This is a genomic window from Rhizorhabdus sp. GW822-FHT03C02 (genome assembly GCF_058801765.1).
In genome coordinates this window covers 1-115,343 of sequence record NZ_JBXANN010000010.1, presented here as the reverse complement: position 1 = coordinate 115,343, position 115,343 = coordinate 1, and the positions used below count along the sequence as shown (strand labels likewise).

The following is a 115,343-nucleotide window of genomic DNA, read 5'->3' as shown; positions in this document are numbered from 1 at the left end:
TCGGCGATCGCACTCGATATCGTCCCCGGCCTTAGCCTGGCCGATGCACGCGCCCGGCTGCCGGGGCTGATCGTCTTCGACATCGATCGGCCGGCCGATATCGCCTGGCTCGAGCGGATCGCCGATGGCTGCGATCGCTATACGCCGATGGTCGCGGTCGATGGTGCCGATGGGCTGCTGCTCGACATCAGCGGATGCGCGCATCTGTTCGGCGGCGAAGCCGGGCTGGCCGCCGATCTCGCCGCCCGGCTCGCTCGGCTGGGAATGCTCGCGCGGATCGCGATCGCCGACACCCCCGATGCCGCCCATGCCCAGGTCAGGCATGGTGCGGGCGATCTCGACCAGATGCCGGTCGAGGCGCTCGAACTGCTGCTCGAGGAGACGGTGGCGCTGCGCCGGGCGGGGCTCAAGCGGATCGGCGATCTCAGCGTCCGCCCTTCGGCGCCGATCGCGGCGCGCTTCGGCGAGGCCGCGATCGATCGGCTGGCGCGGATCACCGCCCGCCGCGACATCCGCATCACCCCGCGTCGGGTCGAAGCCGATCTGGTGGTCGAGCGGCGTTTCGCCGAGCCGATCGGCCGCACCGAAGCCGCGCTTGCCGCTATCGCGCAATTGGCCGGCCAGGCCGCGCGGCGGATGGAGGCGCGCCATCGCGGCGGCCGACGGTTCGAGGCGCAATTGTTCCGGACCGACGGGCTGGTCCGCCGGTTGCGGGTCGAGACCGGGCTGCCATCGCGCGACGTGCCGTTGCTGATGCGGCTGTTCGACGAGCGGATCGCCGCGCTCGCCGACCCGATCGACCCCGGTTTCGGCTTCGATCTGGTGCGCTTGTCGGTACCCTTGCTCGAAACATTGACGCCGCTCCAGTTGCCGCTCGAAGGCGGCGCGCTGGCCGAGGACGAACTGGCGCGGCTGATCGACCGGCTGTCGACCCGGCTCGGCCGTAACCGGGTGCGACGGCTGGTGCCGCAGGACAGCCATATCCCCGAACAGACGATGCTCGCCTTGCCCGCGGCCGAACCGATGGCCGGCGGCGGGCACTGGCCGGAGATCGAGCCGGGCGAGCCGCCGCTGCGTCCGATCACCCTGTTCGATCCGCCGCAACGGATCGAGGTGGTCGCGGGTGTCCCCGACGGCCCGCCGCAGCGTTTCCGCTGGCGGCACACCCTGCACGAGGTCGCCTTTGCCGAGGGACCCGAACGGATCGGGGCCTTGTGGTGGCGTCGGTCCGACAATCGCGGCCTCAGCCGGGACTATTATCGGGTCGAGGACCGGCAGGGGCACCGCTTCTGGCTGTTTCGCCACGGCCTCTATGGACGCGAGGCGGCGACGCCCGACTGGTATCTGCACGGCCTGTTCGCATGACCGATTTCGCCGAGATGGTCGCAGCCACCAACTATAGCTTTCTGCGCGGAGCATCGCAGCCGGCTGCGATGGTGGAGGCCGCGCTGGAAGCTGGGTTGAACGGCATCGGTATCGCCGATCGCAATACGGTGGCCGGGGTGGTGCGCGCCTGGGTGGCGCTCAACGAGGCGTGCGAGGATCTGGAGAAAGCCGGCCTGCCGCCGCCCGGTTTCAGGCTCGCGGTCGGCGCGCGGCTGGTCTTCGCCGACGGCACGCCCGACATCGTCGCTTATCCGGCGACCCGGCATGGCTGGGGCCGGTTGACCCGGTTGCTCACCCTCGGCAACCGCCGTGCGGTCAAGGGCGACTGTATCCTGCGCTTCGCCGACCTGCTCGACCATCTCGACGACCTGCTGCTGATCATGATGCCGACGACTGAGTTTCTGGTCGAAGGCGAGGATGGCGCCAGGCCGTTGCCGCCGAAGAAGGAGGCGGAGCACATTTCCCCGTCATCCGGGGGCTGGGGTGACGAGGAGGGGAGGTTGCGCATCCTCGGCGACGCTGCGCCCGGCCGCGTCTGGCTTGGCGCGACGTTGTCGTTCGACGGCCGCAACCGCCGCCGGCTCGCCGCGCGGGCCGCGCTCGCCCAAGCAGTCGGCGTGCCGTTGCTCGCGACCAGCGATCCGCTCTACGCCACCCCCGACCAGCGCCCGCTCCACGACGTCGTCACCTGCATCCGCCACGGCGTGACCCTCGCCGCCGCGGGGACGCGGATCGCGGCCAATGCCGAGCGCCATGTGAAGGGGGCCGCCGAGATGGCGCGGCTTTTCGCCGGACAGGAATCAGCGATCGCCGAAAGCCTGGCACTGCTCGACCGGATCGATTTCGATCTCGGCGAGCTCGAATATGAATATCCCCACGAGCCGGTGCCGCCCGGCTGGAGCCCGCAGCGCTGGCTGGTCCATCTGGTGATGAGAGGCGCGCGCGAACGCTATGGCAAGGACTTCACCAAGGCGCATCGCGACCTGATCCGCTATGAGATGAAGCTCGTCGGCAAGGCGCGCTACGCTTATTATTTCCTGACCGTCCACGACGTCGTGAAATTCGCCCGCGACGAGAAGATCCTCTGCCAGGGACGCGGTTCGGCGGCCAATTCGGTGATCTGCTACACGCTCGGCATCACCGCGGTCGATCCGGTCAAGCATAAGCTGCTCTTCTCGCGCTTCATCTCCGCGGATCGCAATGAACCGCCCGACATCGACGTCGATTTCGAGCATGAGCGGCGCGAGGAGGTGATGCAGCATATCTACCGGCGCTATGGCCGCGATCGTGCCGGGATCGCCGCCACCGTGATCCATTACCGCCCGCGCAGCGCGGTACGCGAGATCGGCAAGGTGCTGGGACTGAGCGAGGATCTGACCGCGCGGATCAGCTCGACCGTATGGGGCAGCTATGCGTCGAACATGGAGGAGCGGCGCTTCGCCGAGGCCGGGCTCGACGTCGCCAATCCCGAAATCGGCAGGCTCGGCATGCTGGTCGGCCAGCTGCTCGAATTTCCGCGCCATCTGTCGCAGCATGTCGGCGGCTTCGTGCTGACCGAGGGGCGGCTCGACGAACTGGTCCCGATCCACAATGCGGCGATGGACGACCGCACCTTCATCGAGTGGGACAAGGACGACATCGACGCCCTCAAGCTGATGAAGGTCGATGTGCTGGCACTCGGCATGCTCACTTGCATCCGCAAGGCGTTCGATCTGCTGCGGACCCATGCCGGCATCGACTATGCGCTTCATACGATCAAGCCGGAGCAAGCCGATGTCTACGATATGCTCTGCAAGGGCGACAGCATCGGCGTCTTCCAGGTCGAGAGCCGCGCCCAGATCAACATGCTGCCGCGATTGCGGCCGCGTAGCCTCTACGATCTGGCGGTGCAGGTCGCGATCGTCCGGCCGGGACCGATCCAGGGCGGGATGGTCCACCCTTATCTGAAACGTCGCGAGGAGCAGCGCCGGCCGAACCCGCCGCCGATCGTCTATCCGAAACCGGCGCCGCCGCACGATCCGCTCGAACTGGAGGAGGTGCTGGGCAAGACGCTGGGGGTGCCGCTGTTCCAGGAGCAGGCGATGAAGCTGGCGATCGTCGCGGCCGGTTTCAGCGATTCGCGGGCGAACCAGTTGCGCCGGGCGATGGCGACCTTCCGCAATGTCGGGACCATGCCCGAATTCGAAACCGAGATGGTCGGAGGGATGGTGAAACGTGGCTATCCGCGCGATTTCGCCGAGGCCTGCTTCGCCCAGATCAAGGGGTTCGGCAGCTATGGCTTTCCCGAAAGCCACGCCCAGTCCTTCGCGCTGCTCGTCTATGTCTCCTCCTACATCAAATGCCGTTACCCGGCGGTGTTCGCCTGCGCATTGCTCAATTCGCAGCCGATGGGCTTCTATGCGCCGGCGCAGATCGTGAAGGATGCCCAGGACCATGACGTGATGGCGCTCGAGCCCGACATCAACGCCAGTGCCTGGGACAACAGCCTCGAACCGCTCGGCAACATGCTCGCGCTGCGCATCGGGTTGCGCCAGGTCGACGGCTTCCGCGAGGCCTGGGCCGAGGAACTCGTCAAGGCCCGCGCGGAGGGGCGGTTCGACAGCGTCGAGCAGCTGGCGCGGCGGGCATCGCTGCCGCCCCGCGCGCTGCGCGCGCTCGCCGATGCCGATGCCTTCCGCTCGATCGGGCTCGATCGTCGTCGCGCACTCTGGGAGGTGCGACGCACCCCGGCCGGCAGTCTGCCCTTGTTCGATTTCGCCAAGGCGCGCGAACTGGGGCGGGAGCCCGACGCCGCGCTGCCCGCAATGCCGCTCTCCGAACAGGTGGCGGCCGACTATCAGACCGTCCGCCTGTCGCTCAAGGGCCACCCGATGCAGTTCCTGCGCGAGACGTTCGATGCCGAGGGGGTGGTGACCTGCAAAGGGGTGTCCGAGGGGCGCAACGGTCGGCGCGTCCGGGTCGCCGGTGTCGTGCTGGTCCGCCAGCGGCCGGGCGAGGGCAAGGCGATCTTCATCACCCTGGAGGACGAGACCGGGATCACCAATGTCCTGCTTTGGGAGCGGATCTTCGAGGTTCAGCGTCGCCAGGTGATGGCGGCGCGGCTGATGGAGGTCGAGGGCGAGATCCAGAAGAGTCCCGAGGGGGTCGTGCATCTGATGGGCGCGACCGTGATCGACCGTACCGCCATGCTCGACAGATTGTCCGAGGATCATCGTGCGGAGATCGAGCTGTCGCGCGCCGACGTCTTCCAGCATCCGCAGCTGCCACGGCACGCGGTGCCGCGCGGCAGCCATCCGCGCGACGTCCGGATCCTGCCGAAATCACGTGATTTCCATTGACGGCTTCGTTCGCTCAGCTTTGCCGAGCGGCGCTCAGGCGCCGGGCATCCGCCCGCCTTGGCTTCGCGCGAACAAGGCGCGGCGGCCGGTCGGCCTTGCGGAGCCTTTGGCTCCGTTGATCCCTTTTATCGGCTTTCCAGCCGATCCCCTGCCGGCAGCCCCGCACGGGCACCTTCGGGATTTTGCAGCCAGCGCAGCGCCGGCTTGTCGTTCTCCAGCATCGCCTTCCAGAAGGCGGTCGAGATCGCGACCACCGTGTCGCGGATATGCGGGGTGGGGATGCCGTCGATCATGCCGCGGAAATTCTGGCCTGCGAACATCGCATGGGTGCCGCCTTCGAGGACGAGCAGGAATTTGTCGCCCGGCGCCATCAGCCGGAAAGGCTCCTGCCGCTGGCGGGCCGTGATCGGGGTGACCGTCGGCAACTCGTCGGCGGTGCCGGTGATCGACAGGAAGGGGATGCGAATCGTTGCGAACGCAGCTTCGGCCGATCCGAACAAGGGCGGCGACGGGCTGAGCCCGATCGCGGCGCGAATCCGCGGATCGAACAAAGGCGGCTCGATCCGCGACGGGAAGCTCTGGCCGGCGACCGCCTGTACCGTCTGCGCGCCGAAGCTGTGTCCCGCCAGGCCGACCCGTCGCTCGTCGATCCGGGCCAGCTCGCATTGCCCCTCGAACGGCCGGCGGGCCATCTCGGAGAGGACGAACTGGACGTCGCGGGCACGCGCGATCAACTGCTCGCTGCTCAGTGCCGACCGGAAGCCGCGGCGGCCGAAGATCGCGCTGTCGCTGCCGGCATGCTGCAGGTTGATCACCGCGAAGCCCGCCTCGGCCCAGGCATGCGCCCAGATCGCGCCGGCATCGAGCGATCCGCCGAGGCCGTGGCTGAACAGGATCACCGGAATCTTGCCGCTGCTCGCCGGGATGCGGATTCGCACCGGCACCGATCGGGCGCGCGTCGCGTCGAGCCACACGGCATCGCACATCGTGATCGGGATTGCCGCACGCGCCGCCGCCGGAAGCGACAGCAAAGCCAGCAGAAGCAGCACAAAACGCATGGTCTACCCTAATATCGAGCGCTGATTTGAGGAAGCGGTTATGCCGCCGAAACGCACTGCGGCATATTTACAACATGTTCAGGAATTCGAAAGCTTCCTGTGCCTGGCTTTCGCTGGATTGCCCGCGATTGTTGCGATGCGCCATTTTTGACCGTAGCAGAACTGTCATCGAACGACAGCATAGGGCGACGGACGTGGAGGCTAAGGGGTCTCCATGGGGCAACCCACGCCAAAAAAACTATGCCGCGATAAATTTTACGGGGGTCACACCTATGAAGAAGTATTTGCTTGGCTGCGCGACGATTGCGCTCGCCTCCTCGATGGCCAGCGCTCAGTCGACCGGCTCGATCGATTTCCAGGAAGAGATCGTCGTCACCGGCGCGAACGTCAACAAGGGCGTCGCCGGCGTCGTCGCACCCGACAGCGCCAAGTCGAAGGCGGTGCTGACCCAGGATTTCATCAAGAATCAGCGCCCCGGCCAGACGATCAACGACATCATCAACATGCTGCCGGGCGTCAGCTTCCAGAATAACGACGCTTATGGCTCGTCGGGCGGTACGCTGACGATCCGCGGCTTCGACTCGACCCGCATCTCGCAGACCTTCGACGGTCTGCCGCTGAACGATACCGGCAACTATGCGCTCTATTCGAACCAGCAGCTTGATTCGGAACTGATCGAGCAGGTCAACGTCAATCTCGGCACCACCGACATCGACAGCCCGACCGCGTCGGCCTCGGGGTCGACCGTCAACTATCGCACCCGCAACCCAACCGAGGATTTCCACGTCCGCCTGCAGGGGCAGCTCGGCGAGAACGGTTTCGGCCGCATCTTCGGTGTGATCGACACCGGCACCTTCACCCCGTTCGGCACCCGCGCCTTCTTCGCGGCCAGCCATGCCGAGGCGGATAATCCCTACAATTCGACCTCGAAGACCGACAAGACGCAATATAACGCCAAGCTGTACCAGCCGGTCGGCGACAGCGGCGATTTCGTCGCGATCGCGGGCCATTGGAACCGCAACCGCAACAGCAACTTCTCGTCGATCCCGCTGCGTATCGATCGCACCCAGTCGATCACGAACCTGAGTCCGCGACTCGTCGGCTCTAACGCCGGCAACCGCTTTCCGACCACGAAGGACGAGCGCGAATATACGCTGGCTCCTTGTAAGCAGGCTCCGGGCGTAAATGGCGCACCCGATACCCCGACAAGCTCCACCCAAGCGGGCGTGAGTGTGATCTGCGGAAGCCTGTTCGACTATAGCTACAATCCGTCGGACACCGGCAATATCCGCGTGAACTCGAAGTTCTCGCTGACCGACAAGCTGACCCTGACGGTCGATCCGAGCTACCAGTACACCAAGGCCAATGGTGGCAACAGCGCGGTCAAGGGCAATGAAGGTAGCTTCACCCGCCTTGCGACGGGCACGCTCGCTGCGATCACTACGCCGATCTATGGTTATATCGGCGGCGCCCCCTATTTCGGTGGGATCGACCTCAATCATGATGGCGACACCATGGACAGCGGAACCCCGGGCTCGGCGGCAACGCTTGCGCGTGGCGTCGAGGTCTATGCCCCGAGCCACACCCAGACCAACCGTTACGGTCTGCTCGCGTCGCTGCGCTACGAGTTCAGCGACACCCAGTCGGTTCGTGTGAGCTACTCCTATGATCGCGGTCGCCACCGCCAGACCGGTCCGGTGACCTTCCTCGATGATGCAGGCCACACGATCAATCCGTTCCCGATCGACGACCCGATCAACGACAAGTCGGGCAAGCCGATGCAGAAGCGCAACCGCAAGTCGATCGCGCTGCTCAATCAGGTCTCGGGCGAATATCGCGGCCAGTTCCTCGACGACAAGCTGGTCCTCACCGCTGGCCTGCGTGCGCCGTTCTTCAAGCGCGAACTGACCAACTTTTGCGTCACCGAAGCCGGCGGCACCTTCGTCGACTGCTTCAACGATCCGGCGAGCCAGGCGGTGTTCCTCGCTGCCAACCCGACCTACATCGCGCCGATCAGCCGCACCTTCAAATATGACAAGCTGCTGCCGCAGGCTGGCTTCACCTATGACTTCACCCCGAAGATCAGCGCGTATGGCAGCTACTCGAAGGGGCTGCAGGTTCCGGGCACCGACAATCTCTACCAGTCGCTGGGCTTCGCCGATCGCAGCGCCGATCCGGTTCCCGAAGTCACCGACAATTTCGACCTCGGTCTGCGCTATCGTTCGGGCAAGATCCAGGCACAGGTTGCCGGCTGGTACACGCTGTTCACCAATCGTCTCGCCTCGGCTTATGATCGCGATCTCGCCATCTCGATCTACCGGAACCTCGGCAAGGTCGATAAGTACGGTATCGACGGTAGCATCGCCTATCAGCCGATCCCGGAGGTCAACATCTATGCCTTCGGTTCGTACTTGAAGTCGAAGATCCGCGACAATGTCGATCTGAGCTTGACCACGGTCGCGCTGACCAAGGGCAAGCGTGAATCGGGTTCGCCGATCTACACCGCCGGTGCGCGTGTCGAGGGTATCCTCGGGCCGGTGCTGCTTGGCGTTCAGGCCAAGCGGACGGGTTCGCGTTATGTCAACGATCAGAACCTGCCGGTGGTGATCGCGGGCGCGGGCCAGGTTTATGGCGCCAAGGCGCTCGGTTACACGCTTGTCGATGCCGACGCCCGTGTGTCGCTCAAGTTCCTGGGCCTCAACGACACGACTTTCTTCCAGGTCAATGTCACCAACATCTTTGACAAGCTCTACGTCGCGGGCTTCTCGGGGTCGCTTATCAACACCTCGGCGCCGTTCGCCTTCGTCGGTGCGCCGCGCACCTTCAGCGGCACGGTTTCGGTCGGCTTCTAAGCCTTCCGCAAAGCCCGAATGGAAAGACCCCGTCGTCCGCAAGGACGGCGGGGTTTTCCTTTGCGCGGCGACCCTGTAGCGAGAGCCGCGACAAGGAGACCCCGCCCATGAAGACCCGTGCCGCCGTCGCATTCGAAGCCAAGAAGCCGCTGGAGATCGTCGAGGTCGACCTCGAAGGCCCGAAGGCGGGCGAGGTGCTGGTCGAGATCATGGCGACCGGCATCTGCCACACCGACGCCTATACGCTCGACGGTTTCGACAGCGAGGGCATCTTCCCGTCGATCCTGGGGCATGAAGGCGCCGGCATCGTCCGCGAGGTCGGCCCGGGGGTGACCTCGGTCAAGCCCGGCGACCATGTCATCCCGCTCTACACCCCCGAATGCCGCCAGTGTAAGTCGTGCCTCAGCGGCAAGACCAACCTGTGCACCGCGATCCGCGCGACCCAGGGCAAGGGGCTGATGCCCGACGGGACCAGCCGCTTCAGCTACAAGGGGCAGTCGATCTTCCATTATATGGGCTGCTCGACCTTCTCGAACTTCACCGTACTGCCCGAGATCGCGGTCGCGAAGATCCGCGAGGACGCGCCGTTCCAGTCGAGCTGCTATATCGGCTGCGGCGTGACCACCGGGGTCGGCGCGGTGATCAACACCGCCAAGGTCCAGGTCGGCGACAATGTCGTGATCTTCGGGCTGGGCGGCATCGGCCTCAACGTGATCCAGGGTGCGCGGCTGGCCGGCGCCAACAAGATCATCGGCGTCGATATCAACCCCGACCGCGAGGAGTGGGGCCGCCGCTTCGGCATGACCGACTTCCTCAACACCCGTGGCATGAGCCGCGAGGACATCGTCGCGAAGATCGTGCTGATGACCGACGGCGGCGCCGACTATACGTTCGACGCCACCGGCAATACCGAGGTGATGCGTACTGCGCTCGAGGCCTGCCACCGCGGCTGGGGCACCTCGATCATCATCGGCGTCGCCGAAGCCGGCAAGGAGATCGCCACCCGCCCGTTCCAGCTGGTGACGGGGCGCAACTGGCGCGGCACCGCCTTCGGCGGCGCCAAGGGCCGCACCGATGTGCCGAAGATCGTCGATATGTACATGACCGGCAAGATCGAGATCGACCCGATGATCACCCATGTCATGGGCCTCGAGGAGATCAACAAGGGCTTCGACCTCATGCACGCCGGCGAAAGCATCCGATCGGTCGTCGTCTTCTGATCGCGCGGCGATGAATCCGTCCGACTGGATATTGACGCTCGCCTGCGCCGATCGGGTGGGGATCGTTGCGCGGGTCAGTGGTTTCCTTGCCGCGCGCGGCGGGTTCATCGTCGACAGCCAGCAATATGCCGATCTGGAGACCGGCCGTTTCTTCATGCGGGTGGTCTTCCAGGCGAATGAGGGCGACTCCGCAGATGGCGGAGCGTTGCGCGCCGGTCTCGCCGCGGTCGGCACCGAACTCGGCCTCGACTGGCAGTTGTTCCGCGCCGCCGACCGACCGCGCGCGGTGATCGCGGTGTCGAAGGGTTCGCACTGTCTCAACGACCTGCTTCACCGCTGGCGCACCGGTACGCTGGGCGTCGAGATCGTCGCGGTGGTCTCGAACCACGATGTGCTGCGTCCGCTGGTCGAGTGGCACGGCCTGGCCTTCCATCATCTGCCGGTCGCCGCCGATGCCCGCGCCGCGCAGGAATCGGCGATCGAGGCGGTGATGGCGGATGCCGGCGCCGGCCTGCTCGTGCTCGCGCGCTATATGCAGGTGCTGTCGCCCGATTTCGTGGCGCGGCTCGAAGGGCGCTGCATCAACATCCATCACAGCTTCCTGCCCGGCTTCAAGGGCGCCCGGCCCTATCACCGCGCGCATGCGCGCGGCGTGAAGCTGATCGGCGCGACCGCGCATTTCGTCACCGCCGATCTCGACGAGGGGCCGATCATCGAACAGGCGGTCGAGCGGGTCGATCACCGCGCTTCGGTCGACGACATGATCCGCATCGGCCGCGACATCGAGGCGCAGGTGCTGGCCCGAGCGGTCAACGCGGTCGGCGAGCGGCGGCTTTTTCTCAACGGCAACCGGACGGTGGTATTTCTATGACGATCGAAACGGTTTCGACGGCGCTGGCGTTCGGCGGGGTCCAGGGCGTCTATCGCCACCGCAGTTCGGCGACCGGCACCGACATGGTGTTCAGCGTCTATGTGCCGCCGCATGCCGAGGGGGCGACGCTGCCGGTGGTCTGGTATCTGTCGGGCCTGACCTGCACCCATGCCAATGTCACCGAGAAGGGCGAATATCGCCGCGCCTGCGCCGAACTCGGGCTGATCCTCGTCGCGCCCGATACTTCGCCGCGCGGCGAAGGCGTCGCCGACGATCTCGAAGGCGCCTATGATTTCGGGCTCGGCGCGGGTTTCTATGTCGATGCGACCGAGCCGCCCTTCGCGGCAAATTACCGGATGTGGTCCTATGTGACCGAGGAACTGCCGGCGATCGTCGCTACCGAATTCCCGGCCGACATGGCGCGCCAGTCGATCATGGGCCATTCGATGGGCGGGCATGGCGCGCTCACCATCGGCCTGACCTATCCCGATCGCTTCGCCGCGGTCTCGGCATTCGCGCCGATCGTCGCGCCCGGCCAGGTGCCATGGGGCGAGAAGGCGCTCGGCGGTTATCTCGGCAGCGATCGCGCGGCATGGCGTGCGCATGATGCGGTCGCGCTGATCGAGGATGGCGCGCGGCGCAAGGATCTGCTCGTCGACCAGGGCGAGGCCGACAGCTTCCTCGAAGGCCAGCTCAAGCCCGACCTGCTGGTCGCCGCCTGTGCCGATGCCGGCATCGAACTGACGCTGCGGCTCCAGCCCGGCTATGACCACAGCTATTATTTCATCTCGACCTTCATGGCCGACCATCTGCGCTGGCATGCGGAGCGGCTGGGGTGAAATGGCTCTGGCCGATCCGCCCGCGCCGGGCGGCGGACGAACTCGACGATGCGGTCGGCCATATGGCTGACCGCTGGCAGGATTTCCGCCAGAGCAGCGGCATCGCTACGAATGTCCATTTGCGCGATCAGCTCGCTTTTTTCGCGCCGACGCTCGAGCCCGATCTGCAGCGGGCTTTTCCACGGCTGGTCCATGTCGGCGACGAGGTGATGCTGATGCTGCTGGCCCAGGCGGTGCTACAATCGGGGACGCACAGCCGGCGTCAGATCGAAACGGCGCTCGGCATCGTCCTGCCTTGAGCGATCAAACGGCCAGCCGGGTGGTCAGCTTCACCTCTTCGATCACCGCATAGGTCCGGGTCTCGCGGACCCCGGGCATGGTGGTGAGCACGTCGCCGAGAAAGGCGCGATAGGCGACCATGTCCGAGACGCGGACCTTGAGCAGATAATCGAAGCCGCCCGCGACCATATGGCATTCGAGCACCTGCGGCACCCGGCGGACATGGTCGGAAAAGGCGGCGAACACATCGTCGGTGGTGCGGTCGAGCATGACCTCGATGAAGATCATCAGCGCCTGACCGAGCTTGGCGGGGTCGAGCAGCGCGGTGTAACCGGTGATCACGCCGCGCTCGCGCAGCCGCTTGACCCGGTCGAAGCAGGCGGCCGGAGAAAGGCCGCATCGCTCGCTCAACCCCTGGTTGGTGATGCGGCCATCCTCCTGCAGCACACGCAGCAGGCGGCGATCGGTGTCGTTGATCGGATGATATTTCGGCTCGGTCATGATTTTTCCACCGTAACTTCGCTTACAATGGCAATAATACGAAGCACATTCGGTATAAAGCGGAATATACGCTCGATCACTCGGTAACGAGTGGGATGTCATACCCCCCGTTTCATCCCGAGCGCCGTCGAGGGGCCAGCCCCCCACCCCCAAATGTTCCCTCGACGGCGCTTACCGAACCGATCTACCGCCGATGCGTTGCCTGTCGGCCGGGACCATAACCCCCTTCTGGAGAGCGAGATGGCGAGCAGGATTTCGGGCTGGGACATGATCGACGCCGGCAAATATGCCGACGAAGCCGATATCATCCGCCAATTGCTCGATCGCCAGCCGCTGAACGACAACGCGCGCGCTTCGGTGGTGGCCGAGGCGATCGCACTGGTCGACGCCGCGCGCGACATGACCCGCAAGCAGGGCGTGGTCGAAAGCTTCCTCCAGCAATTCTCGCTCGGCACCCGCGAGGGGCTGGCGCTGATGTGCCTCGCCGAGGCGCTGCTGCGGACCCCCGATGCCGACACCCGCGACCGGCTGATCGCCGAGAAGATCGGTTCGGCCGACTGGGCCAGCCATATCGGCCAGTCGGACAGTCTGTTCGTCAATGCCTCGACCTGGGGGCTGATGCTGACCGGGCGGCTGATCGATGTCGACGACCAGGCCAGGCGCGATCTCGGCGGTTTCCTCAAGCGGGTGACCGCGCGGATCGGCGAGCCGGTGATCCGTCAGGCGGTCGGCGCCGCGGTGCGGATGATGGGCGAACAGTTCGTGCTCGGCCGCACGATCGGCGACGCGCTCGCCCGGTCGAAGAAGGAGGATTATCTCTGTTCGTTCGACATGCTCGGCGAAGGCGCGCGGACCGCAGCCGACGCGGCGCGCTATGAGCGCATCTATGCCGACGCGATCGAGGCTGTCGGCAAATCGAGCAAGGGCGCCGGACCCGAACTCGGCCATGGCGTCTCGGTCAAGCTGTCGGCGCTCTGTCCGCGCTACGAGGCGGTCCAGGAAGCGCGCGTCTGGGACGAGCTTTATCCGCGCATCGTCCGGCTCGCGCTGATCGCCGCCCGCCACGACCTCAATTTCGCGATCGACGCCGAGGAGGCCGACCGGCTGGTGCTGTCGCTCAAGCTGGTCGACCGGCTGGCGCGCGAGCCCGAACTGGGCGGTTGGACTGGCCTCGGCGTCGTCGTCCAGGCCTATCAGAAGCGCGGGCCGCAGGTGATCGCGGCGCTGGCGAAACTTGCTTCCGACACCGGCCGCCGGATCATGGTGCGGCTGGTCAAGGGCGCCTATTGGGACAGCGAGATCAAGAAGGCCCAGGTCGCGGGGCGCCCCGACTATCCGGTCTACACCACCAAGGCGGCGACCGACCTGTCCTATCTGGTCTGTGCCCAGGCGCTGATCGATGCATCGCCTGCGCTCTATCCGCAATTCGCGACGCATAACGCGCATACGCTGGCGGCGGTGCGGACGATGGCGGCGGCGAAGGGGGTGACGATCGAGCATCAGCGGCTGCACGGCATGGGCGAGGCGCTCTACCGCGCCGCCGAGGATCGCTATGGCAAGTTGCGGCTGCGCGCCTATGCGCCGGTCGGCGGCCATGAGGAGTTGCTGCCCTATCTGGTCCGCCGCCTGCTTGAAAATGGCGCCAACACCAGCTTCGTTCACGCTTTGCTCGACGAGAAGGTGCCGGCCGATCTGGTCGTCGCCGATCCGGTCAGCGCGGTTCTGGCGCATCCCGAACGCCATGCGCGGATCGCGCTGCCGGCCGATATCTATGGCCCGACCCGCAAGAATCCGCTGGGCCGCGATTACAGCATCGTCGAAGAACGCGCCGCCGCGGCGCGGATGTCGACGCTGGTCGCGGGCGAACGCATCACCGCCGGGGCGATCGTCGGCGGCGCGCTGGTCGCGGCGCATCAGGAACCGGTCACCAGCCCGGCCGATCGCGGCTGGGTGATCGGCTATGCCGCCGAGGCGAGCATCGCCGACATCGATCGCGCGGCGGGGCTCGCACGCAAGGCGCAGCCGGCGTGGAACCGGATCGGCGGCGCCGGTCGCGCGGTCGTGCTGCGGGCGATGGGCGATGCGCTCGAGGCCGAAATGGACGCGCTGGTCGCACTGCTCTCGCTCGAGGCGGGCAAGACCCTCAACGACGGTGTCGCCGAGGTGCGCGAGGCGGTCGATTTCTGCCGCTATTATGCCGACCAGGCCGAGCGGCTGTTCGGCGCGCCGACGCCGCTGCCCGGACCGGTCGGCGAGGTGAACCAGTTGGAACTGGCGGGCCGCGGCATCTTCGCCTGCATCTCGCCCTGGAATTTCCCGCTTGCGATCTTCACCGGCCAGATCGTCGCCGCGCTGGCGGCCGGCAATGCCGTGCTCGCCAAGCCCGCCGAACAGACCCCGCTGATCGCGACCCGGGCAGTGCAACTGTTCCACCAGGCCGGGCTCGATCCGGCGCTGCTCGCGCTGCTGCCCGGCGATGGTGCCAGGGTCGGCGCGGCGCTGGTCGCGCATGAGGCGATCGATGGCGTCGCGTTCACCGGCGGCACCGAAACCGCCTGGGGAATCAACCGCGCGCTCGCGGCACGCAACGGGCCGATCGTGCCGTTCATCGCCGAGACCGGTGGTCTCAACGGCATGTTCGTCGACACCACCGCGCTCAAGGAGCAGGTGGTCGACGACGTCGTCCTGTCGGCTTTCGGATCGGCGGGGCAGCGCTGCTCGGCGCTGCGGCTGCTGTTCGTGCCGCACGACAGCGCCGACGAACTGGTCGCGACGCTGAAAGGCGCGATGGAGGCGCTGGTGATCGGCGATCCGACCGATCCGGCGACCGATGTCGGCCCGGTGATCGATGCCGATGCGAAGGCGGCGCTTGCGAAGCACCGGGCGCGGCTGCAGGCCGAGGCGAAGATCCTCCACGAATGCCCGGCGCCTGCCGGCGGCAATTATTTCGCGCCGATCCTCGCCGAAATCCCTTCGGCCGATTTCCTCGAGCGCGAGGTGTTCGGGCCGATCCTGCATGTCGTGCGCTATGATCCCGCCGATCTGGCGAAGGTCGCGGGCAAGCTGGCGGCGCGGCGCTACGGGCTGACGCTGGGCATCCACAGCCGGATCGAGCGCTTCGCCGCCGAGGTGCGCGAACTGGTGCCGGCGGGCAATGTCTATGTGAACCGATCGATCATCGGTGCGGTCGTCGGGGTGCAGCCCTTCGGCGGCGAAGGCCTGTCGGGCACCGGCCCGAAGGCCGGCGGCCCGCATGCGCTGCTGCGCTATGCGACCGAGCGTGCGCTTTCGGTCAACATCACCGCGCAGGGCGGCGATCCGGCCTTGCTCAACCTCTGAGCATCGGTCCTTCGAGGATCGCCCTGTGCGGCGTTGCGCGTGGCGATCATCATCATGCGTGCGATCAGCCCGCAGCCGATCGAACTGTCATTGCGCATCGACCCGTCCCCATGTGATGCCCCCACGCGCGGCCTTGCACGGTCGCGATGACGGTCATGTGACAGGGATATGGACGAAGCATGACAGCGGCTTTCCTGCCGGCGATCGCCTTGGGGGCCATTCTGGGCGGTGTGGTCGGCAGCTTCGTCGCGGCGCTGGTGCTGCGCTGGGGCGAAGGCCGCTCGGCGATGCGCGGTCGGTCCTGCTGCGACCATTGCGGGGTTCGGCTCGGTCCGGTCGAACTTGTCCCTTTGCTCAGCTTCGCCGTGCAGCGCGGGCGGGCGCGATGCTGTGGCGCGCCGATCGACCGCTTTCACCTGTGGGTGGAACTGGCCGGCGTCGCGATCGGCGTATCGGCCTTCCTGCTTGCCGAGCCGACCGCCGCGCTGGCTGGCGCTTGCTTCGGCTGGGGGCTGCTCGCGCTGGCGCTGCTCGATCTGCGGCATTTCTGGTTGCCCGATCGGATCGTGGTCCCGCTCGGTCTGCTCGGACTGGCGATGGGCTGGCTCGGCGTGGGCGCGCCTTTCGCCGACCGGCTGATCGGTGCCGCGGCGGGCTTTGCCGCGCTTGAACTGGTGCGCCTGTCCTATCGCGCGCTCCGCCATCGCGACGGGCTCGGGGCGGGCGATGCCAAGCTGTTCGCGGCGATCGGCGCCTGGCTCGGCTGGCGGGCCTTGCCGGCGGTCATGCTGGCGGCGTGCCTGATCGGCCTGGCGGCGGCACTGCTGTTGGCGGCGCGGGGGCAGCGGGTTTCGGCGACGTCGCGCTTGCCGCTGGGGCTGTTCCTGAGCGTAGCGGCGTGGCTGACCTGGTGCCTGGCCATGTCATGACACCGGGCATTCATGGCCCCGCAGCCGGAAGGACGGGAACAGCCCGAACGATCGCCGCGTTATACTGGTCATCATATGTTCTGGAGAGAGACATGGCCGAAGTGAACCGCGACGAACATGTCGTCGTCGAGAAAAGCAGCCTGAACATCGGCGGCATCATCGCCGCGATCGCCTTGCTGCTGCTGGTGCTGGGATTGCTGAAATTCCTGGGCGTATCGCCGCTCTGATCGATATCGTTTTTGTTTCGCCGGCGTAGCGACGTTAAGCCTTTGGTGCGATCGGTCGGGTAGAAGTATCCCCTTGATGGGGTATGTGGCGATGTCCGTGCAGAAATACTGGTCGAGCAGCGCCGGCTGATCGCCGCCGTCGAACGGATCGAGGCGATCGCGGATGGCGGCTGCGCCGAGGGTGGGGTCGCGAAGAGCGACGATCGCTGGGATTTCACGCGCCAGTTGATGTTGTTCCTGTCGCACCTCGACAGCGGCGTGCTGCTGCCGCTGATCAGCGATCCGCGCGCCGATGCCGTCCGCAAGGCGCTGCGCGCGAGCGAACGGCTTCATGCCTTCCATGAGGATTTTCTAGCGCACGCCCATCGCTGGCAGGGACGGCCGAGCGCCTCACGCTGGGGCGAATATTGCCGCGCGATCGTCGCGCTGATGGCGCGGTTGCGGACCCTCCTGGCCGAGGTCGAACGCGATCTCTACCCGTTGCTGCCGGCCCATCCCGCGACGGAAGCCGTGCGTCGACCCTCCAATTTCGCCGCGGCGGCCTGGTCGGTCCGCGATATCCTTTATCCCGATGGCGACGGTCGCGCGGGCTGACGGAACAAGCCGGACGCGCTAACGTCTGGCAGGTGATGGCACAGTGGATCGAGGCTTCCCCGCAGGGCATATATATACGCCCTGCCGATGCGTGGATCGATCCGTCGATCCCCGTCGACCGCGCGCTGATCACCCATGGCCATGCCGACCATGCCCGCGGCGGGCACGGCATGAACTGGGCGACCCCCGAAACGCTGGCGATCATGGCGCTGCGCTACGGCACCACCGAAGGCACGCCGGTTGGTTATGGCGAGACGGTCCGGCTGGGGCATAAGGGGGAAAATGTCGATCTGACATGGATACCCGCCGGCCATGTGCTCGGCTCGGCGCAGATCCTGATCGAACATTCCGGCGAACGGGTCGTGGTGACCGGCGATTACAAGCGCCGTGCCGATCCCACCTGCGCTCCGTTCGAGCCGACGCCATGCGACATCCTGATCACCGAGGCGACCTTCGGCCTGCCGGTGTTCCGTCATCCGCCGATCGGGCAGGAGATCGACCGGTTGCTCGGCGCTCTCCACGCCGCGCCCGACCGCTGCGTGCTGGTCGGCGCCTACGCCCTGGGCAAGGCGCAGCGGGTGATTCGCGAACTGCGCGATCATGGCCATGGCGATCCGATCTACATCCATGGCGCGATGGAGCGGATGTGCGATCTCTATCGTGATTTCGGCGTCGACCTGGGCGAACTGGTCCCCGCGACCGCGGCTTCGGCGGATCAGATGCGCGGCAGGATCGTGGTGTCGCCGCCGTCGGCGCTCAACGATCGCTGGTCGCGACGGCTGCCCGATCCGATCAGCGCGATGGCGTCGGGCTGGATGCGGGTGCGCCAGCGCGCACGACAGAAGAATGTCGAACTGCCGCTGGTCATCTCCGACCATGCCGATTGGGACGAACTCACTGCGACGATCCGCGAGGTCGCGCCGAGCGAGACCTGGGTCACCCATGGCCGCGAGGAGGCGCTGGTCCACTGGTGCGGGCTCCAGCAGATCAAGGCGCGGGCGCTGGCGCTGGTCGGCTATGAAGACGAGGATGAGGGATGAGGGCCTTTTCCCAGCTGCTCGACGGCCTCGTCTACACCCGCTCGCGCAACGCCAAGCTGACGCTGATCGCCGATTATATGCGGACCGCACCCGATCCCGATCGCGGATGGGCGCTGGCGGCGCTGACCGGCGATCTCGACCTGCCCGCGGTCAAGGCCGCCGCGATCCGTGCGATTGTCGAGGAGCGGGTCGACCCGGCGTTGTTCGCGATGAGCCGCGACTATGTCGGCGATCTCGCCGAGACCGTCGCGTTGCTTTGGCCCAAGCGGATCGACCAGCCTGCCGAGATCGACGACGGATCGCTGGCGCTCGCCGCCGTGATCGACCGGCTGATGCGCCTGGGGCGTGCCGATGCGCCGGCGGTGCTCGGCGAGATGCTCGATCATCTCGATGCGAGCGGGCGTTTCGCGCTGCTGAAGCTCGCCACCGGTGGCCTGCGCGTCGGCATCTCGGCGCGACTCGCCAAGACCGGCTTCGCGCAGGCCTTCGGGCTCGAGGTCGACCAGGTCGAAGAGGTGTGGCACGCGCTGCGACCGCCTTATGCGTCGCTGTTCGCCTGGGGGCAGGGCGGCGCCCGGCCCGATCCGCGCGGCACGCCGTTCTTTCGCCCGTTCATGCTCGCCCATCCGCTCGAGGATGGCGAGGTCGATCTCGCCGATTATGTCGCCGAATGGAAATGGGACGGCATCCGCGTCCAGATCGTCGGCACCGGCCGCGAGGTTCGCCTCTATAGCCGCGCCGGCGACGACATCACCGCGACCTTCCCCGATATCGCGGGGGCCTGCGCCGGGGTGCACGCGGTGCTCGACGGCGAGCTCCTCGTCCAGGGTGAGGCGCAGGGGGCGGCCGAACATGGCGGCTCGGCGGCCTCGTTCAACGCGCTCCAGCAACGGCTCGGGCGCAAGAATGTCTCGGCGAAGATGCTGTCCGATTATCCTGCCTTCGTCCGGCTCTACGACATATTGCTCGATGGCGACGAGGATCTGCGCGAACTGGGCTGGGAAGCGCGGCGGGCGCGGCTGGAGGCATTTGCCGGGCAGCTCGATCCGGCGCGCTTCGACGTCTCGGCGGTGATCCCGGTCGCCGATTTCGCGACGCTTGGCGATATCCGACTGTCGTCGCGCGAGGCGGCGATCGAAGGGGTGATGCTCAAGCGCCGCGACAGCCCCTATGTGCCCGGGCGGCGAACCGGGCTCTGGTATAAATGGAAGCGCGATCCGCTGACGATCGACGGGGTGATGATGTACGCCCAGCGCGGCCATGGCAAAAGGTCGAGCTTCTATTCGGACTATACCTTCGGCTGCTGGTCCGACGATGGCGAGCTGTTGCCGGTCGCGAAGGCCTATTCGGGCTTTACCGACGAGGAGCTGAAATGGCTCGATGCATTCGTGCGCAACCATACGACCGCGCGCTTCGGGCCGGTGCGCGAGGTCGAAAAGACGCTGGTCGTCGAACTGGCGTTCGACAGCATCCATGACAGCAAGCGCCACAAATCGGGGGTGGCGATGCGTTTTCCGCGGATCGCGCGCATCCGCCGCGACAAGCCGGCCGCCGAAGCCGACACGCTCGCCACGCTGCGGGCAATGATCGCTTAGCGAACCCCCATCCGGATCAGCACTTCGCGCGGGATCGCAAAATCGTCGATCACCGCCTGGGCGTTGCGCAGGCCGCACAGTTCGCGCTGGATCAGCAAGCCATGGGCGTGGTCGGCGGCAGTCTTGAGCAGAGCGTCGCGTTCGGCGGGATCGCCACAGGCGGCGAGCGCGGCGAGGCTGCGTTCGAGCAACCGGCCGGCATGGCCGAGCGAGCTCGCCTTTTCGGCGACGATCGCCTGTTCGATGGCGGCGACGGCATCCGAGCCGGAACCGCCGAGGCTTTGAGGCAGGCGAAACGACATGACCGTCAGATAGGCTTTGCCGGCATTCGCGGCAAGGATTCGGCGAGGCCGGGTGGCTTTACCTCGGGTTTGAAGTGTATTATGTGGGCAACACACAAAGAATATTGGGGGAGTGTCTTGGGTTCACCATCTTCGGCCGGATCGCGCCTGTCGCGCCCGGCGCCTGCGCTGGCCTGCTATGGTGCGCTCTGGGCGATAGCGACCGGCTATCTCGCGCTGCGCGGCGCCGACTGGGTATTTCCGATCGTCTCGCTGCTGGTTTTCGGCGGGCTGCTTTCCGCCCTCGCGCTCTGGCTGACCCGCCGGACCGATGCGCCGGCGGCACCGGTCCCACGGCCTGCGGTCGAGACGATCGCGGTGCTCGCCTATCTGCTCTTCTATGCGGTGGTCGTGCTCGGTTGGGGGCTCGGCGCGGTGAAGGCGCTCTATCCCGAGGGGGCGGCGCGGCAGATCGTCGAACTGCTCTTCAAGCTGGTCGTCCATGTCGGGCTACCGATCGCTTTGCTGCTCGTACTGCGCAGCCCGGTCCGACCCTTGTTCGAAGCCGGCTTCGGGCGCCGCGGCGTATCGGCGACGTTGATCGTTCTGGGCGGCATATTGATCGGCTTGGTCGCACTGGTGAGTCCGAGCCTTTCCGATATCGCGAAGACCGGCGCTGCGCCGGCGATGCTCGCTGCGGGAATTGCCGGCAGCTTCGTCTGGATGGCGATCGAAGCCGGTGTCTGCGAGGAATTCCTGTTCCGTGCGGTGCTGCAGTCGCGGCTGAGCGCATTGCTCGGTTCGCCGATCGCGGGAGTCGTCACGGCCTCGCTGCTGTTCGCGCTGGCGCATGCGCCGGGCCTCTATCTGCGTGGTGGACCCGGCGTCGATGGCTGGTCGACCGATCCGCTCCAGGTCGCGGCCTTCACGATCGCGACGCTGTCGCCGATCGCGGTGCTGTTCGGGACCCTATGGGCGCGGACCCGCAGCTTCCTGCTGATCGTGCTGCTCCATGCCTGCGTCGACGTGCTGCCGAACGGAGCCGAGTTCATCCGGATCTGGTTTTGACCTCCCCAGTCTGGGTCTAAAACCAGCCCGCCGCTTTGAGCATGGGGGCGAAGCTGCGGCTGACGGGGGCAGCGATATCGCCCTTCAGCCGCACGTCGCCGCCACCGCGCCGCCATTTCACCGTCTCGATCGCATCGGCGGCGACCCACCAGGATCGATGGACCTGGAAGCCGTGGGCGCCGCCCAGTTCGGCCAGCGCATCGGTGAAGCGCATCGTCACCAGTTCGTTGCCGGCATCGGTATGGACGCGCAGATAATGGTCATGCGCCTCGACCGCGATCAGTTGCGCGGTGCGGCGGCGGGCGGAGAGGCGGCGGCGAAAGGCGGCCTCGGCTTCGGGAAGCGGCGGTTCGACGATGGTCCGGGTCTCGACGATCGCCGCCGGACGGCGCCAGGCGAGTGCACGTACCGCCATCACCGGCAGCGAGATCATGAACACATTCCACAGATTGCCGAGCCAGGGGCGCAGGCCGAGCGGTATGCTGCCGAGCAGATGGCCGGTGATCTGGACGAGCAACGCGACCGCGGGCGTCATCAATATCGACACGACCAGCAGCCGGCGCCATGGCGTGCCGATCCGGCGTCCCAGACCCTCGTCGATCCCGATCCCGATCAAGCCGCCGCCGACGATGCAGATCAGCCAGTAGAGATGGCGTGGCCATGGCGGCAGTTTCTCGGTGTCATAAGGCCCGATCGCCCCCAGGAAGACGCCGATCGCGACGAGGATCGCCAGTTCGGCGAGCGGCCGGCGCCAATGGATCAGCAGGGGCGGCATCGTTGGTTCACGGCTTTCGCACCACTCGCGCAAATTGGGCACCACTCGCGAAACCCAGCCTAGCCGCCGGTCGGAAGGCCCGCAATCTCGGGCGATCGGTAGACACGGGCTGGAAGGTTCAGGGGATGAAGGTCACAGGCAAGCGAACGTCATGGGTGGTGATGACGGTGTCGAGCATGGGCGTCGCGCTCTTTTCCTACCGCTATCTGATCGGGGTCGGGCCGCTTTCGTCCGAGATTCTCGCCAACCTGTTCGCGCGGCCGTTCCTGGTGCTGCATGTCGCCGGGGCCTGCACCGCGCTGCTGCTCGGACCATTCAACTTCGTGTCGTCGATCCGGCGACGCTGGCCGGTGGCGCACCGCGCCATCGGGCGGACCTATGTGCTCGCCTGTCTCGCCGGCGGCGCCGGTGGGCTGGTGCTGGCCTTCGGCAGCACCGCGGGGCCGATCGCAGGGTTGGGGTTCGGCAGTCTCGCGCTCTGCTGGATCGTCGCCAATATCGAAGGATGGCGCAGCGCGATGGCGCGGCGGTTCGACGCGCACCGTGCCTGGATGATCCGGTCGTTCGCGATGACGTTCGGCGCGGTGACGCTCCGCCTCTATCTGCCGCTGTTCCCGCTGCTCGGGGTTTCCTTTATCGACGGCTATCGCGCGGTGTCGTTCCTGTGCTGGATACCCAATCTGATCCTCGTCGAATATGGGATCCGCAAGGCCGCTATCCGCCGGCGTGACCGCGACGCCGGGATCGGCGGTCCATCGATGGTTGCGGCCGATATGTGATCGGAAGAGACCGAGGCATCCTTGAGCGATTTGCCGTCAGTCGAGATAGGCGAATTCGAGATTGCCCCATCGCCGTCCGGCGAACCGTAGCGGGATCGCGATCGATTTGACCGGTCGATAGCGTCCCCCGCCCAGATTCTGGCGATAGGTGTCGAGCACGAAATCGGCCTCGCTTCGCAGATTGGCCGCGGTCTGCTCGTCCATGAAGAAACGGCGGTTGCGGCAATGCTCGGCGTTCCACAGCGGGTCGGCGCCCTGGGGAAGCGATTTGGCCGAGATATGGGTTGGCAGGAAGCCGTTGATGTCGACCATCGCGGTCGCCAGGATCCGGCGGTCGCGGGTGATGGTGCGATCGATGATCGGACGGACATGAGCATCGGCGAAGGGCACGAAGCCGGTGAGGAACTGCTTGGGATCGCTGCCGGCAATTTCGCGATAAGCCGTGTCGAACAGCTGCTCGATCATGATCTCGCCGCGCCGGATCGCACCTTCGACGATCCGGGCGATCTCGTCCGCGGTCTGGCGCGCCAGGTCGATGAAGGGACTGTCGGCGGTCGGTACGCCGATGTGCGAAACCCGGTCGAGCAGCCCGTTCGACATCTTCTCGAGCGTCTGGAGCCTTTGATTGGCGCCGCGGATCTCGGTGCTGTTGGTCCGCGCAGCGCCGCCGAGATCGGTCAGCCCGACCTGCAGATCATGGACGTTGCGGCGGATCGTCGTCGCGCGGGTGGCGATGTCCGACGTCCGCCCGTCGAGCTCGTCGACGAAGTCGAGCGTCTCGCCGAGCACCAGCGACAGTTCGGCGGTCCGGCTGCGCGCCTCGCCGCCGCTCTGGACCCCGGCGTCGATCTCGGCACCGATCGATTCGGCCTCGCGCGAGAGCTGGTCGATGGTGCGCGCGATCCGTTCGGTCGCCTGACGCGTGTCCGAGGCGAGCTTTTTCACTTCGCTTGCGACCACCGCGAAGCCGCGGCCCGCATCGCCGGCGCGAGCGGCCTCGAGGGTGGCATTGAGCGCGAGAAGATTGGTCTGGCGGCCGATCTTGTCGATGCCCGCGGCGACGTTCTGGACCTGCCGCAGCGCCACTTCGAGCCGGTCCATCCGGTCGCCGAGGCGGATGACGAGGTCGGTCAGGCCGCCGAAGGTCTCGATCGCGCCATCGACGACGGGCCGCGACCGCTGGAGATGATGACGTGCCTGGCCGGCGAACTCGCGCGCCTCGGCCGAGGCCCCCGCGACATGCTCCTGCTCGTCGAGCAGATCCTTGGCGGCCCGTTCGAGCTGTCCGAGCAGTTGCGCCTGGGCATCGATGCCGTTGCTGACGTCGACCAGCTTGCCGCCGACATCGCTGCACTCGACCGCGAACCGGCCACAGCCATGGGCGATCTCGCCGATGGCTGTCTGGAGTCCGTCGGTCTCCGGCTGAACGGCGAGCGCAGTTTTCATCGATCCGGACGATAGCGGCCCAATGGTAAAAAATATGTTGCCGGAGCGGGGCGCGAGCGCGTTTTTCCGGGGAAAATCAGCGTGTTTCGTTACGCCCGCGCCGATATGCGGCATCGCCTGGGAACCGGACGCGCCTTGGGGCTTTGAATCCGGGAATCGTTACGCAAGAGGAATCATTCGATGGCCGCGCGCGCCTATTGGACCGGACAGATCAGGCTGGCGCTCGTCTCGATTCCGGTCGAGATCTACAGCGCGACCAAAAGCTCGGCGCAGATCAGCTTCCACCAGATCCACGAGCCGTCGGGCAAACGCATCAAATATGAGAAGGTGGTCCCCGGGGTCGGGCCGGTCGATGCCGACGAGATCCTCAAGGGCTATGAGATCGAGAAGGGCGAATATGTCCTGCTTGAGCAGGACGAGATCGATGCGGTGAAGCTCGAATCGAAACGGACGCTCGAACTGACCCAGTTCGTCGATGCGAGCGAGATCGACGTGCTCTATTATGAGAAACCCTATTTCGTCGTGCCTGCCGACGAACTCGCCGAGGAGGCGTTCATCGTGTTGCGCGAGGCGCTGCGCCGCACCGCCAAGGTCGGGCTGGGCCAGCTTGCGATGCGGGGGCGCGAATATGTGGTGAGCCTGAAGCCGTGCGGCCGCGGGCTCGTGCTCGAAACGCTGCGCTATGCCGACGAGGTCAACAAGGCGCAGGGCTATTTCCGCGATATCCCCGACCACAAGCCCGACGAGGACCTGCTCGATCTCGCCGAGACGCTGATCGAGAAGAAGAGCGGCAAGTTCGACGCGAAGATCTTCCACGATCGCTATGTCGACGCGCTCAAGGGGCTGATCGAGAAAAAGCGCAAGGCCAAGGGCAAGCATATCATCGAAGAGGTCGAGCCGGCCGCGAGCGGTCGCAAGAGCAACGTCATCGACCTGATGGCGGCGCTCAAGAAGTCGGTCGACGGTGGCGGCGGTGCCGCCACACCACCGGCCAAGTCCGCCGCGCGCAAATCGCCGGCAGCCAAGACGCCGGCGCGCAAACGGGCCTGATCGCGATGGCCGACGCGCTCGCCGAATATCGTCGCAAGCGTGACTTCGCGAAGACCGCCGAGCCGGCCGGCGAGATCGGCAAGGGCGGCGGCAACCGCTTCATCGTCCAGAAGCATGATGCCAGCCGGCTCCATTACGACTTCCGGCTCGAGGTCGACGGGGTGCTCAAGAGCTGGGCGGTGACGCGTGGCCCCAGCCCCAATCCCGATGACAAGCGGCTCGCGGTGCGGACCGAGGATCATCCCTTGTCCTATGCCGATTTCGAGGGAACGATCCCCGCCAGGGAATATGGCGGCGGCACCGTGATGCTGTGGGACAGCGGTCACTGGGCGCCGGTCGCGGGCAAGAGCGCGAAGGATCTCGACAAGGGGCATCTCCACTTCATCCTCGATGGCGAGCGGATGAAGGGCGAGTGGCTTTTGATCCGGCTGAAGCCAAGGGCGACCAGGTCGGGCGGCAAGGAACGCGGCGAGAACTGGCTGTTGCGCAAGATCGACGACGCCCATGCCGGCGGCAGCGACGATCTGGTCGCGCGCGAACTGACCAGCGTGAAGACCGGCCGGACGATGGCCGAGATCGCTGCGGACAAGGCGGGCGAGACAAGCCTGAAGGACAAGAAGGGCAAGGCGTTCGATGCGGCGATGACAGCGGCCGATGTCCATGCGCTCGCCGCGGCACGTCGTCCCCGCGTGGAGGGCGAAAGGCTTCCCGCTTTTCGCAAGCCGCAACTCGCGACCCTCGTCGATCATGTGCCGAGCGGGAAGGACTGGATCCACGAGATCAAATATGACGGCTATCGCTGCCTTGTCGCGGTGTCCGGCGGGGCAGTGAAGATCTACACCCGCACCGGGCTCGACTGGACCGATCGTTTCGCGCCGGTCGCCGAGGCGATCGCCGCGCTCGACCTGCCGTCGGCGCTGATCGACGGCGAGATCGTGAGCCTGGACGAAGATGGCAATCCAAGCTTTTCGGGCCTTCAGAAAGCCCTCAAGGGCGAAGGGGGAAGCTTCACCTTCTTCGCCTTCGACCTGCTCTCGGACGATGGTGAGGATCTCACCGGGCGATCGAATGTCGAGCGCAAGCAGCGGCTCGCGGCCTTGCTGCCGGGCGACGACCCGATCGTCCGGCTGGCCGATCATGTCGTCGGCGCCGGCGAGAAGCTGTTCGATGCGATGTGCGCCGCGGGCCAGGAAGGGATCATCTCCAAGAAGGCCGACGCCCCCTATCGCGGTGCGCGAACCGCGGCCTGGCTCAAGGTCAAATGTACGCGACGCCAGGAGTTCGTGATCATCGGCTGGAGTGCGAGCAGCGCGAAGAGCCGCCGCTTCCGCTCGCTCCTCGTCGCCCAGCACAAGGACGGCAAGCTCGTCTATGCCGGCAAGGTCGGCACCGGCTTCGACAACGCCACGCTGGCGATGCTCGCGGCCGAGTTCGACAAGCGGCCGGTGGGCAAACCGGCGGCACCGGTCCCGCGGGCGGAGGCGCGCGGTGCGCATTGGGTGAAGCCCGATCTCGTGGCCGAGATCGCCTTTGCCGAATTCACCGCCGACGACGTGCTGCGCCATGCCAGCTTCATCGGGCTGCGGTCCGACAAGAAAGCGAAAGAGGTGGTTCGCGAGGAGGCAAAGCCGCTCGACGACGTGATCGCGAAGGCCAAGCCTGCCGAATTCCGCATTACCAGCCGCGAACGGGTGATCTTTCCGGAATCGGGTCAGACCAAGGGCGACCTCGCCGATTATTATGCGGCGATCGGTGCGCTGATCCTGCCCTGGGTTGGCCATCGCCCGGTCAGCCTCGTGCGGTGCCCCGGCGGCCGGGCCAGGCAATGCTTTTTCCAGAAGCATGATTCGGGCAGTTTCGGCGATCAGGTTCGCCATGTCCCGATTGCCGAGAAGGACGGCAAGACCGAGGATTATCTCTATATCGATACGATCGAAGGCGTGCTCGCCTGCGTGCAGATGGGGACGATCGAATTCCATGGCTGGGGATCGCGGATCGACGATGTCGAGCGCCCCGACCGGATGATCTTCGATCTCGATCCCGATGCCGGGCTCGACTTCGCCGATGTGAGGAAGGCGGCGCATGATATCCGGGATCATCTGGCGGACATCGGGCTGGTGAGCTTTCCGATGCTGTCGGGCGGCAAGGGCGTTCATGTCGTGGTGCCGCTCGCCCCGCAGGCCGATTGGGAAACGGTCAAGGATTTCAGTCGGCGTTTCGCGATGGCACTGGCGGAGGCTGAGCCCGATCGTTTCGTCGCGACCATGTCCAAGGCGAAGCGGGTCGGCCGGATCTTCATCGACTATCTGCGCAACCAGCGCGGCGCGACCGCGGTGGTCGCTTATGGTGCCCGCGCCCGCGAACATGCGCCGGTCGCGGCACCCGTCGGCTGGGACGAACTCGACGATTTCGACAAGGGCGGCGCGTTCACGATCCGGGACGTCGACCGCCTGGTCGAGCGGTCGGGATCGCCGGCGCTCAGAGGCTGGGGGCTCGCCGATCAGACATTGCCCGCATTGTGAGAAAGCCGGTCGAGCGGTTGACCATGGCAGAATGCCTGAAGGAGGGACGATGTTCGTCGCGGTCTACTGGTGGCGGGTGCATCCGGGCAAGGAAGAGCAGTTCCGGCGGGCATGGCGGCGCGGAACCGACCTGATCCGCGATATCTATGGCAGTTACGGGTCACGGCTGCACCGTGATGCCGATGGCCGGTTCGTCGGCTATGCCGAATGGCCCGACGAGGAGACATGGCGCCGCGCCTTCGATCGCAAGATGGTCTATGACGAACCCGAAACCCGCGCCGCCTTCGTCGATGCGATCGCCGAGGTGCCGGCGGACGCCGATCCGATCTTCACGATGACCGTGACCGACGATCTGCTCGTCAGGCGCCTGCCGTCCGGTTGAAGCTGTCCGGATCGGGCGGGGTGCGCGGCACCGGCTCGCCCGGGGGGAGCGAACCGGTGCCGGTGGGGGGCGCATAAGCAGCAACATTACACACGCATAAGCAACTGGCGGTCTTTGGACGTGCGGGCGGCGCGCCAGAACCGCAGGCGTGCCGGTAGGGTAATCCTAGAAAGAGGCGTCGCTGCGCTGCTGCAGTTCGCGTGCCCGCTGTTGATAGCGGTCCGCCAACTGGAGATGCGTCTGCTGAAGCGTCGCATCATTGGTCTTGGCAGCGGCACTGCGCTCGCGCGCTTCGCGCTCCAGATAGAGCCGATGTCCCTGGCCGTCGTCGATCTCGATCATGGGCAACCCCTCGCCCGTATTAACTAACGAGGGTCTTGATAACGATTGCAGATTTGCCCGCAAGCAGCGCGATGCCTGCTTTTCAATTGTTTACATGATCGCCGCGCCGGCCCGTTCGCGCGGCATGGCCGGGTAAGGATCAGGCGTCGGCCCAGCGCCGCAGCAGATTATGGTATACCCCGGTCAATCGGATGATGTCGGGATCGGCCTGGCCGCGATCGATGGCGATCGACTGGATGCTCTGATCGAGTTCGAACAATGTCCGGCGCGCGCCATCGTCGCGGACCATCGACTGGATCCAGAAGAAGGAACAGGTTCGCTCGCCGCGGGTCACAGGGGTGACATGGTGCAGACTCGACGAAGGGTAGACGATCATGTCGCCCGCGCCGAGCTTGACGCTCTGCAGCCCGAAATTGCCCTCGATCACGAGATCGCCGCCGTCATAGCTGTCGGGATCGGCGAAGAAGAGCGTCGCCGACAGGTCCGAGCGAATCCGGAAGTCGGATCCGCGCCGGATCCGGATCGCATTGTCGACATGGGTGTCGAACCGTTCGCCGCCGGCATAGCGGTTGAACAAGGGCGGATAGATTTTGAGCGGCAGCGCCGATGCGATGAACAGCGGCGAACGCCCGAGCGCGTCGAGGATGATGTTGCCCAGCTTACGCGCGGGATCGCTTTCCTCGGGCAATTGGCGATTCTGTTTGGCGAGCGCCGACTGGTAGCCCGAGGTGACATTGCCATCGACCCATTCGGCATTGTCGAGGATCGTCCGGCAATCGGCGAGCGTCTGCGCGTCGAGAACGCCCGGTATCGCAATCAGCATGAAAGGATCAGCCCTTCAGGACGAAGGGGATCGTGATCGCGCCACGGACCGAGACCGGCTGGCCGCCCCTGATCAGCGGCTTCCACTGCCAGTTGCGCACGGCGCTCAGCGCGGCCTTGTCGAGGCGTTCGAAGCCGCTGCTGGTCGCCACCCGGATCTGGGAGACCAGGCCGTCGATTCCCACGGTCACGTCGAGGATCACGGTGCCCTGCTCGCGCCGCTTGCGGCTTTCCATCGGAAAGCGCGGCGGATCGATCTTGATCATGCTCGAATCGAAATCGTCGACGCTGACCGGTCCCGGCGGCGACGTCGGCGCGGCCTGTGCGACCACGGTCGCCTTGGGCGGCGGCGGGGCGGGGGCGGTGGCGACCGGCGGCGGCGCGGTGTTCACGGTGATGATCGGCGGCGGCGCGACGATATCGGGCTGCACCTTCTTGACCGGTTCGACCTTCTCGGGCGGGGCGGCGGGGGGCGGTGCCGGCTTCTCGATCACCAGGTCGACCAGCAGCGGCGATTTCTTGGTGTGGATCACGTTGATCACGTCGAGCTTCACCAGCGCGACCAGCCCGATCACATGGAGTGCGATGATCGCCGAGATCGCGGTCCAGTTCGGGGTCGAGCGGCCATCATAACGTTGCGGCGTCGCGACGGTCGGAGCCGGAGCGGGCGCCCCGCTGTCCTCGACGGGGGGGAAGCTGGCGCGGTAGGTCGCTTGCGCGTCCTGGCCGCCGGTCACCAAATCCAATGTCGCGTGCATAAGCCCTCCCGGCCTTGAAGCCGTGGATTTCCGCTACTGCGATTCGTATTGCAATTCAATCTCAATAAGGAATTTCGGAAACATCGCGCATGAAGAAAATGGCCCGCCTCCTTGGGAGAGGCGGGCCACCAGGGTCCTGCTGCCGGGTATAAGCGGGGCGCGCCCCCGGCAGCGGGGGGACTCAGAAGCTGTAGTAGAGGCTGAGCACGGCCGAGCGGTCCTCGCCGGGGGTCGCCCAGCCGCCGTTGCGGATGCTGGTGTAATATTTCTCGTTGGTGAAGTTCTGGACGTTCACCTGCGCGGTCAGCTTGTCGGTGACCGGATAGGACACGAACGCGCGGTGGGTCAGATAATCGTCCGAGCGGTAGGTCGGGGCGATCGCCGACGCACCGGCCACCAGCGGCGTGAGCAGCGCGCGGTTGGTGAGCAGGAAGCTGCCCTGGTAGGTCAGGCCGTAGCCGACCTGCAGCCCGAATCCGAAGGTGTAGGTGGTGAACAGGCTGCCCGAATGCTTCGGCGTGTTGGTGAGTTGCTGGCCCTTCTGCGGATCGCGCACGGCGGTGCTGTTGCCGCACGGGTTGGTGATCGTCGTGACGGGCGGAGTTCCGGTCGTCGTCGAGACCAGCCGCGGGTTGGCGAGGCAGCTGTCGGACACGCTCTGCAGCACTTCGCTGTCCAGATAGGTATAGTTGGCAAAGATCGACCACGCCGGGGTGATCTTGCCGCTGGCGCCGAGGGTCAGGCCGTCGACCCGGTTCTTGCCGTCATTGACCGGCAGCGATCCGATGAACGGATCGTTCGATGTGACGCGATAGTTGGTCCGCTCGTTGCGAAACAGCGACGCGGTGAGCTGCAGCTTGGCGTCGAACAGGTCGATCTTGCCGCCGATCTCGTAATTGACCGTCTGTTCCGGCTTGGCGCCGTTGCAGGGGTCGACGTTGAAGTTGGCGGCGGCCGCGAGGCCGCATCCCGCGCGGACGCTGGTTGCGGTCGGCGTCTTCGAATTGCCGTAGGCGACGTACAGGCTCGCGTTCGTTGCCGGCTTGTAGACCAAGCCGACCCGGTACGAGAACAGGTTGCTATGATCGTTCTGATCGCCGCCGGTGAGGTAGCGGCCGACCTGGCCGGCGGGGATCGCCACCAGCGGCGGGGTGATCGTATCGGAACGGAAGCCCGCCTTATTGTTTTCATAACGGGCGCCGGCATTGATCTCGAGCTGCTCGATCAGCTTCACCACGCCGAAGGCATAAGCTGCGACGTTGGTGAGTTCTCCGGTTTGATAGCCGGTCCTGGTGACGTTGATCGGCCCCGTGTAGATCGCGTTCGGATTGGCCAGATTGATGATGTTGAGCGTCGGGTTGGGCGCCGCGCCGCCCGGATTGCGCAGCACGTTGCCGGTGTTAAGATCGTAATCCTCCTTCAGGTAGGAGGCGCCGAGCACCAGCGAGTGGCCGCCGGCGAATTTGAGCGTCCAGTCGGCTTGGTCGAACATCGTGTTGTTGACCGAGAAGCGGAAATTGCCGCGCGGCCCGCCGGGATTATAGGTGCCGGCGGCCTGGCCGGCCGGGCAGGCGGCGCCGGTGGGCAGCGTGCCGTTGGCAAGGCAGATGTTCGGCCCCTGCGGCGGATCGACGACCAGGTCCTGCTTGACGCGCTGATAGCGCAGCAGGTTGCGGAAGCTCAGATTGTCGTTGAACTGATGGGCGAAGATGCCGGTCGCCTGGTCGACCGTCTGCTTCTGATAGTCGACATTCTTGAAGCCATAATAGCCCGAGTCCGGCACGCCCGGCAGCGGACCATCATAAATGGCGTTCTTGTAATAAGGGACGCCATATTGCGGGATATTGTCGTCATATTGATGGGTGTACATCACCGTCAGCGAGGTCGGACTGTCGATGCCGAAGGTGATCGCCGGCGAGACGCCCCAGCGCTTGTTGCGATCGAAATCGCGACCGGGAATGTCGTTCCTGTGCGCCATCGCGTTGAGGCGGACCGCGATGAAGTCGGACACGCGCAGATTGCTGTCAACGGTCGCGCGATAATATTGATCGGTGCCGATGCCGGCCTGCAGCACGGTGAGGTCGTCGGTCTTGGGGCGCTTGGTCACCAGGTTGATCGAGCCGCCGATCGAGCCTGAGCCGCCATAGACGCCATTGGCGCCGTTCACGACCTCGATCTGCTCGATATTATAGGGATCGGTGCGGCTGTACTGCGCGCTGTCGCGCACGCCGTCGATCTGGATGTCGTTGTTGGCGCTCTGGCCGCGCAGGTTGATGCTGTCACCATAGCCGCCGCCGCCTTCGCCGGCGCCGAAGGTGATGCCGGGGACGGTGCTGAGCACATCGCGCAGGGTCAGCAGATTCTGCTGGCGGATCGTCTGGTTGGCGATGACGGTGATCGTCTGGGGGGTATCGAGCAGCGGGCGGACATATTTGGGAGATTCCGCCTTTTCGACCTTCACGCTCTCGTCGATCGCGGTGTCGGTGACGGTGACCCCGCCCAGGCTCTTGGTCTCGTTCGGCGTGGCCGCTGGCGTCGCCGACTGGGCATAGCCCGGTGCCGAAGCGATCAGGCCGGCGCAGCTCAGCGCGATGAACGCCGGCGACGCCAAGGCCGCGGCACGCGATTCTTTAACGGACATTCGTCTTTTCCCCTTTGGTCGCATGGCACGGATCGCTCCGTCCGATGTGATGAAAGGGCTATTGATAATCACTCGCAATCGAGTCAACATAATTTTGCGTTTCACTCGCAACTGAAGCGAGCGTGAACGATTGCGAAACGCGCGGAAATGCGCTCCGGCCAGCGAAGTCGATATCGCGGGGTCTCAGTCCGTGCGGCGCTTGAGCAAATCGATCGAGGATGCGTCGGCATCTTCGAGATCGCGTATAACGTGGCGTCGTCGACGCCGGCCGGGCGTCAGAAGGCGGTGACGATCCCATAGGCACCGGCCGCGATCAGCGCCGAGGCGGGCAGCGTCACCACCCAGGCGACGACGATGCTCGAGGCGACGTTCCAGCGGACGGCGGACAGCCGTCGCGCCGCGCCGACGCCGACGATCGCACCGGTGATGGTGTGGGTGGTCGATACCGGAATGCCGAGCCAGTTCGCCACGAACAGGGTGATCGCGCCGCCGGTTTCGGCGCAGAAGCCCTGCATCGGCGTCAGCCGGGTGATCTTCGATCCCATCGTGTGGACGATCCGCCAGCCACCCATCAGCGTGCCGAGCCCCATCGCCGCCTGGCAGGACAGCACCACCCACATCGGGACGTGGAAATCGCCGGAAAGCTGGCCCTGCGAGTAGAGCAGCACCGCGATGATCCCCATCGTCTTCTGCGCGTCGTTGCCGCCATGGCCGAGCGAATAGAGCGAGGCCGAGACGAACTGGAGCCGGCGAAATGCACGATCGGCGCCGTTCGGGGTCGCGCGAACGAAGACCCAGCTGGTGATCAGCACCAGCAGCAGTGCCAGGATCAGCCCGATCGTCGGCGACAGCACGATCGCGAAGCTGGTCTTGAGCACGCCCGACCAGACCACTGCGGACAGGCCCGCCTTGGCGGTGCCGGCACCGATCAGCCCGCCGATCAGCGCATGGCTCGACGAGGAGGGGATGCCGAGCAGCCAGGTCGCGAGATTCCAGCTGATCGCGCCGATCAGCGCGCCGAAGATCACCTGAGCATCGACGATGTCGGCGTCGACGATCCCCTTGCCGACGGTCTCGGCAACGTGGAGCCCGAAGAACAGGAAGGCGATGAAGTTGAAGAAGGCGGCCCAGAGCACCGCATATTGTGGCTTGAGCACCCGGGTCGACACGATCGTCGCGATCGAGTTGGCGGCGTCATGAAGGCCGTTGAGGAAATCGAACGCCAGCGCGACGCCGATCAGCGCCACCAGCAGGTGGAAGGAAAGGACATGGTCCATGACGTCAGGCGTGATCGAGCACGAGACCCTGGATCTCGTTCGCGACATCCTCGAACCGGTCGGTGACCTTCTCCAGATGGCCGTAGATTTCGCGGCCGATGATGAAGGCCATCGGATTTTTGTCCTGGTTGGCCCTGAACAAGGCCTGCAGCCCGGCGTCGTGGATCTCGTCGGCATGGCCTTCGAGCTTGACCAGCCGCTCGGTGAGTTCATGCAGCCGTGATGCGTTGTTGCCCAGCGAACGGAGCAGCGGGACCGCGTCGGCGGTGATCCGCGCCTGTTCGACGATGATGCCCGCCATGTCGCGCATCTGCGGATCGAACTGCTCGAGCCCGTAGAGGGTCGTGGTCTTGGCGGTCTGGTTCATCTGGTCGATCGCATCGTCCATCGATCCGATCAGCCCGGTGATCGCGGTGCGGTCGAACGGGGTGATCAAGGTCTTGCGGACGTCGACCAGCACGTCGCGGATGATGTCGTCGGCGTCATGCTCGCGATCGACGATCGTCTTGCAATGGGTCGCGATATCGGGACCGCCCTGCAACAGCTGGGCAAGGGCGTCGGCGGCGGCGACGAGCAGCGCGGCATGATCCTCGAACTGTTCGAAGAAACGCCCCTGGCTGGGCATCAGGGCCTGGAACCAACGCACGATACTATTCCTTTCGGCAAGCCAATCGCGGATCGCCGACGATCCGCGATCGAAGATGTTGGGTTTCCAGGACGGCGCCTGGAAACGGACGATGAGCAGTTTGAGGTCGGGTTCGTCGACCGCCACCGCCGCCTCGGTCAGGGTGAACCAGCGGGTTTCGCGCTGGTCCTGCTCGGGCCATTCGGCGAGCTGGCCGGTGACCGAGAAGGGAAAGATGTCGACGGTGGCGTCGCGATCGCCGCCGTCGCGGCGGCGCTTCACATAACGGTAGCTGCCGATCTTGGTGGGGCAGGGAATGCCCTGCAGCCCGGCTTCCTCGAAGGCCTCGTGCGCGGCGGCCTCGTGCGGGCGCAGGCCCTTGATGCGATTGCCTTTCGGAATCACCCAACGGCGCGTTTCGCGCGACGTGATCAGCATCACCTCGACCGCGCCATCCGTGCGCAACCGATAGGGAAGTGCCGCTACCTGCTTGATGTCCCCGACTCCTGCTCCTGCGGCCTTAGAATTATGACAATTTTATTGCAACGCGCGACCGAAGGCCCGCGGTCCGTGATGTTTGCGCACCATAGCCCGGTCCCGGTGGCGAGGGCGATCCGGGCTACTGCGGGATGGCGATTCGCATGCCGCCGGTCGCGCGACTTGCCGTTCGTCGATTCCAGCCTGTCGTTGGTCGGCCGAAACGATGGTTGGTGGAGGCAGATACGCCTTCGGTCGAAGCCGCGATGCCCACACGGCCGAGCCGGCATAGAAACAGATCAACGGCGGACGACAGCCACTTGTCGAAACGCCGCGAACGGGAAAATTCAACGGGTGCAGGCGGATGGCCGGTATCCGGGACATCGGGAGAATCGCCATGAACAAGTTTTTCGCCGCCTCCGCCGCCGCTGCCGCCGCCCTCCTCAACGTCGTCGCCGTGGTTCCGGCATCGGCCGCCCCCGCCGCCTCGACCCGCCTGGTCAGCTATGCCGATCTCAGCCTGACCAGCGCGAACGGCCAGGCGGTGCTCAAGAAGCGGGTCGCGCATGCGGCCGAGGCGCTCTGCGCGATCCATGGCGACCGGTCGGTCCAGGCGGCGATGGAGCAGGATCGCTGCGAGCGTGTGGCGATCGCGCAGGCGATGCCGCAGGTCGAACTCGCGCTGGCCAACGCCGGCACGCAGGTCGCCGACAATGGCCGGGTCTCGGTTGCGGCCCACTGATCGAATACCCACCTAGCTATTCAAAGCCCCCAACACGCGGCCGGACTGGCAATTTCCACCGCGTGGGACACACCCCCGGGTTCCCTTACCCCGGGGGTGTTTTCCGTTCTGAAGCCTGAAATCCGCGCCGAAATATATATCAAGGGCGGAACGATCACGCCGCTGCCGCGTCCTTGGCCGTGACGACCCCGCCTGTCCGGAGGTCGCCCGAACCATATGGATTTTGCGATTGCCCGGCGGACCCATGACGATATTGCCCCGGCCCTGCGCGGCACAACTGCCGTCGCCACCCCAGGTCGCGCCGGGCGACCACAGCCTGTTCATCGATTTCGACGGAACGCTGGTCGATCTCGTCGATCGCCCCGATCAGGTCGGCGCGGACGGCGAACTGATCGGCCTGCTGCGCGCCCTGTCCGCGACGTTCGGCGATCGGCTGGCGATCGTCAGCGGACGGTCGATCGAACAGCTCGACGACATGATCGGACGCGATGCACGATCGATCATCCTGGCCGGCAGCCATGGCGCGGAAATCCGCCAGGCCGGTGAGTTGTTCCGGCCGGCGCGCGCCGCCGGCCTCGATGCCGCCGCCGCCGATCTCGGCGCCTTTGCCGCACGCCATCCGGCGATGATCGTCGAGATCAAGAGCCTGGGGGTCGCGCTCCATTATCGCATGGCGCCCGAAGCCGAGGCCGAGGCGATCGCCGCGGCGGGGGAGGTTGCCGGCCGGCTCGGTCTGGCGATCCAGCCGGGGAAGATGATGATCGAACTTCATGGTGCCGGTTATGACAAGGGTGCCGCGTTGCGGACGTTGATGGCACGCGCAACGATGCGAAACAGTCGGCCGGTGATGATCGGCGACGATCTCACCGACGAGCCAGCGCTGGCCGCAGCGGGCGAACTGGGCGGTTTCGGTATTCTCGTCGGGGCCCGGCGCGAGACCGCGGCCATTTACGGACTGCCCGGCGTCGATGCCGTCCGGGCCTGGCTGTGGAGTATCATCCGATGACCGCGACGCTCGATCTCTGGCCGATCGGCAATTGCCAGGTATCCGCGCTGGTCGATCGCGCCGGCCGCTTCGTCTGGGCATGTGTGCCGCGGGTCGATGGCGATCCGGCGTTCTGCTCGCTGCTTCACGATGCGCCGCGCGGTGCGGATGGCGGGCGGGGCTTCTGGGACATCGATCTCGAGGACGGCGTCCGCACCACCCAGCATTATCTGCGCAACACCCCGATCCTCGTCACCCGTCATGAAGATGATGCCGGCAATGCGATCGAGGTCGTCGATTTCTGTCCGCGCCATTTCCGCACCGGCCGGATGTACCGGCCGGTCGCCTTCGTGCGGATCGTGCGCCCCTGCGCCGGTAGTCCGCGCATCCGCATCCGGCTGCGGCCGGCGCACCAGTGGGGCGCCCAGGATGCCGGCCACACCCGTGGATCGAACCATATCCGCTACATATTGTCCGAGATGACGATGCGGCTGACCACCGACGCCCCGATCGGCTGGATCGAGGACGAAAGGCTGTTCCGGGTCGAGCGACCGCTGCATTTCTTTCTGGGCCCGGACGAAAGCTTCCAGGGGCATATCGGCGACACCGTCGACACGATGCTCGAACATACCGCCCAGGAATGGCGCCGCTGGGTGCGCGCGCTGGCGATCCCGGTCGAGTGGCAGGAGGCGGTGATCCGATCGGCGATCAGCCTGAAGCTGTGCCAGCATGAGGAAACCGGCGCGATCGTCGCCGCGCTGACCACCTCGATCCCCGAACATCACGGATCGCAGCGCAACTGGGACTATCGCTACTGCTGGATTCGCGACGCTTATTACACCGTCCAGGCGCTCAACCGGCTCGGCGCGCTCGACGTCCTCGAATCCTATCTCGAATATCTGCGCAACATCGTCGACAACGCCAAGGGCGGTCATATCCAGCCGCTCTACGGGGTCGGCGGCGAGGCGACCCTGGTCGAACGGATCGAGGAAGGGCTCAACGGCTATCGCGGCATGGGCCCGGTCCGGGTCGGCAACCAGGCCTATGAGCAGATCCAGCACGATGCCTATGGCCAGATCATATTGTCGAACGCGCAGGCCTTTTTCGACCAGCGGCTCTACCGGATCGCCGGCGAGGAGGATTTCCGCGCGCTCGAGGCGGTCGGCGAACTGGCGTGGAAGGTCCATGACAAGCCCGACGCCGGCCTGTGGGAACTGCGCACCAAGAGCAATATCCACACTTATTCGGTGGCGATGTGCTGGGCGGCATGCGACCGGCTTGCCAATGCCGCGGCTGCGCTGGGCCTCGCCGACCGTGAAACCCATTGGCGCGCGCGCGCGACCGCCATCCGCGAGGCGATCGAAAGCCGCGCCTGGCGCGACCAGACCAACCGCATCTCGGCGACCTTCGGCGGCGACGATCTCGACGCCAGCCTGATCCAGTTGCTGGACCTGCGTTTCGTCGCACCCGACGATGTGCGCTTCCAGGGAACGCTGCAGGCGGTCGAGGAAGGATTGCGCCGCGGATCGCACATGCTGCGCTATGCGACCGAAGATGATTTCGGTCTGCCGCATACCGCTTTCAATGTGTGCACATTCTGGCTGATCGAGGCCCTGTGGCTAACCGGGCGCAACGACGACGCCCGGGCGCTGTTCGAGGAGATGCTGGCGAGGCGGACCCAGGCGGGTCTTCTGTCCGAGGATATCGACCCGAACACGGGCGAACTCTGGGGCAATTATCCGCAGACCTATTCGCTCGTCGGCATGATCAATTGCGCCGTGCTGCTGAGCAAACCGTGGAGCAGTGTCAGGTGAGCCGGCTAGTCATCGTATCGAACCGCGTCCAGCCGCCGACAGGCGAGGGGGGCGGCAACCAGGGCGGGCTCGCGGTCGCATTGTCGGCGGCACTGCGCGAGTCGAGCGGCATCTGGTTCGGCTGGTCGGGCGAGACCACCGAGCAGTTCAGCGGCCACATCAATTTCCAGAAGAATTTCGGCGTCACCACCGCGACGATCGATCTCGAGGAACAGGATGTCGACGAATATTATAATGGCTATGCCAATCGGACATTGTGGCCGTTATTTCATTACCGGATGGACCTCGCCGAATTCGAAAGCGGATTCGCCGAAGGTTATGAGCGGGTCAACCAGCGCTTTGCCGAGACACTCGAGCCGCTGATCGAGCCTGACGATCTCGTCTGGGTGCATGACTATCATATGTTCCCGCTCGGCCAGCGGCTGCGCGAGCGCGGGATCGGCAACCGCATCGGGTTCTTCCTGCACATTCCCTGGCCACCCTATCGGCTGATGATGTCGCTGCCCAACCATCGCGAGCTGGTCGAGACGCTGTTCGCCTATGACGTGGTCGGCTTTCAGACCCGCGACGCGCTCGAATGCTTCTTCGATTATGTGCGCGGCGAGCTCGACGGTACGATCGGCGACGACGGCACCGTGACCGTGGGCGAGCGCTCGATCCAGGCGATCGCCTGCCCGATCGGGATCGATACCGAGAATTTCGTCGAGGCGTCGCGGTCGGCGGCGGCGCGCTATGCGCATTATCGGATGCGGCAGAGCGCGAACGGCCGCGACATGATCATCGGGGTCGACCGGCTCGATTATTCGAAGGGGCTCGAGGAGCGTTTCCTCGGCTATGAACGCTTTCTCTCCGCCAACCAGACCCATCATGGCGAGGTGTTCCTGCTCCAGATCGCGCCGCCGTCGCGTGGCGACGTGCAAAGCTATCAGGAGATCCGCGCTTCGCTCGATTCGCTGTCCGGGCGGATCAACGGCGCTTATGCCGACGTCGAATGGGTGCCGATCCGCTACGTCAACCGCGGCTATTCGCGCGATCGGCTGGCCGGGATCTACCGGGCGGCCAAGGTCGGTCTGGTGACCCCGCTGCGCGACGGGATGAATCTGGTCGCCAAGGAATATGTGGCGGCGCAGGATCCCGAGGATCCCGGCGTGCTGATCCTGTCGCAGTTCGCCGGCGCCGCCGAGCAACTGACCCAGGCCGTGCTGATCAACCCTTATAGCGCCGAGGACGTGTCCGACGCGATCAAGACGGCGCTGGCGATGCCGCTCGAAGAGCGTGTCGCACGCTGGCGCGCCTGCATGGACAATATCGAGGCCGAGGATGTGATGTGGTGGCGTCGGCGATTCACCGATGCCCTGGAAGGGGTTCGCCTCCCCGCGCAGGCGGCGTAACCGCCGATGTGATCGGCATCTGGCGCCGGCGGGGCAACGCTTCGGGCATCTCCGCGGCGATGAACGCGATCAGCGCCTCGCGCACGTCGCAGCGCAGGTCGAATGCGGTCGAGGCGTCGCGCGCGGTGACGAGTACCCGCAATTCCATAGTCTCTTCCTTCATGTCGGTGACCTGAAGATTCCAGAAGCGCCGGTCCCAGCGCGGATTGGCCGCGATCAACTCGCCGGCCTTGGCGCGGATGCGCGCGACGTCGGCCGACCAGTCGAGCAGGAAGAACACCGACCCCATCAGCTCGGCGGTCGAGCGCGTCCAGTTCTGGAAGCTTTCCTCGAGGAATTTGGCGACCGGCACGATCAGCCGCCGGTCGTCCCATATCCGGACGACGATATAGGTCAGCCGGATCTCCTCGATCCGGCCCCATTCGCCATCGATGATGATGACGTCGTCGAGCCGGATCGGCTCGGTGAAGGCGAGCTGGATGCCGGCGATCAGATTCTTGAGCGCGGGCTGGGCGGCGGCGCCGACCGCGAGGCCGGCAAGCCCCGCCGACGCCATCAGCGTGACGCCGACGCTGCGGATGCCGGGAATGCTCAGCAGCATCATGCAGACCGTCAGGAACAGCACCGCGAACACTGCGATCCGGGTCAGGATGCCGACCCGGGTGCGCTTGCGCCGGGCGCGCAGATTGTCGGCGACCGAGATGTCGTTGCGCACCATCGTCACGTCCGACAGCGCCTTGATGATCGCGATCACCAGCCATCCGACCAGACCGGGCACGACGAAGCCGGCAATCTGCTGCCATAGCGCGGCGGCCCACGGCTTCAGGTCGAGCCCGCGCTGGGTCATGCTCAGCGCGACCGCGATCAGGATCCAACGCAGCGGCCCGGCAATGCGCTCGACCACCAGTTCGTCGGCCTTGCTCGGCGTGCGGGCCGACAGCCGGCGCAGCATCTTCATCACCGCCCAGTCGATGACCAGGGCCATCGCAATCGCTGCCAGCACCGTGACGATATCGGTGGCCGCATCTGCGACAGCGGGCGGAATTCCGGGGATGTCGGCGATGATTGAACGCATGCGCGGCCAACGTCATGGCGCCGTTGCGGTTCCGCGCCTCTGCCGGAGCGGCCTTGCACAGAGATATGAGAAAGGGGCCGGCGCCTGCGCGCCGGCCCCTTCGATCGGTCGGATCGGATCAGAACGCCGCGGAGTAACGCAGCGCGGCACCCTTGTCGGTCGGGGCCGTCGCGATGTTGCCGGGTTCGCGGCGGACGTAGAAGTTCGCGTCGAACCAGCCACCCGCCAGGCGGCGGCCATAGGAGGCTTCGGCGGTGAGCTCGCGTCCCTTGGGGGCGAGGCTCAGCGACTGCTGGCCATAGGTGACGGCGCCGGTATCATAGTCGTAGCCGGTCGGCAGGTTGAGCAGGTAGCGCCCCGTCTCGACCCGCATCGGCTGCGCGAAGCGCACACCGAAATGGCTCTCGCGGCCGATATGGCTGATGTCGAACGAGAAGGCGTTGGACATCAAGTCGCCGGACAACCGCGCGCCGCGCTTTTCGGCCTGGGTCCAGGCCTGCCGCACCGCGCCGCTGAGCGACCAGCCCTGTCCCATCGCCCAGGTGGCGCGGGTGTCGATGGTCTGGGTCATCGCGCCGCCGCCGCCGAGTGCGGCACCGAAATGCGATCCGAGCACCGTGTCCTTCTCGCGCATCATGCCGACCCCGAACGAGACCGAGACCGGACCGAACTGGCGGTCGGCACGCACCGACACATGCTGATAGCCCGAGTCGCCATAATGGAGGCTGGAAGGCGCGGCGACGCTGCCCTTTTCGGCGGCGAAGGTCAGCCCGGTCGAACCCAGGCTGCTGCGCAGCGCGAAAGAGCGGCCCCTGCGCTGTGCGAAGCTGGGGGTCGAGTCGCTTTCGCGGGCCACTAGGAAGGGCAGGTCGGCACGGCCGTCGAGCATCGCCGACAGGCGGCCGGCGCCCTCGTCGAAGCCGAACACGGCCTGGGTGGTCTTGCCGAGGCGGGCCAGCACGCGGCCCGACAGCAGATGGGCCGCCTGCGCATCGGACTGGCTCAGCCCCAGCTTGGCGATATCGGCGGCCGGCCGGCCGTCATGGCCTTCGAAGGCGTTGAGCGAGACCGCGACCGGCCCCTGGCCGATATTGGAGGTGCGGACGTTGCCGACCAGGCTGCTGACCAGCGGACGCGACGTGCTTTCCTGGCGGATGGTGCCGGCGATATCCACGTTGAAGGCGCGGCCATAGCCGTCGATGATCACCGCCTGGGCCAGCGAGGCCCCGGTCTTGCCCATCGCATCGCCCATCACCGGGCTCAGCTCGCCATTGCTCTCGAGCGATACCGGCACCGTGCTGCCGGCGAGGCTGGCGCCGCCCTGCGGCTGGAAGGCCTTCTGCAGGTTCAGGATGCCGCGACCATAGACCGAGTCGATCCCGGCGGCGCCGGCGTCGGTCGCGGTGGCGTAGAGAAGGTCGACGATCTGCTTCGGCGTCATCGTCGGGAACGCCTGTTCGAGAACCGCGATCGCGCCGGCGATCGCAGGCGCCGAATAGGAGGTGCCCGAGAAGAGATAGTCGATGCCGGTCTGGTTGAACCCTCGCACCGCTTCGCCGAGCGCGGTCAGATAATATTGGCCGTAGTTGCCGGCACGATCCGAGAATGAGGACATCGCATAGTTGGCGTCATGCGATCCGGCGATGATCACCATGCCGTTCATGCCAGACTGGGCCGCCATCAGCGCGAACGCATCGGGATTGGCGGCACCGTCATTGCCTGCCGAGATCACGACGACGATACCCGCTGCGGTGGCGTTGCGGACGGCGTTGATCAGCGTGCTGTTGGGGGTGCTGCCGCCGAGCGACATGTTGATGACCTTGGCGCCGTTGGTGCGGGCGTAATCGACCGCCTTGGCCAGCGACTCGTCGCTATGCGAGCAGCCGCTGCTCGAGGTGCAGGTGCCGACGCTGTCGGTGCGCGCGATCAGCAGGGTCGCGTCGAACGCGATACCGAGCACGTCGCTGCCGTTGCGGCCCGCCGCGGCCACCGCGGCGACCGACGTGCCGTGGCCGGCCTCGTCGCTGATGCCGCGATTGGCGACCATGTCGCGCGACGCGCTGTCGATCCGGCCTGAAAACTGCCCGGTGGCATCGGTCAGGCCGGAATCGAGGATTGCGATCTTGACCCCCGATCCGGTCGCGCCGCTGCTGTAGGCGCCGATGGCATTCGCCTTCACCGCAGCGTTCGAGAGCTGATACTCGGAATCATTATAGTTGATGTTCGCACTATTCGACGTGCTCGGCGTCGGCATTGCCGTCGTCGGGGTCGGCGTGGGCGTTGGCGTCGGTGTGGTTGATGTATCGGTTCCGGCGCCCGACCCGGCCGAAGATGGCGTCGGGGTCGAATTGACCCCGCCACCGCCCCCACAGGCGGCAAGCGCGAGGAAAGGGATGATGCTGACGCACGTCCGCGCCTTGGCCAACTGGATCCGCATACGAAACTCCACAAACACACACTCAACAATGAGCACGAGTGGAGAACTGCCCGAATCAGTTGAACATATAGTTAAACGCGACGCCTATATTTGGTAAAGGCGAAAGTAATATCTCCTAAATGTCCATTTACCATAGTATAGATCGGGGGTGGATTAACCATTAACTGGTTAATGTGCCGGTAACCGCTACATATGGGCTTGCAATTCTAGATGGTGGATGACGGCGGGCCGCGAGGTGGGGTGCCATGTTGCGTCGCAGCATCTTGGGTTGTCCGCTGGGCCGGTAAATAGCGTCGTGCCCGACGGACAAGATAAGTTCGATGATCATCCAATATATAGTCGAGTTGATCTTGCGAATCCGCGCTGGCGGGCGCCGTGCAGGCATCGCGAGTTCCGCTGGCGACTATTTGTCGTTTCAGCGAGTGTGGTGACTGCTGCTTGCAAGGCGAAAAAGACGTTTCTGCCGCTCTTGGTGGCGACATCTGTGAACATCGGCGGAAAACGTGCGCCAGTCCGCGCTTTTTCGCGATTCGTTTCAGGGAATCAACGGGCCGCCGGCCCTGGCCGGTGCACGCTTCGACGTGCCGTCGACCCGGCTTGCCGCGCTCTCGCAACGCAATATGGAACAGTGCACGGGCGCACGTTAACTTTCTAAATTGCTGGATTCACAGGCACTTGTCGGCGTCCGGCGGGGTGGTGGTTTTTTTTGGGGTGCGGAAGAATTTCAATTGCGGCGAAGTTAATAGACTGTTAAAAAATCCCCACGGGAAAGCTGATTTTCTGGTGTGGGAGCCCCAGGCTCGCTCGACCCTCGCGGGGGCAAGGCGGACTTCGGGATTTTGCGTAACCGCGTTTTGGGGGTATTTGCGTTATGTCGGCGAAGGGAAATTCCAAGGCCCGGATGTTGAAGGTTGGCCGCGGCGGCCGCATCGACATCGCCATTGGTGTACTGGCTGCTGCGCTGCTCGAGGTTCGGGCGGCACACGCTGAAGCTCCACTCGGTGACGGACTCTCCCATCTCTGGGATCAGCAATCTGCAGAGCATGTCGATGCGCTGCTGCGTCAGGCGGTTGCCACGGGCGGCGTCGAGTCGCTTACTGCCGATGATCTCGCCAAGCTCCTGACCCCTGAGCGTCTGGCTGAGCTCGGTATCGACGCAAAAGAATTCACCTTCCTCCTCCAGGCTGATCCCGAAGCGGCGATCGCCAGGCTCGAGGCGGCCTTCGCGCAGAAGCTCAAGCTCGCTTCGTTCGAAGCTGCTGCTCACAAGGTCAATTTTGCGGCTTCCGAAGATTCCGAGGGTGGTCGCCATCAGGCCGATGGTGCCGGCGCCGCTGCCTCGGGCGAGGGTGGTGGTATTTCGCCGCTGCTCATTCTGGGCGGTGTGTTCGGCGCGGGCCTCGGTGCTGCGCTCATCATCAACGGCAGCGGTGGGTCTTCCAGCGGTGGTGCTGGTGGTCAGGCGGTCAATTCGCCGCCTCTCGCCAACAACGATGCCGTCACGACGGCTGAAGATGGTGCGGTCACCTTCGATCCGCGCACCAACGACACCGATGCCAATGGCGATACGCTGACGATCACCCAGATCAACGGCACCAATATCACGACGACGACGCCGGTGACGGTGACGGGTGGTGTGGTCTCGCTCAATGCAAGCGGCACGCTGACCTTCACGCCCAACGCCAATTTCAACGGTACGCCGAGCTTCACCTACACGGTGTCGGATGGTCGTGGCGGCACGGGAACCGGCACGGTCAATCTGACCGTGACGCCGGTCAACGATGCGCCGGTTGCGGTTGTCGACAATGTCACGACCCCGGAAGACACGGCGATCACCTTCGATCCGCGTGCCAATGATAGTGACGTCGATGGCAACGCGCTGACGATCACGCAGATCAACGGCACCAATATCACGGCGACGACGCCGGTGACGGTGACGGGTGGTGTGGTCTCGCTGAATGCGAATGGCTCGCTGACCTTCACGCCCAACGCGAATTTCAACGGTACGCCGAGCTTCACCTACACGATTTCCGACGGCAATGGTGGCACGGCGACCAGCACGGTCAATCTGACGGTCTCGCCAGTCAATGATGCGCCGGTCAACGCGGTTCCCACGGGGTTGTCCGGTCTCCAGGGCGGAAGTGTCTCGTTCGTCGGCCTGTCGGTCAGCGATGTCGACTCGGCTTCGCTGACGACAAGGGTGTCGGTTTCGTTCGGCTCGATCGCGGCGGCCACGGTCGCCAATGGCGCGACGTTCACGGTCAACGCCGATGGCAGCATCACCTTCTCGGGTACTGCGGCGCAGATCAATGCCTCGCTGGGTGCCCTGACCTATTCGGGTGGTACGGGTGGTTTCGGCACCGCGACGGTGACGATCACCACCAGCGATGGTGCGCTGACCGATACCGATACCTTCCCGATCAACATCGCTCAGGTCCAGAGCGGCGTGCTCGCGGACGGCTACATCTCCGGTGCGACTGTCTTCATCGACGTCAACGGCAACGGTGTGTTCGATCCGGGCGAGCCGACCGGGACGACGGCTGCTGATGGTACCTTCGCTTTCGCGGGGGCTTCGGGAACGCTCGTGGCTTTCGGCGGTATCAACATCGATACCGGCCTGCCCAACACCGTGACCTTCATGGCGCCGGCGGGTTCGGGGGTCATCAACCCGCTGACCACGGTCCTCGTCTCGATCATGAGCACGGGCGTGTCGCTCGTCGATGCGCAGGCTGCGCTCGCCAGCGCGCTGGGCTTCCCGGCCGGCACCGACTTCACCCATCTCGATTTCCTGAACCCGAGCACCGATCCGACGATCGCGTTGGCCGGTCAGAAGATCGCTGCCGAGATCGCGACGACGCTGTCGGCGCTGGCAGGCTTCGGCGGTGGCGTCCAGGCGCTCGCACTCAAGTCGATCGCGGCAAGCTATGCCGCTGGCACTGCGCCCGATCTGACCAGTTCCTCCTATCTTCATGATCTCTTCCTGTCGGCCGGCGTGCCGGCGGGGCAGGTCGACGCGCTCGCTTTCCAGGCCGCGGCGGCCAACGACACCATCAACAACGCAACCTCGCTCGGCGGGATTTCGGATGCCCAGGAAGGGGCAGGCGGTATCGGTGGCGGTGGCGTCAGCGACACGCTGAACGTCTCGCAGGCGACGATCGACGGTGTGGTGGCCAATGCCGCGACGCTGCACGATGCCGGTTTCATCCATCTCGACGTGGGTGGCGCGACGGTTATCGGTGATATCCACATCACCGATATTCAGGCCGGTGTGCTGATCGGTGAGGGCATCGATTTCGTCTCCGACGACAATGTGTCGATCGAAACCCAGGGCACGACGACTTCGACGACCCTGAAGGGTCTTCAGGATCTTCATGTCGACTCGATCGCGGTTCACTCGAGCAGCTTCTCGATCGATGCGGGCGCGGGTGGTCTCGGCGGCCTGTCGGCGAGCGATCTTCCGACCTTCGTCACCGATGGCCCGGCGGATATCTCGCTGAACATCGATGGTGGCGTCCTCGACACCACGCTCAATCTCTCGACGCTGGCAGGGTCGCTGGCAGCAGCCGGTATCGACCATATCGACATCGGCGGTAGCGGCGTGGTCGGCTCGCTCGAGCTGAGCAGCGCCCAGGCGCTGGCCCTGGTGAATGCCGGCATCGATTTCGCGGCGGCCGACAATATCACCGTCGATCTTGCCGCGAGCGACATCGGTTCGCTCGCTGCGCTCGGCGCGGCGCATGTCGATCATATCGATGTCGTCGGCGATCTCGCGACGATCAGCGATGCAACGGCGGCGCTGCTGATTTCCGAAGGCGTCGATTTCGATGCCAGCGACAACATCACGGTCGATACGCAGGGCACGACGACTTCGACGACTCTGAAGGGTCTTCAGGATCTGCATGTCGATACGATCGCGGTTCATGGCGGTCATTTCTCGATCGACGCAGGCGTGGGCGGCCTTGGCGGGCTCACCGGCGATCTGCCGACCTTCACGATCGCGGAAACCGGCACGGATCCCGACGTTTCGCTCAACATCGACAGCGGCACGCTCGATACCACGCTCGATCTTTCGACGATCGCCAGCCATCTGGCGGCAGCCGGTATCGATCATATCGATGTCGCCGGCAGCGCAGCGGGCTCGCTCGACCTGACCGGGACCCAGGCGATCGATCTGATCGGCGCCGGTCTCAACTTCGTCGAAGCCGATAACATCACCGCGCATCTGACGGCGGATCAGGTCACCAGCTCGGCGATCGACCTCGCTCTCGCTCATGTCGACCATCTCGATGTGATCGGTGATGTCGCGCAGATCGACGACGGTACGGCGGCGCTGCTCGTCGGCAGCGGCGTGGACTTCGCGACCGGTGACGACATCACCGTCGAGGCGCACGGCACCCATATGGCGACGTCGCTCGAAGGGCTTCAGTCGCTGCATGTCGACACGGTGGTCGGTGACGGCTTCCACAATGTCCTGAAGCTCGATGTCGGTATCGATGGTCTGGCTTCGCTGGCATCCGGCGGTGCACTTCCGCAGTTCGCGGACGCGCTCGATGTCACGCTCGACATCAAACTGTCCGATCTCGACGCCCTGGCGGCACAGGCCGCGGCACTCCATGCTGCCGGTATCGATCATATCGGTCTCGATACGCCGCTGACCAGCCTGACGGCCGACCAGCTGGCAGCGATTGCGAACATCACGGCGTCGACCGGGCTGACGATCGATTATGATCCCAACCCGGCACATCAGAACGACTATGGTTCGCTGATCACCCTGCTGGAAACCGATCCGGCGACTCCGGTCGACAATCCAGTGACCGTGCCCGATGCACTGGCGGCATCGCTGGTCGAATCGGGTGCAGTGTCGACGCTGCTCCAGGACAATCTGGTGATCGACGCGACCGACTCGGGCGACAGGTTGCTGACCAGCCTCAAGTCGATGGCCGATCTCGGCGTCGACAGCGTGAACCTGCCGGACCACGGCAACCAGCCGGTCTATATCGATCTCGGCTTCGACAGTGCGACGCCGACCAGCAGCGAGCTGGCTCAGTTGCTCAGCGCGGTCGATCCCAGCGGCGACACCACGCCTCTGCTGAGCGGTGCCAGCCATGTCGGCCTCGTGCTCGACCAGTCGGCGCTCGATGCACTGGCCGGGGTGACCGACTCGATCGCCCACCTCCAGGATCTCGGCTTCACCGAGATCGACGTGGTCGGCGGTACGAGCATCCCGACCGAGTTTGCGAGCGCGCCGATCGAGATCAAACTGATCGGTGAGACCGACGATCTTTACGATTACTTACACCATCATCGGTGATAGGTTATCACCGTACGGTGGTGGTAGGGAGTTGTGAATATGGCGGGGTCTGCTGAGCCGGTACTGGCTACGGCGTCACCGATCGGCAAGCTGCTCAAACAGTGCCGCCATTCGTTCCTGATCGTGTTCTGGATGTCGGCGTGTCTTGAGTGCCTCAAGCTCGCGCCGATGCTCTTCGTTCACAGCGTGTACGACCGGGTGGTCACGGCGCGGAGCGGCGTGACCCTCGTCTCGCTCACCGCGCTGATCGTCGGCCTGTACATCTTCTGGTCGTCGATCGATTGGCTGCGGACGCGCTTGCTCGTTCGGATTTCGCTGCGGATGGACTGGGACATTGCGGCCGACGCGTTCGACGCGTCGTTCCGTCGCCATGTCGGCCGGCGCAATGTCAACGTGACCCAGATCATGGGCGACGTCGTGACCCTGCGCCAGTTCTTCACCGGTGCGTCGATCATCGCGATCATGGACGCCCCATTCGCGATCATCTTCATCACGGTCGGGTTCCTGTTCCACCCGTACATCGCGATATTCATCCTCGCGGCGACCTTGCTGATGACCTTCACCGCGTTCCTGACGCAGAAGATCAGCGCGCCCGTTCTCAAGGCTGCCAGCCAGGAGAATAGCGAGGCTCAGCGGGTCGCGTCGGAAAGCCTGCGCAACGCCGAGGCGACCTATGCGCTCGGCATGCTGCCGGCGGTGCGCCAGCGCTGGTATGCCCGGCATCGCAAGTTTCTGGAATATTCGGTCAATTCGAGTGAATCGGCGGGTTTGATGGGCGGGATGTCGGCCTTTCTCAGCCGGTCGCTGCCCTCGCTGCAGATCGCGCTCGGCGCCTGGCTCGCCATCGAGGGCGAGATCACCGGCGGCATGATCTTCGCGTCGAGCATGTTGATCGGCCTGGCGATGTCGCCGATCCGAGCGCTGCTCAACAACAGCAGTTCGATCGTCGAGGCGCGTCTGTCCTACGATCGTCTCAATGCGCTGCTCTCCGAAGACCAGAAGATGAAGGCGCAGATGGCGCTGCCGGCGCCGACCGGCAAACTCGACGTGCTGGCGGTGATCGCGGTGCCGCCGGGTTCGAACAAGGCGGTGGTGCAGGACATCAGCTTCTCGGTGCTTCCCGGCCAGGCGGTGGCGGTGATCGGCCCCAGTGCTGCCGGCAAGACGTCGCTCGCCCGGCTGCTGATGGGAATATGGCCGCCCGCGCGCGGGTCTGTCCGTCTCGACGGCGTCGAAATATCCGACTGGAATCACGACGAACTGGGCCCGCATATCGGCTATGTGCCGCAGGATGTGGCGCTGTTCGAAGGTTCGATCGCCGATAATATAGCCCGCCTCGGCGTGGTCGACCCGGACCTGGTGATCGAAGCCGCGAAGCTGATCGGGATGCATGAGAGCATCCTGAGTTTCCCCAACGGCTATGATACGATACTCGGCGAAAGCGGTTTCGCGCTTTCGGGCGGCCAGCGCCAGCGTATCGCGATCGCACGCGCCTTTTACGGGCGGCCGAAATATGTCGTCATGGACGAACCCAACGCCAATCTCGACGATGTCGGCGAGAATATGCTGATCGAGGCAATCGGTACGCTCAAGGCGCAGGGGGTGACCTTCATCATCACGACCCATCGCCCGCGGATCGTCAGTGTGACCGACAATCTGCTCGTGCTGCGCGCGGGCCGCCAGGTCGGCTATGGACCGGCCCACGAGATGATCGCCGCGCTTCGCAACATGCAGGCGGTAGGCGATTCCGGCTCGTCAACCGACAATAAAGTCACCAACCTGGCGGATGCAAAACGTGGCTAGAGCTCCCAAACCCCTCGCCGCTGAAGGCTCGCTCGCCGAGGTCCTGCCCGACAACATGTTCACGCGCTGGCTGTTCAGGATGAACGACCGTGCGGATGGCTGGATCCAGGGCTGGAATCCCTATTCGCTCGATCGTCTGGCGGCGACCGATCGCGACCTCGAACCGGTGGTGATCGAGGAAGCGACAGTCAAGAAGAAGATCGCCCGCTATATATTGATCGCCGCGACCCTGTTCATGGTATGGGCCTGCATCGCGCCGATCGACGGTGGCGTGGTGATGAAGGGCAATGTGGTCGTGGCAGGCTACCGCAAGGCGGTCCAGCATCCCCGCGGCGGCGTCGTCCAGCAGATCCTGATCGCCGAGGGGCAGAAGGTGAAGCAGGGCCAGGTGTTGATCAGGGTCAATCCGCTCGAGACCGACGCGACGCTGGCAGCCGTCCAGGCCGAATATATCAATATCCTCGTCCGTGAATCGCGGCTGCGGGCGTTGAATTCGAACGCGGCCGGAATCACCTGGTCCCCCGAACTCGCGCAGTTCGGCAACGGCCCCGAGATCGCCGAAGCCAAGTCGTTCCAGGTGCGACTGTTCAATGCGCGCCGTAGCCAGCAGATGGAGCAGGAGCGGGCGCTTCAATCGCAGATCGCCGGTCTGACGGCTGCGGTCTCCGCGCACGAAGTGCAACTGCGCACGCTCAATGACGAACTCAAGAGTACCCGCGCCCTTGCCAAGGAAGGCTATGTGCCGACCTCGCAGGTCAATCAGACCGAGCGCAACAAGGCCGAGCAGGATGCGGCGATGGCGAACAGCCGGTCGACGATCGGCCAGATCCACGCCCAGATCGCCGAGCTCAAAAGCACCTTCGCCAAGGAGATCAGCGACGAGGCGTCCGAGGTGCAGAAGAATCGCGAAGCGGTGATCAGCAAGCTGCAGTCGGCGACCTTCGACAAGAATGCCGCCGAAATCCGGGCGCCGGTGTCGGGCACGATCGTCGGCCTCAAGGTCTTCACCGTCGGTGGCGTGATCAGCGCGGGTGAGACTCTCGCCGAAATCGTCCCCGACAACGGCAAGCTCGTCGTCGAGGCCCAGGTTCCGGCAACGTCGATCGATAAGGTCAAGGTCGGCGAACTGACCGACCTGCGGTTCAGCGCGTTCAATATCGTCACCACCCCGGTGGTCGAAGGCAAGGTCGTGACGGTCGGCGTCGACCGGCTGAAAGCCAAGCCTGGCGAAGAGGTCAAACAGGAAGAAGATTATTATCTGGCGCAGATCGAGACCACCGAAGAGGCGCAGCGCAAACTCAAGGGGCTGACGATCCAGCCGGGTATGCCGGTGGATGTGATCGTCAAGACCGGCCAGCGGACCTTCATGAGCTATTTGCTCAAGCCGCTCACCGATCGTTTCGCTCTTGCGTTCAAGAGCTGACCGCTTGCGGCACGATCATTATTTCGTCCCGATCCTGATCCTCGCCGCCGCGCTTTCGGCGCAGGCGGCGAGTGCGCAGATCGTTGCACGCCTGCCCGATCCGGCGACGGCCGACGCGGGCGCCGACCTCGTGACGTCCTATCGCAGCGCCCGAGCCTATGATCCGCAATTCCGGGCGGCCGGGGCCGATCGGCAGGTCAATCTGGCAACGGCCAGTCAGGCGCTGACCCAATATCTGCCGACCGCGCAATATCAGATGACCAGCGTGCCGAACGAGAACACGACGCGCCAGATCGTCTCGGTGACCCAGCCGATCGTCAGCGTCGATCGCTATGCGGTGTTGCGCGAGCGCGGCCCGCGCAAGGCTTATGCCGAAGCGACGTTTGGTGTGGCCGATCAGAATCTCGCGACCCGCCTGCTCACCGAAGTGTGCAATTACATCAAGGCAGTCGAGAGTTCGCGTCTCAACGACTCCAAGATCGAGGCGCTCGGCAAACAGTCCGAACGTTCGGAAAAGCTTTACAAAAATGGCCTCGGTACGATCACCGACGCTCGCGACATCCAGGTTCGCTATGAACAGGCGCTCGCCAACAAGATCATTCTCGAAAGCGAGCAGCGGGCGGCGGCGGCACGGGTCGCATCGATCACCGGCGTCAAGGTGAAGCCCGGCGACTTCGCCTTTCCCGACCATCCGGGTCGCATCCAGCTCGACAGCCTCAGCACCTATCAGGACACGCAGGAATCGGGCAATCCGTCGATCGCGCAGGCAAGGGCGAGCGAGCGTGTCGGCAAGCTCGAGGCGCTCAAGGCCAAGGGCTCGCTGCTGCCGACGGTCGGCGTATCGGCGGTCTACACGAAGTCGCAGGGCGTCTCATCCAACTATGTGGGCCTCTCGATCCAGGCGCCGCTGGCGCCGTCGGGTCTGTTTGCGATCCGCAGCGCCAACGCCGCCGCGCAGAAGACCACCGAGGCCCGCCGCCAGACCGAGGAAACCGCGCGGGTCGATCTCGAGCGGCTTTATGATCTCGTCGATGGCGGTCAGAAGGCGCTCGACGTCAGCGCATCGGCGATCAAGTCTGCCGAACTGAGCGTCGAGGCGAACACCAAGAGCTATGAAGGCGGCGTGCGGACCAACGTCGACGTGGTCAACGCGATCCAGACCGTCTACGAGGTCAAGAATGCCTATATCACCTCGGCGACCCAATTGGCACAGAATCTCCTGACATTGCTGCTGTTGTCGGGCCAGGATTCGGATTCGGCTCTCGCTACGACCCAGCGCTTTCTGTTCGCGCGCTAGGGCAGCCGCGTGGCGGTGGCGTCGCAAGAGCAGATCCTGATCGCCGCGCAGGCCGCGCGCGATGCCGGGCGTTGGGACGATGCGATCAAGCTGTTTTCGGCCGCCCTGGTCAAGACGCCGGCATCGGCGCAGATTCGGCATAATCTCGCGCTCTGCCATTTCGGCGGCGGCGCGCTCGACGAAGCGCTGAAGTTCGCGCAGCAAGCGGCATCGATCAGGCCCGAACTGTGGCAGAGCCGCATGATCGAAGCGAAGGTCCATCGTGCGAAGGGACGGCCGGTGGATGCCGAAGTCGCGTTGTCGCTGGTCCTGCGGATGGAGCGGGGCAATCCGGCTGCGCTGGCGGCGATGGCGGATCTCGATCTGAACGAATTCGGCGACCCGGCTGCCGCGGTGGCGCGCCTGGCGCCGCTCAGCGGATCTCCCGACGCGCAACTGACCGCGCTGATGGCCGGGCTTTATCTGGGCAATGAGAGCGCGGAGATGCAGTCGGCGAGGCTGATCGCCTTTTCCAAGCGGCACCTGCGGATCGCGCCGGTCGAGCGGGGCAAGCCGGCCAAGCGCGCGCGCAAGCGCGTCGGGCTGATCTCGCCGCTGTTTTCGGCTTCGCCCGTCTTCTTCATGACCTTCAATGCCTTCGAGGCGTTGGCGAAGGATTTCGACCTCGTGTGCTTCAATCGCGGCGGGCATCGCGACTGGGCGACCGAGCGGTTCGCGTCGATTTCGCGCGAGTGGCACGAAGTCAAGCATATGGAACCGAAGCCATTGGCGCAGGCGATCGCAGCAGCCGATATCGACGTTCTATTCGATCTGGGCGGATGGACCGACGCAGCGTCGCTCGCCGCCCTGTCCGGCCGGCCCGCGCCGCGGATGTTCAGCTGGGTCGGCGGCCAGTCGGCGACGACCGGGCTCGACATGTTCGATGGCTGGATCGGCGACGAGTGGCAGAGCCCGACGGTGTTGCAACCGCTTTATGCCGAGAAGATCGTCAATATCCGTGGCGGCTACAGCGATTACCGCCCGCCGGCGATCATCGAGAAGATGCGTCGCCCGGGGAAGCGGTCAGGGGTCGCGCTGGTGGGCAATCCGTGCAAGATCGGATCGGCGATGATGAAGGCCTGGCCCGAGGAGGTGCGCGACATCCGCCTCATCGACCGGCGCTATGCGCATGCCCGCACCCGCGACAGGGTGATCGCGCTGCTGAACGAAGCGGGCGTCCGCAACGTCGAGGTGATCGTGCCGGGCGGACATGTCGATTATCTCGAGGCGCTCAGCGCCACCAAGACGATCGTCAACACCGCGCCCTACAGCGCGGGGCTCACCGCGATCGAAGCGAGCGCGCTGGGCGTCGAATTGCTGACATTGCCGATCGTCGGCAAGCTGTTCTGCGAACGCCACCATCTTTCGCATCGGGTGACCGGCGGCCGCAATCCCGGTCTTGCCGGGGAGATCGCGAAGCTCATATTGTCCTGAAGATCGAATGTTGCTCGCGCGGCGTACCGCATAAGGGGGATTTATGACGAAGAAGCCGGTCGATGAGAAACCGAAGCGCGCTACGAAGCCCAAGACGGTCACGGCCAAGCCGGCTGCGGCGTCGTCGGATCCCGCACCGGTCGAACCGGTGGTGGTGACGCCGCCGGCGCCGAAGGCGGCGACCAAGGCCAGCCTGGCGGTTGCCGAGGCGACCGCCGCGGCAGCCGCCGCGACCGGCAAATCCGCGAAACCGAAAGTCGCAGCCAAGCCTGCCCGCAAGGCGGCCACGCCGAAGCCGCCCGAAGATGCGACCTTCGAGGCCGAGCTCGTCGCCAACGCGGCGATCGCGCCGAGCCCTTATCGGATCTTCCAGATCTATTATGAGCCCTGGCATCTCGATCTGCTCGATCCCGCCTTCGAGCCGTTCGACAATGTCGGCACGCCGACCGAACTCATGGAGTTCGACATCTTCGAACGGCTCGCGCGGTCCGAAGAGATCAAGGGAGCGGAGTATTGGGGCGCGCTGTCATGGCGCTTCACCGAGAAGACCGGGCTGACCGGCGCGGACCTGCTGGGGGTGATGAAGGCGCATCCGGACGTCGATGTCTTCTTCTGCAACCCGCACGTCCATAATGAAGCGCTCTATCATAATATGTGGGTGCAGGGTGAGACCAGCCATCCGCGCTTCCTCGAGATCAGCAAGGCGTTCTTCGAGGCGGCCGGGTTGCCGACCGCCGAGTTCGATCTGATCATGCCTGCCCAAAGCTATTCGGCGGCGAATTATTTCGTGGCGAAGCCGGTATTCTGGAATGCCTATCTGCCGTTCATTCGCAAGGTCGTGACGCTGGCGGAGCAGAAGCTTCCGGCCGAAACGCGCAAGCTGCTGCATTCGAAGGCTGCCGACGATCGCGGCCTGCACGGCGGATCGACCTATCTGCCCTTCATCGTCGAGCGGCTGTTCCCCCTGTTCATGCGGGCGATGGGCGGCAAGCTGAAGGGCCATCGCATCACCCTGCCGACCAAGGAGCAGGAGCTCAATATCCACCTCAAGCTGCTGCGCGACATGAAGGATGTGTCGATCCGCACCAAGTCGCCATGGCTCGCGGCGTGCTGGGTCAATTATCGCGCGCTCTACATGTCGCAGCATCATGGTCGCGAATGGTGCCAGAAATATCTGCGGGCGATCACGCCGGCGCAGATCAAGTTCGGCTGAGGCGCTTTGCTTCGCGTCGAGTTCAAGGCGTTTTCGGCATTGCCCGATCGGATTGGTGACGATGACGGGCCGATTGTGGTCATGCCGTTCATCGACCCCGATCAGGCGAAACGCTCCGCGGTGCAATTGGCGCAGCGTGCCGGTGAGGCTGGGCTGCTCTATGCCGTTTACGACGACAAGCGGGCCGGCTTCATCGCCGTCGCGAACGAGGTTTATCGCCGATCGACGGCCGACCGCATCGCCTATACCGCGCAGGATGCCTTTGGCGGCCGTGACTGGCTGCGGCGGGCGTCGGCGGCGCTGGCGGTCAACGAGGGCGGGCTGGTCGCCTTCAACGACGGCAAGTGGTTCGGGGCGCTGGCGGCCTTCGGGCTGGTGCGGCGCAGCTGGGCCGACGGCAATTATGGCGGTGCGCTCTTTCTCGGCAACTATAAGCGCCATTATGCCGACGTCGAACTGACGCTGATCGCGATGCAGCAGAAATGCCTGCGTTACGATCCCAACGCGGTGCTGATGGAGGTCGACTGGAACAAGGAGGAGCAGGCGACCGATCGTGAGGATCGGGTGCTGTTCCACCTGCGCCGCCGGACCAAATATGACAACAAGGTCTTCCACAACGATCTATTGCGGGCCTTCAACTGAACGGGTGCGCGATCTCGACGTCGCCGTCACATCCTCGATCGGCGCGAGCGTCGCACGGACCGGCAGCGGATCCCCGCAGAGCCTGGCGCATCAGGATCCGGTATCGCCGGACCCGACCATGATCAGGCTGGCGCGCGCCGAAGGAAATTCGCGCGATTTTCGGAGCGGGACATCTTGCCGCTGCTGGTCTTGACCAGCCGGTTGGGCTCGACCAGGCGGATCGCGGTCGGCGATATGCCGAAGGTGGCCAGGATCGTCTCGCGGGCTTGGCGTTCGATGTCGGTGGGTGAAGCGTCGTCGGCGGTCTCGGCCATGACCACCAGTTCCTGGGTGCCGGTTCGGGCATTGTCGATGCCGAACGCCACGGCGCGCCCGGCCTTGACGCCGGGCAGGGCGGTCAGAATCTCCTCGACATCATGCGCATAGACATTGCGCCCGCGCACGATGATGAGGTCGTCGGCGCGCCCGGTGATGTAAAGCCGGCCCTCCCAGAGAAAGCCCAGGTCGCCGCTATGGTACCAGCCGTCCCTGAACTTGCGCGCGCTCAGTTCGGCATTGCGATAATAGCCGCCGCATAATGAAGGGCCGGCGATGCAGATTTCGCCGACCGCCTCACCCGGCGCCGCGTCGATCCTGATCCGCGCGCCGCTTATGGGCGTTCCGACCGAGACGATTCGCTGTGTCGATGCATCGTCCGAAGATGCGGGCAGGATATCGCGGCGGGTTTCGAGCGCGGTGCGATCGACGGCCAGCGCCGGTGGTTTGCCGCCGGCGGTTTGCGTCACCGCGAACACATATTCGGCCATCGCGTAGCAGACGCGAACGGCCGATCGCGGCAGCCCGGCCGGACCGAAGCGATCGTAAAAGGCATCCATCGCCTGTTCCTTGCAGGGCTCGGAGCAGTTGATGACCGCCTTGACATGCGCAAGGGCGCCGGTGGTTGCCGGCACGCGGCCGCGTTGCGCCAGATAGGCGAAGGCGAAATTGGGCAGCCAGGCAAAGCTGTTGGGCGTCGCTTCGAGCAGATCGATGATCGAGGTCGGGTTCGCCAGCCAGCTGAAGGTGGCGATGATACGCACCGGTGCCCCTAGCGCGAACGGGGTCAGCGTGGCGGCGATCAGGCCCATGTCATGATAGAGGGGCAGCCAGGAGACGATCCGGTCATGCGCCGCGACGAAGCCGATCGCCTCGGCATAAGCGTCGATCTGCGCCAGGAGCTGGCGGTAGGTGACGATCACCCCCTTCTTCAGCCCGGTCGTCCCGGAGGAATGCTGGAGGAAGGCCGGCGAATCGTCGGAAACGACCTGCCGCGGGCAATCGGCCGCGGCCGGGGCCCCTTCTAGCAAGGCGGTCGACAGCACCGGCGCATCGCGCAGCCGCGCCACCTGTTCGAGGCATTCGGGCTCGCTGACGATGCATGCCGGTTCGAGACGGGCGACCAGCGCGGAATGGCTCGCCAGCCAGGCTGCGGCGTCCTGCTTGATGGTCGGCGGCGGCATGAAGGACGGAATGGCGCCGAGCCATTGCGCACCGAAAAAGGCCAGCAACATGCCGGGGCTGTGCTGCGCGAAGATCAGCACGACCTTGCCCGGGCCGACGCCTTGCTCGCGCAGCAGCGCGGCGGCCGCGCCGATGCCATCCAGCATATGCCGATAGGACAGCTCCGTCGGCACGCCTTCGTCCGAACGCAGTTCGAAAAACGTTGCGGCGGGGTCGTTGCGGGCGTGTCGTTCGAGCGCGTCGAAATATCGTCCGGCCATCCGCTTCCACGACCTCCTCAAAGCTTTGCCGTTGATAGAGAAAGGCGGCGATGAAGCCAATGTCGGACCCGATGCTTAGAGCATTTTCAAGTCAGCTGGCATCACCTGACGGCTCAGAAAATGCGGAAAACAAAGACAATTTAGAGCATATCCTGATCAACCTGATCAGGACATGCTCTAGTTTCGGCGGTCGGCCTCGATCCTGCGCAGCCGCCGGCGAATCTCCGGCGACAGCAACTCGGCATAGCGGCGATAGCCCGCTTCGGTGAGGTGCAGGCCATCGATGTAGAGGCCGCGCGCGGGATTGCCCTGGGCATCGACGAAGGCGGGGCTGAGATCGAGGAGATCGACACGCCGGCCTGCGAAGGCCGAAAGCGACCTGTTGAGCAGATCGCGCCGTTGCTGGAGCGCGGCGTCGCCGCGGCGCGGCAGGATCTTGATCAGCAGGATCTGGGTCGAGGGCGATGCGCGGCGCACGAAATCGAGGATCGCCCCGACCCCCCGCGCAATATCGCGGGCCGGGCGTCCTGCGGTCAGATTGTTCGTGCCGATCATCAGCACGACCAGCCTGGGGCGAAGCCGGCCGGGGCCTTCTCCCCAGTTGCCATGACCGAGGCGCCAGAGAAGCTCCTCGGTGCGGTCACCGCCGATCCCCAGGTTCAATGCTCCATAAGGCGCGAAAAGCTCATTCCAGATCGGATGCGGCCAGCGGGCGGTCAGCGAATCGCCGAGGAAGACCAGCCGATAATCCGCGGGATCGCGGCGCTCGCGAATCGCCGTCAGCCGATCGACATGGTCGGTCCAGCCGGCCCGGTCGGCGGGAATGGCACGGGCATCGACCGGCGCCGCCATCCGGTCCGAACCGGCGCGCGAAACCGGATATTGTGACGCAGCCCGGGCTTCGCATGGGACTATCAGCGACAATATGAAGGGGAGGATCGGCCGGACGAGCTTGATCATTGAAATTTCCCTCGGTGCAGCCCAAAGTCCTGCGGCGGTGAAGAGATATAGCATGATGGTGCAACCGCACCGGTGGGGATACTGAACTTAACGCTCGGCCGCTGAAAAGGTCGCGCATCGCCTGTGCCCACAGAGGTTTACGCGTATATGAGTACTATGTTTTCGGGTGACGACATCGATCTTCGCCACCGTGACATGGGGGGCGACATCTGCGTCGTCACCTTCACCTCGCTGTCGCCGACCCCCCATCAGGAAGGTTTTGGCGAGAGGTTCTTCGACAAGCGCGGCATCTCGGCGATCCATTTCCTGTCGAAATGGAATCACTGGTGGCAATCGACCGAAATGCCGGCGGCCATCGCCGAAGCGAAGCGGTTGATCGCCGCGCACGGATATCGCCGGGTGATCGTCTATGGGGCGAGCATGGGCGGCTATGGCGCTGGTCTCCATTCCGCCGAATTCGCGGCCGACGCGACCCTGATGGTCGCGCCGCAATTCTCGATCGATCCGGCCAAGGCGCCTTCCGAGCCGCGCTGGGTCAAGGAAGCGGCCCGGATCAGCTTCATCAACGACGACATGCTGGCGAAGCTGTCGACGACGACGATGGGGCTGGTGGTGTTCGATCCGCGCCACGAACTCGACCAGCGGCAGGCGGCACTGTTCGGCGGCAAGGCGAATATCGAATTCCTGCCGATCTATTTCGGTGGCCATATGCCGGGCCGGGTTCTGCTCCAGGCCGATCTGCTCGAAACGCTGCTGCTGCAGATGATCGCCGGAACCTATAGCTATGGCGGCTTCCGCCAGGCGCTGCGGGCGCGCCGCGGCAACTCGCAGACCTATTGGTCCGAACTGGCGGTCCATGCCCACAAGAATGGGCGCAAGGCGCTGGCGTCGGCTGCACTCAGAAAAGCCGTCGAACTCGATCCCAAGCCGACCAGCGTCAAGAAATGGCTCAATGTCAGCCAGGCCTCGTTCGCCCGTGGCGAATATGAGGAAGCGCTCGAATGCGCGCGGCAGGCCCGTGATCTTCGCCCCGATATGCCGGCACCCTGGCGGGTGATGGCGCGCAGCCTGTCGGCGTTGTCACGCCATGACGAGGCGATCGAAGCGGCTGCGGCCGCCGTGAAGCTCAACGACGCGGATATACCGCTTCAGAAGACCCTTCTCGATTGCCTGATGCGCGCCCAGCGCCTCGTCGAGGCGTTGCCGGTGGCCCGCAAGGTGGACCGCGCGCAGCCGGACAATCCAACGACCCTGAAATTCCTTGCGAGGTCGTTGGCGGCCTGTGGCGAATCGGAAAAGGCGCTGCGGACGGCCAATCGCGCCCTCAAGTTGACACCGGACAGCCCGAGCGTGCTGAAGATCGTTCGGGAGATCGAGGCGCAGATCGACAGCGGGAATTTTCAGTTCAAGCGCGTCTGCGAGGTCTGAACATGCAACGGGGAAGGCCGCATGCGATACCTTCCCCGCTCGGCATCCTCACTGAGAGCCGGGTCTGATCCGGTTCAGGCGGCCCGGCCAGCTTTCTGGTCGCGTGCCTGCCAGAGAAGCTCGGCGATCACGAAATCGTCTGGCCAGTCGATGTCGACGGTCTTTTCCTTGCTGACTTCGTACAGCACCGGCCGGTCGCCGATGCGGTCGGCCTGGTCGCGGTAGATTTCGATCGGAGCGATGAAGATCGAGCTATTGATCTCGAACAATGGCTCGAAGGTCTGGGTCCGCGGCCATTTTTCGACCTTGCGGTCGTAATTGACCGGCCCGCTCTCGTTCCACAGAAAATTCTGGATGCGGGTCGCGCCGGCCAGGCTGTCATGGGTCCCGGCGGCGAGCGCGTCATGATAGGCCTTGAGCGCGATCGAATAATCCTCGCCATCGAAGAAGGGCGATGTGACGTGCGTCCAGAGCACGGTGCCTTCGGCGATGATGGTCGGGACATAGGCGATGACCTCGTCGGTCAGCGTCGCCGACGAGCAGAGGTGATCGGGGCGATGGTCGATCCGCAAACGACCCTTGGCGGAATCCAGCCGGGTTTCTCCGACCGCGATCACGACCGGATCGTTGGTCGACAGCACGATCTCGTCGATCAGCGGCGACTGGATCAGCTGATCCAGCTTGATGCCGACCAGGCCCTCCGAATTGCCGGCGAAGGGGCGGGTGTTCTTGAACGGAACGCGCTGGCTGCCCGAACGGCAGGGCAGGAAGGCAGTTATCGTCATCGGGCATCCGCCATATCAGGGATGAGCGCGGGCAGCTCCCGCAGGTCGCGAATCCGCTCGAAGCCACGGCCCGCCCAATGGGCGCGCATGCCGGGCTTGGCAGTCGAATAATGGTCCATATAGACGAACCTCGTGCCGGTGGCATCGGCGGCACGCAAGTCCGCTTCGGCATCGCCGACGAACATCATGCTGCCGCGTGCTGCTTCGTCGATCCCGAGCCGCTCGGCGATCGCTTCGATATGGGCGGGCTTGCCGGTTGGCGAACCGAGGATGTCGACGAAATAGGCGTCGAGCCCCTTCTCCTTCATCACCGAACGCAGCTCGGCCTGATCGGAGCCGGAAACGATGAACATCGGGATGCCGGCATCACGGATTCGATCGAGCACCCCGAGCATGCCGGGCGTGGTCGGGCAGCGCACATAGGCCGAATAGAGCCCATCGGCATAGCCCTGGACGAGCGATTCGACGTCGACCCCGTCGCGGGGGGCGCCTGCCGTCTGGACCAGCCATTCGAACAGGCGCCGCCGCGAGGTGCCGAAATTGCCGGCGACGTGACGGCGGAAAGCCGTCACATGCTCTTCGGAAAAACCGGCATCGTGCGAGGCGCTGCAAAACACCCGGATCTTCATCCGGTTGGAGACGAGCAGCACCCCGTCGCAGTCGAAGATGACCGCTGCCGGCTTCGAGCCGGGCGCGAGCATGATCAGGCCGCGGCGACGAGGCCGTGGACGGACCGGCGACCCACATCATAGCGGGTCGGCGTGAGGCTCGCGATCGAACTGCTGCCATGCTTCTGCGCAAAGGTGTCGAGCGACATCTGCACTTCGCGGCCGAGCTCCTGCTGCGCCTGCGAGGCCTGCTCATAGCCGTCGAAGCCGACCAGCCAGCATTTCTCGAGTTTCAGCGCTTCGACGACGCCCAGGCCGAGGGCCATCGGACCCGAGTCGGACACCGGGCCGCTCTCCGGGGTGCCGTAGCCGACACCGACCGGATTGGCCTGGTAGACCGGCACCGTGAGGCCCGAGGGAACGCAGTCGGGAATCCGCGGCGGCGTCGCGACGACGGCGCCGACGAAGTTCGCGGTCTGCGCCTTGGTCGCCCGGAAGGCGTCATGGCCGGGAAGGCACAGGAGTTGGCGGCCACCGATCTGGTTGGCGATGTTCAGATGGCGCGACGACGAGAAGACGACGATCGGATCGTAGCGCTCGACGAAGTCGCGGACCGCATCGAGATGCTGGAGCACCGACGGACCACCGCCGACCAGCAGAGCGCTCTTGCCCTCGAGGCCCAGCGACGAGACGTCGGGATAGCCGAGCCGGTCGACCTCGGCACCGCTCTGCTGCTGGAGCGAGCGGATGATCGACAGAACCGAATAGCGGCTCTTGGCGAGCCAATCCATCACGTCCTTCTGGGGCAGGTTGTTCGCGCCGGACAGCATATAGGGCAGGTTGGTGCCCCACTCATATTCCTTGCGCATTTCCTCGAACGGCGAGACCACATTGGCCAGCGCCTCATAGTCGAGCGCACGGCCTTCGGCGCGCGCAAGATGGATCAGCACGGTTTCGGTGCGCAGATTGCCGGCGCCACGGCCCATGCCGGTGAAGGTGCCGTCGACGACGTCGGCGCCGGCCTCGATCGCCGCGAGCGTGTTGGCGAAGGCCAGGCACATATTGTCATGGCCATGATAGCCGATCGCGACGTCGGGCAGCGCGGCGCGCAGATCGGTGACGACCCGGCGCACGCTTTCCGGTGAGCAGCCGCCATAGCTGTCGACAACCGACAGATAATCATAGGATTCGGGCTCGTCGATCGCGAGCTGGAGCTTGCTGATGTCGTCCTGGTAGGTCGACATGTACATCACGTTGAAGCCGACCTCGATGCCGAGCTTCTTGAACTCGCGCGCGAGCGCCAGGCAATCGGCGAGAGCATTCGGCGCTGCGGTGATTCGCACGCAGTCGACGATGCCGACGAGCGGCGAGAACAGCGGCTCGACCCGGTCGGGCTTGCCCGACTTGCCGTCGAGCATCACGATGAGTTTCTGGTCGCTGCGCAGGCGCTTCTTGATCGACCGCAGCTTGTCCGGCCGCAGGAAGAAGAATTCGCCGAAATAGCCGTTCATGTCGTCGTTGACATAACCGAGTTCGATATAATCGATCGGCAGGCGCGCCACGGAATCGATATAGGTGTCGACGAGCTCGGGCTGGAAATCCCAGTTCGTGTAATAACCACCGTCGCGTAGCGTGCAATCAAGTACTTCAACCATCGATGCCCCCGGCGTCAGTCGGTCCAATCATCGGCGACTGTCTATCAGCCGCCTGCGAGACCGTAAAGCCGTGTGCACTTGCGAGCGCGGCATATTCAACCCCCTATGCGAGGTTGATGGCGAAAAAATATTGCGGGCGCTTATGGTTGCGTCGTTTTTGTGACGCTACCGCCGCAAAGGCGATGTTGCGTCGCATCAAAAAGTTTCGCCCCCGAGCCCTTGCGCGAGCCGCTGTCATTTTACTATGAGGGGCAACGCGGAATTGGCAGGCATTCTCAGGATGTTCACGTCCGACGTGCGATCGTGTTGCGCTCGTTCGGGCTTCCTGATTCGAACATAACATGTCGGGGGGCATTTTGGCTAAGATAGCTACCTTCTTCAACGAGTGGCAGATCGACAAGCTGATCCAGGACAATGACGTCACGCAGGCGCATGCCGCGTGGGATCATTTTTCCAGCAATTTCTCGCACGAGGATGCTCGGCTCGAGCAGTTGCTGGCGCTGGCGGATCTGGCGTTCATCGTCGGCGCGCACGAGCGTTCGCTATCGATGCTCGAAACCGCCAAGATGCTCGATAGCCGCAGGGTCGAGATTTACCACAAGATCGGCAGGGTCTATCTGCACCGCGGCGACATGAGCGCGGCGGCCGAGGAACTGCTGCGCGGGACCGAGGTCGACCCCTTCTTCCCGTTCAACTGGCTGTGGCTCACGCGGATCGAATCGACACGCGGGAACAATGGCGCGGCGGCGGAATATGCGACGAAATTCGCCGCATTGGGCGCCGATCCCTATACCAGCGACGACATGCGGCTGCTCGAGCGGGTGGCCGGGCATGTGTTCATGCATGTCAGCCGCGATCAGAGCCTGCCGCTCTACGAATATTTCTTCGCGCGCAATCCGACGCCGCATATCACGACCCGCCTGGCGGAAGCCTGTATCGCGCTCGGTGATCACAACCGCGCGGTTACGCTGCTCAACGGACCCTATGCGCTCGGCCAGCTCGACAAATGGGGCAGGGCGGCGCTCGCCGACAGCTATTTGCGGGTCGATCCCAAGCGGGCCGCCGAGGTCGCCAAGGAACTGATCGTCGAAGATCCGGCGACGGCGCCCGAAAATGCCCTCGCGATCTACTTCGAGGCGTCGCTGCGCGCCGATGGCAAGACCATCGAGGAGGCGCTGACCGATCATCGCCTCGAATTCAGCGACGTTCAGCGCAACCGCTTGCGTCTGCGCGATCTGCAGATTCGCCAGGATTTCGACGGGATCAGCGCGCTGGTCGGGCCTTGGGTGATTCCGCCGCATGGCCAGATCTACTACGCGCTGATCGAGGCGGCCTATGGCGCGCTGGGCCAGGGGCGGCTGGCAACGGTCGAGGCGCTCCTGCACAAGGTCAAGGAAGCCGATCGCGACCATATCACGGTCAAGCTCCTCGAAACCGACCTGTCGTTCCGGCAGCAGAACTGGGACCGTGCGGACGCCGCGCTGCGGTCGATTACCGACGACGAGGGCCGGCCCGAAATCCTGCTCAAGCGGTTCGAGCTGGCCTGCTTCCGTAGCGATCGCGACCTCAGCCGCACGCTGCGGCTCCAGCTCGACGCGATCGTCCCGCTGCCGAGCAGCTTCATGGCGCCGGTCCTGCGGTCGCTGGCCGAGGATCGGCTGTGGTCGGATATCGTCGAGCGGACGATCCCTTGGCTCAGCCACGAGTTCAGCTATCCGCAGATCGGCTATGTGATTTTCCGCGCGGTCAGCAAGACCGGCGGCCACAGCGAGGTGCTCAAGGCGATCGAGGCGGTCGCCAATTGGCGCGGCAGCGCCGATCTCGCCAAGCTGCACATGATCATCAGCTATGACATGGCGCGTCGTCATGACGAGCTTCCGCGGCTGATCGAGGAAAGCAAGGGGCAGGCCGACACGCTGCTGGCGAAGAAGCTGCGCATGGAGGCTTCGGGTGGGGTCGCTCGCCGGGGCCGCAACGCGATCTTCCTGTGTTCCGATCGCAACTATATCTGCTCGACGATGGTCGCGCTCGAATCGGTCATGACCGCCTGCGAGGGCTATGACTGCGACTTCTTCGTGGTCGCCGACCAGGAGGCGCTCGACGAGGTTCGCGATACCGCCAAGGCGATGGCGATGAACGGGGTCGAGCCGATCCTGGTCCCGGTCGAGCCGTTGATTCCGTCGCCCGAGAAGCTGTCCGCCGATTATGGCCTGTTCACCAGCGGCCATGTCCTGTCGAGCGCGGCTTTCTATCGCATCTATTTCGCGCATCACCTCGCCAAGGGCGGGATGTACGACCGCGGCGTCTATGTCGATTCGGACACGGTGATCCGTCCGCGCTTCGTCGAACTGCTGACGATGCCGATGAACGGCGATCCGATCGCGGCGCGTCGCGAACCGCTGCGGGCCGAGGTGCTCGCGGCGACGCGGGCGCACGATCTGACCGAGGGGACTTATTTCAACTCGGGTGTGCTGCTGTTCGATTTCACCAATCCGGGCGCCATGACCGGCCTCGACGGTTCGATCGCGGCGATCGGCGGCGATGCCGTGCTGATCTATCATGATCAATGCGCGCTCAACCGCGGTTTCCGCGGCCTTTCGATGTCGCTCGACGAGGCGTTCAACTATCCCGTCTCGGAAGAGAAGACGATCGCAGAGCTGCCCGACGAGGCGGCGATCCTCCATTTCCTCGATCGGCCCAAGCCATGGAGCGTCGCTTATGCGGGGCCGTGTGCGTTGCTATGGTATGACCAGTGGCAGCGATTGGCGGGCAAGATCGGGGGCGATGACGCCAAGCGGCTGATGCGGATCCACGCCGAGTGAGGGCGGCTGTGAACTGCATCACGATCGCGTGGGCGGAAGCTGCTATCAATATCCTTCGAAATTCAGCTAGAGAGGCATTTTGGCGCCGTAACGACGCGCTCCATATGGGATGATCAAGGTTCGAATGCCGCGGGACACGCCCAAGAACGAGTCGCGAATAAAGGAATAGCAATGCCCGTTAACAGTGTCGTCTTCTTCACCACGCAAACAAGTGCGTCGGCGTCGATATGGCGGATAATGTTGCATTTGCAAAAACATGCCGAGCGGCAGGGGCTCCCCGCGCGCGGTATTCGCCATCTCGGCCATGAAGTGCATGTCGGTTCGCTGCCGAGCGACTTCAACTGGGGTCAGTTGCCGTTCGAAGACACGGTCATCCACCATAATGTGATTCACCTCACCAATGGCGCGGTCCAGCCGGCGGACATGCAGTTCGTCGTCAATTTCCGCGATCCGCGCGACGTGCTGTGCAACCAGTTCTACTGGACGACCTATCATCAGGCGTTCGAGGAAAGCGACGAGGCCTTTGCCGAGCGGATCAGGAAGGTGAACGAGAAGGGCCGCGATCAGTGGATCCTCGAGCGTCTGCCCAAGGATCCCAGCGCGCCCGACGTCTATTACAACAAATTTCTCGCGGCGGTGGACGCGATTCCCGCAAGCCAGCGGGTCATCGCCACCTATGCCCGTGTCTGCCTCGGCTTCGACAGTTTCGTCGAGCGGGTCGCCAAGCCGTTCGGGGTCAAGCTGACGCCCGAACTGTGGGCCGACCTCGCGCCCGAGCGCCCCGAGGGGCTGGCCGACAATCCGCAGTGGATCGGAACCCAGTGGGTCGGCGGCGATACCGCGCCGGGCCGGTTCAAGCGCGAGCTCAAGCCCGAGACGCTGCGCGTGCTCAACGCCAATTATGGCGACGTGCTCCGGCGGATGGCGCGGCTCGATCCCGATTACGCCGAATATTATCTCGACAGCATCGACGTCTGATCGCCGTTGACCGGGCTTCGCAACGCGCGAGGCTCCGGCCCGTCGGCGGAATGGCATCGGATATGGCAGCCCGAACGTAACGATGCGGGGGCCGGCCGGGTGGGCGGCGTCAGCCCTCGGCGGTCTTTCGTTCGATCAGCGCCACCAGCGCGCCGACATTGGGCAGGTCGTCGAGTTCGCGGCTCCTGAACTTGATCCCGAAGCGATCTTCGGCTTCCATGATGATCTCGATCTGCTTGAACGAGTCCCACCCGCCGATGTCCGCCATCGTCATGTCGGGACGCAGCACGATGTCATCGCGCATGAACAGGTCGGCAAATATCGCGTTGAGGCCGGCCAGTGCGCTTCCGTCGGTCATCGTCGACTTATCCTGTCCGCTATTTCTGGGATCGGGGCGCGATATGATCGCGCCCAGGTCGATCTTCATGCTGGGTCATTATGGCGGGAATGAGTCGTGGCGACCGGCCTGGCCTCGCGCCGGCCGACCAGTTCCGCGCGAAGCCGCACCAGTTCGGCTTGTCCGGGATGCGCGGCGAGCGCTTCGTCGATGGCGGCTTCGGCTTCGTCGATGCGATCGAGCGCGATCAGGCTGCGCGCAAGTCCGCCCCACGGTTCGACGTTCGGCCGAAATTCCTGGCGCATCGATCGCCAGCGGCCAAGCGCGACGGTCCAGGCTTCCGCCGTTTCGGCGGTGAGAGCATATTGGGCGCGAACCGCCAGACTGTCCGGGAAACGCTTGATCGAGGTTATCCCGACGATTTCGGCACTCTGGGGATCGCCGGCTCGGTTGAGCGCCGCCATCTCCCCGGCGAATCCTCCGGGCGACAGCGGGTCGGCCTTCTGCAGCATCCGAAAGCGCTTTGCCGCCTCGCGCCAGTCGCCGTTGGCCGCCGACGTCAAGGCGGCCTGCCGCACGACCTCGCGATCATCGCCGAACAACTGCAGCGCAGGAGTCAGCATCAGATCGGCTTCGGCGGCGCGACCGAGCGACCGGAGCGCAACGGCACTGCCGCTATAACCGGCGGCAAGCCTGGGCGAGGTGGCCTTGACCTTGTCCCAGCGCACCAATGCGGCGGACCAGTCGCGGGCGTCCTGGGCGAGCTCGGCATGGGCCACCAGCAAGGCGACACTGTCCGGAAACCGGCGCAGCCCTTCCTCGCAGATCGGCACGGCCTCCTCCGATTGATCCGATGCTCGCAGGGCGGCGATCTGATCGAGCATCGGCTGCTCGGGCAAGTCGGTCGATATCGGCAACTCGCGGGCCAATTCGGCCTCGACGCGGGCCAGCAGGCCGCGGCTATGCTCGTGATAGTCGTTGCTGATCGAGATCAGTGCCTCGCGCGCCTCGGCGAATTTTTTCTGTTCGAAGCGCGCCATGGCTAGGCCGAACAGGGTCGAATGGTCGTCAGGCCAATATGGCAGCGCTGCCGAGAACCGCCTTTCAGCCTCGCTCCAGTCCGTCCGGTGCGCGGCGGCCCATGCATAATGGAGGCGCAGCAGATAATTGTCGGGAAACTGACCTATGCCTTCGCTGAACCAATGGTCGGCCTGGCTGAACATCTTCAGCGCGTCCAGGGTTTCGCCGAGGCCGCAAAATCCGTCGGGGTCGTTCGGGGACAGCTGCCGGACCTGCTTCCACAGATCCAGTGCCTCTCGAAATTTCTTGCGGTCGTACGCGGCGCGCGCTTTCGCGGACAGATCGCTTATATCGATCACCTCGGAACCCATAAGCTATCCGACACTCCCCGCGGCACGAACCAGGAAAAAAGCGCGCGCGGCTGCGGAAAACCTGACGCGCGACGATCGATAAAGCGTTCGGCTACGGCCGACAATCGCCGATATGCGATCGGCTCTCAGCGCCGCGTGCTTCCTTTGCGGCGGCCTGAGGAATGACCTGCCGCCATGGCCGGGATGGCGGCGGCCGCAGGGTTGGATGTGATCGCCGGTACCGGATCGGTCGCGTCGACGAAGTCCGGGCGCGTCAGCGCATCGAAGACGTCGCCATAAGCACGCCCCATGGCGACGGCATCGAGCACCGGCGGCAGTTGGGCGATCAGCGCGTCATAGGCCTGTCGATCGGCGGCGAGCTCGAACACGCGCAGCAGATCGACATGGTCGCCGGTACCGAAATGCAGGCCGGTCACGCCGTCGACGACCTTTTCCGCCATGCCGCCGATGCCGGTGGCGATCACCGGGCGGCCGATCGCATAGGCTTCCTGGATGACCACCGGCGAATTTTCCCACCACAGGCTGGGCACGAGAACATAGTCGCATGCCGCCATCAGCCGGCCGACGTCGCGATTGCCATAGGCGCCGGCATAGCTGAGGAAGGGGTGCTCCTCGACGGCGGTTTCGAACCGGTCGAGAAAGGCTTGGCCCTGGCCGACCATATTGCCATGGACCCGGATCGAGATCCGCTCGGAAAGCTCTTCATGCGCGGCGATCAGCTCGACCGTGTCGAGCAGGGTCGACACCCCCTTGAACGGCGTGATCTGGCCGAAAAAGCCGAAAACCCAGCTGTCGTCGCCGGTGCGGCGCCGGCGCGGCGGCGCGGACGGCGGCACATGGTTGAGCCCGTTTTCGATCACCCGCAGCCGTTCGGGCGGAATCCCCCAGTCGGCATAGCGGCCGGCCAGGAAATGGCTCGGCGAGACGAAGCCGTCGATCGCGGCGAAGCTGTCGAGGAAGCGATCGCGCCGGATCGCGAACTGCTGGCGGCTATGTTCGGGGTAGCAGCCGATGCAGGCGGGAAGGCTGGCCTCCTCGCACAGCACGCGATGCTGCCGCGTGATCATCTGGCCATGATTGTGGCAGATCGCGAGATATTCGTGGAGCGTCATGACCGTCCGGAACGCCGGATGCTCGGCGACCGCGCGGATCGTATCGATCCCGAAATTCATGAAATGGTGAAAGTTGACCAGCGTCACCTCGGCCGCCGCGAGCAGTTCGATCAGGCGGGTGCCGAGCGCAGCGCTGCCGACATGGTAGAAATGGTCGTAGAGTTCGGGATCGTGGAACAGCGCATATTCACGGTCCGACGCGAGCGCGAGTTCGCCGCGGCGATCCTCGGACACCGCGGCGACGAAGATGACGTCGCGGCCCAGCGCCGCCAGGCCCTGATAGACCGCATAGGCCGACAGTTCGGCACCGCCGCGCTGGATCGACGGATGGACATGGCTGACGATCGCGATCCGTTCGCCATCGCGGGGGGGAGGAAGATTCGGGGTCATGCGGTGCCTGCGGCCTCGTTGACGGCCCGTTCCAGCCGGGTCGGTGCGTCCGGGCGCAGCAGCCGCGCGCCGTCGGCCAACGCAGGCGGCGCGTCGGGCAGCAACCCGACCGCCTGATGGCGCGCACCGCCGACGAACGCCGGAACATCGGCCAGCCAGGCCTCGAACGGCGCGCGACGCCAGGCGAAGGATTCGAGCGAAGCCGTGCCGCTATCGTCGGAACGAGCGGCATCGCGAACCGCGTAGAGGGCGAGCGTGCCGTCATGGGTGGTCGCGGCCCGCCAGCCGGCGTCGGTAACAAGCGCCGAGGGGCCAAAGAAGGCGAAATGGTCGGCGCCGGTCGCTTCGAGGATGTGCGGCAGCGCGTGGAGCGCGCCGGCCGGGTCGTCGCCGAGGAACAGGCTGCACGGGGTGCTGGTTGCCGCCGCCAACTCGCGGAACAGCGCGACCACGGCAGGCCGCGTCGCGCCGCGATCGGCGATGAAGATCAATCCGGCGCCGGCTTCGGCGCCCCGGGCGCGGCGGCCGACTTCCTCGAACAGGAGGAAGGCATCGCTGCGCTCGTCCGGTACCGCGAAGACCAGCGCGGCATCGCATGGCGCGACCTGCATCGGCGTCACCCGCGCGGCCCGTGTCCGAACCTCGTCGCGGATCGCGGCGGCCAGCTCCGGGAAAAAATGCTCGGCGGTGAGCGCCGGATAGAGGTGGCGCAGCAGATCGAGCGAGGCGGCATGGCCGAGGCGGCGCACCGCGCCCGGGTCGATGCCGTGGATCGAGGCCGTGCCGTCGCCGAGCAACACCTTGAGCGTCGGGTTGTCGATGTCGCGCGCGCCGATCGGTCCACGGAACACGGCGACGAAGCCGGCCCGCCCGGGCAGCAGGTCGCATCCCTGCGCGGCGTCGTACAGGTCGTGCCGTTCGCCGAAGCCGATGCTGTCGCGGTCGCATTCGAGCACGGTCGATCCGAACCGCATCGCGAAACCATCGACGGTCTTGAGCGGGCTGAGCACCCAGCCTCGGACGATCGCGCCGAAGGCGGGCAGTACATAGACTTCCTCGAGCGAAGCGCGGACGCGCGCGCCCGAAAATTCGCCGGTGGGCTGCCAGCTGTCGGGATGGTCGAACAGCTGCTTGAGGCTGAGCCGGTGGCCACCATAGGATACCGGCCAGCGGAACGAGAAATGCTCGGCGAAATCGCGCTTGGTCGACGGGACCAGCGCGTTGACCGCCTGGAGATAGGATTTGCCGTCGTCGAAGAAGATCAGGAGGTTTCCGCCCGAGACGGGGCGCCAGTCCGACTGGATCACGCCGATCACGCCGGCGGCGTCGATGCCGGCATCGTCGCGCTTGAACATCATCGTCGCCATCGCGCCGGTGGTGCGCTGCCCGTCGAAGATGAGCACCGGCATGTCGGCGGCGACCCGGCTCTTCATCCAGCCGCTGAACCAGACCAGCCCGCTTTCGTCGATCGCGATCTGCTCGATATAGCCGGCCATGTTGGCCGGGTCGGCGCGCAACGGCGTGCGTGCGAGCGGCTCGGCCTTGCCGCGCTGCTGCGACAGGCGGGCGAGCAGGTCGAACTCGCCATCGGCCGCCGCGGCCGCCAGGGTGGGGACGGCGGGCGTCGCGGCCAGGGTGGCGGTGTCGGGTAGCGGTGTCAGGCTGCGCAACATGGTGCTCGCGCCGACCACCCGTACGCCAAGCTGACCCTGGGCACCGGCGGTGATCATCTCGCCGATGCGATCCTGCAGCATGCCCTGGAAGGCGAAGCCGGCCATCATCTCGCGTCCCGGGGCAATTGCGAGGTCGCGGCGCGGCCGCTCGACCACCGCTCGCGCCACGGTCATATCGCCTATCATCAGCTCGACGGTGAGACGCGCGCCGGGATTTTCGAGATCGATCGCCCAGCCCTCGATCCCGCCGGCGAGATCGAACGTCTCGACAAGGCCTTCGACGCGGCCGCGCGAGGCGCCGCCGTCAGCGGACATGGGGGAGGGGGGCATCGCCATCGCCGAGAGGCGTCAGAAACCGAAACGCCGGCGCTTCTTCGGCGCGGGCGTTACCGGATCCTCGATCGCCGGAAGGCTCGCGATGTCGGGGAAGTCGGAGAATGAGGGCGGCGGCGCGGCCCCCACCATGTCGCCGAACGGATCGGTGCCGGCGTCGGTCGCCTCGGCGGCGACGGTCCAGTCGTCGGTCGGCGCCGGCACCTGGTCGATCATCGGTCGCGTGAGCTCGAGCATCTGTTCGGGCTGCAGCATCTGTTCGTCGCCGAAGTCGAGCGCGACATCGTCGCCGCCGCCGACCATCATGGTCATCGGCTCGTCCTCGTCGTCGTCGTCGTCGACCGCCGGCTGGGAGAGGTCGAAGTCGGCCAGTCCCACGCCGCCGATATCGGCGAGGTCGGGCGGAAGCAGTTCGGTGCCGACGGTGTCGGCGCGCGACAGCGCCGCGGCCAGATAGCTTTCGGTCATGGCCGCGATCGTCAGATTCTCGCCGGCGTCCCCGGCCAGCGGCGAATAAGGCGACGACAGCGCGGCATTGACCGCGACCGAGAAGGACAAGGCGTCGCCCAGCTTGTAGAGATAGGCGTTGGCGCCGGCTTCGGCCGCGCGTTCCTTGAAGGCTCCGATGGCGGGCGCGACGATCTTGCAGCCGGCGATGAGCGCCTCGCTGAACACCATCGAGAAGGTTTCCGGCCATAGCGACGGGAACAGCAGGCAGTCATAAGCCGACATGATCTCGACGACGCGGCGATTGTCGTAATTGCCGCGCAGCACCAGTCGGTCCTTGCCGAAATTGTCGCTGATCAGCTTGACCGCCTGCGCGACCTTCTGCTGAAAGTCGGGACGGTTGAGATTGAGGCCACCGCCCCAGATATCGATCTTGAGCTGCTTGCGGCTGGCGAGCAGCGGCGGGATCTGGTGCAGCAGGAAGCCGATCCCCTTGTCGCGCAGCACCTGGCCGAAAAAGGCCATCGTCTCGCCGCGCGGACGGCGGTCCATGCCGTTATAGGCGTGGCTGACCGTCTCGAAGCTGCCATTCGGTACCACCGCGAGCCGGTCCCCGAACCGGAAATGCTGCGCCATGATCTGGCCCTGGAACAGCGACGGCGTGACGACGACGTCGCATATGTCGAACAGGCGCTGGAACATCCGGAAGCGGACCGAGAAGTCCTTCGGCTCGCTATTGGGGAAGCAGCCGATGCAGTCGAACGGGGTGAAGCTCGAGCAGAGCTGGCCATTGGGGCGGACGAGATGGCCGTCGCGTTTGCAGATCGGCAGGAACTCGTGCGCGGTGAAGATGAAACGCGCCTTGGGGAACGCCTTGCGCAGCGCGACCAGGAAATCGATGCCCGTCAGCATGAAGTGATGGACGAAGATGACGTTCGGATCGATGCCCTTGGCGAAGCGGATATAAGCTTCGAGGACCCATCGGCTGCACGAGACGAAGCGGTCATAGTCGAACGCCGCGACGTTGACGATATATTCGTTCTCGCGCTGCGGCATCTTCACGATCGGGGTCGACTCCGACACCAGCCGCGTCGGTAGCCGGTCGTGGAAGGCGGTGAAGAAGCTCTGGTGGCCGGCCTGGCGCAGGCCGAGATGGAGGTTGTAGGCGACCTGCTGGGCGCCCCCCGGCACGATGTCCGGATGCATGAAGGAAAGCACCAGCGCCCGCATCAGCGTGCGCCCATGTTGAAGATGGCCGAATTGACCTGCTTGATCGCGTTGAGCAGCGAATCCTCGCCCGATCCGTAGGATTCGAGATGGATGAGATCGCGGGTGTTATAGACCTTCACCGATACTCCCGCGCGTTTGGCCATCCGGCAGAATTCGACATCCTCGAAATGCGCGAAGACGAAATGTTCGGGCAAGCCGCCGATCCTGTTCCAGGTCGGTTTGCCGACCGCGATCAGCGCACCGCTGACCGCCTCGACATCGGTGATCGCCCCTTCCTCGATCAGGTCGACCGGCATGTGGCGACCGATATGCGAGGTGCGCAGGACGCGCTGTGCCTTGTTCTTGTAGGATATCGTCTGGTCGAGCAGTTCGATCCCGTTGTGCATCACCTCGTCGGCGTCGGACAGCAGCGTCGCGCCATAGACATTGCCGTCGTCGGAGGCCGCGGCGAGCCGGGTGTAGACCGTCGGGTCGTTGCAGCAGATATCGGGATTGACCAACAGGATGCGCTGCGAGGTCGACAGTTCGACGGCGACGTTGTTCGCCGCGGCGAAGCCGATATTGTCCTCGAACAGGATGATCTTGTGGTTGATCTGGAACAGCTTGAACAGGCTTTCCAGATAATCGACCTGCTGCTGGAACAGCGAACCCTGCTGGAAGCCGAGGATGATCTCGGCGCCCGGCGGCAGGTCGAGGATGCGGGTGGTGAAGGCGTAGAGGCTGGCGATGAACGGCTTGCGATAGAAGACCGTGATCACCGAGAAGGTCGATGGACGATAGGCCTTGCCGAAGCTCAGATAGGCCGACTTCTGTTCGGCGAGATATTCGTTCCAGCTCGACTGGATCAGATCGGACAGTCCGCGGCTGCGATCGAACAACAGCCGCTGCTCGATCTGCCGGCCGGTGCGCTGGATATCGTAGACGATCCCGGCGAAGAAATCCGAATAGCTGTTGGGCACGACCGCCTTGCGCGCGACGAGGATTTCGTCGCGGACCGACACCAGCAATACCTCGACCGCGCCCGCCTCGAGCAGCGCGGGATCGCGCAGCAGGATCGTCAGTCCGACGGCGCCGGGCGCGCGGGGCTCGATGTCCTTGCGGGCGTAGAACAGGGTGGTGACGCGGGTCTGGTTGGAGGTGACGCCCCCGACCCGCAGGATGATCCGGATGAATTCGGTGGCGTCGACCGCCCAAAGCCTGATCGCAAGGTGCGAGCCGAACCGGGCCATCGTTTCGACGCCATGGGGCTTGGTGAACAGTCGCTTGGAAACCCGCGCTTCCCCCGAACCCTCGCCCGGAGAAATATCATCTCGAGAAACATCGCCATGTTCGGAAGCAGCGTCGGCAACGGCGAACTGGGCGGTCGCATCATGGGCTTGTTGCGGAACGGCCTGGGCCGTGAGGCCGGCGGCCGCATCGCCCACCGTGGCGCCTCCAGCACCTTTGTTCACGCGCTTACACTCCCGTCGCCCCACCGACCGAGAAACTGTCGGGAAAATCACGTCTAGCGGTATAGGGTCAAAAGACTAAATTCAATCTTAATTGCGTGGATTTAGGCGCTCTTCGGCGCCTGCAACTATGACCAGCGCATCAGGTCCTCATAAGCGCTGGCATCGACCGTCGTTCCCGGCTGGGGCTTTTTGGTCGAGGCCCCGAAAACGGTTGCCAGTTCGCTATATTTCTCCGGAGTCAGCGAACCGAGAACCCGCTCGAGCATCACGCCGTTCATATTGTTGAGTTCGGCGGCGACCATGATCGGTTCCCACAGATCCAGCACGATGCTTTCGGTTGCGGTGCGCGCCTCGATCACGATCTTGCCGCTCGCCAGATCGCCGGCGGCGACGGCACGCGGCAGCGATATCCTGAACCGGATGAGATCGGGCTGTTGCGGGTCGCGAATACCCGCCCCCGCCACGCGATTGTCACCGATAAGGGCGCCGATCGACACTTCCGTCGCCTGCGGGCCCCTGACCCATCCCGCCAACACCCTGTCGGAGAAGAAATCCACTACACCTGAGAGCAAGCCCGCATTCCCCCGTCACTCTGGTCCGTCGAACGATGCTAGCATGGTTCTTTTCGCATTTGCAGCGATTCTAGTCGCCTGACCCGACAGTTTTTTCCAGCCGGCTGCCATATTTGCGGCATTTCGGGATTTTGTGCGATCCCGCGACATGGCGGTGCGGCGTCGGCAGCTCATTCGCCGATCCGCAGCCGCACGCGCAGAAGATCGCGATCGACCGTCTCATGGCAGGCCGACACCGCCATCCTCGTCAGGAAAAGCCAGGGTCTCGCGCCGATACTGTCGAAGTTGCGACCGCCCTCGTCGGCGTCGATCAGCGACGGATAGGAATAGCGAGCCTTGTCGTCGCAGGATCGCGAGCCGAGGATCGGCAGCCGCAACAGGGTCCTGGTGGGCGTCCAATGGACGAGATCGGCGGACCAGCTGTAGCGGATCGATCCGTCCGGAGCGTCGGACGCACGACCGACCTGCATCACCGCGAGATAGCGCCCGCTCGGCTTGTGGTAGCTGATCGATCCGGGCGCTCCGCCGATGGCGACCGGCTGGCATGGCACCTCGGCCTGTCCCGGTGTCGAACGATAGGGATCGGTCGCGCGATAGCGATAGCCGTCGGCGGACAGCCCCCGCCACGAGGTCGGATCGAACGGGTTCGACGACCGGAACAGGCAAACTCCGGGGCGTTGCGCGCCGCCGCCGGTGGTATTGGCCATGAAATAATAGGCAGCGCCCAGCCTGACGATGTTCGACGGATTGAAGAAGCCGCGATGTCGCCCCTGCTCCACCTCCTGGCGAAAGCTGGCGCCCGCCACCAGTATCGGCCGCGATGCGGTTGCGAAGCTGCGCCCGCCATCGTTCGAGCTCGCCGCGACGATGCTGTTGTACCAGCAGGCCATCGCCGCGGTGAACCGGCATCGTCCGGGATAGCGGCCGGCGCGATATTCATCATGCACCAGCGCGGCGACATGCCGCCCGTCCTCGGTCCAGGTCGCGGTTATGTAGCTCCATCCGGCATAGGCTGCGGGATCGGGATCGTCACGGCTGACCAACGCCTTCGCGCAGCCATGGCGAAGATGCAGCAGCGATCGGCCGTTGAAGCTGCGATTCTTTTCGTCGCTGGCGAACAGGACGATCTGTCCGCTGGCGTCGCGAAAGGCCCGCACGGGCGCGTCCGGTACATCCCATTGCTCGCAGCGCTGCGATTGCCAGTCATATACGGGTTCGAACCGGCCGACGACGCTCAGCCGGAGCGAGGAGTCGGGCACGACTCCCGCCAATGCGGTCGCGACGGCGGCCAGCGCCGCTGCGGCGATGATGATCGCCGGTGGCCGGAGCGCGCGCCGCGCCACGGCCGGTTCAGCGCGCGGGCAGCGTGCGCAGCGTCCGTTCCATGCTCTGGCAAAGCACGACGTCGGGGCGCCAGCGATTGATCAGCGACAGGTCGATTTCGGCGGATTCGACGACGCTGAAATCGCGGAACATCGCCTTGAACCACCAGCTCTGGCTGCGATTGCTGGCGCCGTTTCCGAAGCTGCCGAACGCCAATATCTTCAGATCGCAGGGTGCCGAGGGATTGTGCCACGTCGACCGCAGCGCGCCATCGTCGCGCGTTTCGGTTTCCGCCGGCCCGGGCAGCAATGCCTCGATCTCAGCATATTCGGGGACGAGTTCGGTCTCGTATATCGGAAAGGAGAAATGCTGCGCCAATTCGCCCGCAAACGGCACGCTTTCGCGTCCGGCAGGCGGAATTTGGCTGCACAGCTCCGCGATCTTCGCAAATTGGTCGGTGCGTCCGTCGACCAGCCCGCCGATCTGGTTGGCGAGCTGATAGAAGCACAATTGCGCGCCGATCGCACGAATCCCGTCGTCCAATCGCAGATAGGGTGCGATGCCGGCGGCGTGGCACGCGCGCAGCGCGGCGACGAGCGACCGGTAATAAGGGAAGGCCTTGGCGTCGGCGCGCAGCTGATCGGCGATATTCGCTTCGATCAGGCTGAGGCGTGCCGTGATCATCGGCGATCCCGGCGGCGTCAGCGCGTGCAGGATCGTCGCCTTCTCGGGAAATATGCTCTGGACATAGACCGCCTTGCGGCGGGCGATCGCCGCCTGCCTGCCCCGGAACAGGCTCAGCCAGGCCTCTGCATCGGATTCGATCTTCGGGCCGGTGCGGTCGGCATAATGGCCGGCGACGTCGTGCGGTCCGCGATGGGCGAACAGGAAGCCTTCCCTGCCGATAACCGCCGCGCCATCGACCGATTCGAGGCCGATCGGCAACCGGAACAGGCTCAGATCCGCCACGACCTTGGGGGTGGGCGCGAGGTTGCCGATCTGCACCCCGGACTTTTCGAGTTCCCGGGTACGGTGGGTCCGGGCGATGTCGAGGATCGAGGGGAACATCAGAAGATCGAGCGGGGGAAGGTCGCCACGGGTCGCCCGCAGCACGGCCCGGTCCTCGATGATATATCGGGCGATCGCCGGATCGGAGAAGGGCAGCGTGAAGGCGCCATGCGGCGTGTCCGCGCGGTCGCCATCGGCCAAGGTGCTGCCGACGTCCTCGCCGTCGATGAACAACGTGATCTTGACGGTGCGGCAGGCGGGATCGTGCGAATCGCCGGCCCAGCCGTGCAACGCCTGGCCAACCACCAGCCCATCCCAGAACCCGACCAGCGTGCGCGGTTCGGTCGACGGAGCCTCTACGGCCTTGGGTGTTTTCGCGGGCCTGGCCGGCTTGGGGGGCTTGGGAGGCTTCGCTGTGGCCGCCTCGACCGGCGGGGCCGGGCGGGGGGCTGGCGCTGCGGGCTCGGCCGGCGCGCTTGCGGGTGGAGCCGTGGTCTCGATCCGGGCCTCGGATACGCTTGTCGCGTCGCCGGAAACTGTCACGGCGCCAGTGTCGGGCGGGACTGCAGCCGGTTGAGGGGCTGCCTCGGCCGGTGGCGTTTGCTCGATCACGACCTGTGAGACAGGGGGCTGCGAGACAGGAGCCTGGGGAGGCGGTGCAGGATTCAGCGGGATGACCGCCGCGGATTTCGGCGGCGGCGGCGTCGCCCCCATGCGGCCGATGCCGGTGGCCATCACGCGGTCGAGGTCGAGAAAATCCTGTTTGGACAGGAAGGACGCGCTCAGTTCCTCGTCGGTGGGTTCGCGCAGCTCGAATTCGAACGGGGCTTCGCCGTCGTCAGGCGAATCCGATTCCGCCGGATCGAGCCCGGACTCCGGGGACGTATCGCTTGCCGCCGGGGTGTCGGGCGCCGTCGGATCGGCGGGACCCTTGTCGCTGCCCGCTCGCGTAAACCGGCTCAGAAAGCGTTTCATCGACTCGATCCAGACTGGAGAAAAAGGCCGTGGTGCGGTGCGGCATAGCCCCTATGGACCGCCGTGCCAATTTTCAGGCGTGGTGCGTGCCCGCGGGGGCTGCGGCGCCCTTGCCGACGCCGGTGTAGGACAGTGAAGCGCGCGCGACCTCGGCCGACGGATAGATGTTGCGCAGGTCGACCAGCACCGGCGACTTCAGCATGCCGGCGATCCGCGGCAGGTCGAGCGCGCGAAACGCATCCCATTCGGTCACCAGCACCAGGGCGTCGGCGCCGTCGGCCACCGCATAGGGACTGGCCATGAACTCGACATCGTTCATCACCATGCGTGCCTGCTCCATGCTTTCGGGATCATAGGCACGGACCTTGGCGCCGGCGTCCTGCAACGCCTGGACGATCGCGATCGAGGGGGCGTCGCGCATGTCGTCGGTGTTGGGCTTGAACGCGAGGCCGAGCAGGCCGACGGTCTTGCCGCGGGCCTCGCCGCCCATCGCCGCGATCACCTTGCGCCCCATCGCGCGCTTGCGGGCGTCGTTGACCTTCACCACCGCCTCGACGATCCGCAGCGGAACCTCATGATCGTCGGCGGTCTTGAGCAGGGCGAGCGTGTCCTTGGGGAAGCAGGAGCCGCCATAACCCGGCCCGGCGTGCAGGAATTTCGATCCGATCCGACCGTCCAGCCCCATGCCGCGCGCGACTTCCTGGACGTCGGCGCCGCTGCTTTCGCACAGGTCGGCGATCTCGTTGATGAAGGTGATCTTGGTCGCGAGGAAGGCGTTGGCGGCATATTTGATCATTTCGGCCGATCGCCGACCGGTGAACATCACCGGCGCCTTGTTGAGCGACAGCGGTCGATAGACCTGCTGCATCACCCGTGTCGCCTCGGGGCTTTCGGAGCCGACGACGACCCGGTCGGGGCGCTTGAAATCCTCGATCGCGGCGCCTTCGCGCAGGAATTCGGGGTTCGATACGACCCAGATCGCCTTGTCCGGGGCAACCTCGGCGATCAGGCGCTCGACCTCGTCGCCGGTCCCGATCGGGACGGTCGACTTGGTCACGATCACGGTGGGGCCGGTCACCGCCTCGGCAACCTCGCGAGCCGCCGCATAGACATAGCTCAGATCGGCATGGCCATCGCCGCGGCGCGACGGCGTGCCGACCGCGATGAACACCGCATCGGCGCCGGTGACGCCTTCGGCCAGGTCGGTGGTGAAGGACAGGCGGTTCGCACGGACATTGGCCGCGACCAGTTCGGCGAGACCGGGTTCGTAGATCGGCATGATGCCGTTCTTGACCTTGTCGATCTTCGATTCGTCCTTGTCGACGCAGACCACGTCGTGGCCGAAATCGGCAAAGCAGGCGCCCGATACGAGGCCCACATAACCTGTACCAATCATCGTGATACGCATCGTTTACCCGATCGCCTGCTGGAAAATTTGGGGAGAGGAAGCTTCTGGTTGCCGCGAGCCCAGATAGCGCCCCGTCCCCGGCGCCGCAACGCGGATCGCCGCGCAACCTCCGGTCGAGGTCGCGCGGCGATCGCATCGCGTGCCGCCACGCAGGCGAACCGACGAGCCCGTCGCCGCCAATCCGGTGCTAGCGGATTTCGTGCGCTTCAGGATCGCGACGCGTCAGGCGGCTTGCGAAGCCTTGGCTTTCGCAGCCTCCCTGATGACCCGCGCGGCGCGGATCTTCGACAGTTCGAGCAGCGCCTTGATCTCGGCACTTTCCGGATCGAGCGCGAGCGCCGCCTTGAGCTTGACGTCGGCGGCCGCATAATCGCCGGCGTGGACCAGGTCCTTGCCCGCCTTGGTCATCTTCGCGACTTCGCGCTTCTGGCGCGCGGTCCGGACCCTGCAGACCTCGAGCTGGTCCTTGATGTCGGCATTGTCGGGGTCGAGCGCGAGCGCCGCCTTGAACGCCCGATCGGCGCCCGGATAGTCGCCGGCATGAAGCTGGTTGCGGCCTTCGCGACGCAGCTTGGCAAGCTGCTCGGCGATCTTCTTGAGCTCCTTGGCATCCTTGATCGCGCGCGCTTCCTTGGTCTCCTGGCTGTCATTGGCATTTTTCGCCGCCCTGGCCGCCCGCGCCTTGGTGAGGTCGAGGATCTTGGTCAGGTCCTCGTTCTTCGGATCGAGCGCGAGCGCGGCGTTGAGCTTTTCCTCCGCCGCCGCATATTGCTCGGCAAGCATCAGCTTGCGGCCTTTGCGTCCCAGCGTGCCGACCTCTTCGCTCTTGCGATAGGCTGCCGTCGTCTCCTTGGGCAGGCCTTCGAGATAGAGATGCGCATGTTCGGGATCCATCGCCGCCATGCGGCGCAGCGAACCTTCGAACGCCAGGTTCATCAGCGCGATCGTGTTCGGCTTGACGTCGCGCTTGTAGCGTCCGGGCAGGGTGTCGGCGCCGACCCAGGTATGGCCGACCCAGCGATCATTGTTGCTCAGATTGGCGACTCGCTCGGGCTCGAGATCGGCCTTGAGCTCCTTGGTCAGCTTCACCCCGAAAACATCCGCGACGCGTTCGGCCCAGCTGTCCAGATCGAGGCACAGCCGCGCATAGCCCAGCATCACCCGGTCCGATTCGGGAATCAGGTCGACCTGGTCGAGATAGTCGGCGACATAGTTGTTGGTATCGAGCGCGTCCTTGGGCAGCCGGCTGACGATCCACTTGTCGATGCCCATGTCGTGGATGACGGCGAGCCGGTCCTGGAATTCGCCTTCGGTCTCGTCGGGCCGCCGATGGCCGTCCTGCCAGAAATACTGGTTGCAGGTCAGGTCGCGCGGGTCGCGGAAATTGACGAGGAAGCGTGGGCCCTTGCCGGCGGCCAGCGGCGCCGGATTCACCCGCTCGATCATCTGGTGCAGGAACAAATGCCCCTGAGGCGGCAGATTATGCCAGTCGAAACCCTTGGAAACCTCGCCCTTCTTAACCTCATTGGCCATCTGGACCATGTCGCGGACCGGCACGCCTTGCCGTTTGGCATGGTCGTTGACCATGCCGAGGATCCGCCAAGAGGAGTTGGTTCCGCTCGTCCGCGTCGTGAAAAATACGATCGATCTGGCGTTGGTCGACATATCTTACCCCTGGATTGCCATCGCGCCGACGATCGAAATCCGCAGAAAGTCCGCGGATTTCAGCCGGGCAGGCCCTCTAGGTACAAATCAGAATAGGCTGGGTCCAGTGCTGCCATGCGACGAAGTGACGGAGCATAGGCGATATTCATCTTGGCAATCGTTTCCGCGGACACGTCATGCTTGTAGCGGCCCGGCTGGGTGTCGGAACCGACCCAGGTATGGCCGACCCAGCGCTTGTTGGTGTCGAGATTGTCGACCCGCTCGGGTTCGAGTTCGTCTTTCAGCTTCTCGGTCAGCTCGACGCCGAACACCTTGGCGACCCGGGCGACCCAGTCGTCGAAGCCGACGCACAGCCGGGCATAGCCGAGCATCACCCGGTCGCCCTGCGGAATCATGTCGACCTGGTCGAGGAATTTGCGGGTATATTCGTTGGGATCGTCGGGATTTTTCGGCAGGCGGCTGACCACCCATCGATCGATCCCCATGTCGTGGACTTCCTTGATCCGCTCGGCGAACGCCTCGTCGCTTTCATCGGGGCGGCGGTGGCCGTCCTGCCAATAAAACTGATTGCAGGCGATGTCGCGCGGATCGCGGAAGTTGACGAGGAACAACGGACCCGTGCCGGGCGCCAGCCGGGCCGGATTGATCCGCTCGATCAGCTGATGAAGGGTGATGAAGCCTTCCGCGGGAAAGCCCGACCAGTCGAAGCCCGCCGGGATATTGCCCTTTTCGACTTCGGTCGCCATCGTGATCCGCTCACGCTCGGGCAATCCCTGAAGCTTCGCATGTTTGTTGAACATCGCGAGGATGCGCCACGAGGAGTTCGTTCCGCTTGTTCTTGTCGTGAAGAACATGATCGACCGGGAATTGGACAACATTTCGCAACCCTAAAACGAAGATACTAACAAATACTGATCCTGATGGCCGTGCCGCCGGGCGGCACTGCCAATGTCCGGTCATGGTCGCGATGGAGTGTGATAGCGATCCGCCCCCCCCGAACCACGCCTCTTTATTGCAGGCGATTGCATAGACGTTTCGCACGAGAAACCCTTGCATATCAAGTGATCGCGCACCCGATTTCACAGTGGTTTACGAAGGGCTTTGCGCCGGCCGTCGGTCGCAATGCCGGGCGATCTCCGGGCGCTCTGGAAAAATTCGTCTTTCCCATGATCTTAAACTGCCATATGGGCGCGGTTTGCCCATGCCATGGGCGGTTAGCTCAGTTGGTAGAGCAGCTCGTTTACACCGAGCGGGTCGGCGGTTCGAGCCCGTCACCGCCCACCATGGCCCAATCTAGACGCAGGACTCATGGCCACAGCCATTCGCGCCGATCAGTTGCTCGTCGATCGCGGCCTTGTCGAGAGCCGGGCGCGCGGTCAGGCGCTGATCCTCGCGGGACTGGTCTTTTCGGGCGAGACCAAGATTGCCAAGGCCGGCCAGGCGCTCAAGCTCGATGCGCCGATCGAGGTGCGGGGTCGCGATCATCCCTGGGTGTCGCGCGGCGGCGTCAAGCTGGCCCATGCGATCGGCCATTTCGGTTGGGACGTCGCCGGCATGGTCGCGATCGATGTCGGCTCGTCGACCGGGGGCTTCACCGACGTGTTGCTCACCAACGGCGCCCTACGGGTCTATGCGGTCGATTCGGGCACCAACCAGCTCGCCTGGAAGCTGCGGCAGGACGATCGCGTGATCGTCCATGAGAAGACCAACGCCCGCCATCTGACCGCGGCCGAGATCGTCGAGCCCGTCGACCTGATCGTGTGCGATGCGAGCTTCATTTCGCTCGCCAAGGTGCTCGCGACGCCGCTGGGATTCGCGCGGCCGGGTGCCGGCCTGATCGCGCTGGTCAAGCCGCAGTTCGAGGCGGAGCGCCACGAGATCGGCAAGGGCGGGGTCGTTCGCGACGAACAGGTTCACAAGCGGGTATGCGATGCCGCCGCGGCCTGGGTCGCAACCCAGGGCTGGCAGGTCGAGGGCATCGAGCGCAGTCCGATCACCGGCCCCGAGGGCAATGTCGAATTCCTGCTTGCCGCCCGCAAGGAGCAATCATGACCCGCTCTGGGGCAGGGGGGAGATGCTGCCAACTCGACAGCGGGCGCAGGCTATCGCATGGATGTGCGACGATGAAGGACGGACGGGGATGAGGGAAATACGACGCCATGGGTGAGCTCGCTTCGCCGGGCCAACTGCGCCTGTCCTATCTGCGCTGGGCGCTCGTCACCGTGCCGGCGATCGTCCTGCTCGGCCTGCTCTCGGGCATCCTGTCGGGGTCGGGCTATGGCAATGCCTGGTTCGATGGGCTGTCCAAACCCGGCTTCATGCCGCCCGGCGTGGCGTTCCCGATCGCCTGGACGATCCTCTACATTCTGATGGGCGTCGCCTTTGCGATGATCCTGAACGCGCGCGGCGCGCGCGGCCGGGGCGCTGCGACCGCCTTCTTCCTGCTTCAGCTGGTCGGCAATCTTGCCTGGTCGCCGATCTTCTTCGCCCTGCACCAGACGGTCAACGCGCTCGCCGTGATCGCCGCGGTGTTCATGTTCGCGGGGATCGCCACCATCTTCTTCGCGCGGATCCGCAAGGCGGCGGCGTTGCTGATGCTGCCCTATCTCGCCTGGCTGCTGTTCGCCGGCGCGCTCAACTGGCAGATCGTCCGCCTCAACCCCGACGCCCAGAACCTTGCGCCGGGCGCAGGGGATGCCCAAATCGCGCTTTAAGTTTTATAGTCGGCCCAAAGGAGGCCCAGTCCCATGCAGTCCGAAAACCGAATATTCGACGATTTCGTCAAGATGATGAACGGTGCCGCGGGCACGCTGGCCGGGATGGGCCGCGAGGCCGAGGCCGGTTTCAAGGACAAGGCGAAGGACTGGATCGGCGGCCTCGATTTCGTAACCCGCGAGGAGTTCGAGGCGGTCAAGGCGATGGCCGTCGCTGCGCGCGACGAGAATGATGCCCTCAAGGCACGGCTCGACGCGCTCGAGGCGAAGGCTGCCGACAAGGCCTGATCGTCAACCACTGGTGGTCCGGGGCGCCGGTGCCACCTATCCACAGCTTTTTGCGCGCCTGCGGCAATAGCGCTTTGAACGGTCGCCCGATCCGCGTAACGGATTGGGCGAAGAGCGGAAGGGGCCGCCCATGGATCTCGACGACTATGAATCGGTGCGCGATATGAGCGCTCCCATCGACATGCTCGAACATTATTTCTCGGCCCATGGCTGGGAATGCGAGCGCGTGGGCGATGAGGAGATCGTGGCCCAGTTCCAGGGCAGCTGGACCCAATATGAGCTGCGCGCGGTATGGCGCGAGGAAGATCGGGTGCTCCAGTTCCTGGCGCTGCCCGACATCCGCGTGACCAGCGACAAGCGCGGTGCGATCTACGAGACGCTCGGCTTGATCAACGAGCAACTCTGGCTCGGCCATTTCGAGATGTGGACCAGCTCGGGCATGGTGCTGTTCCGCCACGCCGCGCTGCTCGACGCGCAGGGCGACACGATCCTGACCCTCGAACAGGCCGAAACCCTGATCGAGGCCGCGATCGACGAGTGCGAGCGCTTCTATCCGGTGTTCCAGTTCGTGCTGTGGTCGGACAAGTCGCCGCAGGACGCGATCGCCGCCGCGATGATCGAGACCCAGGGCGAGGCCTGACGGCTCGCCCCTTTGCTCGCCTCCCCGAGCCGTCACCCCAGCGAAGGCTGGGGTCCATGTCTCTCTCCGCGAGAGACGGCATTGCGAGGGGCGACAGTCATGGACCCCAGCCTTCGCTGGGGCGACGGAGGAAAACAGGTGGTGAACCTCACCCTCAAAGGTCCGCTCTGGCTGCTCGGCGCCGGCAATATGGGCGGCGCGATGCTGCGCGGCTGGATTGCTGCCGGCGTCGATCCCACGCAGATCACCGTGATCGATCCGATGATCGCCGAAGTGCCCGCCGGCGTCACCCTGCTGCGCGCGCTCCCCGGGGACGCGAATCCCGATACGCTGGTGCTCGCGGTCAAGCCGCAGCAGATGCCAGCGGTGCGCGACATCTTCGCCGGATCGCCCCGCCTGCTGTTGTCGATCCTTGCCGGGGTCGAGACCGAAACGCTCTCGGCCGCCTTCCGCGCCAAGGCGACCGTCCGGGTCATGCCCAACCTGCCGGTGTCGATCGGCGAGGGTGTCAGCGCGCTGTTCTCGGCCGATGCCGATCCGGCGACCCGCGACGAAGCCGCCGCACTGATCGCGCCGCTCGGGTTGATCGAGTGGATCGACGATGAGGCGCTGTTCGACGCGGTCACCGCGCTGTCGGGCTGCGGCCCGGGTTTCCTGTTCCGCTTCATCGACGCGCTCGCCGACGCCGGCACCGCGCTGGGCCTGCCCGCCGACCAGGCGCTCCGCCTGGCGACCGCCACCGTCAAGGGATCGGGGCTGCTCGCCGCGGCGTCGGACGAGAGCCCGGCGATCCTTGCCGATCGGGTGGCGAGCCCGGGCGGATCGACCCGCGAGGGACTCAACGTCCTCGACCGCGACGACGCGCTCAAGATGCTGCTGCGCGCGACGCTCGCCGCCTCGGCGAAGCGCAATGCCGAACTGGCGGCGGCGGCGCGATAGGGGCCATCCATATTTCGGGGTGGCGTTTTCGATCCAACCCCCGCTAAAGCCTCGTCCATCATGACGATCGACAAGACTTTCGACCCCGCTGCTATCGAAGCGCGCTGGTACCCTTATTGGGAAGAGGCCGGGCTGTTCAGGCCCGAGCGGCCCGACGCCGAGCCGTTCACGATCGTCATCCCGCCGCCCAACGTCACCGGCAGCCTCCATATCGGCCATGCCCTCGACGACACGCTGCAGGATATCCTCGTCCGCCATGCCCGTCTCAAGGGCAAGGATGCGCTGTGGGTGGTCGGCACCGACCATGCCGGCATCGCGACGCAAATGGTGGTCGAGCGCAACATCGCCTCGCAGGGCATCAAGCGCACCGATATGACCCGCGAGCAGTTCATCGACGTGGTCTGGGAATGGAAGGCCGAAAGCGGCGGCACCATCACTCGCCAGCTCCGCCGGCTCGGCGCCTCGTGCGACTGGGCGAACGAGCGCTTCACGATGGACGAGGGCTTTTCGAAGGCCGTCATCAAGGTGTTCGTCGAGCTCTACCGGCAGAAGCTGCTCTATCGCGACAAAAGGCTCGTCAACTGGGATCCGGGCCTCAAGACCGCGATCTCCGACCTCGAGGTCGAGACCAAGGAAATCCAGGGCAAGTTCTGGCACTTCTCCTATCCGCTCGCCGACGGATCGGGCCAGATCTCGGTCGCGACCACCCGGCCCGAGACGATGCTCGCCGACATGGCGGTCGCGGTGAACCCCGCCGACGAGCGCTATCAGGCGCTGATCGGCCAACAGGTGCGCCTGCCGATCACCGGCCGGTTGATTCCGATCGTCGCCGACGAGCATGCCGATCCCGAACTCGGTTCGGGCGCGGTCAAGATCACACCCGGCCATGACTTCAACGATTTCGAGGTGGGCAAGCGCGCGGGCTTCAAGGCCGCCGACATGCTCAACATGCTCGATGCCGAGGCGAAGGTCATCCAGACCGCCGACGGGCTGATTCCCGACGCCTATCTCGGCCTCGACCGCTTCGACGCGCGCAAGGCGGTGGTCGCGGCGATCGAGGAAGCCGGCCTGCTCGAGAAGATCGAGGATCGCACCATCCAGACGCCTTATGGCGATCGCTCGGGGGTGGTGATCGAGCCTTGGTTGACCGACCAATGGTATGTCGATGCCGAGACGCTGGCCGGGCCCGCGCTCGAGGCGGTGCGGTCGGGCAAGATCAAGGTCGTGCCCGAAAGCTGGACCAAGACCTATTATAACTGGCTCGAGAATATCCAGCCCTGGTGCGTCTCGCGCCAACTGTGGTGGGGCCACCAGATCCCGGCCTGGTTCGGGCCAGCTATCGGCCAAGACGCCCAATCCGAAGCGGATGGCACCTTCGCATGGATTGACGAACTTCCTGACATGGAAAATGTCGCTCGCCGGACACGAAGCGCGATGCCGGAAGTGTTTGTCGCGGAGACCGCTGACGAGGCGTTGGAACTGGCCAAGGAGCATTATTCAAAAGTTGGCCTCGACCTGACGCTGGAAAGTGGCATGCGTCTTGAGCTGGTTCACAGCCATGATGAAGCGAGAGAAAAATTCGTCGATGGCGTTCTGGGTCTCTGGCGCGACAGTGACGTGCTCGACACCTGGTTCTCGTCGGCGCTGTGGCCGTTCGGCACCCTCGGCTGGCCCGACGACACCACCGCGCTGCAGCGCCATTATCCCAATGACGTGCTGATCTCGGGCTTCGACATCCTGTTCTTCTGGGACGCGCGGATGATCATGCAGGGGCTGCACTTCATGAAGGAAGTGCCGTTCCACACCCTCTATCTGCACGGTCTGGTGCGCGCCGCCGACGGCTCGAAAATGTCGAAATCGAAGGGCAACACCGTCGATCCGCTCGGCCTGATCGAGAAGTTCGGTGCCGATGCGCTGCGCTTCACGTTGGCGGCGATGGAAAGCCAGGGCCGCGACATCAAGCTCGATGAAAAGCGGGTCGAAGGCTATCGCAACTTCGCGACCAAGCTGTGGAACGCTGCGCGCTTCGCCCAGTCGAACGGCATCGGCGCCAGCACCTCGCTCGAAGCGCCCACAGCGACGCTGGCGGTCAACCGCTGGATCGTCGCCGAGACGATCAAGACCGTCCAGGCGCTCGACCTCGCCATCGCCGACCTGCGCTACGACGAAGCCGCCAACATCATCTACCAGTTCGCCTGGGGCAGTTTCTGCGACTGGTATATCGAGCTGACCAAGCCGCTGCTCGCCGAAGGCGCCGATGCGGTTGCCGCCGCCGAGACCCGCGCGGTCGCCGGCTGGGCGCTCGACCAGATCCTGGTGATGCTCCACCCGTTCATGCCGTTCATCACCGAAGAGCTGTGGCATGCGCTGGGCGAGCGGCCCTATGACATCATCGTCGCCAAATGGCCGATGGCCGATGCCCGTGCGATCGATCCGGCCGCCGCACAGGAGATCGACTGGCTGATCCGGTTGGTCAGCGAGATCCGCACCGCGCGGACCGGGCTCAACGTGCCGCCGGGCGCGCGGCTGACCGCGTTCGCGCGCGATGCCTCCGACCTGACCCGCGATCGTCTCGCCGCGCAGGCCGCGGTGATTGCCCGGCTCGCACGGGTCGACATGACCGCCGACGAGCCCGCCCCCGGCGGCGCCGCGCAGGTCGTGGTCGACGAGGCGACCTTCGTGATTCCGCTCGAAGGGGTGATCGATCTCGAGGCCGAACGCGCGCGCCTGACCAAGGGCATCGTCGCCGCCGAGAAGGAGCGCGACAGCCTCGCCAACCGCCTCGGCAACCCGGCCTTCGTCGAAAAGGCGAAGCCCGAGGCGATCGAGAAGGCGCGCGCCGATCATGGCGAGAAGGCGATGGAGGCCGATCGGTTGAGGGCGGCGCTGGCGCGACTGGGATGAAGACCCAGCGCGACCTGACCCAGGGGCCCATCGGGCGGACCTTGCTGCTGTTCGCGCTGCCGACGCTCGGATCGAACATTCTCCAGTCGCTCAATGCGTCGATCAACATGGTCTGGATCGGCCATTTTCTCGGCGAGGACGCGCTCGCGGCGACGGCGAATGCCGGGCTGATCATCTTCCTGTCGCTGTCGAGCGTGTTCGGCTTCGGCATGGCGGCGTCGATCCTGATCGGCCAGAATTTCGGCCGCCGCGACATCGACGGCGCACGCCGCGCGATGGGCGCTGCCTCGGGCATCTTCCTGGCGCTGTGTCTGGTGAGCGCCGCCGCCGGCTATTATTTCAGCGATTCGCTGCTGCATCTGATGGGAACACCGGCGGCGGCCTTGCCGCTTGCCGGTGCCTATCTGCGCATCGTCTTCCTCGCGCTGCCGGGGGTGTTCTTCATGACCCTGCTGATGATGGGGCTGCGCGGCGCCGGCGATTCGATGACGCCCTTGTGGTTCATGATCCTTTCGGCGCTGCTCGACGTCGTCTTCAACCCGCTGCTGATCGCCGGTATCGGGCCCTTCCCGAAAATGGGGATCGCCGGGTCCGCGGTCGCGATGCTGATCGCCAATTACAGCGCGGCGGCGGGATTGCTGGCGTTCATCTACTGGCGTGACCTGCCGATCCGGCTGCGCGGCGCCGAATGGCGTTACCTGCTGCCCGATGCGATCCTGCTCAGGACGATCCTGGGCAAGGGGATCATGATGGGGCTGCAGATGCTCGTCATGGGAATTTCCGGCCTGGTGATGATCGGCCTCGTCAATCGCGAGGGCGTCGACAGCGTCGCCGCCTACGGGGTGATGTCGCAGGTCTGGCAATATGTGCAGATGCCCTCGGTCGCGGTCAGCGCCGCGGTCAGCGCGATGGCCGCGCAGAATATCGGCGCGAACAAATGGGATCGGGTCGGGGCGATCACGCGGCAGGGCGTGATTGCCAATGTGCTGATGTCGATTGCGGCGGTGCTGCTGATCACCCTGTTCGAGCGCCCGGTGCTCGGCCTGTTCCTCGACACAAGCGGGCCGGCCTATCCGATCGCCTCGCATATCCATCTCGTCGCCGGCTGGGGCTATGCGCTGGTCGGGGTGATGATGACCCTGTTCGGGGTGGTGCGCGCCAATGGTGCGGTGCTGGGTCCGCTGCTGGCGATGATCGTCGGCCTGATTCCGATCCGGCTCGGTTTCGCCTATGTCGCGCACGACTGGCTGGGGAGCGACGCGCTGTGGCTGTCCTTCCCGATCAGCATCGCGATCACCACCCTGATCGCCATGCTCTATTATCGCTTCGCCGACTGGCGCGGAAAGCGCATCGTCGATCCGGCCGAGGTCGAGGAAGCGATCGAGCACGAGCTGCTGGTGTGACCGCGGGCGCCGGCCATATCGGCATTGTCGGCTGTTCGGCCGAAGGCGCCGCGCTGTGTTACCGGACGATCTGCGCGGAGGGCGGCGCACTGATGGGGCGGGCCGATGCCCATCCCCAGGTTTCGATGCACACCCACGCGCTCGCCGATTATGTCGTCCATCTCGACAAGGGCGACTGGGGCGGGGTCGCCGATCTGATGCTGTCGTCGGCCGAAAAGCTCAGGGCGGCCGGGGCCGATTTCCTGATCTGCCCCGACAACACCATCCACAATGCGATGGCGCAGGTCCTGCCGCGTTCGCCGCTGCCGTGGCTGCACATCGCCGCGGTCGTCGCCGAGGAAGCCAGGCGCCGTGGCTTTCGCAGGCTCGGCCTGACCGGCACCCACTGGCTGGTCGCGAGCGAGGTCTATCCCGACCAGCTCCGGCGCCACGCGATCGAGTGGCTGCGCCCGACCGACGCCGAGCGCCACGAGATCGGCCATATCATCATGACCGAACTGGTTCGCGGCGACTTCCGGCCCGACAGCATCGCCCGCTTCCAGGCGGTGATCGCGCGGATGAAGGCCGAAGGCTGCGACGCGGTGGTGCTCGGCTGCACCGAGATCCCGCTGATCATCGACGATGCCAATTCGCCGCTGCCGACGCTCGATTCGACCCGGCTGCTCGCGCGTGCGGCGCTGGCGCGCGCGCTGGGCGCACCATCTGCGGCGACCGGCCGGTAGCTTTCGCCGCGGCCGGACCGATCAGGCGCCGGGATTCTTCCAGAGTTGGAAGGCCTTCTCGCAGATCGTGGTCCAGCATCGGACCGACAGATTCCGATCGGGGGTCGAAAAGGGCGCGACGCTGTCGAGATAGCCCATCAGCAACCGATCCGTCAGCCGCTCGACCGTTCCCGCGGGATGATCGGCGTCGTGCAGGCGGACGACCAACAGGGTCGCGGGACCGATCTCCGCCAGCGCTTCGCTGATCTTGACGGTCTGTTCCATCGTGATGTCGGCGCATTTGTAGACGAAGATCTTCTCGGCTTCCTCGATATCTTCGATCAGCTTCCGACGAAGAAACCGGCTTCTTTTGAGCTGAAGCGCGGAGAATTTCTCGCGATCGATGCTGCTGTCATAGGTGAAGGTGTGCATGTTCATGCCGTAGCGGGTGTCGGAGACGCCATATTCGCCGTTCGGCCAGGTATAGATCGTGGTGTTCTCGGGCTCGCCGACGCCGTCCAGCCCGGAGCGCAGCGCGGCCGCCAGTTGCTCCGGCTTGGTGGCGGCCCAGCGGAACAGGCCGAGCGGCTCCGCACCCAAATGCCTCTGGAACAGGCCGAATTCGCAGTTGTCGCCGAGGCTTTCGCAATATTTGATGATTTCGGTGATCGGCAGCTGCCCCGTCTTGGCAGGCGCGCCGGGCTTCTTGGGTGCCCGGTCGGATGCCGCGCGATCGTCCCCGTCGGCGGCGATCGCGGCCAGTTGCGCCTGGCCGACGACGTGCCCCAGCAGGTTTCGGCCCTGGACGTTGTGCGGATCACTTTTCAGCAACTGCTCGAGGATGTCGCGCGCCTCGGCCCAGTTCCCCGCCGCTTCGGCGTCCTTGGCCCGAAGAATATAGAAGGCCGGATCGGTGTCGCCACGCTCGACCGCTTGCGCGATCACCGCACTGGCTTCGGCGACTTGCCCGAGCTGCCGCAGCGTATCGGTCAGATGGTCGCGCGCCCATGGATCGCTGGGATTTCTGTCATAGGCGGTCTGCCAGAGCGTCAGGGCCTCGGCTTTGCGCCCGCGTTGCGACACCACGGTCGCATGTATCATCATGAACGGCGTGACGTCGGGGAAGCGGCCCAGGAAATCGCCGGTCAATGCTTCCGCCGCCTCGAGGTCGCCCTGCTTCAGCAACGCATTCGCCAGCCCGATCACCGCCTGGGGCTCGCCGTTGCTGGCGTCGAGCGCGCGGCGCCAGCGTTTGCTGGCGGTCGCCCAGTCATTCTGCTTCCAGGCCAGTTCGGCATGGCAGATCAATATGTCCGATGCACGGGCATCCTTGCGGAGATGCTTGCTGATCACCCGCTCGGCCCCGTCATGGTCTCCTGCTTCGGCCAGCGCTTTGGCGAAACGGATCTTGGCCGGCCTGTCGTCGGGTGCGAGCAGGCTGATCTGCCGGAACCGCCGGGCTGCCTTCTTCCAGTCGTTCTGCTTCGCCGCGAGTTGTCCCCAGCCCTCGAATATGCCGGGATGATCCGGAAACCGATCCGCCGCCGCGGCATAGGCGGCCTCGGCCTCCTTCAGCTTCCCCATATCCTCGAATGCCTTCGCCTCTTCGATGAAGGTCGCGACACTGTCCGGATCCTGGGTGCGGACGCGCCGCAACAGGTCGAGCGATCGGGCATGATCGCCCTGCCGTTGCGCGCTGCGAGCCGCGAACGCCAGCAGCGCGGGTTCGTCGGGGAAATGGGTTCGGGCAAGCTCGATCGCTTCGCCGACGGCGGCGAATTTGTCGGTCGCCATCAACAGTTCGATCTTGCCCTTATGGCCTTCGAACTCGGTCGGATGGAGCGTGGTGAGTGCGTCCCATCGTCTTGCGGCTTCGTTCCAGTCGCGGCGTGTCTCCGCGCAACGGGCAAAGCCGATCAGCAGATAGGCCGGCGCCGAAACATGGGTGATTGCATGCCGATAGACCATATCGGCTTCGTCGAAACGCTGCAGCGCGGCCAGCGCGGCACCCCCGCCGAAATATCCGGTCAGATAGCGCGGCCAGCGCTGCCGCATCACCGACCATCGCCGTTCGGCTTCGGGCCAGTCGCACCGATGATGGGCGATCCAGCCATGCATCTCGGCCGCCGCCGGGTTGTCATTGTCGGGTGCCAGCAACGGGGCCAGTGCGGCTTCGGCCTCACCGATGCGTCCGATATCGTGAAGGCAGCGCGCCCGCATCAGCATGGCATCGGATCGCAGCGCGGGTGGCAGCGCGCGCTTCAGCGCCAGTTCGAAACTTGCGAGCGCGGCGTGGTAATCCTTCTGATGAAAATGGCGGGCGCCGCTTTCATAGTCATCGTTCCCGGGAACGGGGTCGATCACCGAGGATATCTTCATGGCATCGGTCGTCCGAAACAAATGGACGCGCGTTTCGGCCGGCCTCGTTTCTTCGATTCGAAATCTGGCACCGCCGCCAATAGGCGCTCTGTCACCGACGCTATCGGGTCGGTCCGCGGCTTGGCAATAGCAATATCGCGCGGGTTTCCGTCGGATCGCGCCGCCCCGATCGCGATGGCATCGATCATGATCCGGAATCGTGCCGCGTTTCTCGGGGTGGGGCGGGCGCCTCTGCCGATCGGCTTGACGCCCGCCGCGAACCGCCGATAGCCTCGCGCCTTCGGGGCGATCGAGGGGCGACGATGGACGGAAAAGGCGCGGCACCGCAGCCGCTGGTGCGATGCCTGGGCGTGGCGGGTGTGCTGTTCCTGACCCTGTCGGTGACGACCCCCGCCTCGTCGGTGTTCGTGATCGTCCCCGGCATGCTCCAGACCGCCGGAACCGGGGCGATCTGGGCGACGCTGATCGCCTCGCTGATCTGTGTCACCACCGCCTTCATCTATGCCGAGCTCTCGTCGGCCTGGCCGGTCGCGGGCGGCGAATATGTGATGGTCGCCCACACGCTCGGGCCGCTTGCCGGTTTCGTGATGCTCGGGGTCAACATCTTCAGCAACCTGCTCTTCCCGCCGGTTGCCGCCCTGGGCGTTGCCGCGGTGCTCGGCACCGTGATCCCCGGATTGCCGGCGGTGCCGGTCGCGATCGCGGTGCTCGCGGCATCGACCCTGGTCGCTTTGCTCAACATCCGCGTCAATGCGATGGTGACCGGACTGTTCCTGCTCGTCGAACTGCTCGCGCTGCTCGTCGTGATCTGGCTGGGATTCGCGCACCAGCTTCATCCGGTCGCCGACATGATCCTGCGTCCGGTCATGCCGGACGCGGCCGCGATGGTGCCGGCCTCGGTCGCCTCGATCGGAGTGGCGACCTCGATCGCGATCTTCGCCTTCAACGGCTATGGCGTCGCGGTCTATTTCGGCGAGGAGATGCACGAGGCGCCGCGATTGATCGCACGCACCGTGCTGTGGGCGGTGGCGCTGGCGATCCTGTTCGTCGGCGTGCCGATCGTCGCGGCGCTCGCCGGCGCACCCGATCTCCACCGCCTCGTCACCGCCGACGATCCGTTCGGCATGCTGGTCGGCGCGCTCGCGCCCGGCTGGGTCCGCGATGCGGTGTCGATCGGCATCGTGATCGCGATCGTCAACGCGATCATCGCCGCGATCCTGTCCTGCGCGCGCTTCTTCTACAGCAGCGCGCGCGACCGCTGCTGGGGACGGCGGTTCGACGGCCTGCTGTCGGCGATCCACCCGCGCTTCGGATCGCCGTGGATCGGCACCCTGCTTATCGGCGCCTTCATGATCGCCGCCTGCTTCATGCCGCTCACCTTCCTGCTCGTCGTCAACGGCGCCGGACTGATCGTGATCTATGCCGGGATGGCGGCGGCGGTGATCGTCGGCCGGCGTGGCGGCCAGTCGGCGCACGCGCCCTATCGCATGCCGCTCTACCCGATCGCGCCGATCGTCACCCTCGCGGCGCTCGCCTATGTCGTCTGGACCAGCTGGCTCGATGTCGAGGAAGGGCGCCCCGGCCTGATCGTCACCGCCGGCCAGGTGCTGCTGTCGGCGGCCTATTATCGTTTCGTCCTGCGTCGCCGCGGCGAATGGCAGGTCCAGATACCGGCGCTCCCCGGCAAGGGCTGACCCGGCCATGGCCGCTCTGATACGCTATTGCTCATAGCACTTCGTCCATGCCATCATTTCGCAAAAGCGAATGGGAGGGCGGGATGAGCGAGCTGGTCGTATCGACGATGGCGGGATCGGTCGAAGGCGGTGTGTCGGGCGGCGTCCGCCGCTGGTTCGGTGTCCCATATGCCCAGGCCGAGCGCTTTGCCGCGCCGCAGCCGCCAACGCCCTGGCAGGGCATCCGCTCGGCGCGGACGATGGGCCGGCAATGCCCGCAAATGTACGGCAAGTCGGCGAAGCAGGCGCGCACCGCCGCGCCCGATCATGGCGAGGATTGCCTCGCGCTCAACATCTGGGCGCCCGAGGGTGGCGAGCCGGGGCCCAAGCCGGTGTTCGTCTGGATCCATGGCGGCGCCTTCGTCGCTGGCAGCAGCAACCCCTATGACGGGTCGGCGCTGGCCGCGCTCGGCGACATGATCGTCGTCACCATCAACTACCGGGTCGGGGTGCTCGGTTTCGTCAATTTCGGCGAGGCGCTGGGCCTGCCGCAGATCCCGGGCAATCTCGGCCTCCGCGACCAGATCGCAGCGCTCGAGTGGGTCCGCGACAATATCGCCGGTTTCGGCGGCGATCCGGGCCGGGTGACGATCGCCGGCCAGTCGGCCGGGTCGATGTCGATCTCGCTGCTGATGCTGTGCCGTCGGGCCTGGCCGCTGTTCCACGGCGCGATCATGCAGAGCGGCGCGGTCAGCCTGATCCACGACCGCGAGCATAGCCGCCGGCTCGCGCGCCGCTATGCCGAATTGCTCGGGGTCGACCAGTCGGGGCTCGACCAGCTCCGGACCATGGACCTCACGCGATTGTTCGAGGCGCAGGCCAAGGTCGGCGAGGAGGAGCGCAACGGCATCCCTGCGGCGCCCTGGTATGACGGTGATCTGCTGCCCGCATCGCTCGCCGACGCGCATGCCCATCCGACCGCGCCGGTGCCGCTGCTTGCCGGCGCGACCCGCGAGGAAATCAGGCTGTTCGATCTGATGCCGGGCGACATATTGCCGACCCGCTGGGACGATCTCGAATTCATCCTGCGCATGCAATTGCCCGCCGACCAGGCCGAACGGGTGATCGCCGCCTATCCGCGCACCAAGCAGGGGCGGCGTGCGCTCGCCAGCGACCTGACCTTCGCGATGCCGACCCGCAACTTCGCCGAACGCCATGCCGCCGCCAACCCGACCTGGTATTATCGCTTCGACTATGCGCACCCGATCGCCGGCGCCACCCACGGCCTCGACCTCACCCTCGCCTGGCCGTTCAGCGGTCTGAAGATGGCGCTGGTCCGCGGCGGCCCAATGGCGGGGCGCCGCGCGGCGCTCGGCGATCGCATGCGCCGCCAGCTCGCCCATTTCACCCGCCATGGCCGCGCCGCGCCCGACTGGCCCGCCTATAGCGCCGCCAGCCCGCAGGTGCGGCTGTTCGATCTCGAGGACCGGACCGTCGAAAATCCCGACGCCGACCGCTTCGCCGCCTGGGCCGGCCGCGACGTCGCACCAGCTGCGGCGATCGGCCTGAAGACTTAGAGTGTGTCCTGATGAGATTGATCAGAACACACTCTAAATTGTCTTTGTTTGCCGTGATTTCCGAGCCGGCAGATATTCTACCTGCCTCGAAATCACTCTAGCCGGAGAGCGCCGCCGGCCCATCGGCCGGCGCGGCGACCAGGATCGCCGCGCGCGCGACCTTGGCGGTCACCGGCGTCTTCGCCAGCACCTCGCCGTCGATCGAGATCTTCATCGGCGGACGGGTCTCGACCCTGATCTCGCGGCCGTGAAATTCGACGGTGGTGTCCTTGCGCGCCTTCAGCCGCAGCCAGCTCGCGAACCAGCTCCAGCCGAGCTGCATCGGCGACTTGCCGATCACCGCCTGGACGACGATCTCGCCGCTGGCGACATCGGCGTCGTCGACCAGTTCGACTCCGCCATGATAAGGGCCGTTGGCGATCCGCACCTCGAGCGCCTTCATCGTCTCGGTCTTGCCGTCGATCGTCACCGCCAGCACGAACGCCTTGAACTTCATCGACTGGTAGGTCGCCCACAGCAGATAGCCGATCCGCCCGAGCGTCTTCTTCAGCATCGGCGGGATATGGCTGCCGATCTTGGTCGACAGGCCGATCGCGGCGCAGTTGCAGTAATAATCGTCGTTGATCATCCCCAGGTCGATCCGCCGGGCCTTTCCGCCCGCCAGCACCCCGATCGCGCCGTCGAGGTCGAGCGGTATGCCGAGGGTGCGGGCGAAGCTGTTGGCGGTACCGAGCGGCAGGATTCCGAACACGATGTCGGTTCCGACCAGATGGTCGACCGCGCAGGACAGCGATCCGTCGCCGCCGCCGACGATCAGCATCGGCGGCTTCTTGGCGACCGCCGCGGCGACCAGTTCGTCGAGCGTGCCGGGTTTGCGGATCGCCTGCACCTCGATCAGGTCGATCCCGGCCGCGCGAAGCTTCGCCTCGGCCTGGTCCATCTGTTTCTCGCCCTGTCGCGATTGTGCATTGATGATCAGGATCGCGGATGTGGGGAGCGGGGCAGGGTCCATGCGCGCTGAACGCGCCAGAACCGGATCGGATGCAGAACGATCTTCGCGATTGCAGATTTCGTGGGGCCGGGCGTGCGCGGCTTTGAAACTGCGGCCGCGCCGTTTAGACAGCGCGCCATGACTCATGCAGCCTTTCCCTCGCTTCGCCTTCGCCGCCCGCGCCGCCATGCCTGGAGCCGCGCGATGTTCGCCGAGAATGTCCTGACCCCGGCCGACCTGATCTGGCCGCTGTTCATCGCCAATGGCGACGAGATCGAACCGATCGCGGCGCTGCCCGGCGTGTCGCGCTGGCCGTTGTCGCAGATCGCCGACCGCGCGCGCGAGGCGAAGGCGGCGGGCATTCCGTGTCTTGCCCTGTTCCCCAACACCCCGCGCAGCCTGCGTTCGGACGATGGCCGCGAGGCGCTCAACCCCGACAATCTGATGTGTCGCGCGATCCGTACGATCAAGGACGCGGTCCCCGACATCGGCCTGCTCACCGACGTCGCGCTCGATCCCTATACCAGCCATGGCCATGACGGGCTGGTCGACGCGGCGGGCCATGTCCTCAACGATCCGACCAGCGAGATCCTGGTCGGCCAGGCGCTGGTTCAGGCCGAGGCGGGAACCGACATCGTCGCCCCGTCGGACATGATGGACGGCCGGGTCGGCGCGATCCGCGCCGCGCTCGAGGCCGGCGGCCATGTCGACGTCCAGATCATGGCCTATGCCGCCAAATATGCCTCGGCCTTCTACGGCCCGTTCCGCGACGCGGTCGACACCCGCGGGCTGCTCAAGGGCGACAAGAAGGGCTATCAGATGAGCCCGTCCAACGCCGAGGAGGCGCTCCGCGAGGTCGCGCTCGACCTCGCCGAGGGCGCCGACAGCGTGATGGTCAAGCCGGGCCTGCCCTATCTCGACATCGTCCGGCTGGTGAAGGAACGGTTCGAGGTGCCGGTGTTCGCCTATCAGGTGTCGGGCGAATATGCGATGATCGAGCATGCGGTCGCCGCCGGCGCGGGCGACCGCGACGCGCTCGTCCTCGAAACGCTGATGGCGTTCAAGCGCGCGGGGGCCTCGGGGGTGCTCACCTATCATGCGCTCCACGCCGCCCGGCTGATGGGCGCCTGAGCCTGTGATCGAAACCGATCGCCTGCTGCTGCGCCGCTGGCATGACGGCGACCGTGCACCCTTTCATGCGATGGGCAGCGACCCGTCGGTGATGGAATATCTCGGGCCGCTCGTCTCGCGGACCGAAAGCGACGCCGCGATCGATCGCCAGAACGGCTTCATCGACGATGTCGGCCATGGCTTCTGGGCGGTCGAGCGCAAGGCCGACGCGACCTTTCTCGGCTTTTGCGGGATCAAGCCGGGCGCGCTCGGCACTCCGATCGAGGGCAAGGCCGAAATCGGCTGGCGGCTCGCCGCGGCGCATTGGGGCCAGGGCTATGCCCGGGAAGCGGCGCAGGCCAGCCTCGACTGGGGCTTCGCGCATCTTGCCGATCCGACGATCTGGGCGATGACCGTGCTCGGCAATGTCCGGTCGTGGGGACTGATGGAACGGCTCGGCATGATACGCCGCCACGATCTCGACTTCGATCATCCGCAGCCGGGGCTCGAGGAGCGGCTGCGGCCGCACATCGTCTACAGCATCGACAAGCCCGGGACGCCGCGATGATCTCGAAAGACACGACGATCCTGCCGCATGGCGGGGTGGCGCCGAAGATCGATCCGTCGGCGTTCGTCGCCGCCGGTGTGCGGGTGATCGGCGATGTCGAGATCGGCGCCGAAAGCAGCCTGTGGTACAATGTGGTGGTGCGCGCCGACGTCGAACGGGTGCGGATCGGGGCGCGCACCAACATCCAGGACGGCAGCGTCATCCATGTCACCACCGGCCTGTTCCCGACCCTGATCGGCGACGATGTGCTGGTCGGCCATCTCGCGATGCTCCACGGCTGCACGATCGAGGATCGCGGTTTCGTCGGGCTCGGCGCGATCGTCATGGACGGCTGCGTGATCGAGGAAGGGGCGATGCTCGCCGCCGGTGCGATGCTCACCCCGAACAAGCGCATCCCGCGCGGCCAGATGTGGGGCGGGCGGCCAGCGGTCTATATGCGCGATCTCCGTCCGCAGGAGGTCGCCAACCACCAGGCCGGGGTCATGGGCTATGTCGAGCTGGCGCGTCGCTTTCGCGCCGAGCTTGCCGGCCTCTGATTCGGCCGCGCGAATCAGCCCGCGGGCTGGATCGCCGCCATGCTCGACCGCGCGGCATCGTCGAGCGCCTGCACCTTGAGGGCGAGCGCCTCGATCGCCTGCTGGCGGGTGTCGTCATTCTTCGCCACCGCTTCCTGGCGCAATCGGTCGAGGTCGGCGAGCGTGGATCCGATCGGCGCGCGCGCGGCATCGACCGCGCTATAGGCTTCCTGCGCGGCGACCCAGTTTTCCGATCCGGCGGCGGCGTTGCGGCCTTTTTCGATCGTCGCGCGCTGGGCGGCGAGCGCGGCCTGGAAGTCGGCATTGGTCGAATCGGCGGCGGCGGCGATCTTGGCAAGGTCGCCGGACAAAGTGGGCAGCCCTTCGGCGACCGGCGGCGTCGCCGGCAGCGCAGCGGCGGGCGTTTCGGCCATGGCCTTTTCGATCGGCCTTGGCGCGAGCGAGGGATAGCCGCGGACATTGCCCGCGCAGGCAGCGAGCGAAAGCGCGGAGAGGGCGATCAGGCCAAGCCGGGGTGCGAAAATCATGGCCTGCTCTATGCCGCGCAGATTTCTTGCGCAACGGGGTTGCGTCCTGCGCCGCTCCCGACTAGGTAGCCCCCCACGCCACGCCCGTTCCGACGGGCCGTCGGCGGTGATAGGGGCTTTTCCTCGGAAAAACCCTTTGAATACAGAGTGCGCCCGTAGCTCAGCTGGATAGAGCATCAGACTACGAATCTGAGGGTCGGACGTTCGAATCGTTCCGGGCGCACCAGTATTTTCCCATCGCCGATCGGCTTGCAGCGACTCGCCGCCAATCTGACGCGCCGATCGCGCTCATCCCATCATCCCCGTCCGATACCAGCGCCGCAGCACCGGCAGCCGGGTCAGTTCGCAGCCGCATGTCCGGCAGCGGCTGTGCTGGAGGCCGCTGGCGTCGGTGACGACATCGGCGGTGGGCACATGCTCGCCGCGCCGGCAGGCGCGCGGGGCGGCGAGAAAATCATGCGCGCGGGTGCTGCGCTTCGTGCCGACTTTGCTCAGATCTTCGCTATTGGCCATGGGAACCTCCGACGACCGGCCATAACCGGGTCGGTCCGCCGCGCGGCTGGCGGGAAGGTTAAACTTTGGTCATGCGGATTTCGGGGCTTGCAGACGTTACCAACTTGTAATGCTCAGGGCATCTTCCCGACAGCCGTGCGGGTGTAGACAGGTTTTCGTCACCGGTGCTTTCCCCCTTGCCGGTGACCTCTCGGCGACGTCCGGCCGCTTTCCCCCTGCCGCCGGACGTCGCATCCTTTTCAGATGCCAGCGACGATCGATCCATCCGTCCCCCAAGGTGCCGCGTTCGTCTTCGCGGCCTGACAGCGGAGGCGCGAGACGCGCCCGCCATGTTCGGTTAGCATCGTCCGGCGATGGACGATTTCCTGCCCAGTCTCGGTACAAGCTATGTCCTGCTCGAATGGGCCATCCGCATCCTGATGCTGGTGGTCGTGCCGATGCGCCGTGCCGCCGCGGCGACGCGCAGCTGGCTGCTGCTGATCTTCTTCCTGCCGATCCCGGGTCTGCTGCTCTACCTCGCGATCGGCCGGCCCCGGTTCCCCGCATGGCGCATCGCTCGGCTCGAACGGCTGGCGCCGGTGATCGCGGCGCTGGCCGATCGCCTGGCCATAGCGGCGCCACCCGATCTTCCGCGCTCGGGCGACCAGCTTGCCAGCCGGCTGGGCGCGCTCCCCCCGGTCGGCGGCAACCGGGTCGATTTTCTCGACGATTATCGCGGCATGATCGCGCGGCTCGTCGCCGACATCGATGGCGCCCGCGATCATGTCCGGCTGCTCGTCTATATCTTCGCCGACGATGCGACCGGGCGATCGGTGATCGCCGCGCTCGCCCGTGCGGTCGCGCGCGGTGTCGCCTGCCATGTGCTGCTCGATCCGGTCGGCTCGCATCGCTGGGCCAAAGGAACGATCGCACAACTGCAGGCCGCGGGGGTCGAGATCCGCCAGACCCTGCCGTTCCGCTGGCTGCGCGGCCGCACCCGCCGCGACATGCGCAACCATCGCAAGCTGTTCCTGATCGACGGACGCATCGGCTATGCCGGATCGCAGAATATCGTCGATCCCGATTTCCGCCCGGGCATCATGAACCACGAACTGGTGCTCCGGGTCGAAGGCCCGGCGGTTGCCGAGATGGCGGCGATCTTCCTGATCGACTGGTATCTCGAGACCGAGCATCTGCTCGACGAGTCGCCCGTGATCCCCGCGGCCGATGGCACGGCGATCGCCCAGGTGCTGCCGAGCGGCGCCGACTATCCGCTCCAGGGGTTCGAGACCCTGCTGGTCTGGCATATCCATGCCGCTCGAGCGTCGGTCACGGTCACCACCCCCTATCTCATCCCCGACGAGGCCCTGCTCGGCGCGATGCGGACCGCGGTGCTGCGCGGCGTGACGGTCGACCTGATCGTATCGGCGGTGGTCGACCAGCCGCTCGTCGGGCTGGCCCAGCGTTCCTATTATGACGAGTTGCTGCGCGCCGGAGTGCGCATCCACCGCTATCGCGATGCACTGCTCCACGCCAAGAATGTCGCGGTCGACGGTGCGCTGGCGGTGGTCGGGTCGAGCAATGTCGACATCCGCTCCTTCCAGCTCAACGAGGAGGTCAGCCTGCTGCTCCACGATCCCGACAGCATCGCCCGACTCGCGGCGATCCAGCGCGGCTATATCGCGCGCAGCGACCTGCTCGATCTCGCCGGCTGGCGTGCCCGGCCGCGCTCGGTGCGGCTCATCGAGAACATGGCGCGGATGGTGAGCCCCCTGCTTTAGGCAGCGACGCATAATCGGCGAACGGGATGTCGAGGACATTGGCCACCGCGCGCACCACATCGGCGCAGGTGAACGGCTTCTGGAGGAACAGGCTGTCGGGCACTCCCTGATGCGCCCAGTCGTGCGCGCTGTCGCCGCTCATATAGATGGCGGCGATCCCGGGCGAATGGCTGCGCGCGCAGCGCACCACGTCCCAGCCGGTGACGCGCCCGCCCAGGCGGATGTCCGATATGATCGCGATGAAGCGGCGCGATCCCATGATGTCGATCGCCTGCGCCGCGCTGGCGGCGACCACGACGTCATGACCGGCGTCGCGCAGCGCCTCGGCGAGCATCTCGCGAATGGTGGGTTCGTCCTCGACCAGCAACAGCGACCGGTGGGTAAGCGGTAAGCAATGCGACATGTACGTCTTTCCAGGAACAAGCAGGCCAGGAACAATCGGGCAGGTTGATGGGAACAGCGGTCATGCGGCCCTTCGTTCGGGGTCGTTTGCGGCTGCGGGCGGAATGGCGGTAAGCGGTGGGTAGGCGACCGGCGTCATCGCGGTCGGGCTGCCGATCAGCAGGTTGAGGTCGCGCATCGCGCGGACCAGGCCCAGCCCATGCGGGGCGGCGATGTAGCGCGGCTCCCAGGCGGGGGCGAACTTCTCCTTATAGGCGCGCAGGCCCTTGAAGCCGTAGAAGCGCTCGCCGTGCCGGAACAGCATCGACCCGGCCTTGGCCCACAGCGGCGCGAGCCGCCGGCCCTCGATCCCCGACAGTGGCGCCAGGCCCAGCGAGAAACGCTGATAGGCTTCGGCGCGGCCCCACAGCATCAGGCTGACGAACAGATAGTCCATCACCCCCGGCGGCGATCCTTCGGCGTGGCGCATCAGGTCGACCGACAGCTCGCGCTTGTTGGCGGTCTTCCAGATATTGGCGAAGGCGACGATCCGGCCTTCGACCCGCACCACCGCGACGTCGAAGCGGGCGATATAGGCGGGGTCGAAGCGGCCGAGGCTGAACGCCTTCTCGCGCTGCCCCTTGGCGTGCAGCCAGGTGTCGGAAATCGCAGCGAGCTCGGGCAGCAGCGGCGCGACCTGGTCGGCCGGGACCACCGCGAAGCTCGCGCCCTCGCGAACCGCACGGCGTTCGGCATGGCGCAGCGAGCGCATCCGCGGGCCGTCGAGCGCGAAATCGGCGAGGTCGATGATCGCCTCCTCGCCATATTTGACGATCTGGAGGCCCAGCTCGATCGCCAGCGCGAGCATGTCGGCGCTGACCTGGTAGAGCATCAGCCGGCCCTGCGCGGCGTCGGCCATGCCGCGGATCGTCCACAGCAGTTCACGCCACGCGGTGCGCGCGCCGACCGGGTCGGCCATCACGATCCAGCTCGATCCCCGCACCTGGTACATCAGGAAGGATTCGCCGTCCTCGGCGACCAGGAAGCGCTTGTCGCCGGTCAGCGCCAGCATCGCATCGGTGCGCTCGGCCAGGTCGAGCGCGGTCTCGACCTCGGCCGGGATCGGCGTGGGTGACAGACGCTGCGAACCCGGCGAGAGCAGCCGCCAGCTCGTGGTGCCGATCAGCAGCACCGCGGCGCCCAGGCACGCGCGCAGGTAGCGCGATGCGTCGCCATGGAGCGCGAAGTCCCACCACAGCGCATTCTGATAGGCGACATGCTTGTAGGAGAAGAGCCCGACCCAGATGGTGAGCCCGCCGATCGCGGCGATGCTCGCCAGCCAGGACGGCGAGAAGGGGCGGGTGGTGAAGGCGGTGGTGCGATAGAAGGCCGGCCGGGTCCATTGCAGCAGGCCGGCGATCGTCAGGCAGACGATCGCCTCCTCATAGTCGATGCCCTTGGCCAGCGAGAAGGCGGCGCCGGCGATCAGCAGCGCGCGCGCCGCCACGAATGCGCCGTCGAGCCGGCGATAGAGGCCCGGCGCCAGCAGCAGCAGCCCGCTGCCGACCAGGCTCGCCGCGAGGTGCGAGGCCTCGATGAACGGCAGCGGCACGATCGCGTGCAGCGCGTGCAACCGCTCGGGAATGCCGGGGGTCGATCCCGATAGCAGCAGGATCGCTCCGCCGGTGAACGCCGCGGCGCTGAGCAGCAGCGGCGCGAAGCCGCTGGCGATGCCGCGGATCCCGGCGAGCGACCGCGCTAGCCGATGCTCGCGGCCTTCCTGGATGCCGAGGGTGAGGATGCCGAGCAGCAGCGGCAGGACATAATAGAGGATGCGATAGACGATCAGCGCCGCGGCGAGCGCCGGCCGGTCGGCGGGCACGGTCGCGATCACCACCGCCTCGAACACGCCGAGCCCGCCCGGCACATGGGTGATGATCGTCGCGATGATGCCCAGCGCATAAGCGAGGATGAAGCTCGGCAGCAGCGCCGGGTCGGCGCCGGGAATCAGCAGGAACAGCGCCGCGCCCGCCGCCGCCAGGTCGATCCCGGCGATGCCGATCTGGCCGATCGCGATCCGCGCGCCCGGCAGCGGCATCGTCCAGCGTCCGAAGCCGATCGATCGCGGTCCGATCGCGCACAGCAGCACGAACCCCAGGGTCGCGGCGATGATCGCGGCGCCGATCGCGTGGGTCGCGGTCGGCGAGATCGTGACGTCGCCCAGCGTCATCGCGCCGCCATGCGCGATCATCGCGATTCCGGTGATGGCGAGCACGCCCATCCAGAAGGTGGTGCCGGCGATCGCGACGACCCGTGCGACGTCGCCTGCGTCGAGGCCGGCCCGGCTGTAGATGCGATAGCGCGCCGATCCGCCGGTCACCAGCGACAGCCCCAGATTATGGCTGATCGTGTAGCTGACGAACGAGGCGAGCGCGGCGGTCCGCCAGGGCAGCGGCCGGCCGATCACGCGCAGCGCGAGCACGTCGTAGAAGGTCAGCGCGAAATAGCTGATCGCGGTGCAGGCCAGCGCCAGCACGATCTGCCGCCGCGCGATCGCATGGAAGGCGGTGCGGACGTCGGCGGGGTGGAGGTCGGTGGTGAGCGCGTGGAGCGCGGTGAAGCCCAGCGCCACCAGCACCGCGATCAGCGCGACCGAAACCAGCGCGCGGTGGCGGCGCAGCGATGCGATCAGCTCATGCATTGGGAAGCTTCTCGATGCGCTGCCAGACCTGCGACTTGCAGAGGAAGCCGCCGATCAGGCAGCCCTGCACCTTGAGCGCGGTCGGGCTCAGTTCGGTGATCGTCGACGAGAAACGATGTCCCATGTCGGGGACGAACACCGATCCCGACCAGCTCGCGGGGCTCTCGCTGCGATAGTCCGACAGCAGTTCGATCCCGATCAGCCGGTCGATGCCGCTGTCCCGGGCATCCTGCTCGGCCTCGGGGCTCGCCCAGACGATCCAGCCGCACAGCCGGTTCTGGCACGCGCCGGTGCGCACCGCGACGGTGCCGTGCGGGTTGAGCCACAGGCCATCGGGCGATTGCGGCGGGGTTTGCGCGATCGCGGGAGCGGCCGCGGCAAGCGCGCAGGCGGTGAGGATCGAGATCAGGCGGTGCATGCGATATCCCCTGTTGATGACGGCGTCCGGATTAGGACGCCGCGGATGGAGCGGCGGTGGGCGCCGGCTGAACTATTGGTAATGTGCGGCAGCGAGCGTCTGGCGGACGCGCGGGGCGATCGCCGCGAACAGCCGGTCGGCATCGAAATCGAGCATATGGCCCCCGGGCAGCGCGCGTTTCTCGACATTCGTGCTGCGCAGCAAAGGACAGAGGCTGTCGGTCTCTTCGGCGCCCTGGATGCACAATATCGGCATCCAGTCGATCGGCCGGCTCGTGCTGATCGCCGGCGATCCGTTTTCGCCGAAACCGAAAATCTCGCCGGGCGAGGCCCGGAACAGGGTGGTGTCGGGCGGGACCACGAGCACGGTCATCACCAGCCGCTGCCGCAGCTCCGGTGCAACCGAGGCGAGCGAGGCCTGCAGCATGTCGGCGCCGAAGGACTGGCCGACCAGGATCAGCCGCTGCGTGCCCGGCACCGCCAGCGCGCGGACGATCGCGGTATCGAGCAGCCGTGCGGCATCGTCGGCGGTCCGCTCGGTGCGGAAATAGCGCAGGCAGTTGACGCTCACCACCGGCATCCCGGTCGCGGCGAAGCGCTCGACCAGGCTGCGTCCCATGCCGATCCGCGGCCCCATGTCGCTCGACAGGAACAGCACGGTCGTGCCTTGCTCGGTCGGCAGCGGCGATCCGGTCGCCGGCGTGACGGCGATCACCGTGCCGCCCAGATAGCCGATATAGGCGAGGAAGCCGGCGATCATCGCGATCCCGGCGACCAGCGCGAACAGCAGCGCCCAGGCCGCCCGCATCGCCGCGACCGGGTGCCGATAGGCGATCAGTGCGGTCGCCATGGCCGCGCGGAAAGACAGGAGGGAACAGGGTGGCGCATCGACATATCCCGCTATTACGATGCGGTCGAAATGCCTTGCTGCGCCCTGCGGCGTGATGATCGCCGCATTACCATTTGGTCATCTTGCGCCCATCCCCGCATGAGATGGCATCGTCTATACAGAGACCGACGATAAGGAGATTGCATGGCAACCGATCCGCTTCACGCCCTCGCGCGCACCCTGCTCGGCAAGGCCCATCACAGCCTCGATCCCGAGGAAGCGAAGGTGCTGCGCGGTATCGAGGCGCGCATGCCGATCGCGCAGGACGCGGCCGACGTTGCCGACGAGCGTGCGACCTTCGGCGAGCGGTTGTCCGACCGGGTCGCCGCGGTCGGCGGCAGCTGGGGTTTCATCATCGTCTTTTCGGTGGTGCTGTTCGGCTGGATGCTGCTCAACAGCCGGGTGCTGTCGCACTGGGGTCTCGCCTTCGATCCCTACCCGTTCATCTTCCTGAATCTGGTGCTGTCGACCGTCGCCGCGGTGCAGGCGCCGGTGATCATGATGAGCCAGAATCGTCAGGCAGGTAAGGACCGGCTCGCCGCCAGCCTCGATTATGAGGTCAATCTGCGCGCCGAACTAGAGATATTACGTATTCACGAGAAGCTTGACCTGGCGATCACCGAACGGCTTGATCGCATAATTCGCGCGCTCGACGCGCATCATGAGGACTGATGTGAGCAAATTCCTGTCCTGGGCCGGTTGGGCGGTGATCGCCTGCGCGATCATGGCGGCGGTCGTCGTCGTCCATGCGCTGACCCGCCCACCGCATCGCCCCGAGGCCGTGGTGGCGCAGGCGCTGCCGACCGGCGCGACGCTCGACAGCGTCGACGGGCCCGACGGCCCTCATCTGATCGTCAGCAGCCTGCAGACCGCCGGGCCCGGTGACGCCGCCGGCCTGCGGGTCGGCGACGAGATCGAGGATGTCGACGGCCTGCCGGCGCCGACCCTCGGCGCGTTCAACAAGGATGTCGCCAGCGGTTCCTACCAGGTCGTCGATCTGCGGGTCCGCCGTGGTCGTCGACTGCTCGACATCCATCTGCCGCGCCACCCGGGCGCCACCGCATGAGCCAGCGCATATTGCTGATCGAGGACGATGCCGGCACTGCCGACTTCGTCGCGAACGGGCTCACCGAACATGGCTTCGTCGTCGACCGCGCCGACAATGGCCGCGACGGGCTGTTCCATGCCACCGATGGCAGCTTCGACTGCGTGATCCTCGATCGCATGCTGCCCGGCATGGACGGGATGGCAGTGCTCGGCGCGATGCGCGCGGCCGGCATCGAGACCCCGGTGATCGTGCTGTCGGCGATGAGTTCGGCCGAGGACCGGATCAAGGGGCTCGAAAGCGGGTCGGACGATTATCTGACCAAGCCGTTCGCCTTCGCCGAACTGCTCGCGCGGGTGCGGCTGCTGATCCGGCGCGGGCAAGGGCGAGGTGCCGCCCCCGAGACCAGATTGGCCTGCGACGATCTCGAAATGGACCTGCTCGCCCGCAAGGTCCGGCGCGGCGGCCAGCCGGTCGACCTGCAGCCGCGCGAATTTCGCCTGCTCGAATATCTGCTGCGGCATCTCGGCCAGGTCGTGACCCGGACGATGCTGCTCGAAGGCGTGTGGGATTATCATTTCGATCCCGGCACCAACGTCATCGACGTCCATGTCAGCCGGCTGCGCAAGAAGATCGACGAGGGCCATGCCCGCCCGCTGCTCCACACCGTGCGCGGGTCGGGCTATCGGTTCGGCGTGGACGCTTGATTCGCGTGCGCTTCGCGCGATCGACCACCTTCCGTGTCGCCGCGCTGGTCTTCCTGTTGCAGCTCGCCGGCGCGGCGCTCCTGCTGTTCACCGTTCATGAACTGACCCAGGACCAGATCAACGACGAGGCGCAGGTCCAGGCCGAGGATCTGCGCGACACGCTGTTGCCCGCCTATCGCGGCCGGGGCTTTGCCGGGCTCGTCACCCAGGTCGCGGCAGCGGCGGCGGCGGGGCGCTCGCCCGGTTCGGTGCTGCTGCTGGTCGATCGGGCCGGTCGGCCGGTCGCGGGCAATCTCGCCGACTGGCCGCCGTCGCTGCCGCCGGGAACCGCGGTGGCGACGGTCGAACTGTTTCGCATCGGCCGCGACAGCTCGGAGACGATGCGGCTGGTCGCGACCCCGCTGGAGGGCGGCGGCCGGCTGCTGACCGGCCATGTCATCGAAAGCGAGCTCCGCTTCACCATCGTCCTCGAAGAGGCGATGGTGAGCGCGCTGGCGGTCGCGCTGGCGCTGGCGCTGTTCGCGGCGTGGAGCCTGGCCAAGCTGATCAACGACAAGCTGCAGGCCACCGTCGCGACCGCCGATGGTGTCGCCGCCGGCGATCTCGATCATCGGGTCGGAAGCGACGAGAGCGGCGATGCGTTCGACGCGCTCGGGCTGGCGGTCGACCGGATGCTCGATCGGATCGCCGGGCTGATGAGTGAGCTCAAGATCGCGACCGACGGGCTCGCCCATGACCTGCGCTCGCCGCTCACCCGGCTGCGCTCGACCCTCGAACGCGCACTGGCGGCGAGCGAGGGCGACGATGCGCGGGCGGCTGTGGTCCGCGCGATCGAGGAGGGCGACCGGCTGCTGGCCATGCTCGACACCGCGCTCAGGATCAGCCGGGCCGAGGCGGGGCTCGGCCGCGAGGCCTTCGTAGACACCGATCTGTCGGCGATGGTCGAGGACATGGTCGAGGTCTATGGCCCGCTCGCCGAGGACAAGGGCTTCATGATCGAGGCCGATGCCCCGCCGGGAGTCACTGGGCATGTCCACCGCGAACTGCTCGGCCAGGCGCTCGCCAATCTGATCGACAATGCCCTGAAATATGGTGCCGGACGCATCCTCGTTTCCGCCCGGCGGCAGGGCGGCGAGGTGATGATCGCGGTGGGCGATGATGGCCCCGGCATTCCCGAGGCGTCCCGGCCCGAGGCGCTGCGCCGCTTCGGCCGGCTCGACAGCGCGCGGACCCAGACCGGCGCCGGCCTGGGCCTGTCGCTGGCGGCGGCGGTCGCGCGGCTGCATGGCGGGCGGCTCGCGCTGGCGGACAATGCGCCGGGGCTTTGCGTCCAGCTCCATCTGCTCGCGGACCCGGTCGAACCAAGGATTACCGATAGTTAATCGCACGCTCACCCGCCGCGAAGGCGGGGCGCGCTAGACGGACAGCCTGACGATCATCAGGGGAACTGTCCGATGCGCGCATGGCTGACGAGATTGACGACCATCGCGGGGCTTGGAGCGCTCGCCTTGGGGTCGATGATTCCCCGTGCCTTGCCGGCCCAGGCACCCCGTCCCGCATCCGTCGCCCAGCCTGCCGCGCCGGTGCCTGTCGCTGCGCTATCTGTCGCTCCGCCATCTGTCGCCGGCCAGCCGATCCTGACCGACAGCTTCCATTTCGCCCAGCTCGGCGAGGTGGCGACCTATCGGCCACAAGCGAAGATTCGTGGGGTCGCGCTGTTCCTGTCGGGTGATGGCGGCTGGAATCTCGGCGTGGTCGACATGGCGAAGGCGCTCGCGGACCAGGGCGTCGCGGTGGCCGGCATCTCGACCCCGGCGCTGCAGAAAAGCCTCGAGGTCAATGGCGACGCATGCGTCAATCCCAACTTCGCGCTTACCGCGCTCGCCCAGGATTTCGAGCATCGGCTGGGGATGGCGGGCTATGTGAAGCCGATGCTGGTCGGCTATTCGTCGGGCGCGACGATCGCTTATGCGGCGCTCGCCCAGGCCCCCGGCGGGACCTGGCGCGCCGCGCTGTCGCTCGGTTTCGGCCCCGATCTCGGCGGCACCAAGCCATGGTGCAAGATCGCCGGGGTCACCGCGTCGCGGATCGCCAAGCCCGAGGCGGGATGGCTGTTTTCGGCGGCGCCGCATCTGCCGGCGCCATGGGTCGTGTTTCAGGGATTGCAGGACCAGGTCGTCGATCCGGTGCAGGCGCGGGCGTTCACCGCGCACATCCCCGAGGCGCGGCTGATCGAACTGCCCAAGGTCGGCCATGGCTATTCGGTCCAGGCCAATTGGGTGCCGCAGTTCCAGGCGGCGGTCGCGCCTCTGCTCGATGCCGCGACGCCTGCGCCGGTGTTGCCCGCGTCGGGCAGCGTCGCCGATCTGCCGCTGACGATCGTCGCCGATCCGGCCGCGCGTCACAGCGACGTGATGGCGGTGATGTATTCGGGCGACGGCGGCTGGGCAGGGATCGATCGTGACGTCGCCGCGCGGCTGGCGGCGGCTGGGGTTCCCGTGGTTGGCGTCGACAGCCTGCGCTATTTCTGGAACGCGAAGACCCCGGCCGGCGCCGGACAGGATGCCGCCCGCATCGTCGCCCATTTCGCGCCTGGCTGGCACCGGTCGAAAGTGATCTTCATCGGCTATTCCTTCGGTGCCGACGACCTCGCCTATATCGTCGGCAATCTGCCGGCAGGTGTTCGGCCGATGGTCGCGCGGGTGAGCATGCTCGGGCTCAGCGGCACCGCCGATTTCCAGTTCCATCTCGCCTCCTGGCTCGACATCGATGGTGACAGGACGCTGCCGACCGCGCCCGCGATCGCCCGGCTGCGCGGGACGGACATGCAGTGCGTGCGCGGCGAGGCGGAAAAGGACAGCGCCTGCCCGGCACTGCCGGCGGGCCTGGTCACCCAGATATTGTTGCCCGGCGGTCATCATTTCGGCGGCAATGCCGATATCGTCGCCGCCGCCCTGCTCAAGGGAGTCGTCGCATGAAGATGCTGCTGCGAATCGCGGTAGCCGTCGGACTGCTGGCCGCCGCCCTGACCGGCTATTGGGCGCATCTCGGCTATTTCGGCGGCGACGTCTATGTGCCGGTCAGGGCGAAAGGGCGCCCCGCGCCGGGGCTCGACGGGATCGCGGTCGTGATCGTCTCGGGCGACATGGGCTTCCGCACCGGCATGGGGCCGCAGATCGGCGCGCGCTTCGCCGATCATGGGGTGCCGGTGCTCGGGATCGATTCGCTCGTCTATTTTCGTCAGCGCCGTACCCCGGCCGAAATCCGGGGGCTGATCGCCGACGCGGTGCGGCGCGGACTCGCCTTCGGCCATGCCCGCAGACTGGTGCTGATCGGCCAGTCCTTCGGCGCCGACATGGTCCATGTCGGATTGACTGGCCTTCCGCCCGCGCTGCGTTCGAAACTGGCGATGGTGGCGCTGGTCGTGCCGACCGACACTGTCGACTATCAGGCGTCGCCGCTCGAACTGCTCGATCTGGTCAGGCCCGACGCCCCGGCGATCGCGACCGGCCGGCAGCTGACCTGGGTGCCGACCGTTTGCATCCAGGGCCGCGACGAAACCGACAGCCTGTGCCCGATGCTGACCGCACCCAATGTCCGTAAGGTCGCGCTGCCGGGCGGCCACCCGCTCCACCGCGACGCCGACGCGCTGTTCGGCGCGCTCACCCAGGCAATCTCTACGGCGGTTCCCGCCCAACGATAAGGATATTCCCCATGCTCTGGAAGGCGATGACCGCCGCCGCATTCATGCTGGCGGCAATGCCGGCTTTTGCCCAGGATGTGTCGGGCCGCCCCGACGATCTCAAGATCGGCGGCGACCGTGTGTCGATCGGCATCGGGCTCGCGTCGAGCCCCGGCTATATCGGATCGAACCGGTCGACCCTGCTGCCGACCGCGGCGATCCAGGGGCAGATCTCCGGGGTCAGCTTCAACAGCTCGGGCACCGCCTTCTATGTCGATGCGATCCCGGGCAGCGGCAAGCCGGGCTGGAAACTCGAACTCGGCCCGCTGGTCGCGCTCCGCCTCGATCGCCATGGCCGCATCGGCGACGCCGCGGTCGCGGCGCTGGGATCGCGGAACGCCGCGCTCGAACTGGGCGGATCGATCGGCGTCCAGCGCACCGGCGTCATCACCAGCGATTACGACACGCTGAGCGCGAGCCTGTCCTGGCAGCATGACGTCACCGATGCCCATCACAGCTATGTCGTCAGCCCCGAGCTCGACTATGACACCCCGCTGTCCGAACATATGTTCGTCAGTATCTCGGCCTCGGCCGATTATGTCGGCCGGCGCTTCGGCGGTTATTATTACGACATCGATGCCGCCGGCAGCGCCGCGAGCGGGCTGGCGGCCTATGCCGGCGCCAACCATGCCGGCTGGAAGGACTGGAACCTCAGCGCGATGGCGGTCCACTCGCTGACCGGCAACCTGACCCATGGCTTCGGCCTGTTCGCGACCGGCGGCTATCAGCAGATCCTCGGCGCCTATCGCCGCTCGCCGATCGTCGAGGATGTGGGCAGCCCCGACCAGTGGAGCGGTGCGGTCGGCCTCGAATATACATTCTAGGCGGCTGACCTGATCCGGCAGGCTCTGTCATAGGGCGCTCCCCTCCCTCTGCGTCGCCCCGCACTCACATGGGGAGTTGTGGGTCAAGATGTCGTGTTAGGGTGACATGGATATTCTCCTTTGAAGCATCGGATGTAGGTCTGAGCCGGTTATGGAGACGCGGCCTAAGCCTGGTCCAACTCAC

Annotated in this window: 91 protein-coding genes and 2 tRNA genes (1 of these 93 running past the window's edge); 55 read left to right on the top strand and 38 right to left on the bottom strand. The window is 65.7% G+C overall.

The genetic code is table 11. The features are described from left to right. Together AC1RM6_RS21985 and AC1RM6_RS21980 are read left to right on the top strand one after the other, a co-directional pair. On the top strand, positions 1–1,365 hold the 3' portion of the coding sequence (locus tag AC1RM6_RS21985) for a Y-family DNA polymerase (protein WP_493105158.1). Its footprint begins 162 nt before the window's first position; the window shows 1,365 of its 1,527 coding nt (coding positions 163–1,527); its start codon lies off the left edge, out of view; the stop codon is at positions 1,363–1,365. Next, positions 1,362–4,724 carry an error-prone DNA polymerase gene (locus AC1RM6_RS21980; RefSeq protein ID WP_493105156.1) on the top strand — a complete coding sequence of 1,121 codons (3,363 nt, stop codon included), beginning with the start codon at positions 1,362–1,364 and terminating at the stop codon, positions 4,722–4,724. The genes AC1RM6_RS21985 and AC1RM6_RS21980 overlap by 4 nt, the downstream gene beginning before the upstream one ends. A gap of 125 nt (positions 4,725–4,849) precedes the next feature. On the opposite strand, the gene AC1RM6_RS21975 is transcribed toward AC1RM6_RS21980, so the two are convergent. Next, entirely contained in the window at positions 4,850–5,782 is a 933-nt protein-coding gene (locus AC1RM6_RS21975) for an alpha/beta hydrolase family protein (protein WP_493105150.1), read from the bottom strand. 272 nt (positions 5,783–6,054) lie between these two features. On the opposite strand from AC1RM6_RS21975, the gene AC1RM6_RS21970 reads away from it, so the two are divergent. The 5 genes from AC1RM6_RS21970 to AC1RM6_RS21950 all read left to right on the top strand — a co-directional run bounded on the left by AC1RM6_RS21970 (position 6,055) and on the right by AC1RM6_RS21950 (position 11,863). Continuing rightward, on the top strand, positions 6,055–8,634 hold the full coding sequence (locus tag AC1RM6_RS21970) for a TonB-dependent receptor (RefSeq protein WP_493105147.1): 2,580 nt from the start codon (positions 6,055–6,057) through the stop codon (positions 8,632–8,634). A 107-nt stretch (positions 8,635–8,741) separates the two neighbouring features. Then, positions 8,742–9,854, top strand: a complete 1,113-nt coding sequence (locus AC1RM6_RS21965; RefSeq protein ID WP_493105145.1) for an S-(hydroxymethyl)glutathione dehydrogenase/class III alcohol dehydrogenase — start codon at positions 8,742–8,744, stop codon at positions 9,852–9,854. A 10-nt stretch (positions 9,855–9,864) separates the two neighbouring features. Beyond that, positions 9,865–10,725: a formyltetrahydrofolate deformylase gene (gene purU / locus AC1RM6_RS21960; RefSeq protein WP_493105143.1), complete on the top strand. Its 861-nt coding sequence runs from the start codon at positions 9,865–9,867 to the stop codon at positions 10,723–10,725. Positions 10,726–10,727: 2 nt separating this feature from the next. After that, positions 10,728–11,564, top strand: a complete 837-nt coding sequence (gene fghA, locus AC1RM6_RS21955) for an S-formylglutathione hydrolase (RefSeq protein ID WP_493105388.1) — start codon at positions 10,728–10,730, stop codon at positions 11,562–11,564. Continuing rightward, entirely contained in the window at positions 11,561–11,863 is a 303-nt protein-coding gene (locus AC1RM6_RS21950) for a hypothetical protein (protein WP_493105141.1), read from the top strand. The genes fghA and AC1RM6_RS21950 overlap by 4 nt, the downstream gene beginning before the upstream one ends. Positions 11,864–11,867: 4 nt before the next feature. On the opposite strand, the gene AC1RM6_RS21945 is transcribed toward AC1RM6_RS21950, so the two are convergent. Further along, positions 11,868–12,344, bottom strand: a complete 477-nt coding sequence (locus tag AC1RM6_RS21945) for an Lrp/AsnC ligand binding domain-containing protein (protein ID WP_493105139.1) — start codon at positions 12,342–12,344, stop codon at positions 11,868–11,870. 240 nt (positions 12,345–12,584) lie between these two features. Between AC1RM6_RS21945 and putA the strand changes: the two genes are divergently transcribed. From putA to AC1RM6_RS21915, 6 genes are all read left to right on the top strand, one after another. Further along, the gene (putA, locus tag AC1RM6_RS21940) at positions 12,585–15,683 is read left to right on the top strand and encodes a bifunctional proline dehydrogenase/L-glutamate gamma-semialdehyde dehydrogenase PutA (protein WP_493105137.1); all 3,099 of its coding nucleotides are present in this window, start codon (positions 12,585–12,587) and stop codon (positions 15,681–15,683) included. A gap of 179 nt (positions 15,684–15,862) precedes the next feature. Beyond that, a complete protein-coding gene (locus AC1RM6_RS21935) occupies positions 15,863–16,612 on the top strand; it encodes a prepilin peptidase (protein ID WP_493105135.1) in 750 nt (249 codons plus the stop codon). 92 nt (positions 16,613–16,704) lie between these two features. Beyond that, complete coding sequence (locus AC1RM6_RS21930; RefSeq protein ID WP_493105133.1) at positions 16,705–16,839, top strand: hypothetical protein; 135 nt, start codon at positions 16,705–16,707, stop codon at positions 16,837–16,839. Positions 16,840–17,067: 228 nt separating this feature from the next. Then, entirely contained in the window at positions 17,068–17,433 is a 366-nt protein-coding gene (locus tag AC1RM6_RS21925; RefSeq protein WP_493105132.1) for a hypothetical protein, read from the top strand. 35 nt (positions 17,434–17,468) lie between these two features. Further along, positions 17,469–18,473 carry a ligase-associated DNA damage response exonuclease gene (locus AC1RM6_RS21920; protein WP_493105130.1) on the top strand — a complete coding sequence of 335 codons (1,005 nt, stop codon included), beginning with the start codon at positions 17,469–17,471 and terminating at the stop codon, positions 18,471–18,473. Continuing rightward, positions 18,470–20,068 (top strand): cisplatin damage response ATP-dependent DNA ligase, encoded by a 1,599-nt coding sequence (locus tag AC1RM6_RS21915; RefSeq protein ID WP_493105128.1) that lies wholly within the window; start codon positions 18,470–18,472, stop codon positions 20,066–20,068. Before AC1RM6_RS21920 ends, AC1RM6_RS21915 begins: the two co-directional genes overlap by 4 nt. On the opposite strand, the gene AC1RM6_RS21910 is transcribed toward AC1RM6_RS21915, so the two are convergent. Then, positions 20,065–20,370 carry a DUF6665 family protein gene (locus AC1RM6_RS21910; protein WP_493105126.1) on the bottom strand — a complete coding sequence of 102 codons (306 nt, stop codon included), beginning with the start codon at positions 20,368–20,370 and terminating at the stop codon, positions 20,065–20,067. The genes AC1RM6_RS21915 and AC1RM6_RS21910 overlap by 4 nt on opposite strands. Before the next feature lie 117 nt (positions 20,371–20,487). Here AC1RM6_RS21910 and AC1RM6_RS21905 point away from each other — a divergent pair, with 117 nt between their 5' ends. Beyond that, the gene (locus tag AC1RM6_RS21905) at positions 20,488–21,417 is read left to right on the top strand and encodes a CPBP family intramembrane glutamic endopeptidase (RefSeq protein WP_493105124.1); all 930 of its coding nucleotides are present in this window, start codon (positions 20,488–20,490) and stop codon (positions 21,415–21,417) included. Between the two features lie 16 nt (positions 21,418–21,433). On the opposite strand, the gene AC1RM6_RS21900 is transcribed toward AC1RM6_RS21905, so the two are convergent. Next, on the bottom strand, positions 21,434–22,192 hold the full coding sequence (locus AC1RM6_RS21900; protein ID WP_493105123.1) for a LytTR family DNA-binding domain-containing protein: 759 nt from the start codon (positions 22,190–22,192) through the stop codon (positions 21,434–21,436). 125 nt (positions 22,193–22,317) lie between these two features. On the opposite strand from AC1RM6_RS21900, the gene AC1RM6_RS21895 reads away from it, so the two are divergent. Next, positions 22,318–22,971 (top strand): DUF2306 domain-containing protein, encoded by a 654-nt coding sequence (locus tag AC1RM6_RS21895; protein ID WP_493105121.1) that lies wholly within the window; start codon positions 22,318–22,320, stop codon positions 22,969–22,971. A gap of 36 nt (positions 22,972–23,007) precedes the next feature. On the opposite strand, the gene AC1RM6_RS21890 is transcribed toward AC1RM6_RS21895, so the two are convergent. After that, positions 23,008–24,417, bottom strand: coding sequence for a methyl-accepting chemotaxis protein (locus tag AC1RM6_RS21890; protein WP_493105119.1), 1,410 nt, complete (start codon positions 24,415–24,417; stop codon positions 23,008–23,010). A 180-nt stretch (positions 24,418–24,597) separates the two neighbouring features. On the opposite strand from AC1RM6_RS21890, the gene ku reads away from it, so the two are divergent. From ku to AC1RM6_RS21875, 3 genes are read left to right on the top strand one after another with little or no spacing between them, the layout of a single operon-like run. Beyond that, positions 24,598–25,467, top strand: coding sequence for a non-homologous end joining protein Ku (gene ku / locus AC1RM6_RS21885; protein ID WP_493105117.1), 870 nt, complete (start codon positions 24,598–24,600; stop codon positions 25,465–25,467). 5 nt (positions 25,468–25,472) lie between these two features. Next, complete coding sequence (gene ligD / locus AC1RM6_RS21880; RefSeq protein WP_493105115.1) at positions 25,473–27,989, top strand: DNA ligase D; 2,517 nt, start codon at positions 25,473–25,475, stop codon at positions 27,987–27,989. 49 nt (positions 27,990–28,038) lie between these two features. After that, the gene (locus tag AC1RM6_RS21875) at positions 28,039–28,371 is read left to right on the top strand and encodes an antibiotic biosynthesis monooxygenase family protein (protein WP_493105113.1); all 333 of its coding nucleotides are present in this window, start codon (positions 28,039–28,041) and stop codon (positions 28,369–28,371) included. A 165-nt stretch (positions 28,372–28,536) separates the two neighbouring features. Here AC1RM6_RS21875 and AC1RM6_RS21870 read toward each other — a convergent pair whose 3' ends face one another. The 6 genes from AC1RM6_RS21870 to AC1RM6_RS21845 all read right to left on the bottom strand — a co-directional run bounded on the left by AC1RM6_RS21870 (position 28,537) and on the right by AC1RM6_RS21845 (position 35,331). Continuing rightward, a complete protein-coding gene (locus AC1RM6_RS21870) occupies positions 28,537–28,713 on the bottom strand; it encodes a hypothetical protein (protein WP_493105111.1) in 177 nt (58 codons plus the stop codon). 139 nt (positions 28,714–28,852) lie between these two features. After that, on the bottom strand, positions 28,853–29,536 hold the full coding sequence (locus AC1RM6_RS21865) for a Fe2+-dependent dioxygenase (RefSeq protein WP_493105109.1): 684 nt from the start codon (positions 29,534–29,536) through the stop codon (positions 28,853–28,855). 7 nt (positions 29,537–29,543) lie between these two features. After that, positions 29,544–30,293 (bottom strand): energy transducer TonB, encoded by a 750-nt coding sequence (locus AC1RM6_RS21860; protein WP_493105107.1) that lies wholly within the window; start codon positions 30,291–30,293, stop codon positions 29,544–29,546. Positions 30,294–30,474: 181 nt separating this feature from the next. Further along, positions 30,475–32,934: a TonB-dependent receptor gene (locus tag AC1RM6_RS21855; RefSeq protein ID WP_493105105.1), complete on the bottom strand. Its 2,460-nt coding sequence runs from the start codon at positions 32,932–32,934 to the stop codon at positions 30,475–30,477. Positions 32,935–33,209: 275 nt separating this feature from the next. After that, complete coding sequence (locus tag AC1RM6_RS21850; protein WP_493105103.1) at positions 33,210–34,211, bottom strand: inorganic phosphate transporter; 1,002 nt, start codon at positions 34,209–34,211, stop codon at positions 33,210–33,212. 4 nt (positions 34,212–34,215) lie between these two features. Then, entirely contained in the window at positions 34,216–35,331 is a 1,116-nt protein-coding gene (locus tag AC1RM6_RS21845; RefSeq protein ID WP_493105386.1) for a DUF47 family protein, read from the bottom strand. Between the two features lie 379 nt (positions 35,332–35,710). Between AC1RM6_RS21845 and AC1RM6_RS21840 the strand changes: the two genes are divergently transcribed. The 4 genes from AC1RM6_RS21840 to AC1RM6_RS21825 all read left to right on the top strand — a co-directional run bounded on the left by AC1RM6_RS21840 (position 35,711) and on the right by AC1RM6_RS21825 (position 40,245). Further along, positions 35,711–36,055, top strand: a complete 345-nt coding sequence (locus AC1RM6_RS21840) for a UrcA family protein (RefSeq protein WP_493105101.1) — start codon at positions 35,711–35,713, stop codon at positions 36,053–36,055. Positions 36,056–36,299: 244 nt separating this feature from the next. Beyond that, positions 36,300–37,061, top strand: coding sequence for a trehalose-phosphatase (gene otsB / locus AC1RM6_RS21835; RefSeq protein WP_493105099.1), 762 nt, complete (start codon positions 36,300–36,302; stop codon positions 37,059–37,061). After that, positions 37,058–38,854: a glycoside hydrolase family 15 protein gene (locus AC1RM6_RS21830; protein WP_493105097.1), complete on the top strand. Its 1,797-nt coding sequence runs from the start codon at positions 37,058–37,060 to the stop codon at positions 38,852–38,854. Before otsB ends, AC1RM6_RS21830 begins: the two co-directional genes overlap by 4 nt. Further along, a complete protein-coding gene (locus tag AC1RM6_RS21825) occupies positions 38,851–40,245 on the top strand; it encodes an alpha,alpha-trehalose-phosphate synthase (UDP-forming) (RefSeq protein ID WP_493105095.1) in 1,395 nt (464 codons plus the stop codon). Before AC1RM6_RS21830 ends, AC1RM6_RS21825 begins: the two co-directional genes overlap by 4 nt. Here the strand turns inward: AC1RM6_RS21825 and AC1RM6_RS21820 are convergent. Together AC1RM6_RS21820 and AC1RM6_RS21815 are read right to left on the bottom strand one after the other, a co-directional pair. After that, on the bottom strand, positions 40,199–41,230 hold the full coding sequence (locus tag AC1RM6_RS21820; RefSeq protein ID WP_493105093.1) for a mechanosensitive ion channel family protein: 1,032 nt from the start codon (positions 41,228–41,230) through the stop codon (positions 40,199–40,201). The two genes, AC1RM6_RS21825 and AC1RM6_RS21820, sit on opposite strands and share 47 nt — an antisense overlap. A gap of 208 nt (positions 41,231–41,438) precedes the next feature. Further along, positions 41,439–43,574 carry a S8 family peptidase gene (locus AC1RM6_RS21815; RefSeq protein WP_493105092.1) on the bottom strand — a complete coding sequence of 712 codons (2,136 nt, stop codon included), beginning with the start codon at positions 43,572–43,574 and terminating at the stop codon, positions 41,439–41,441. Between the two features lie 1,054 nt (positions 43,575–44,628). Between AC1RM6_RS21815 and AC1RM6_RS21810 the strand changes: the two genes are divergently transcribed. The 7 genes from AC1RM6_RS21810 to AC1RM6_RS21780 all read left to right on the top strand — a co-directional run bounded on the left by AC1RM6_RS21810 (position 44,629) and on the right by AC1RM6_RS21780 (position 56,919). Beyond that, positions 44,629–49,068: a cadherin-like domain-containing protein gene (locus AC1RM6_RS21810; protein ID WP_493105090.1), complete on the top strand. Its 4,440-nt coding sequence runs from the start codon at positions 44,629–44,631 to the stop codon at positions 49,066–49,068. A 39-nt stretch (positions 49,069–49,107) separates the two neighbouring features. Continuing rightward, positions 49,108–50,871: a type I secretion system permease/ATPase gene (locus AC1RM6_RS21805; RefSeq protein WP_493105085.1), complete on the top strand. Its 1,764-nt coding sequence runs from the start codon at positions 49,108–49,110 to the stop codon at positions 50,869–50,871. Then, complete coding sequence (locus AC1RM6_RS21800) at positions 50,864–52,294, top strand: HlyD family type I secretion periplasmic adaptor subunit (protein WP_493105083.1); 1,431 nt, start codon at positions 50,864–50,866, stop codon at positions 52,292–52,294. The genes AC1RM6_RS21805 and AC1RM6_RS21800 overlap by 8 nt, the downstream gene beginning before the upstream one ends. 4 nt (positions 52,295–52,298) lie before the next feature. After that, positions 52,299–53,591: a TolC family protein gene (locus AC1RM6_RS21795; protein WP_493105080.1), complete on the top strand. Its 1,293-nt coding sequence runs from the start codon at positions 52,299–52,301 to the stop codon at positions 53,589–53,591. A gap of 9 nt (positions 53,592–53,600) precedes the next feature. Further along, complete coding sequence (locus tag AC1RM6_RS21790; protein WP_493105078.1) at positions 53,601–55,064, top strand: tetratricopeptide repeat protein; 1,464 nt, start codon at positions 53,601–53,603, stop codon at positions 55,062–55,064. A gap of 43 nt (positions 55,065–55,107) precedes the next feature. After that, complete coding sequence (locus AC1RM6_RS21785; RefSeq protein ID WP_493105076.1) at positions 55,108–56,277, top strand: hypothetical protein; 1,170 nt, start codon at positions 55,108–55,110, stop codon at positions 56,275–56,277. Between the two features lie 81 nt (positions 56,278–56,358). Further along, positions 56,359–56,919: a hypothetical protein gene (locus AC1RM6_RS21780; RefSeq protein WP_493105074.1), complete on the top strand. Its 561-nt coding sequence runs from the start codon at positions 56,359–56,361 to the stop codon at positions 56,917–56,919. 122 nt (positions 56,920–57,041) lie between these two features. On the opposite strand, the gene AC1RM6_RS21775 is transcribed toward AC1RM6_RS21780, so the two are convergent. Beyond that, entirely contained in the window at positions 57,042–58,679 is a 1,638-nt protein-coding gene (locus AC1RM6_RS21775; RefSeq protein ID WP_493105072.1) for an AMP-binding protein, read from the bottom strand. Positions 58,680–58,856: 177 nt separating this feature from the next. Continuing rightward, entirely contained in the window at positions 58,857–59,639 is a 783-nt protein-coding gene (locus tag AC1RM6_RS21770; protein ID WP_493105071.1) for a GDSL-type esterase/lipase family protein, read from the bottom strand. Between the two features lie 147 nt (positions 59,640–59,786). Here AC1RM6_RS21770 and AC1RM6_RS21765 point away from each other — a divergent pair, with 147 nt between their 5' ends. Next, entirely contained in the window at positions 59,787–61,067 is a 1,281-nt protein-coding gene (locus AC1RM6_RS21765) for a tetratricopeptide repeat protein (protein ID WP_493105069.1), read from the top strand. Positions 61,068–61,141: 74 nt separating this feature from the next. On the opposite strand, the gene AC1RM6_RS21760 is transcribed toward AC1RM6_RS21765, so the two are convergent. The 3 genes from AC1RM6_RS21760 to AC1RM6_RS21750 are packed head-to-tail and all read right to left on the bottom strand — an operon-like array spanning position 61,142 to position 64,115. Then, positions 61,142–61,852: an acylneuraminate cytidylyltransferase family protein gene (locus AC1RM6_RS21760; RefSeq protein WP_493105067.1), complete on the bottom strand. Its 711-nt coding sequence runs from the start codon at positions 61,850–61,852 to the stop codon at positions 61,142–61,144. Beyond that, the gene (locus tag AC1RM6_RS21755) at positions 61,849–62,553 is read right to left on the bottom strand and encodes an HAD family hydrolase (protein ID WP_493105065.1); all 705 of its coding nucleotides are present in this window, start codon (positions 62,551–62,553) and stop codon (positions 61,849–61,851) included. Before AC1RM6_RS21755 ends, AC1RM6_RS21760 begins: the two co-directional genes overlap by 4 nt. Positions 62,554–62,555: 2 nt before the next feature. Beyond that, positions 62,556–64,115 carry an aldolase catalytic domain-containing protein gene (locus AC1RM6_RS21750; protein ID WP_493105064.1) on the bottom strand — a complete coding sequence of 520 codons (1,560 nt, stop codon included), beginning with the start codon at positions 64,113–64,115 and terminating at the stop codon, positions 62,556–62,558. 356 nt (positions 64,116–64,471) lie between these two features. Here AC1RM6_RS21750 and AC1RM6_RS21745 point away from each other — a divergent pair, with 356 nt between their 5' ends. Both AC1RM6_RS21745 and AC1RM6_RS21740 read left to right on the top strand, forming a co-directional pair. Then, entirely contained in the window at positions 64,472–66,937 is a 2,466-nt protein-coding gene (locus AC1RM6_RS21745) for a glycosyltransferase (RefSeq protein WP_493105062.1), read from the top strand. Between the two features lie 246 nt (positions 66,938–67,183). Beyond that, the gene (locus AC1RM6_RS21740; protein ID WP_493105060.1) at positions 67,184–67,915 is read left to right on the top strand and encodes a hypothetical protein; all 732 of its coding nucleotides are present in this window, start codon (positions 67,184–67,186) and stop codon (positions 67,913–67,915) included. A gap of 109 nt (positions 67,916–68,024) precedes the next feature. Here AC1RM6_RS21740 and AC1RM6_RS21735 read toward each other — a convergent pair whose 3' ends face one another. The 12 genes from AC1RM6_RS21735 to AC1RM6_RS21680 form a co-directional block, all read right to left on the bottom strand. Next, positions 68,025–68,273: an acyl carrier protein gene (locus AC1RM6_RS21735; RefSeq protein WP_493105058.1), complete on the bottom strand. Its 249-nt coding sequence runs from the start codon at positions 68,271–68,273 to the stop codon at positions 68,025–68,027. 65 nt (positions 68,274–68,338) lie between these two features. Then, entirely contained in the window at positions 68,339–69,643 is a 1,305-nt protein-coding gene (locus AC1RM6_RS21730) for a tetratricopeptide repeat protein (RefSeq protein WP_493105056.1), read from the bottom strand. 125 nt (positions 69,644–69,768) lie between these two features. Beyond that, positions 69,769–71,145, bottom strand: a complete 1,377-nt coding sequence (locus tag AC1RM6_RS21725) for a glycosyltransferase (protein ID WP_493105054.1) — start codon at positions 71,143–71,145, stop codon at positions 69,769–69,771. Then, positions 71,142–73,148, bottom strand: a complete 2,007-nt coding sequence (locus tag AC1RM6_RS21720; RefSeq protein WP_493105052.1) for a hypothetical protein — start codon at positions 73,146–73,148, stop codon at positions 71,142–71,144. Before AC1RM6_RS21720 ends, AC1RM6_RS21725 begins: the two co-directional genes overlap by 4 nt. 18 nt (positions 73,149–73,166) lie before the next feature. Further along, on the bottom strand, positions 73,167–74,828 hold the full coding sequence (locus AC1RM6_RS21715) for a glycosyltransferase (protein WP_493105050.1): 1,662 nt from the start codon (positions 74,826–74,828) through the stop codon (positions 73,167–73,169). After that, a complete protein-coding gene (locus AC1RM6_RS21710) occupies positions 74,828–76,057 on the bottom strand; it encodes a glycosyltransferase family protein (RefSeq protein ID WP_493105048.1) in 1,230 nt (409 codons plus the stop codon). The genes AC1RM6_RS21715 and AC1RM6_RS21710 overlap by 1 nt, the downstream gene beginning before the upstream one ends. Before the next feature lie 347 nt (positions 76,058–76,404). Continuing rightward, entirely contained in the window at positions 76,405–76,776 is a 372-nt protein-coding gene (locus tag AC1RM6_RS21705; RefSeq protein WP_493105046.1) for a hypothetical protein, read from the bottom strand. Between the two features lie 245 nt (positions 76,777–77,021). Beyond that, positions 77,022–78,194 (bottom strand): hypothetical protein, encoded by a 1,173-nt coding sequence (locus AC1RM6_RS21700; protein ID WP_493105044.1) that lies wholly within the window; start codon positions 78,192–78,194, stop codon positions 77,022–77,024. 7 nt (positions 78,195–78,201) lie between these two features. Beyond that, positions 78,202–79,488: an alginate O-acetyltransferase AlgX-related protein gene (locus AC1RM6_RS21695; protein ID WP_493105042.1), complete on the bottom strand. Its 1,287-nt coding sequence runs from the start codon at positions 79,486–79,488 to the stop codon at positions 78,202–78,204. Between the two features lie 742 nt (positions 79,489–80,230). Next, the gene (locus AC1RM6_RS21690; RefSeq protein WP_493105040.1) at positions 80,231–81,565 is read right to left on the bottom strand and encodes a UDP-glucose dehydrogenase family protein; all 1,335 of its coding nucleotides are present in this window, start codon (positions 81,563–81,565) and stop codon (positions 80,231–80,233) included. A 222-nt stretch (positions 81,566–81,787) separates the two neighbouring features. Further along, positions 81,788–83,152, bottom strand: coding sequence for a tetratricopeptide repeat protein (locus tag AC1RM6_RS21685; protein WP_493105038.1), 1,365 nt, complete (start codon positions 83,150–83,152; stop codon positions 81,788–81,790). 137 nt (positions 83,153–83,289) lie between these two features. After that, positions 83,290–84,030, bottom strand: coding sequence for a hypothetical protein (locus AC1RM6_RS21680; protein ID WP_493105036.1), 741 nt, complete (start codon positions 84,028–84,030; stop codon positions 83,290–83,292). A 408-nt stretch (positions 84,031–84,438) separates the two neighbouring features. On the opposite strand from AC1RM6_RS21680, the gene AC1RM6_RS21675 reads away from it, so the two are divergent. The 9 genes from AC1RM6_RS21675 to AC1RM6_RS21635 all read left to right on the top strand — a co-directional run bounded on the left by AC1RM6_RS21675 (position 84,439) and on the right by AC1RM6_RS21635 (position 92,840). Beyond that, positions 84,439–84,514, top strand: a tRNA-Val gene (locus tag AC1RM6_RS21675). Between the two features lie 24 nt (positions 84,515–84,538). Continuing rightward, complete coding sequence (locus AC1RM6_RS21670; RefSeq protein ID WP_493105034.1) at positions 84,539–85,282, top strand: TlyA family RNA methyltransferase; 744 nt, start codon at positions 84,539–84,541, stop codon at positions 85,280–85,282. Positions 85,283–85,389: 107 nt separating this feature from the next. Continuing rightward, positions 85,390–85,944 (top strand): TspO/MBR family protein, encoded by a 555-nt coding sequence (locus tag AC1RM6_RS21665; protein ID WP_493105032.1) that lies wholly within the window; start codon positions 85,390–85,392, stop codon positions 85,942–85,944. Between the two features lie 33 nt (positions 85,945–85,977). Beyond that, complete coding sequence (locus AC1RM6_RS21660; RefSeq protein ID WP_493105030.1) at positions 85,978–86,232, top strand: accessory factor UbiK family protein; 255 nt, start codon at positions 85,978–85,980, stop codon at positions 86,230–86,232. A gap of 130 nt (positions 86,233–86,362) precedes the next feature. Further along, on the top strand, positions 86,363–86,872 hold the full coding sequence (locus AC1RM6_RS21655; RefSeq protein ID WP_493105028.1) for a type III secretion system chaperone family protein: 510 nt from the start codon (positions 86,363–86,365) through the stop codon (positions 86,870–86,872). Between the two features lie 99 nt (positions 86,873–86,971). Further along, on the top strand, positions 86,972–87,811 hold the full coding sequence (proC, locus tag AC1RM6_RS21650; RefSeq protein ID WP_493105026.1) for a pyrroline-5-carboxylate reductase: 840 nt from the start codon (positions 86,972–86,974) through the stop codon (positions 87,809–87,811). A gap of 60 nt (positions 87,812–87,871) precedes the next feature. Further along, on the top strand, positions 87,872–90,715 hold the full coding sequence (locus AC1RM6_RS21645; protein WP_493105024.1) for a valine--tRNA ligase: 2,844 nt from the start codon (positions 87,872–87,874) through the stop codon (positions 90,713–90,715). Continuing rightward, the gene (locus tag AC1RM6_RS21640) at positions 90,712–92,118 is read left to right on the top strand and encodes an MATE family efflux transporter (RefSeq protein ID WP_493105022.1); all 1,407 of its coding nucleotides are present in this window, start codon (positions 90,712–90,714) and stop codon (positions 92,116–92,118) included. The genes AC1RM6_RS21645 and AC1RM6_RS21640 overlap by 4 nt, the downstream gene beginning before the upstream one ends. After that, positions 92,115–92,840: an aspartate/glutamate racemase family protein gene (locus AC1RM6_RS21635; protein ID WP_493105020.1), complete on the top strand. Its 726-nt coding sequence runs from the start codon at positions 92,115–92,117 to the stop codon at positions 92,838–92,840. Before AC1RM6_RS21640 ends, AC1RM6_RS21635 begins: the two co-directional genes overlap by 4 nt. Before the next feature lie 21 nt (positions 92,841–92,861). On the opposite strand, the gene AC1RM6_RS21630 is transcribed toward AC1RM6_RS21635, so the two are convergent. Then, a complete protein-coding gene (locus AC1RM6_RS21630; protein WP_493105018.1) occupies positions 92,862–95,198 on the bottom strand; it encodes a tetratricopeptide repeat protein in 2,337 nt (778 codons plus the stop codon). A 302-nt stretch (positions 95,199–95,500) separates the two neighbouring features. Between AC1RM6_RS21630 and AC1RM6_RS21625 the strand changes: the two genes are divergently transcribed. Together AC1RM6_RS21625 and AC1RM6_RS21620 are read left to right on the top strand one after the other, a co-directional pair. After that, on the top strand, positions 95,501–96,892 hold the full coding sequence (locus AC1RM6_RS21625) for an APC family permease (RefSeq protein ID WP_493105016.1): 1,392 nt from the start codon (positions 95,501–95,503) through the stop codon (positions 96,890–96,892). 83 nt (positions 96,893–96,975) lie between these two features. Beyond that, on the top strand, positions 96,976–98,448 hold the full coding sequence (locus AC1RM6_RS21620) for a carboxylesterase/lipase family protein (RefSeq protein ID WP_493105013.1): 1,473 nt from the start codon (positions 96,976–96,978) through the stop codon (positions 98,446–98,448). 97 nt (positions 98,449–98,545) lie between these two features. Here the strand turns inward: AC1RM6_RS21620 and AC1RM6_RS21615 are convergent, their stop codons facing one another. Beyond that, the gene (locus tag AC1RM6_RS21615) at positions 98,546–99,460 is read right to left on the bottom strand and encodes a diacylglycerol/lipid kinase family protein (RefSeq protein WP_493105011.1); all 915 of its coding nucleotides are present in this window, start codon (positions 99,458–99,460) and stop codon (positions 98,546–98,548) included. Positions 99,461–99,577: 117 nt separating this feature from the next. Between AC1RM6_RS21615 and hemB the strand changes: the two genes are divergently transcribed. The 3 genes from hemB to AC1RM6_RS21600 are packed head-to-tail and all read left to right on the top strand — an operon-like array spanning position 99,578 to position 101,653. Continuing rightward, positions 99,578–100,570: a porphobilinogen synthase gene (gene hemB / locus AC1RM6_RS21610; protein WP_493105010.1), complete on the top strand. Its 993-nt coding sequence runs from the start codon at positions 99,578–99,580 to the stop codon at positions 100,568–100,570. A 4-nt stretch (positions 100,571–100,574) separates the two neighbouring features. Beyond that, entirely contained in the window at positions 100,575–101,117 is a 543-nt protein-coding gene (locus tag AC1RM6_RS21605; protein WP_493105008.1) for a GNAT family N-acetyltransferase, read from the top strand. After that, positions 101,114–101,653, top strand: a complete 540-nt coding sequence (locus AC1RM6_RS21600; protein ID WP_493105006.1) for a gamma carbonic anhydrase family protein — start codon at positions 101,114–101,116, stop codon at positions 101,651–101,653. Before AC1RM6_RS21605 ends, AC1RM6_RS21600 begins: the two co-directional genes overlap by 4 nt. 14 nt (positions 101,654–101,667) lie before the next feature. On the opposite strand, the gene AC1RM6_RS21595 is transcribed toward AC1RM6_RS21600, so the two are convergent. Then, entirely contained in the window at positions 101,668–102,180 is a 513-nt protein-coding gene (locus AC1RM6_RS21595; RefSeq protein WP_493105005.1) for a hypothetical protein, read from the bottom strand. Between the two features lie 149 nt (positions 102,181–102,329). On the opposite strand from AC1RM6_RS21595, the gene AC1RM6_RS21590 reads away from it, so the two are divergent. Further along, positions 102,330–102,406 (top strand) — tRNA-Arg (locus AC1RM6_RS21590). A 62-nt stretch (positions 102,407–102,468) separates the two neighbouring features. On the opposite strand, the gene AC1RM6_RS21585 is transcribed toward AC1RM6_RS21590, so the two are convergent. After that, positions 102,469–102,693: a hypothetical protein gene (locus AC1RM6_RS21585; protein ID WP_493105003.1), complete on the bottom strand. Its 225-nt coding sequence runs from the start codon at positions 102,691–102,693 to the stop codon at positions 102,469–102,471. A gap of 353 nt (positions 102,694–103,046) precedes the next feature. Between AC1RM6_RS21585 and cls the strand changes: the two genes are divergently transcribed. After that, positions 103,047–104,453, top strand: coding sequence for a cardiolipin synthase (gene cls / locus AC1RM6_RS21580; RefSeq protein WP_493105001.1), 1,407 nt, complete (start codon positions 103,047–103,049; stop codon positions 104,451–104,453). Here the strand turns inward: cls and AC1RM6_RS21575 are convergent. The 4 genes from AC1RM6_RS21575 to AC1RM6_RS21560 all read right to left on the bottom strand — a co-directional run bounded on the left by AC1RM6_RS21575 (position 104,413) and on the right by AC1RM6_RS21560 (position 108,802). Next, positions 104,413–104,856 (bottom strand): response regulator, encoded by a 444-nt coding sequence (locus AC1RM6_RS21575; RefSeq protein WP_493105000.1) that lies wholly within the window; start codon positions 104,854–104,856, stop codon positions 104,413–104,415. The two genes, cls and AC1RM6_RS21575, sit on opposite strands and share 41 nt — an antisense overlap. Positions 104,857–104,916: 60 nt before the next feature. Then, positions 104,917–107,535, bottom strand: a complete 2,619-nt coding sequence (gene mprF, locus AC1RM6_RS21570) for a bifunctional lysylphosphatidylglycerol flippase/synthetase MprF (protein WP_493104998.1) — start codon at positions 107,533–107,535, stop codon at positions 104,917–104,919. Then, positions 107,528–107,953 carry a DUF2147 domain-containing protein gene (locus AC1RM6_RS21565; protein ID WP_493104997.1) on the bottom strand — a complete coding sequence of 142 codons (426 nt, stop codon included), beginning with the start codon at positions 107,951–107,953 and terminating at the stop codon, positions 107,528–107,530. The genes mprF and AC1RM6_RS21565 overlap by 8 nt, the downstream gene beginning before the upstream one ends. A gap of 72 nt (positions 107,954–108,025) precedes the next feature. Further along, a complete protein-coding gene (locus AC1RM6_RS21560; RefSeq protein WP_493104995.1) occupies positions 108,026–108,802 on the bottom strand; it encodes an AcvB/VirJ family lysyl-phosphatidylglycerol hydrolase in 777 nt (258 codons plus the stop codon). 183 nt (positions 108,803–108,985) lie between these two features. Here AC1RM6_RS21560 and AC1RM6_RS21555 point away from each other — a divergent pair, with 183 nt between their 5' ends. The 7 genes from AC1RM6_RS21555 to AC1RM6_RS21525 all read left to right on the top strand — a co-directional run bounded on the left by AC1RM6_RS21555 (position 108,986) and on the right by AC1RM6_RS21525 (position 115,159). Continuing rightward, positions 108,986–109,513 (top strand): DUF1003 domain-containing protein, encoded by a 528-nt coding sequence (locus tag AC1RM6_RS21555; RefSeq protein WP_493104993.1) that lies wholly within the window; start codon positions 108,986–108,988, stop codon positions 109,511–109,513. A gap of 1 nt (position 109,514) precedes the next feature. Continuing rightward, positions 109,515–109,907, top strand: coding sequence for a PDZ domain-containing protein (locus AC1RM6_RS21550; protein WP_493104991.1), 393 nt, complete (start codon positions 109,515–109,517; stop codon positions 109,905–109,907). Beyond that, positions 109,904–110,593, top strand: coding sequence for a response regulator transcription factor (locus AC1RM6_RS21545; RefSeq protein WP_493104989.1), 690 nt, complete (start codon positions 109,904–109,906; stop codon positions 110,591–110,593). The genes AC1RM6_RS21550 and AC1RM6_RS21545 overlap by 4 nt, the downstream gene beginning before the upstream one ends. 5 nt (positions 110,594–110,598) lie before the next feature. Beyond that, on the top strand, positions 110,599–111,975 hold the full coding sequence (locus AC1RM6_RS21540; protein WP_493105384.1) for a sensor histidine kinase: 1,377 nt from the start codon (positions 110,599–110,601) through the stop codon (positions 111,973–111,975). 201 nt (positions 111,976–112,176) lie between these two features. Then, positions 112,177–113,571, top strand: a complete 1,395-nt coding sequence (locus AC1RM6_RS21535) for an AcvB/VirJ family lysyl-phosphatidylglycerol hydrolase (protein WP_493104987.1) — start codon at positions 112,177–112,179, stop codon at positions 113,569–113,571. Further along, positions 113,568–114,296 (top strand): AcvB/VirJ family lysyl-phosphatidylglycerol hydrolase, encoded by a 729-nt coding sequence (locus tag AC1RM6_RS21530; RefSeq protein WP_493104985.1) that lies wholly within the window; start codon positions 113,568–113,570, stop codon positions 114,294–114,296. The genes AC1RM6_RS21535 and AC1RM6_RS21530 overlap by 4 nt, the downstream gene beginning before the upstream one ends. A gap of 11 nt (positions 114,297–114,307) precedes the next feature. Next, positions 114,308–115,159 carry a MipA/OmpV family protein gene (locus tag AC1RM6_RS21525; protein ID WP_493104983.1) on the top strand — a complete coding sequence of 284 codons (852 nt, stop codon included), beginning with the start codon at positions 114,308–114,310 and terminating at the stop codon, positions 115,157–115,159. Positions 115,160–115,343: the final 184 nt, after the last annotated feature.

Coding starts and splice junctions, on each gene's coding strand:
- AC1RM6_RS21805 (WP_493105085.1), top strand. CDS start 49,108: ATGGCGGGGTCTGCTGAGCCGGTACTGGCTACGGCGTCACCGATCGGC.
- AC1RM6_RS21780 (WP_493105074.1), top strand. CDS start 56,359: ATGCCGTTCATCGACCCCGATCAGGCGAAACGCTCCGCGGTGCAATTG.
- AC1RM6_RS21770 (WP_493105071.1), bottom strand. CDS start 59,639: ATGATCAAGCTCGTCCGGCCGATCCTCCCCTTCATATTGTCGCTGATA.
- AC1RM6_RS21630 (WP_493105018.1), bottom strand. CDS start 95,198: ATGAAGATATCCTCGGTGATCGACCCCGTTCCCGGGAACGATGACTAT.
- AC1RM6_RS21775 (WP_493105072.1), bottom strand. CDS start 58,679: ATGGCCGGACGATATTTCGACGCGCTCGAACGACACGCCCGCAACGAC.
- AC1RM6_RS21730 (WP_493105056.1), bottom strand. CDS start 69,643: ATGGGTTCCGAGGTGATCGATATAAGCGATCTGTCCGCGAAAGCGCGC.
- AC1RM6_RS21930 (WP_493105133.1), top strand. CDS start 16,705: ATGGCCGAAGTGAACCGCGACGAACATGTCGTCGTCGAGAAAAGCAGC.
- AC1RM6_RS21750 (WP_493105064.1), bottom strand. CDS start 64,115: ATGGTTGAAGTACTTGATTGCACGCTACGCGACGGTGGTTATTACACG.
- AC1RM6_RS21945 (WP_493105139.1), bottom strand. CDS start 12,344: ATGACCGAGCCGAAATATCATCCGATCAACGACACCGATCGCCGCCTG.
- AC1RM6_RS21925 (WP_493105132.1), top strand. CDS start 17,068: ATGTTGTTCCTGTCGCACCTCGACAGCGGCGTGCTGCTGCCGCTGATC.
- AC1RM6_RS21830 (WP_493105097.1), top strand. CDS start 37,058: ATGACCGCGACGCTCGATCTCTGGCCGATCGGCAATTGCCAGGTATCC.
- AC1RM6_RS21850 (WP_493105103.1), bottom strand. CDS start 34,211: ATGGACCATGTCCTTTCCTTCCACCTGCTGGTGGCGCTGATCGGCGTC.
- mprF (WP_493104998.1), bottom strand. CDS start 107,535: ATGCATGAGCTGATCGCATCGCTGCGCCGCCACCGCGCGCTGGTTTCG.
- AC1RM6_RS21670 (WP_493105034.1), top strand. CDS start 84,539: ATGGCCACAGCCATTCGCGCCGATCAGTTGCTCGTCGATCGCGGCCTT.
- AC1RM6_RS21655 (WP_493105028.1), top strand. CDS start 86,363: ATGGATCTCGACGACTATGAATCGGTGCGCGATATGAGCGCTCCCATC.
- AC1RM6_RS21755 (WP_493105065.1), bottom strand. CDS start 62,553: ATGCTCGCGCCCGGCTCGAAGCCGGCAGCGGTCATCTTCGACTGCGAC.
- AC1RM6_RS21895 (WP_493105121.1), top strand. CDS start 22,318: ATGAAGGTCACAGGCAAGCGAACGTCATGGGTGGTGATGACGGTGTCG.
- AC1RM6_RS21530 (WP_493104985.1), top strand. CDS start 113,568: ATGAAGATGCTGCTGCGAATCGCGGTAGCCGTCGGACTGCTGGCCGCC.
- AC1RM6_RS21970 (WP_493105147.1), top strand. CDS start 6,055: ATGAAGAAGTATTTGCTTGGCTGCGCGACGATTGCGCTCGCCTCCTCG.
- AC1RM6_RS21575 (WP_493105000.1), bottom strand. CDS start 104,856: ATGTCGCATTGCTTACCGCTTACCCACCGGTCGCTGTTGCTGGTCGAG.
- AC1RM6_RS21915 (WP_493105128.1), top strand. CDS start 18,470: ATGAGGGCCTTTTCCCAGCTGCTCGACGGCCTCGTCTACACCCGCTCG.
- AC1RM6_RS21785 (WP_493105076.1), top strand. CDS start 55,108: ATGACGAAGAAGCCGGTCGATGAGAAACCGAAGCGCGCTACGAAGCCC.
- AC1RM6_RS21980 (WP_493105156.1), top strand. CDS start 1,362: ATGACCGATTTCGCCGAGATGGTCGCAGCCACCAACTATAGCTTTCTG.
- AC1RM6_RS21645 (WP_493105024.1), top strand. CDS start 87,872: ATGACGATCGACAAGACTTTCGACCCCGCTGCTATCGAAGCGCGCTGG.
- AC1RM6_RS21720 (WP_493105052.1), bottom strand. CDS start 73,148: ATGCCCCCCTCCCCCATGTCCGCTGACGGCGGCGCCTCGCGCGGCCGC.
- AC1RM6_RS21595 (WP_493105005.1), bottom strand. CDS start 102,180: ATGATTTTCGCACCCCGGCTTGGCCTGATCGCCCTCTCCGCGCTTTCG.
- AC1RM6_RS21600 (WP_493105006.1), top strand. CDS start 101,114: ATGATCTCGAAAGACACGACGATCCTGCCGCATGGCGGGGTGGCGCCG.
- AC1RM6_RS21585 (WP_493105003.1), bottom strand. CDS start 102,693: ATGGCCAATAGCGAAGATCTGAGCAAAGTCGGCACGAAGCGCAGCACC.
- AC1RM6_RS21900 (WP_493105123.1), bottom strand. CDS start 22,192: ATGCCGCCCCTGCTGATCCATTGGCGCCGGCCGCTCGCCGAACTGGCG.
- purU (WP_493105143.1), top strand. CDS start 9,865: ATGAATCCGTCCGACTGGATATTGACGCTCGCCTGCGCCGATCGGGTG.
- AC1RM6_RS21890 (WP_493105119.1), bottom strand. CDS start 24,417: ATGAAAACTGCGCTCGCCGTTCAGCCGGAGACCGACGGACTCCAGACA.
- AC1RM6_RS21855 (WP_493105105.1), bottom strand. CDS start 32,934: ATGTCCGTTAAAGAATCGCGTGCCGCGGCCTTGGCGTCGCCGGCGTTC.
- AC1RM6_RS21620 (WP_493105013.1), top strand. CDS start 96,976: ATGAGCGAGCTGGTCGTATCGACGATGGCGGGATCGGTCGAAGGCGGT.
- AC1RM6_RS21715 (WP_493105050.1), bottom strand. CDS start 74,828: ATGCGGGCGCTGGTGCTTTCCTTCATGCATCCGGACATCGTGCCGGGG.
- hemB (WP_493105010.1), top strand. CDS start 99,578: ATGACTCATGCAGCCTTTCCCTCGCTTCGCCTTCGCCGCCCGCGCCGC.
- AC1RM6_RS21910 (WP_493105126.1), bottom strand. CDS start 20,370: ATGTCGTTTCGCCTGCCTCAAAGCCTCGGCGGTTCCGGCTCGGATGCC.
- AC1RM6_RS21975 (WP_493105150.1), bottom strand. CDS start 5,782: ATGCGTTTTGTGCTGCTTCTGCTGGCTTTGCTGTCGCTTCCGGCGGCG.
- AC1RM6_RS21545 (WP_493104989.1), top strand. CDS start 109,904: ATGAGCCAGCGCATATTGCTGATCGAGGACGATGCCGGCACTGCCGAC.
- proC (WP_493105026.1), top strand. CDS start 86,972: ATGGACCCCAGCCTTCGCTGGGGCGACGGAGGAAAACAGGTGGTGAAC.
- AC1RM6_RS21525 (WP_493104983.1), top strand. CDS start 114,308: ATGCTCTGGAAGGCGATGACCGCCGCCGCATTCATGCTGGCGGCAATG.
- AC1RM6_RS21810 (WP_493105090.1), top strand. CDS start 44,629: ATGTCGGCGAAGGGAAATTCCAAGGCCCGGATGTTGAAGGTTGGCCGC.
- AC1RM6_RS21965 (WP_493105145.1), top strand. CDS start 8,742: ATGAAGACCCGTGCCGCCGTCGCATTCGAAGCCAAGAAGCCGCTGGAG.
- AC1RM6_RS21840 (WP_493105101.1), top strand. CDS start 35,711: ATGAACAAGTTTTTCGCCGCCTCCGCCGCCGCTGCCGCCGCCCTCCTC.
- AC1RM6_RS21735 (WP_493105058.1), bottom strand. CDS start 68,273: ATGACCGACGGAAGCGCACTGGCCGGCCTCAACGCGATATTTGCCGAC.
- AC1RM6_RS21860 (WP_493105107.1), bottom strand. CDS start 30,293: ATGCACGCGACATTGGATTTGGTGACCGGCGGCCAGGACGCGCAAGCG.
- AC1RM6_RS21815 (WP_493105092.1), bottom strand. CDS start 43,574: ATGCCGACGCCGAGCACGTCGAATAGTGCGAACATCAACTATAATGAT.
- AC1RM6_RS21875 (WP_493105113.1), top strand. CDS start 28,039: ATGTTCGTCGCGGTCTACTGGTGGCGGGTGCATCCGGGCAAGGAAGAG.
- AC1RM6_RS21690 (WP_493105040.1), bottom strand. CDS start 81,565: ATGCGTATCACGATGATTGGTACAGGTTATGTGGGCCTCGTATCGGGC.
- AC1RM6_RS21640 (WP_493105022.1), top strand. CDS start 90,712: ATGAAGACCCAGCGCGACCTGACCCAGGGGCCCATCGGGCGGACCTTG.
- AC1RM6_RS21725 (WP_493105054.1), bottom strand. CDS start 71,145: ATGACCCCGAATCTTCCTCCCCCCCGCGATGGCGAACGGATCGCGATC.
- AC1RM6_RS21665 (WP_493105032.1), top strand. CDS start 85,390: ATGGGTGAGCTCGCTTCGCCGGGCCAACTGCGCCTGTCCTATCTGCGC.
- AC1RM6_RS21625 (WP_493105016.1), top strand. CDS start 95,501: ATGGACGGAAAAGGCGCGGCACCGCAGCCGCTGGTGCGATGCCTGGGC.
- otsB (WP_493105099.1), top strand. CDS start 36,300: ATGACGATATTGCCCCGGCCCTGCGCGGCACAACTGCCGTCGCCACCC.
- AC1RM6_RS21660 (WP_493105030.1), top strand. CDS start 85,978: ATGCAGTCCGAAAACCGAATATTCGACGATTTCGTCAAGATGATGAAC.
- AC1RM6_RS21765 (WP_493105069.1), top strand. CDS start 59,787: ATGAGTACTATGTTTTCGGGTGACGACATCGATCTTCGCCACCGTGAC.
- AC1RM6_RS21565 (WP_493104997.1), bottom strand. CDS start 107,953: ATGCACCGCCTGATCTCGATCCTCACCGCCTGCGCGCTTGCCGCGGCC.
- ku (WP_493105117.1), top strand. CDS start 24,598: ATGGCCGCGCGCGCCTATTGGACCGGACAGATCAGGCTGGCGCTCGTC.
- AC1RM6_RS21685 (WP_493105038.1), bottom strand. CDS start 83,152: ATGGTCAACGACCATGCCAAACGGCAAGGCGTGCCGGTCCGCGACATG.
- AC1RM6_RS21710 (WP_493105048.1), bottom strand. CDS start 76,057: ATGGCCCGGTTCGGCTCGCACCTTGCGATCAGGCTTTGGGCGGTCGAC.
- putA (WP_493105137.1), top strand. CDS start 12,585: ATGGCGAGCAGGATTTCGGGCTGGGACATGATCGACGCCGGCAAATAT.
- AC1RM6_RS21560 (WP_493104995.1), bottom strand. CDS start 108,802: ATGGCGACCGCACTGATCGCCTATCGGCACCCGGTCGCGGCGATGCGG.
- AC1RM6_RS21615 (WP_493105011.1), bottom strand. CDS start 99,460: ATGGACCCTGCCCCGCTCCCCACATCCGCGATCCTGATCATCAATGCA.
- AC1RM6_RS21680 (WP_493105036.1), bottom strand. CDS start 84,030: ATGTTCAACAAACATGCGAAGCTTCAGGGATTGCCCGAGCGTGAGCGG.
- AC1RM6_RS21865 (WP_493105109.1), bottom strand. CDS start 29,536: ATGCTGATTGCGATACCGGGCGTTCTCGACGCGCAGACGCTCGCCGAT.
- ligD (WP_493105115.1), top strand. CDS start 25,473: ATGGCCGACGCGCTCGCCGAATATCGTCGCAAGCGTGACTTCGCGAAG.
- cls (WP_493105001.1), top strand. CDS start 103,047: ATGGACGATTTCCTGCCCAGTCTCGGTACAAGCTATGTCCTGCTCGAA.
- AC1RM6_RS21935 (WP_493105135.1), top strand. CDS start 15,863: ATGACAGCGGCTTTCCTGCCGGCGATCGCCTTGGGGGCCATTCTGGGC.
- AC1RM6_RS21555 (WP_493104993.1), top strand. CDS start 108,986: ATGGCAACCGATCCGCTTCACGCCCTCGCGCGCACCCTGCTCGGCAAG.
- AC1RM6_RS21760 (WP_493105067.1), bottom strand. CDS start 61,852: ATGACGATAACTGCCTTCCTGCCCTGCCGTTCGGGCAGCCAGCGCGTT.
- AC1RM6_RS21920 (WP_493105130.1), top strand. CDS start 17,469: ATGGCACAGTGGATCGAGGCTTCCCCGCAGGGCATATATATACGCCCT.
- AC1RM6_RS21820 (WP_493105093.1), bottom strand. CDS start 41,230: ATGGCCCTGGTCATCGACTGGGCGGTGATGAAGATGCTGCGCCGGCTG.
- AC1RM6_RS21870 (WP_493105111.1), bottom strand. CDS start 28,713: ATGATCGAGATCGACGACGGCCAGGGACATCGGCTCTATCTGGAGCGC.